This is a genomic window from Bacillus timonensis (assembly GCF_000285535.1).
Taxonomy (GTDB): domain Bacteria; phylum Bacillota; class Bacilli; order Bacillales; family Bacillaceae_L; genus Ferdinandcohnia; species Ferdinandcohnia timonensis.
Window position 1 is genome coordinate 1 of the sequence record NZ_HE610990.1, and the last position, 115343, is coordinate 115343.

Sequence of the window (115343 nt, forward strand, 5' to 3'; positions counted from 1 at the left end):
CAAAGAACTAATTTGGAGCGGGTGATGGGAATCGAACCCACGACATCAGCTTGGAAGGCTGAGGTTTTACCATTAAACTACACCCGCATATATCAAATTCCGTCTGGTCGGGAAGACAGGATTCGAACCTGCGACCCCTTGGTCCCAAACCAAGTGCTCTACCAAGCTGAGCTACTTCCCGATATAATATGGCGCGCCCGAAAGGAGTCGAACCCATAGCCTTCTGATCCGTAGTCAGACGCTCTATCCAATTGAGCTACGGGCGCATATTGATAAGTCGTTTTAAATTAGCGACTTTTCTATAATAACATCTTTCAAACTTGATTGCAAGTACTTTTTCAAAAAACTTTTTTTGGTGCGGTCGAGAAGACTCGAACTTCCACGGGATCAACTCCCACTAGGCCCTCAACCTAGCGCGTCTGCCATTCCGCCACGACCGCGAATACATTAATTATGGTGCGGGTGAAGGGACTCGAACCCCCACGTCAAAGACACTAGATCCTAAGTCTAGCGCGTCTGCCAATTCCGCCACACCCGCATATATTAATGTAAATGGTGAGCCATGAAGGACTCGAACCTTCGACCCTCTGATTAAAAGTCAGATGCTCTACCAACTGAGCTAATGGCTCTAAAATGGCTGGGCTAGCAGGATTCGAACCTACGAATGACGGAGTCAAAGTCCGTTGCCTTACCGCTTGGCTATAGCCCAATGATTTCGTTTCTTGAAAATACTACTTTAAGTAAGCTGCAAGAACTTCTCCGCAAGAGGATAATCTGAAAAATTCCAGTAAGAATTTTTGCGAAATACCGTCGACATTACTAAGCAACAAACGAAAGTTAAGTCATGGTGGAGGATGACGGGATCGAACCGCCGACCCCCTGCTTGTAAGGCAGGTGCTCTCCCAGCTGAGCTAATCCTCCATTTTTCGAGATAGAAATGGGAGGTAGAATTTTTTAATTCTACATCCCATGATCGTATGACCCGTACGGGATTCGAACCCGTGTTACCGCCGTGAAAGGGCGGTGTCTTAACCGCTTGACCAACGGGCCATATTAAACTGGCGGAGAAGGAGGGATTTGAACCCTCGCGCCGCTTACGCGACCTACACCCTTAGCAGGGGCGCCTCTTCAGCCACTTGAGTACTTCTCCATTGGCTCCGCAGGTAGGATTCGAACCTACGACCGATCGGTTAACAGCCGATAGCTCTACCACTGAGCTACTGCGGAATAATGTAGCGACATTACTTATTATAAAAACAGACTTTCTTGTTGTCAAGAGCATCTATCTTTTTATTGTTTTTGCCTGTCCGTTTTCGCGGCGACTTTTATAATTTATCATAGTATTAAACAGGTGTCAATATTTTTTTACCTCAGCTAATTTCCCTGAACATTTTCCGCATACATACCGGTTTGTATTGATTCTTCTTTTCCTTACATATCCTAACCCGCAACTTTTACAGGTATACAAATATTGTGTTGAGGCTTTTCTTTTATTAACTGATTCTAATGGTTTACAAAATCGGGGAGCATCTACAGCTTTTAGGAGATTTCGAAAGTCTCGATCACGATGCTGGTATCCCTTTCCGTCAATATGTAAGTGGTAATGACAAAGTTCGTGTTTTATGATTCCCACCAACTCTTCAATTCCACGCTCCTGATAATACTTCGGATTAAGTTCGATATTGTGAGATTTCAGCAGATACCTTCCGCCAGTTGTTTGTAATCGATTATTGAAGGTTGCCTGATGAAGAAACGGTTTGCCAAAGTACTCGAGAGATACTTCCTCTACGATTTTTTGCAACTCATACTGTTCCACGTTTTTTCTTCCTTTCTATCCTTTTCGAACAGGACGTACTATGTGTGCATACACTATATATACTCAAACCTATAGTTTGGTAACAGTAACACTATCGTATCATTCTTTTGGTTTTTCAGGTATGAAAAGTATAAATACGAGGAGGTTTTCGTTTATGCCTACTTGGCTTCAAAACCAAATGAAACGCGCCTATTATGAAAAAAATCGATACCAAATTAAATTATTGAATCAATGCTGGTATTTTTATAGAAAAAAACACTGCTCGTAAGCAGTGTTTTTCAATTCTTAGTTTTGTGGTGGCAGCATTGTTAATGCCACTCTTCCTTTTTTGACATCGACATCATCAATCCAAACGGTAACTACGTCGCCAACTGACACGACATCTAGTGGATGTTTAACAAAATTTTTACTTAGTTTCGAGATATGAACTAAGCCATCTTGTTTTACCCCAATATCAACAAAAGCTCCAAAATCTACTACATTCCGGACAGTTCCTTCGAGTTCCATCCCTTTGGCAAGGTCTTCAAGCTTGAGGATGTCCTTTTTTAGTAACGGTTTTGCTAATTCATCACGTGGATCACGTTCTGGGCTTACTAATGCCTCTGTAATATCATGTATAGTGATTTCTCCTATACCCATTTCAGCAGCTATTTCTTCTGCCACAATTGACGAGATTGCTTCTTTTAAATTTTCCGTTCCAAGGTCATTACTTGTTAGGCCGAATTTAGAGAGAAGTTTTTTAACCTCTTTATAATTCTCAGGGTGTATGCTTGTACGGTCTAATGGTTCGTCTCCATCTACAATACGCAGAAAACCAATACATTGTTCATAGGTTTTCGCACCAAGGCGTGGAATGTTCTTCAATTCGCTTCTATCTTTGAACTTTCCTTGTTCTTCACGTTTTTTAACAATATTGTTAGCCACAGCCTTTGAAAGACCCGCTACATATTGCAACAAGGACGGTGAAGCGGTATTCACGTTTACACCAACTTTATTAACTACTGTTTCAACCACGAATGTTAACTGATCATTTAGCTTTTTCTGAGAGACGTCATGTTGGTATTGACCTACACCAACTGATTTCGGATCAATTTTTACAAGCTCTGCTAATGGGTCCTGGAGTCTTCTCGCTATGGATACGGCACTTCTTTCTTCAACGTGTAAATCAGGAAATTCTTCACGTGCAATATCAGATGCAGAGTATACACTTGCTCCCGCTTCATTGACAATGATATAGAAGATTTCCTGATTGACTTCTTTTAAAACATCAGCCACAAATTGCTCAGTTTCTCTTGAAGCTGTTCCATTCCCGATCGCTACCATTTCAACCTTATATTCTTGTAAAATGGATTTTATTTTCTTAACCGCTTCATTCTTTTTATTCACTGGTGGGTGTGGGTAAATAACATCTATAGCTAGAACTTTCCCGGTTTCGTCGACCACCGCCAACTTACAGCCTGTACGATAGGCCGGGTCCACCCCTAAAACAATTTTACCTTTAAGTGGTGGCTGTAAGAGCAGATTACGAAGGTTTTCTGAGAAAATATGAATTGCCCGATCTTCCGCTTTTTCAGTCAATTCTTTACGGATTTCCCTTTCAATCGAAGGCTGAATGAGGCGTTTATAACTATCCTCGATTGTTTCTAAAATATAAGACACTACCGGTGAATTTTCCTTTTTTACAATTTTTCGTTGTAAAAAGGTTAAAATTCGATCTAGTGGCGCTTCAATTGTTACACGTAAAATCTCCTCTTTTTCACCACGATTCATCGCTAATACACGGTGAGGAACAACCTTATGAATTGGCTCCTTGTATTCATAGTACATTTCGTAGACATTTTTTTCGTCTTTTTCTTGGTCTTTTACTGTTGTTTCAATTGTTCCTAGCTTGAAAGTTTCATTTCGAATCCATTGACGGAATGTAGCATCGTCAGATATCCATTCAGCAATAATATCCTTAGCACCCTGAATGGCATCTTCAACAGTAAGAACCTCTTTTTCAGCTGAAATAAACCCTGTTGCATATTCTTCAACATCCACATTCATCGGGAAAGTATATAACCACTCTGCTAACGGCTCCAGCCCTTTTTCTTTAGCAACTGTCGCTTTTGTTCGACGTTTTTGCTTGTATGGTCTATATAGATCCTCAACTTGTTGGAGTTTTGTTGACTTCATGATGTCTGCTTGAAGCTCATCTGTTAACTTTCCTTGTTCAATAATAAGGCGAATGACCTCTTCTTTTCGATTTTCAAGGTTTTGCAAATAGGTCCACTTTTCTTGAACATCTTTAATTTGCACCTCGTCTAAAGAACCCGTTAGTTCTTTTCGGTAACGTGCGATAAAAGGTACGGTATTTCCTTCATCTAAAAGGTTAATTACACTATGCACTTGCTTGGTTGTAATTCCGATTTCTTTTGCGATCGTTTTTACCATCAGTTCGTTTGCTTGCAATGTCTGTGTCAAAACTGTTTTCCTCCTACTTTCACTTCTAGGGGAATTTCAAAAGTTCCATGATACGGTCCTTTTTCAAAACCCTACTATAACCTTTTTCTATTTTACCAAAATTGGCTTATCCAAGTACTGCTTGACGCAGCTTTTTTATCGCGCTGCGTTGAATGCGGGAAACATGCATTTGTGAAACCCCGACGATTTTTCCGGTTTCTCTTTGACTCTTTTCTTTTATATATGTGTAGTAGAGGATTCTTTTTTCTCGCATTGTCAATACGCGGAGAGCTTTCTTAACATCTAGTTTTTTCAGTACCTTTTCATAGCCTTTTTCTTTTTTACCAACTGTGTCAAGTACGGTATTCCCCTCTTGATTAGCATCAAAAGGTGCATCAATTGATTGGGTAGAATAGGCCTGTCCTAATTCCCTTACCTCTATGACTTCCTTTTCATCAACATTGAGGTAGTTCGCAATGTCATGAACCCCTGGCTCTCTTTGCAGTGCAATTGTAAGTTCTTCCTCTGCCTTTTTTATTTTAATTCCAAGCTCCTTTGCTCTTCTTGGAACATGTACACTCCACGTTTTATCACGCAAATAATGTTTGATTTCGCCGATAATGGTTGGAATCGCAAATGTATGAAAGCTTTTTCCAATCGTTTGGTCGAATCTTCTAATTGCACCTAACAATCCAATTTTTCCTACTTGGACAATATCTTCGTGAAAAACCCTGCCTTTAGAGTATTTCCATGCAATTGAGTTAATCACATTTTCATACCTCTCGATGATCTCCCTTTCCTTTTCTTTTGAGCCAGTTTTATGGAAGTCCTGCACCAGCCTGTCTACTTCGCCACTTTTCGGATTTGTAGATTGCTTCTTCATTCTGTTCCACCGCTCTCTTAATATTTTTTGAAAGGTTGTGGGGATAGCCCCTTATTATGTACTTCGATAGAAAAGTTGTGATTTCCTTCACATTATAAGATTTGTTACAAAAGTAAAATGTTTTTGTAAAATAAGCATGCGACTTAAATATAGTATGGACGAAAAAATAAAAGAAGCTACCAAGTGGTAACTTCTAATAAACGAATCACATATAAATAATGAATTAAAAATCGATGAGTCCTAAACTAATTTGTAAGGCATCATCCACTCTGTCCATCATCTCTTCATCGAGATGTGTGATCTTATCGGTTAGACGCTGCTTATCGATTGTACGAATTTGTTCTAACAGGATAACTGAATCGCGCTCAAATCCATAACGCTCTGCATCGATTTCAACATGTGTTGGGAGCTTCGCTTTTTGAATTTGCGCAGTTATGGCTGCGACAATGACTGTGGGACTAAACCGATTCCCGATATCGTTTTGGATGACAAGAACAGGACGAACGCCTCCTTGCTCTGAGCCAACAACTGGGGAGAGGTCTGCAAAATAAACGTCGCCACGTTTTACAATCAAATGATTACCCCCCGCTAACTAAGCGTTCTACGGTGTGGTCAGCCTCAGATTCAGCTAAAAAAGCCTCCGATGCAATAGTAAGGTTGATTTTCGCCATTTCCATGTAACCGCGTCTCATAGATTCGGTAATTTGACGCTTCTTTCTCTCACGTAGATACATTTTTGTAGCTTGATAAATCAGTTCATTACGGTTACCGTTTTCTTGTTTCACAAGGCCATCCAACTCACTAATTAGATTTTGTGGTAATCGTACTAGAATTTCTGTTGTTGCGCTGGATTCAGACACAAACATACACCTCCACCAACTTGCCACCAATATTCTACTCCAATTTTAATAATACCATCATTATGATTAGATGCAAAGCTTAATCCATTAATTCTTAGTTATTATCGACAATTAGAATTGGTTTTTATGCACATGTTTTACAAAACTTCCATAACTTTCATTCCAATTCGCACATAAAAAATGAATTGTACCCGATGTGTACAACTTTTGTACTAATTACTCTACTAGTAATGTCTTAATAATGGATTTCTCACTTCAATTATTCTCTTATTTCTTAAAAAAATACGTGGCACGCGGAAACTTATTGAACAGGTAACCTCGTAATTGATCGTATCAAGGGCGTTTGCTACATCATCAACACTAATGAATTTGTCCTTTTGCTTCCCAATTAATGTAACTTTTGTGTCAACAGGTAATTTCTTTGGTAGACGGACCATAAATTGGTCCATGCAGATACGGCCAATAATTTGACAAAGTTCACCGTCAATTAAAACATGTGTATTTTGTAGCTTTCGTAGCCATCCATCCGCATAGCCAACAGGGACGGTTCCAACCCACATATCTTCATCTGCTGTAAAGGTTGCCCCATAGCTTATCTTCTCACCTTTTGTTATTCGTTTTACATGTACGAGCTTGCTATGGATGGAAATTGCCTGTTGAAGCTGGTACGGAAGCTGGTCTTTGATTTCAAGCGATGGTGTCATTCCATACATCCCTATACCAAGTCGAACAACATTAAATACTTTTTCCGGAAATCGGTATCCAGTAGCACTATTACCACAATGTATCATTTTCGGCTTGTTTGGCATCCACTCAAGCATTTGCAAGAAGTTCTGATATTGTTGGTCAAAATAGGATGTATTAATTTCGTCTGCTGTTGCAAAATGCGTAAAAACTCCTTCAAGTTGAATCTGAGGATTCTCCTCGATGGTCTTAAGAATTGTTTGTAATTCGCCTTTTTCTTTTATACCCAGACGGCCCATTCCTGTATCAAGTTTTAGATGAAGGGTAAGTGGAGTATTGCCGTGATTGTTTTTTAGTACCTCATCAAGCCATTCCTGACTATAAATAGTGAGTGAAATATTGTGTTCTGCTGCAATTGCGACATCAGTTGGGCGTGATGCTCCAAGGACAAGAATTGGGGCATTAATTCCTCCATGTCGTAGGGAGATTGCTTCGTCTATAAAAGCAACTGCGAGACCAGTTGCCCCCGCTTCAAGTGCAGTTTTTGCGACCTCAACGTCCCCATGGCCATATGCATTTGCCTTCACGACCGCCATAATGTCCACTTGTTCTGGTAAAAACCTTTTCATATTTTTTACATTTTCAAAAATGCAATCTAAATCAATTTCAACCCACGTATCACGATAAAAATGGGTAGAATCCATGATTAAACACCTTCTTAGTTTATTGACTATTTCGTATGCGCCTTGGCGTATTTAAGCCCGATTTATTCGTGCACGCTCGAAAAGTTCCTTTCATAAAGTCGAGGCACCCGCCGGAGGCTAATAGTAATCAGTGTAAAATCCCTAGTGATTACTACTATATGAGTTCGATTATTAAACTTAGTTGTGTCCATGTCAATGGTTGTTTTTTCATACCCATCTTAACATATGATGGAAAAAATTAAATATGTAAGGAAAATTTCAAATACGCCTAAGCATATTTGCTGCCCGATTCTTTAGCCCATAAGGATGTGGCGTTTTTATTCTTGATCTTTCTACTCGAAAAAATCACACTGAAAAAACGTGACATCAGTCGGGGTTTGGCCCCCAATAAATTTACCGCATGGCAAAGACCCCTTTGGGTGGTCAAAGAGGTCTTGCCAATCATTTATTTAAAAATCAACACCTTACCTACTGTGCCATCGTCGCTTTGGCCAACGACCCGGAATTTCAGACCGTATTCAGGAATATTTCGTCCTGCGTCAACTAAACCTGGGTTACTGTAATCTGCACTGTCATCAAATAAAGGTGTACGTTGTGTAAAGTTATCTTTCATTGTGACACCTAATAAATCTGTATAATCTAATAGCATTTTCTCTGATTTTTCAAGGCTAAATGCAGCATCGTGTAGCTGATAACGAGAAGAACCTACTGCTTTGTCACTCCAGTAATTCGTGTGTTGATCAGCATCTACAACACCGAGGAAGCCGTCTCCTGGGTGTATACCAGTCCAGTTGTTGTCATAGCTTTCGTCGACATACCAAACCACTAAACCTGGATCAAATGACATTAGGCTCGCTCCACGGCGGATATTCTTTAAGCCTTCATCGACGCCATTATGAGATCTCCATTCTAGTAAATAATAATGTTTCGTTGTATATTTACCATCATGTTTTTCAAAGCCCTCTAGTGTAAATTTTGGTTCTCCTTCCGCTCCGTCAATAAATACTTCTTTTCCGTCTGCAGTCACCTTCACATTATCTGCAAAGAAACCATCAAGGTTCGTTGCCCAATCTGTCATTGAGCGGAATTGCAATTGAATTTTTTGATTAGCATACTTGCTTATATCAATTGTTTCATGCACCCACCCATTACTAGATCCAGTATAACCAGGTAGGTTTTCACTGATTGCTGGGTAACCATCCGGATCAAGAGTTGTTGATGTTCTGTCACTTGATAGTGATGTCCAAGTGTTTCCTCCATCGGTTGAAACTTGGACCATTGCATAATCCCAATCCTTTTCGATGTTATACCAAGCATCGAAATCAAGAGTCGCTTTTTCTGCTCCTGTCAAATCAACTGTCGCAAACATTTTATGGTCGGCTTCATCACCTTTACCACCATAATATTCAAATGATCCTTCAGCTGGAGTATTTAAGACATTTAGCTTATCTGGCAAATCAATACGTACAGCATCATTATTTGTACCTTTTGTTACCCCCTCATCAAGAAGGACAGTTGTGCCTTCACTTGTGATTTTATCTGCATCAAGTGTTGTACCACTTAACCAGTTACCACCATGAAGGTTTTGAAGCATCTGCTTCGCGAATGGGCTCATTCCTGGTGGTTCTGTACCAGGTATCTTTCCTGCCCAGCTGCCTGCTGACATTAATGACCAAAATTCTATCGCTTCTCCTGCTCCACTATAAATAGTGTCATATTCATCCGGAAGACCTAAATCATGGCCAAATTCATGTGCAAATACACCTGCAGCCCCATCTTCAGGTTCAATCGTATAATCGTAGGCACCTAACAGTCCGCCAAAACGGTCACTATTTGACGTTCCTCCAGGTACTGCAACTAAATTACCAAGGTTCCAACGGTGAGACCAGATTGCATCGCCACCAAGAGAGCCACCGCCTGCTTCTTCACCTACACCTGCGTGGATTACCATAAGATGGTCAATGATACCGTCTGGTTCATTGTATACACCGTCTCCATCGTAATCGTCACGATCCCAGACATCGTATTCACTTAAGTCTACATTTGGATCTTGTCCCGCTTTTGTTAATGCCTCGTACACTAACATACGTGGGCGACTGTCACTGCCTTCCGGATCAGGATAATTCCCACCATAATATGCAGCTGGATGGTCTGCTGTATACCAACCTGCTACAGTTCCATCCACTGTATAACTTCCACCTGATTGTTGTTCATAGTATTGCTTCATTGACACTAACTTTTCTCCGTTCGGGCCGTCATATCCATTTTCACCGAAAATCATATTTTGGAAATGGTCATGGGTATAGTCCTCATACCACATGTCTGTTTCGTCTTTTGTGATTGAGCTCTTTTCATAATCAGGGAAATCAATCGCAAGGACTAGAACCTTGTCATGTCGCAACTCACCATCAAATTTTTCTTCTTTTACCGGATCGACTTTATTTTTCTTAGCCTGTCCAAGCTTATTTCCATTTCCACTTTTTAACCCATTATCATTTGCTTTCGTAGCTGATTTAAGATTTGCATCAAGCCCTTTTGGTAGCTTGTCCTTTGTTTTACCAGCGTTATCAGCTTTAGCTTGTAAGTAATTTTTTAATTCCTTCTCTGCTTCTGCAGGAGAAGCGTTTTTTGCTATTTTTCCGTTCTTCTTGAGCATTTCAATGAGTTTTTCGTCGTTCGCAATTCCTAGGTCGATTGGTGAACCTTGTGAAGCTAGTTTTGAGGATACATCTGATGCGTTAGCGTTTGGTGATATTGCTGGACCTGCTAATAGTCCAACGCTTAATGATAAAGCAAGTGCTGTGGAAAAAATCTTTTGTTTCTTCAACTTCATACCCCTCCAATGAATTGATTGTTTCATGCATTTTAAGCTTATATTCGTACCACTCCCAACCTCCCTCAAGAATATTGGACATGTCTCGCTTAAATAATGTAACAGAGTCTTCCAAAGAAATTTGTAGAAATTCATTATCTAGAACATTTTTCGTTCGTGAAATTCTATGTTCTATCACCCTCATCCGACAACTTCCTTCGGTTTTTGAAATAATTGCTAAAAGAATCCTGTCGATATGTAGAAAACGAAAAAAAACAGGCTCATTTATCGAGCCTGTTTTCGGGTTTACTTTACTGATTTTCCTTGTACAGTACGAGCTACAGAGATTAATTCTTCTTGAGTCAGATCATCAGAAGCAATCATAAATTCTGCACCATTGTATGTCCAGGAAACAGATTTATCTGTAAGGGTACCAACTGTGAATCCAAGGTCAACCGGTTCACCGCTTAGCGAAATTGTTGTAGCAACCTCAGCAACTCTCGCTCTTTCTTGGATCAAAGTAAAGGTTTTTTCCCCACCGAATGTCATGATTACACGTGTACCATTTTCAGTTTCAATTTTCTTCTCTTCTTTTAGTTCCACACCAGCAATTGCATCCTCAGAAGGATAAAGAACTTCAAGTGGTTGCTTATCAACTTCACCCATAACTGGAATTTCGTCTAAAGTAGCAGAAGACATATTCTTGTCTACGTCAAATGCTGATTTATCAAAACTGGCATCAAATTCTACCTTTTTGAATTCAACTAGTAATAATACTTTCCGATCTGGATCCATTACCTTTACAGATACCGGAGCTAGATCCTTTTTACTAAAAGTAATTTCTTGCTTAGGAAGCATATTATTATTTTTGTAATTTGTTTTTGTTTCAAAAATGTATTGGTTCTTTGTTGCTGTAAATTTCGCTTCTGGGTCTTCTTTCACATCATGTACTAATGATTCAAATAAGTATGCTTGGCTACTATTTTCTGGCCAATCGCTTTGGAAGCGGAAGCTCTTGTTTAGAGCAGGTGTTAGAACAAACACGCCCTCTTCGTTACGTAAAATCATCTGGCTTTGGTCTTTTTCAGCATTTTTTAAATTAACGCGATAGAAGGTTGGCTCCTTATGCCAAATTTCCACCTCATATACCTGTGGATCATTACCTGTTTGAAGTGTCATCTTTGCATCTGCCTTATAGCCAGTCATTTTTTGCACCTTTTCATCTAATGCACTAACCACATCTTCCTGTGATTTCTCCCCACATGCCGCAAGTACAAGGGCAATAAGTAGCCCTAACAACAACAAAAATACTTTTTTCTTCATTTCTTCTTCAACCCCTTTGCCTCATATCGACTATTGTTGAGATAAAGGTTATGATGTGATGAACAGGTAAGGAATCGCATTCGTTCGTATTAGGACTCCCTTCCAATTTCTGAGTGTTCTTTTCTTAGTTTTTTACTATAAACGCGTGTAAACTAAGTAAAAGTCATACGTTCATCATGCTCATACACCTTGTCTCACCTACCGCACTAAAAATATATGAGGCAAAGTTGTGTAATATGCAGACTAGCTTGACAAGCTTTCAAGAATTACTTGCGCAACGGCATATTCTTTACTGTGAGTAATGGATAAATGAGCCCTATGATTCAAGGGTTTTGTAAGGAGTGGCTTACCGTTTTCATCCGATAAAACCTCAATATCTAAGAAGCTTAGATTCTCACCAATTCCTGTTCCAACTGCCTTCGAATATGCTTCTTTAACCGCAAATCGACCGGCAAGAAACTCAACCTGCCGGGACTCGGACAAGCGAAAAAATTTCTCTTTCTCAGCAATTGTTAAAATACGATCCACAAATTTTTTTTGTCTATGTAAAATTTTTTTAATTCTTTCAAGCTCGACAATATCGATACCGGTACCAATGATCATTTCAAAAATCCTTTCTTCTATATAAAAGCTTTCAATCATAATATGTACAGACCCCCAAAGGAGTTCGCTTTCTTTAAAAGAATATAGTACGATAGAAGAATACTAAAAGGAGAATCAAGATGTTTATAAGGACTGAAAGCTTTCGTCAATTTTTACGATTATATCCTATTATATCAATAATAATCGGGATTCATATTTTTCTTTGGTTACTAATCTTTTTATCTCTTCCATTTGGAACAACTCTTTTACAGCAAATGATTGGGTTTAATTTCTTGATATCTGAGGGAGAATATTGGAGACTTGTGACGCCGATTTTTGTACATAGTGGGTTTGGACATATGCTTTTTAATTCCTTCTCACTTGTCTTGTTCGGACCTGCACTAGAGAGTATGTTAGGTAAGGTTAAATTCACTGTTGTTTATCTGTTAACCGGGGTAGCTGCAAACTTAGCAACCTATTATATTGAACCATTGGAATTTGCCCATGTCGGTTCATCTGGAGCAATCTTTGGGCTGTTCGGTATTTATTTATATATGGTTGTATTCCGTAAAGATTTAATTAATCATATGAACGCTCAACTCATTACTACTATCTTAGTCATTGGTTTAGTTATGACATTTATTAATTCTAATGTGAATATCGTCGCCCATCTATTTGGTTTTCTTGCCGGAGCCATAATTGCACCGCTTGTTTTACCGAAAACTTCTGGCCAGCCACAGATAATGTTGGCAGGAGATTCTTCATATCGACCACGAATGAGAATTCCTAGACAATTTACACCAAAGCATATTGTATGGCTCATTATTATTATCTTAGTCATCCTTGGAATTTTTCTGTAAAATAAGTTAGGAGCTAAAGCGATGTCTTTAGCTCCTTTTTTATTCTTCAATTGGAAAATCTTCATTCCTTTTCTTGTTTCGTTTTGTATACCATTCCCAAATGGCCCAGCAATCAGAATCGTGCAAATCCTTTACTTCAAACCCTTTACCGGCTATTGTTGATTTAATAAAGGTCTTAATTGAACCGAGCTCTTTTTTCCGTTGAAGTTGGGATTGCTTCATGTCCATGGATTGAATTCTTTTTTATAATGAAGTACAGTTATTTTGCTAATAAAGCGGTACTGAAGTGTTAATTGGTCATCTTCAATCTTCCAACCTGCATCCTTATAGCGACTAAACCCTAGAATAACTCCAATTGGTAACATAAGAAGACCTAGATACCCCCACGAACTAAAGACATACGATAGCATCACAATGGCCGGGACGAATATGACAAATGGCAGCATCCCTCTAAACATATATCTCCACTTTGCTTTTGATGGTACATAGTTCTCAATGCCATGCATCTGATAATTCGGAACAAAGTGCTGCAATAACTCATTGATGGCTGATTTTTTCACTAACGGAAACAGCACCGTTGAAAAATCTTCCCCTTTATCCATCGAGCCACCTGCACTTTCGATATACACCGTTGCATACCCCAATGGCTGCCTGATTAAGTTTTCTCCAATACGAATTGCCTGAATCCTTGTTAATGGAATCGTTGATTGTCTTTTTTCAATTAAGCCTCTAGTAATAAAAAGCTCATTACCTCGTTTTACGACTGTAAAATTAGCATAGCGTAATGTCATAATTAAAATACCAACAACCCATGCAATTAATAAGAACAAGGCAATCAAAACAATAATATAGAACAAAATGGATAAACTCACATATTTTTCAATTGAATTATATAATTTTTCAAATGGTAAATATTCTGCAAATTGGCTCAAAAATGCTAATACACCGGAGATAACAATTCCAATCCCCCCTGAAGTGGATGCGAGAACAAGCAATTCCTTTGGTGTGATTTGATAGGTAAACCTCGTTTGTTTTGTTTGCATTTCTGCTTCCTGATGATTCTTTGTACGAGTTAATAATTCACGTAATTGATTGGCTTCATCTTCTTTAATAGCAGTTAATATCGCTTCGGCCTGCATACCCCCACCTGCAGTTTCTACCTGCAGCTTAACCAATCCAAAAATCCGTTGAATAATGCCTGCAGAAACGTCGATTGTTTGGATTCGCTCTATAGGGATAAAGCGTTTTTTCCGGATAAACACACCATATTCAATTCGCAATTCCCCATCTTCAATTCGGTATGTATAGCGATACCAATGTAAAACTCCGTATACTAACATGAAAAAAATAACCGTACAAGCACCTAACAAATAATACGTTTCAAAGTCATCCCCCGGTCCTACAAAAAAGAGAAAAATAAACGGAAGAATCATTTCCTTTAACTGCTTTAAGAAGCTTAAAAAGCCCGCAACCGGATGCATTCGACGTGGTTCAAACATCATCATCATCCACCCTCGCTAATCTTGAGATAGAGTCACGCAAATGATCTGCTTCCTCCAAATCAAGCGCTGGTATTTCATGGACTGTTGCTGCTGTTGAAATGGTAACAGTTGCTAAGTGATGTTTGCGAAGTAATGGACCTTGTTGTGTATCAACGTGTTGGACACGGTTCATCGGAATAATCGTTCTTTTTACAATGAAAACTCCACGTTGAAGATCAATTTCATGCTCATGTACTTCATATCTCCAGCGCTTCCATTTAAGCCTTGGCAAAATAAATACAGTTACTATTGATTCAATAACTGACAGGACAATCAAGACTGCAAAAATCCAATATGTCCAATCAAAAATAATTGTAAGGACCAGAACGGCAATCGTAATAATCAGCCCAATCATAGATGTAATGATTGCTGATGTTTTCCATACGGTTAAGGCACGCTCACTTATCCGATTTTTTGGAATATCTCTCATCATCCTACCACCCTTTCCCCCGTTGGAATATTTTTCATATCAACCTTTACAGTATAAATGATTTTGTCGAATTGTTACATATAAAAAAACAGTGCACATTTTTTTGTGCACTGTTTAAGTATTATTGTTCGTTTTTACGGAAGTTTCCGCGACGATTACCGCCACTTGAAGAATAACGATTTCCGCCCGATCCTTGACGTCCACCATTTCCGCGTCCACGATCACGGTTTCCACCTTTATATCGTCCGCGGTCGCGTCCACCACGGTTGTTATCTCTATTGTCTCTCTTCACACGAACGGGTGCTTCTTCGGTTAGTTTAACTGGTGTTGAGTCTGGCTCTTTTGTCATTAACTTAATCGCAGCTGCAACAACAGAAACTGAATCATGTTCTTCTAAAAGCTCTTCAGCGATACGAGTATAGTACGATAAATTATTGGACTCAATCATTGACACGATTTTTTCCATCGTGATTTTTTGCTGACCTTCTAAAGCCTCATCCAATGTTGGTGGCTTCATTTTGTCCATTTTACGTTTTGTTGTATTTTCAACATTTTTAAGTTGACCAATTTCACGAGGTGTAACGAAAGTCATCGCCATTCCTGTTTTACCTGCACGGCCTGTACGGCCAATTCGGTGAACATAGCTTTCTGGGTCTTGCGGAATGTCAAAATTGTAGACATGAGTTACACCGGAAATATCTAGACCACGCGCTGCTACGTCTGTTGCAACTAATACTTCGATAGATCCTTCTTTAAACTTACGTAAGACAGAGATACGTTTCGCCTGGCTAAGGTCACCGTGGATTCCTTCTGCCGCATAACCTCTAAGAGTCAATGCTTCAGAAAGCTCATCAACACGACGTTTTGTACGTCCAAAGATAATCGCTAATTCTGGTGATTGGATATCTAGTAAACGAGTTAACACATCAAATTTTTTCTTTTCTTGTACTTCTAAGTAGTACTGTTGAATATTCGGTACAGTCATTTCTTTTGTTTTTACTTTTACAACTTTCGGGTTTTTCATGAAACGCTCAGCAATGCGTTGAATTGGTCCTGGCATTGTTGCAGAGAAAAGTAAAGTTTGGCGTTCGTCAGGTACTCCCTTTAAGATTGCCTCAATATCCTCGATAAAGCCCATGTTTAACATTTCATCTGCTTCATCAAGTACGACCGTTTTTACATTTTGAAGCTTGAGTGTTTTTCGGTTAATGTGGTCGATGACACGACCTGGCGTACCAACAATGATATGAGGGTGTTTTTTTAGTGAACGGATTTGACGAGAGATGTCCTGTCCACCGTAGATTGGTAAAATACGGACACGGTTAAAATGACCGATTTTATGAAGTTCTTCCGATACTTGAATCGCAAGTTCACGAGTTGGTGCAATGACAATTCCTTGGATGTTTTCGTCTTTTACATCTACATTTTCAATAAGTGGAATTCCAAATGCGGCTGTTTTTCCTGTTCCTGTTTGGGCTTGACCTATTACATCATGCCCTTCTAGTGCTAACGGAATCGTTTGAGATTGAATGGGAGTTGCTTCTTCAAACCCCATTTTACTAATCGATTTCATTAAATCTTGACTAATCCCTAGTTCGTTAAATGCTGCCAATTTTTTCATACTCCTTTTGCTAATCTATTTGTACAATGACAAAATTGACTATTTAGACGGGAAATCTGTATAGACACTGGGCTTTTCGCCTCTGAAAAATACGATTTTTAATTAATTCATCATGATCGCAAAACCTATCACATCATTTATGTGACGTAGGTAGGCATCTGCCTAGTATTTATAGTAGACCAGAAACGAATTCTGCTTAAAAAAAGGACATTTTCCGTGAAGTAACGGAAGTAATGCCCTTGGGTTCACGTCCAAAAAGTTAATAAAAGGGCGTCACTAATGGGTAAGATGAGCTATGCCCTTTTTAACACTGTATTTGTAATCTTACCATTACACCATTAGAAATGCAATAAAGCTGAACTTCCAATGATTAGTATATACATTCTTTTGATGTTTCATGTAAGAATGAATCTACCTCTTTAAATAGTCTTTCCTGGTCCTCTCCGTAACAAACATGATGCTTCGCACATGGCAAGAAAAGGAGCTTTTTTTCAGATGAAGCAATGACCTGATATAAATAATGCGCACTTTTTACCGGAACAATACCATCGCATTCTCCTTGCACAATTAATGTTGGGACATTGATTTGGTAAAGCTCGGGGCGAATCCTTCGTACCAACTTTTGAAACTCCATTGTGGCAGATAATGGTGTGTCTGTGATTTTCTTTTTATAACGAAGATAAAGTTCATTTTCATGAAGTGTTTTTCTTAGCCCATCACGAAGCATTAATTTGATATCTGCTAATAGTTGCTTTGGATTGATATAGTATGCAGCAGCACTTAATAAAACCAGCTTTTCTATTGGATAACGAGTTGCTAAATAGCCGGCAATAATTCCCCCCATGGAAAAACCAATGACAAAAACCTTTTCACATGTATGGAGGAGCTCAATTAGCTCTCTTTCTGCATGAACAATCCATTCTGAGTAATGTGTTCCTTTTAAGTCTAAGGTCTCGCCATGACCGGGTAAAGTTGGCGTTCGAACCACCCAATCAGTTGTATGACGGATATGCTCTGCAAGTGGCTCAACTTCATAGGGAGCCCCTGTAAATCCATGTATGAATAAACAGCCAATCATGAAATAAGACCCCTTTCGAAAAAAATATGAAATAATTGTAATCTTTTTGTAACATTTCTTGTTTTCAAACGTACTAATAAGTAAGAAGCATTTAAGGAGGATTTAAAATGGACAAGCTATTTATTGAAAAATCAAACTTTATGAAAGAATTACTATCATACTCCTTAGGAATTTTACTAACTATGTTAATTATACTGCCATTTATAAACTAGAAAAAGCTCGGCAAACTTGTGCCGAGCTTTCTCTTATTTTTTGAAGGCAAAGACAACTTCTTCAAGTTTCATTCCTCTAGATCCTTTTACCAAAAGGATATCTCCTTCAGATAATAGGTTTCTAAGTTGTTCAATTAATTGTTGTTTATCTTGGAAAGAGAAAACTCGGTCTTGTGGGAAATGCTCCTTTGCACCGCTCGCGATATGCTCACCTAATGTTCCAAACGTGAAGACATATTCAATCTTGTCAGGCTCAATAAAGCGACCCACTTCTTCATGATACTCATTTTCCTGGTCACCAAGCTCAAGCATATCTCCTAACACGACAATCTTTTTCCCTGAAGTTTGTAAATCGTGAACCAAACTAATCGCAGCCTTCATGGATAACGGGCTAGCATTATAAGCATCATTAATTAATTTAGTTCCGTTGATACCTTCAATTAATTCTAATCTCATATTCGTGATCTTAATTTGGTGTAGACCTTTTTCAATTTGGTCCCAGGATAAGCCAAGTCGGCGAGCAACAGCAATCGCAGCCATTGCATTATTCACATTGTGCTTACCAAGTACAGGCAAATAAAACCGTTTATTTTCCTGTTCATTAATTGTAAAATAAGTACCCTCATTTTCCTGTTTGATACTTAATGGATAGAAGTCATTTCGCTTAGACTCCCCAAAGGTTGTTGTTTGAATATCCATTCCTTTAACTTGTTCTGTTAATAGTGGTTCGTCCCCATGATAAATGAGCAAGCCTTCCTTTGATAATCCATCTACAATCTCAAGCTTTGCTTTTGCAATTCCTTCACGTGATCCGAGGTCCATCATATGAGATTCACCAATATTCGTAATCACCGCTACATCTGGACGAGCTAGAAGAGTGAGAAATTCAATTTCACCAAATGCACTCATTCCCATTTCCAGCACAGCAACCTGAGTATCCTCTTTTAGTCGTAAAATGGTTAGAGGTAAGCCAATATGGTTATTGAAATTACCCTCTGTCTTTTGGACATGCATGGAAGTTGATAGTACAGAAGCGACCATGTCTTTTGTGGTCGTTTTCCCATTACTTCCTGTAATACCAATGACTTTTATAGAAAGACTATCACGGTAGCTTTTTGCTAGAGTTTGAAGAGCTTCCAGTGTGTCCTTTACGAAAAGAACAGGTACATCTTGTGGCGGACCTGGTTGATCAATGCCCCAGAGCACTGCCACTGCGCCATTTTCTATAGCAGCTTGTGCAAATTGGTGACCATTAAAGGTTTCACCGATGATTGGTATGTACAAATTTCCTGGTGAGATAGTTCTTGTATCAATAGATACCCCTTCAATCACGACATTTTCGTGTTGTGAGTCCAGTTTTTCACCATTCGCCATCTCTTTAATTTGGGCTAAAGTCTTTTTTATCACGAGGTACTCCCCTTTCATGAAGAAACACTATTCAAATATAGAGAATAGTGTTTCCTGTTTTTAAATGGTATATCTGATCGTTTGTTTTTCGGTGTGTCGTTCGATTGCAAGCTCAACTAATTTTTCAATTAACTCTGGATAACTAACACCAGCTTCCTGCCAGAGTAACGGGAACATACTGAATGGTGTAAATCCAGGCATTGTGTTTACTTCGTTGATAACGACTTTTCCTTCTTTCGTTAAGAAGAAGTCCGCTCTAACTAACCCAGAGCAGTCAAGAGCCTTAAATGCTTTAATTGCTTCTGTTTTAACAGATTCATATTGCTCATCTGTAATATCAGCAGGGATAATCAATGCTGTGTCCCCATCTTCGTACTTTGCTTTATAATCATAAAAATCCTTCTTCGGTACGATTTCCCCAACAACCGAACAACTTGGATTATCGTTTCCAAGGACACCGATTTCGATTTCACGCCCAATGATGGCCTCTTCGATAATAATTTTACGGTCAAACATAAATGCCTCTTCAAATGCTTTTTCAAGGCTTTCACGGTCCGTAGCCTTACTGATACCAACGCTTGAACCAAGGTTTGCTGGTTTTACAAAGCATGGGAAGCCTAGTTTTTCCTCAACTTTTAAGTAAGCTTCTTCCGGATTTTGCTTCCATTCATTCCGAACATACGAAACGTATTTGGCTTGAAGCAATCCCGCTTGGCCAAAGATGTTTTTCATAATCACTTTATCCATACCTGCGGATGACGCAAGTACACCATTTCCGACATACGGGATGTTTACAAGCTCAAGCAATCCTTGAACTGTTCCGTCTTCTCCATTTGGTCCATGTAATAACGGGAAAACGACGTCAATGGCTTCATTTTGATGTGACTGTTGTGCTGGAAAAAGCTCCGAATTTAAAGAAACAGGAGAAATTGGAGTTCCCGCATCTTTTAATACTAGTTTCTTTACATCCTCAACTGGACCCGTTAATTGGTTTCCGCGAATCCATTCGCCTTCTTCCGATATATAAATGGGATGAATATCATATTTTGAGTGATCTAATGCTTTGATTACAGCTAATGCTGTCTGCAAGGAAACCTTATGCTCAGCTGATTTCCCTCCGTATAGCAAGCCTAGTTTGACTTTCATTAAGCTTCCTCCTAAAAAATCAATATACCCTTTATTTTAACATTATCACCTTTATATTATATAACAATTACATAACATTTCTATAATTTATTACATGCGTCTAGAAATGTGTCTGTCTAGGCTTGAACCTATATTTTTCAAAAAAGGAATTGCGTCTTCACCGAGGTTTTTTGCGTCTGCCACGGTTTTTTTTGCGGTTCCACCGAGGGGCTTTGCGTCTGCACCAAGATTTTTGCGTCTCCACCGAGATTTTTGCGTCTTCTCCGAATTTTTTGCGTCTCCCACGGTTTTTTTGCGTCTCCACTGGATTTTTTGCGTCTTCTCCTAGGTTTTTGCGTCTCCACTGAGATTTTTGCGTCTTCTCCGAATTTTTTGCGTCTCCATTGAATTTTTTGCGTATTCACCGAGGTTTTTGCGTCTCCACCGAGGTTTTTGCGTCTCCACCGAGGTTTTTGCGTCTTCTCCTAGGTTTTTGCGTCTTCTCCTAGGTTTTTGCGTCTCTACCTGGTTTTTGCGTCTTCATCTAGTTTTTTGCATCTTCACAGTTTTTTTGCTTCTCCCACGGTTTTTTTGCGTCTCCACTGATTTTTTTTGCGTTTCCCACCGAGGTTTTTGCGTTTCCCACAAATTTTTTGCGTCCCCACCGAGGTTTTTGCGTTTCCCACAAATTTTTTGCTTCTTCACCGAGGTTTTTGCGTTTCCCACAAATTTTTTGCGTCTCCCACAAGATTTTTGCGTCTCCATTGAATTTTTTGCGTCTTCACCGAGGTTTTTGCGTCTCCACCAAGTTTTTTGCGTCTCCACTGATTTTTTTGCGTTTCCCACAAGATTTTTGCGTCTCCCACGAGATTTTTGCGTCTCCCACGAGATTTTTGCGTCTCCCACAAGATTTTTGCGTCTCCATTGAATTTTTTGCGTCTTCACCGAGTTTTTTGCGTCTCCACCGAGGGTTTTTGCGTCTCCACCGAGATTTTTGCATCTTCATCTAGGTTTTTTGCACCCTCACCGAATTTTTTGCGTCCCCACCGAGGTTTTTGCGTTTCCCACAAATTTTTTGCGTCTGCACCAAGATTTTTGCTTTTCCACCGAGGTTTTTGCTTCTCCACCGAGGTTTTTTGCGTCTCCACCGAGATTTTTGCATCTTCATCTAGGTTTTTTGCACCCTCACTGAATTTTTTGCGTCTCCCACGGTTTTTTTGCGTCTCCACTGAATTTTTTGCGTCTCCCACAAAATTTTTGCGTCTCCTCCGAGGTTTTTGCGTCTCCCACAAGATTTTTGCGTCTTCACCGAATTTTTTGCGTCTTCACCTAATTTTTTTGCGTCTCCCCGATTTTTCCCAGCAAAAAAAGCCTCAACGGAAGGAACCGTCAAGGCTTTCGGAATATTATTCTAATGCGCTGGCACTTTGGCCGATGGTGTAAATGTGTTCTTGTTGGATGATTTTCTTAATTTCAAGTGATTTGATATGGTGACCGTCCATCTCAATAATTCTAAATTCATAATCCTCATATGGAATTTTATCACCAGGGTGGATATCAATTTGCTCCGTTAAAATCCAACCACTAATCGTATCTACATCTGTATCATCAATTTGTAATCCAAACAAATCGTTGACTTCTCCGATTAACACCTTACCATCTATAATGGTAGTCGTATCGTTAATTTTTTGGATGGCTGGTTTTTCATCTGTATCGAATTCATCACGGATTTCCCCAACGATTTCTTCGATAATATCCTCAACTGTAACCAATCCAGAAGTTCCACCATATTCATCTATTAAAATCGCCATGTGAACGCGTTCTCTTTGCATTTTTGCTAATAATTCTTGAATTGGGATTGACTCAATGACATGGATAATTGGTCTAGTATAATCCTCAATTGTTTTTTCGTTTGCACCCGTTCCTGTCACGACATCAGTGAGTAGTTCCTTTAGGTTAATCAATCCGATAATATGGTCCTTATCCCCATCAACTACGGGGTAACGTGTATACTTCTCACTTGTCATAATCTCCAATATTTCTTGGACTGAGTTATCTTTATCAAGGGCAATGATTTCGGTACGAGGTACCATAACTTCTTTTGCCACACGATCATCAAATTCAAAGATTTTATTTACATATTTATATTCAGACTGGTTAATTTCACCATTTTTATAGCTTTCAGATAAAATGAGGCGTAATTCCTCTTCTGTATGGGCAATGTCGTGTTCTGATATACGTTTATATCCGAATAATCCCGTTAACAAACGCGCAGAACCATTTAACACCCAAATAAATGGATACATTAATCGATAGAAAAAGATTAATGGTCTAGCAAAAAACAAGGTAATTCTTTCTGCCTTTTGAATTGCGATTGTCTTCGGTGCAAGCTCCCCAACAACAACATGTAAAAAAGTGATAACCAAAAAGGCTAACGTGATTGATAACGCTGTTGAAAATGAAGCCGGCATATTTAGCACACCGAATAATGGATGAAGTAAAGCCTCAACTGTTGATTCTCCTAGAAAACCGAGTCCTAAAGCTGTTACTGTGATACCTAACTGACACGCAGACAGGTATTCATCCAGGTTTGAGATGACAGTCTTAGCAGCAATTGCGTTTCTATTCCCTTCTTGTACGAGTTGGTCGATACGAGTACTTCGAATTTTTACAATCGCAAACTCCGACGCCACGAAAAAGGCAGTTAACGCAATCAAAATTGCAACCATGACTAAATTAAATATCTCCAAATAGTTTCCTTACACGCGATAGGCGAGTAAGGATTACACCTCCTAAATAGGTAAGTTTTTAGATGTTGTTCAAAAAGTCGGCTTAAAATGACTCGTCGAATTTCTACGTTGGCTTGCTTCTGCGTTCCTCACGTATTAACTGCATACGTTTTGGTACTGGAAGCTATGCCGCCTTGAAACTTCGACGCACAGGATTTGCTAGTGTCGATATTGCCACATTACGTGGCGTTCTAGTCAACGCGGTCCTTTTTATCCTCCATTTTGAACTGCATTTTTACTTTTACATTTCTTGCAAATGTATTACAAAGAAATGTTGTTTATACAAAGTATTGATGACAATGATTTTTTATTCTATAAGAATGAATTTTTATTCTGTAAGTTTCATAACTATATGATTCTTTGATTCAAGTAAACAGAACCATGAGCAATTTTGCGAGAGCCATGCTCTGTGTGGACATTTTGTTCATTACATTTTTTTGTTCCTCTTTTGATAGAGAATCTAAGATTGGCTTCATTTCTTTGAGTTCTGTTTCCAAATACTCCATTCTCTTTGATAAATCCTGCGTGTATTTCAAGACTTTCTCTTGCTCTACACGAGTTGTTTTTAATAGCTCCACCTTTTCCTTGATTTCAAGTAAGGGGATGTTTAACTCCTTGTACTGGGAAACAAGATGAAGGGTTTCCACAGCTTCAGCACCATAGAACCGATAGTTAGAGTCAGATCGTTCAGGAGTTAAAATACCAAGTTGTGTGTAATAATCAATCGTACGTTTCGATACATTTGCTTCTCTTGCTAGTTCCCCAATACGGTATAACTTCCCAACGACATCACCCCTTCTAAAGGATGTTCAAAAAGTCAGTGAAAATGACACATCGAATTTCTTTGTTGGCTTGCTTTTCCATTCCTCACGTATTAACCGCATACGCTCCGGTACTCAAAGCTGCGTGGCCTCGAAATTATTGGTCCTTTTCATTCTCCTTTTTGAACCCACCCCTTCTATTAGACTTCTATTCTTCTATTATATGTATAATAAACCGTACAGTCAAACGTGACGGTTTTTGGGTACGGTTTGCAATTGTTACTTTTTCTTTTGTGCCAGAGTGGTTTGTGATTTCAAACTATATAGGCCACCCTTCAAGTGGGATAGTGGTAAGTTCTTATGCCTTCTTCTTAAGACTTTAGCCGCCTGCTTACTTCGTATCCCTGTCTGGCAATAGAGGATAATATCCTTATCGGTTGGAAATTCCACTTTATTTCGTTTTATTTTAGATAGGGGTAGATTGATGCTACCCTTAATATGATTTGTTTCATATTCATAAGGATTACGTACATCAATGAGCGCAATATTTTGTGGCATTTTCATTTTTTCTTTAAACTCGATTTCTGATAATTGTTTAAGATTTCTAACTGGTCTCATTGCATCATAAATAAAAACAACAAAAAGAACCCCTACCCCTATTTGCAGCCAAGTAATTGTATCCATTTCCAACCTTCCTTTTCATATGCGTATTATCATTATTATAATCAAAAAAGCAAAGGAATGAAAAATCACATGTGACATCGCTATCTTTTTGCGGTATGGTAGACTAGGAAAAATTTTTAAAGATCGGGGTTTATCGTAAAGTGGGGCAAGCTACAAAACGCTTTTTAGCTGGTGTGGTGTTTATCACCTATTCACTATTTCTTTTATATTGGATGTTTTTTGCATTTTCCCGGACAAAAGGAGAAGAATTCAGGTATAATCTCACACCTTTTTCTACAATCAAAAATTATTTTACGTATTATGATCATTTTCCTTTTTATATTTGGATCATCAATATTGCAGGAAATATAGGTGTTTTTATACCGTTTGGGATCGTGTTACCGGTTCTTTTCCCTAGGCTTTCAAATTTCTTTTTCTTTCTTTGTGCATTTGTCATTGGTATTTCGTCCCTTGAAGTCCTTCAGCTTTTCAGCATGCTAGGAAGTTTTGATGTGGATGATATTATTCTAAACACCATTGGTGCTGTAATTGGGTTTATTTTATTGCAGGTTATGAGGTTTCGTAAACGACGTAAAAAAAGGAGATGAGGTCAAATACGTAAATGTATTTGAACCATCATCTCCTTTTTTAAAGATGTTCAATGGGTCGGTCAAATTGAGACATCGAATTTCTGCGTTGGTTTGCTTCTCCGTTCCTCACGTATTAACTGCATACGCACCTGTACTCAAAGCTGCACTGCCTCGAAATTCGACGCACAGGATGTTCTAGTGTCGACAAGACATAAGGCCGTGGCGGCGACTCGGTCCGTTTCAACCTCCTTTTTGAACCCACATTTTACCGATTAACAGAAGCTGCCATTCTTACATATGTATGACGCTTTCCGCGAATAGCGATTGAATAGGTCATGATGTTTTCAGGAATTGCAATTCCATGGTACCCCGCATCACCAATATGGTAGATATCTGCTCCTGCCATCTTACTAGTTAATGCAATTTGACGGATTGTTGCTTCATCTGCCCCTTCTTGGCTTGTACCAATAGTGAGCATGACCAACGCTCCCTTTGAATGAACAAAGCGGACATTTCTCTCCGTTATTTCTAGAGTAATCCCTGGAATAGTCCCAGGTGCTGGCATTAAAATGACATCTGCTCCTGCTTCAACAAAGCTTTCTAACGCCGCCTCTGAAACAATGCCACTTCCGGTTTCGTTGACTACACCTGCACCATGCATTTTCCCTGCTATAACGAGGCCTTCACTTCCAAACACTTCACGAGCCTTCTTAATTGCTACGACAATTTCATTATTTGTGACACCTGTTTTTGGATTACCAGTGAGGCAAACAAAATCAAAGCCAAGCTGTTTCGCTTCACGTAAGGATTCTTCCGTTGCCAAACGGCCTTTTGGAAGTTGACTTAATGCTTCAAGCTGCTGAGCATTTGGATCAACAGGTTCTAAATTTAATCCAATTGGTCTGCCTGTCAGCCCCTTTAGCTTCTCAACAATTGATTCACCTTCTTTAGCCTGGAATCCCTCTACGAAAGGTGAAAAGACATCAAAATAATTAAAGATTAATAAATCGGCCCCAAATGCAGATGCCATTTCTGCATTCGTGACTGCTGGGTATATCGGTTGAAAAGAGCCAATAACCTCTGATAAAATGACCCTTCCTTCCGAGGCTTTTATCGATTGCTTTAGATCTTGTCCGTTCATTCTCTTAAAATCCGAGGCTGTACAATCTAAAAGTCGTTTCATGATGTTACCCTCCTAATTTATGTTCGGACCATTTCCACCTTATATTTATACCGGTCAGCTCTGTAATACGATTTTACAAATTCAAGTGGTTGCTGATGTTCTATGTAGGTGATTTGTTGGATATAAAGCACAGGATCTCCAACTTTGATACCTAAGTTAGACGCCTCCCGCTTGTGAGCAGTGGTTGCTTCCAGTTCCTGGACTCCCGATGTAATATGAAGCCCAATCTCTCCCTCCACAAACCGATAAATGGAATTCTCAGCTACTTCTCTAGTCAATCCAGGTACAAGATCCTCTGACATATAAAAAACCTCGAACGCAATTGGCTGCTGGTCAGCAAGTCGCAAACATTCAATTTCATAGACCTTTGAACCTTCTTCCAGTTGAAGTTTTGTGGCGATCAAAGTGTCAGCTTCAATTACCGTGAAATCTAAAACGCGCGTGCCTGGCTCAAACCCTCTAGAGCGCATATCCTCAGAGAAACTCGTTAAGCCTTTTACATTTTTTTCGAATTTTTTCAGCGCCACAAAAGTCCCTTTTCCACGTTCTCTTTGTAAATAGCCTTCATTTACAAGATTATTAATGGCTTGTCGTACAGTCATCCTGCTGATTTGGTATTTCTGAGCGAATTCTCTTTCGGACGGAATCATTTCACCAGGTTTTAGCTCTTTCGTTTCGATTTTTTCACGAATACGCTGTTCAATTTGAAAGTAAATAGGTACTGGTGAATTCTTTTTTATCACGATCAAAGCCCCTCTTTTTTTCATCATCCACTAATGAAAGCGCCTCTTCGTCTGCAATAATCGTAACATCAGGATGATTCTTTAAAACAGTAGCCGGAATCCTTTCAGTGATATCCTTGTTTATTACTTTTTCGAGAATATCAGCCTTTGTTTTCCCTGAAACCAGCAAGAGGATTTTTTTACTTTTCATTATTGTGGAGATTCCCATTGTAATTGCATGTGTTGGAACTTCTTCGATGCTGTTGAAAAAGCGCATATTTGCTTGTCTTGTTGATTCTTCAAGCTCAACAACATGTGTTACCGATTGAAATGGTGTACCAGGTTCATTAAAACCGATATGCCCATTTACTCCAATTCCAAGCAACTGAAGGTCAACTCCACCTAAATCAGAAATTACCTTCTCATACTTTTTGCTTTCCTCTTCGTAGTCCGTTGCTAACCCGTCTGGAATATGGATATTGTCTTTTGTAATATTAATATGTGAAAAAAGGTTATCCATCATGAAATGGTGATAACTATTTGGATGGTCCTTTTCAATACCTAGATATTCATCAAGATTCACGGTATGAATGTTTTCATAAGATGTCTTATTTTGCCCGTGATCCTTAATTAATTCTTTATACGTTCCAACAACTGTCCCACCAGTTGCAAGTCCTAATACCGAGTTAGGTTTTTCTTTTACTTGATATGAAATCATAGCTGCTGCAAATTGGCTCATTTCTTCAAAATTCTTCACTGCCACAACTTTCATCTATTTTCCCTCCCTATTGGAATATGCAAGTTTTCCACGACAAAATGTCATGATTACCTCTAATTGATCATTTACTATCACTAAATCTGCATCCTTACCAGCCTTAATGCTTCCTTTTCGGTCAAACACATTGATTTGTTTTGCCGGGTTAACGGCCGTCATTTCCGTTATATCCTTAAGAGAACAATCCGCAAATTTCATCATGTTTCGAACGGCGTCATTTAATTTTAAAATACTTCCTGCCAATGTTCCATCTTTTAAAACAGCTCTTTCCTCATTTACGATAACCTCTTGGCCACCGAGGTCGTACATTCCTGCGACCAGGCATTTTGCACGCATTGAGTCCGTTACAAGAATGGTACCTTCACTTCCTTTATTCTTATATGCAAATTTCACCATTTTTGGTGCTACGTGAATACCATCGACGATCATCTCACACTTTACTTCATCATGTAAAAGAACAGCACCTGCTACACCTGGCTCCCTGTGATGAATCCCGCGCATTCCATTGAATAAATGTGTAGCGTGAGTAACTCCCGCTTCTATAGCAGCTTCAACTTCTTCGTAAACCGCGTCAGAGTGTCCAATGGAAGCAACTACACCTGTATTCTTCAAATGAGCCGTTAACTCTAAGCCTCCTGGTTCCTCTGGTGCTAGTGTAACAAGTCGAATATTGTCACCTGATAAAGCCTGCCACTTTTTAAACAATTCCACGTTTGGATTTATAATATTACCCGGATGTTGTGCTCCTGCTCTTTTGGGAGATAAAAATGGTCCTTCAAGATGTGCACCTAAAATTTCTGCATGACCCGGATTTTGTGTAGGCATAAAATTAGCAATTGTACCAATTGCATTTTCTATATCCTCTTGTGATTTTGTCATGGTAGTCGCAAGAAAGCTCGTAGTGCCTTCTTTCGGTAACGTGGTTACCATTGTTTTTAATGCATCAGGTCTTGCGTCCATTACGTCAGCTCCGCTTGCCCCGTGAATATGTAGATCAATCATACCTGGTATCAATGAGTAAGAATCGTCAAATTCGATAACTTCCTCTTTATCACTTGCTTGAAAGTCAGCAACATGGCCAACTCTCCTTATCTTATCTCCATCAATTTCAATAAATCCTTTTTCGATAATGCCATCCTCTGAAAATATAGTAAGATTTGTTATAATCATAGTAAGGACTCCTTTTATATTTCTTATCTTCATTATATCTTTCACGAGAGCTAGTTGTCTATACCACTAAAGTATTTCTTATTCTCCCCTTACTTTTCCCTACTTATAATGAAATTATTGTGTTTTCCTTTTATACAAAAAGAAGGCCACCCTATTGGATAGCCCCTTTACTCATCTACTACTCTTTTCGAATTTTATGAACCTCGTCGGCAACGAATTGTACATTTGTTCCTACTATAACTTGAATGCTGTTTTTACCAACAATATTGATTCCAGGAACGCCGGTTGCCTTAATTTTTTGCTGATCAACTTTTTCCATATCTTTTACTTCTAAACGTAAACGTGTTACGCAGTTGTCAACTGATGTTACATTCTCGTCTCCACCTAAACCTTCATAAATTTGAGCTGCCATTGCTGCGAATCTTGATTTACCATCAGCCTGGGTAGTTGTTTCAACAGCTTCCTCGTCTTCACGGCCCGGTGTTTTCAAATTAAATTTAAGAATTAAGAAACGGAACAGAACATAATAAATAAGACCGATTACAAGTCCTTGAACTAACAACATCCAAGGTTGATTTGCGATTGGATTTCGTAAACTTAAGAAAAAGTCAACAAAACCTGCACTAAATGCAAATCCTGCAGTCCAATGGAATGATGCTGCAATAAATAGTGAAATACCTGTTAATAAAGCATGTACAACATATAGTCCTGGTGCTAAGAACATGAAAGCAAATTCAAGTGGTTCTGTTACACCTGTAAAAAATGCCGCAAATCCAGCTGCCATTAATAAGGATGCAGCTTGTTTCTTTCTGGCTGTTTTTGCTGTGTGATACATTGCAAGTGCTGCTGCTGGCAAACCAAACATCATAACTGGGAAGAAACCAGCTTGATATCTACCTGTAACACCTTTTTCACCTTTACCACCCAAGAAATTAGTAATATCATTGATTCCAGCTACATCAAACCAAAATACAGAGTTTAGTGCATGGTGAAGTCCTGTTGGTATTAACAATCTATTGAAGAATCCATAAAGACCAGCACCAACTGCGCCTAAACCAACAATTGCTTCACCAAATGCAACTAATCCTGAATAGATGACTGGCCATACAAATATTAGCACTAAAGATGCAATTAACATTGCAACAGATGTCAAAATTGGAACAAGTCTTTTCCCACTAAAGAAAGCCAATGCATCCGGTAATTGTACCTCACTGAAGCGATTGTATATGATGGAAGCGATAATACCGGAGATTATTCCGATAAACTGGTTATTTATTTTTCCAAATGCAGCATTTACTGCCGTTGCGTCAACTCCTTGTAGCTGTGCTACAGAGTTTGTGCCAAGTAGTGTTGTAATTGTTAAAAAGGCCACCAATCCACTAAGTGCTGCTGAGCCATCCTTGTCTTTTGACATACCCAAAGCAACACCTACTGCAAAGAGAAGTGACATATTGTCAATGATGGCTCCCCCTGCTTTCGTTAAGAAAGTAGCTATAGGGCTACCATTACCTGTTACAAAAACATCAGGGTCAATCCAATAACCGATACCCATCAAGATAGCTGCTGCTGGTAATACAGCAACTGGTAGCATCAGAGAACGACCAAGCTTTTGAAGATACTTCATCATGTTGTATATTTCCTCCTTTAAATTTGTTGTCTTCCTTCCATTCTTTGGTCTTTAAACTACTTCAAAATAATCAAGCATAATTTCAAAAATCAGGTAACGCTTACACAATAGTGTAACCAAAGCATAGTTAGATTTATTACCGGAATTCATTTTAACACCAAGGGGTTTAGTTGTCTATACCAATTTTTTTGAATTCCCCACAAAAAATGTAGAGAGAATTTTTTGTGAAATCAGCATTTTTATCTACAACAATATAACTAAAGGTGTATAGAAGAAGGGATGTTTATATATTACACTAAGGATAAGCCATTGATTAGGAGGTATTCCATGAAACAAGGTGATAAAGTCGTCTATAATAACGATTTGTATGAAGTTCTTTATGTTTATGAAAATGGAATGTATGAGATTAAACAAATGGAAATCCTATTCAAAGTAGAACTTGTGAATGAAAACGATATCATTCCTGTTCTCTGCTAATTGTCTTCCCTCCCTTTCAAGGGGTTCAAAAAAATCCATTGGTATGACAATGGATTCTTCTTCATTCTCCCATTATTTCATCAAGACTGCTCGCACAGGGCTTCCATCTGCACCTTCAATTGGGAGTGGGAGTGCAATTAATTCATAATCACCAAGTTCCACACCCTCTAAGACAATCCCTTCAAGAATATATATGCCATGTTGATATAAATGATGATGAGCTTGTAAATCTTTACTATCCAACTGATCAACAGATGGAGTGTCTATCCCAATTAAGCGAATTCCTTTTTCAGCTAAAAATAAAGCAATTTCTGGTTTTAAGCTTGTAATAGAGGTTGGAAACTTCTTTCGATTTTTCCAAGAGTTTGTTCGTATTAATAACCGTTTCACACCAGATAAATCAAATTGTTTTAAATCCTCGACTCCAATTTCCTTTTTACCTGATACCTCAATTACCTTCGCTTTTCCTATGTATCGATCAAGGTCAAGTTCATGCACCTTTTTTCCTTCATTATCAAAATGGAAGGGTGCATCAATATGAGTACCAATATGTGTACTTGTTGTGATTTTTCCTACATTAACAGTTGAAGCTTCCTTTATTGACCATGTTAGAGCATATTCAAATGGAGTGTCGTTTGGCCATTCTTGTGTCGCGCTGCTTAAAGGCTGTGAAATATCAATGATTTTCATTTATTAATCACCTCTAACGTTTTCTTACCTCTAGTATAATTTAGTTGTAACAATTCTGTCATTTTATTCTTATCATAAAACATTTTTCTCCGGAGATTCTAGAAATGTCTTCTCAAAAAGAAGGTGATGTAGTGAGAAAACAATCATTGAGGAGGAAAATGATGGGAATTTTAAGCGGTAATCCAAAAGAAGAACCGATGCATTATGGTGAAGTTTTCGGTGTATGGACACACTTATTAACAGCAAAAGGAATGGTTTCTGCGTACCAAACCTTACTTAATCATACTGGTGATGATGATTTAAAAAAAATCGTAGAAGACATCATTGAAAATGGCCTCAAACTGGAGATTGAAGAGGTAGAAACCTTATTAAAAGAAAATGGGGTTGGGTTACCTCCCGCACCTCCAGAGCGACCTAATGCGTGCCTTGAAAATATACCTCCTGGTGCACGTTTTCAAGATCCTGAAATTGCAGCTAAAGTTTCCGCTGATATCGCAGCAGGCTTAGTTGCTTGTAGTACCCTAATTGGACAATCAATTCGGGAAGATGTTGCTACAATGTATGGGCAATTCCATTTGAAAAAAGCACAATTTGGCGCGAGAATGCTACGTCTTAACAAAGAAAAAGGGTGGCTTGTTCCTCCTCCACTTCATATTAATAAAACTGAGGGATGTTAAATACCTTGCAGGCAGATTCTTACTGAATCTGCCTTTTTTTGTAGTGGTTTAACTTTGCTTACTACCACTGTCATTTTAGCTGTCCTCTCTTTTATTACCACCAATACTTTATGTAAGGAAGAAGCAAAATATAAAAGTAAATCAAATCATGCAAAGGAGGAATTAACTTGCAAAGATTTACAAAAACAAGTGTAGCAATTCTTGGTTCTGCGATGCTTTTATTGTCTGCCTGTAATACAAATAACGATGCGGCAGATGATAAAAACCGTTCAGCAAACGTAGAAAACGTAAATAATGGCTATATCATAAAACAAGATCAGCCTTATCGCACGACAACATCGAGTGATCGATATCCACATACAACCAGTGTTCAAAATGCTCAAGGTGAACAAAAGTATTTTCGTTTCATCAATAAAAAAATTGTAGTCCGTACTCCAAACGGTACAAACGTAGTTCCAAATGGGAACTATCATTTTACAGGGGGACCAAATAATGTTGCCCCAGCGCCAAATAATGTAACTCCAGCACCGAACAATGTTACTCCGGCACCGAATTACCCAACAGGAGATACAACAACTGGTGAACAGAATCGTCAACCTGCAACACAGCAGCCTGCTCCTACTCCGGCACCGACAGCTGGTGTAAGTAATTTTGAAAAACAGGTAATAGATCTTACAAATGCACAACGTAAGAAAAATGGCTTACCTGCCCTTAAAACTGATGCAGGATTAAGCAAAGTGGCCAAGACGAAAGCTAATGACATGCAACAAAAAAACTACTTTTCACATACAAGTCCAACGTATGGATCTCCATTTGATATGATGAGGGATTTCGGAGTATCGTACAAAACAGCTGGTGAAAATATCGCAAAAGGACAAACGTCTCCTGAAGCAGTAGTTAACGCTTGGATGAACAGTGAAGGACACCGTAAAAATATCCTTAATCCAAACTTCACTCATATTGGAGTTGGTCATCAACAAAGTGGAAACTACTGGTCACAAATGTTTATAGGAAAATAAAAACACTTCATACAAAAACGGGCCGACATATTTATATGTCAGCCCTCACTTTTTAATTACATGTTAAGTTTAACAAATTTTCGTTTTCCAACTTGAACAATCATACCCTCTTTCACTTCAATCTCAAGATGGATGTCCTCAACCTTCTCGCCGTTCAGCTTCACACCACCGTTTTGAATCATTTTTCGAGCTTCCCCTTTGGACTTTTGTAATTCCAATTGAACAAGTAAGTCAATAATTGAAATTTTAGCGTCTCCGGACCAAGTTAGCTCGGGGATATCCTCTGGCATTACTCCTTTTTGGAAGACTGTTTTAAAATGATTTTCAGCCTGCTGGGCTGCTTCTTCACCATGGTACATTCTCACGATGGTTCTTCCAAGAAGCATTTTTGCATCACGTGGGTGTAAAGTTCCACTTTCAAGATTTGCTTTGATTTCATTCTTTTCTTCCAACGATAGGTCAGTAACTAAATCAAAGTATTTCGCCATCATTTCATCCTGGATGGACATTGTTTTCCCATACATATCATTTGGTGCTTCATCAACACCAATATAGTTTCCTTTGGACTTGGACATTTTTTCAACGCCATCTAGTCCCTCTAAAAGTGGAAGAAGAATGACAACCTGTTTTTCTTTTCCAAAATGTTCTTGTAAATGACGTCCCATTAAGACATTGAAATGCTGATCATTTCCTCCTAGTTCAATGTCGCTTTCCAACACTACAGAGTCATAACCCTGCATAAGTGGATAGAAAAATTCATGAAGAGAAATCGGCTTTCCTGTCGCCAAACGCTCAGAGAAATCATTTCTTTCAAGTAACCGAGCGACAGTTATGCTTGCAGCAAGGTTAATAATGTCTTCAAAGTTTAAAGCAGATAACCATTTCGAGTTATAGTGAAGTTCTACCTTCTCAGTATCCAATACTTTTCCAAATTGCTCAAAATATGTTTTCGCATTGTGTTTCACTTCTTCATCTGTTAACTGTTTACGCGCAACTGATTTACCAGTTGGGTCCCCAATTTTTCCTGTAAAATCTCCAATTAAAAGCTGGACCACATGACCGTTTTCTTGGAATTGTTTTAATTTATTTAAAACAACTGTGTGTCCCAAGTGCACATCCGGCGCAGATGGGTCAAGGCCTAGCTTTACTTTTAATGGTTTCTTGGTAACAAGAGACTTTGCGATTTTTTGTTTTAATTCGTGTGCAGGAACAACCTCTTGAATACCGTTTGTATAGATAGCAAATTGTCTTTCTAGTTCCACTTTTTGTTGATCTGTTAGTTGTTCGATAAAGTTTTCCATTCGGCTTTCCTCCTGATTTGTGATTTTAAAATGTCTTTCTTATATTGATTTACGATTTAGGAAATTTAGGTCAGGGACATTTTTTCTAGCATTGATGGGCTTTTGTCTTTGAGACAACTGCTCAAAGACACTTAGCCCGCGTTCAACATGCTTTTGTCCGTGTGACCGCGGCTTGAAAACATTTCTACATGTACCCTCCAGCTTTTAAACCCTTGTCCTTGAGGGACACTTCCTAACCCTAAAAACAACACAAAAAACCACGCCCCTAAAAAGGGACGTGGTTGCACGCGGTACCACCCTTGTTTGAAGATAAATATCTTCCGCTCATTCGAATAACGGCTCGTCCGTTCTTTGCTAATTACCGACCTGGGTTCACAAAGAAAGCTCAAGGAGGTAATTCACATTTATCTATGTTCCGGTTTTCACCAACCACCGGCTCTCTATAACAGGGAGATAAACTGCTACTGATTCCTATCATCACTTTTCTATTTGAATATAATGGCTATTTTATCGGATAGTGTCGCAAATAACAAGTAAAAATTCCTCTTCCTTTTTTATGCACAAATGCTGGAAGCGCTTTATCTTTTGTTCTACACTATTGTTGTAAAAGCAAATTACCTGCAAATGTAATATTTTGAATCGTAATTGGGAGACCGCCCGCTGGTGTTTGCAGTAACACTTTATCTCCTATTTTTCGTAATAACAATTGTCTGCCGACTGGTGATAAAAATGAGATGCAACCTGCATCTGGGTCTGAATGTTTTGGTAAACATACAAAATAATCCTCTGTCTCGTCTTCCCCATCAAACACGACAGTTACCTTTGTTCCGATAAAAACCATTGGTATTGGTTCAGCCACTTCATCTTTTAAGAAACTTTCAAGTTCGTTTATATATGAGCTAAGAAAGTGTGGATTTCTCTCCTTAAGGGGTGTGGAGGATAAATAGAGATTCTTTAATTCTTGAAAATTTGTATCAATTGTCCGTAGCTGCTCGACAAAATATTCCTTATGGCTCATAGTAGATATCCTCCTTGCTAGCATCAAACACCTTGCAAAATTTCATTTCTACCTTCATTTTTTATTTCCCCTTCCTCTATTTGAATATAAAAATGTAGACCCTCCTTAAGCACAGAAAGGTCTACTATACACTTCCAATTATACCACAATGATTCCAGTGACACTAGTTATCTAGCAGACTGTTAATTCGACAAAATCCTTCAGTACCTATCAAGAAAAAAGTAGCTATACGAAATAGCTACTTCACCTTATAACACCTATGCAACAACAAGTCTTATTTTATTGGCAGATGGGTCCTTTGTTATCACGACTCCATCTTCAACTTGGACATATGCGCCTAGTTTCTTTAGGTTTTCAACGGTTGTTTGTAATGCATTTTCATTTGGTAGTACAAGTGTAAATTGTTTAATCCCTGCACTATTTTCAGAAGGTGCAGGTGCTCCTACACCATTCCATGTGTTGAGACCGATATGATGATGATACCCGCCTGTTGAAATAAATAATGCCATCCTACCGTAACGGCAAACAACATCAAATCCAAGTCCTTTTGTATAATATTCTTCTGTCTTTGCTATGTCTGAAACATGCATATGAATATGACCCATAACTGTTCCCTCTGGAAGCCCAGTCCATTTTTCACCATTCGCAGCTGCAAGTACACCTTGTCCATCAAGAGGATCTGTCACCATTTTGACCTCACCATTATTCCATTCCCACTCTGTGTCGGGACGGTCTCTATAAATTTCAATTCCATTACCATCTGGATCATCTAAATAGAGTGCCTCACTCACAGAATGATCTGATGCGCCAATTGGAACATTGTTTTGGACTAAGTGGAAAAGTACTTTTCCTAAATCAGCCTGGGATGGTAATAGCAACGCAAAATGATAAAGCCCAGTTCGACGCGGCTCCTTAGGCGCAATGTTCGCAGGCTGTTCAATTGATAATAATGGTGTCTTACCATCCGCAGTTAATAGTGCCTTATTTCCAGATTGCTCTAATACTTTAAAACCAATAATGTTTTGATAGAACGTTAAAGAACGTTGTAAATCGGTCACCTTTAATTCTACAAGTTCAACAAATGTATATGGTGGGCGTTGAAATTTCATTTTCGTGTGCCTCCTAAATTTTATTAGTAACTTACTTTATGTAAGTAATTATATTTTTGTAATTGAATTATGTCAAGTAAGTTTATTATTTCTTACAATGCGCTATAATATATTCATAGGGGTGAAGGAACGATGGATACAAATATAATTTGTCCTAAATTTGAAAAAGCTATGAGTTTACTCGGTCAACGCTGGACGGGCCTCGTTATTTATCAACTTCTTTCAGGTCCGCAGCGTTTTTGTACAATAGAGTCTTCGATTGGTATAAGTGGAAGAGTTCTTTCAGAAAGACTCAAGGATTTGGAAAATCAAGGTATTGTAAAAAGGCAGGTCTACCCAGAAACCCCAGTACGTATCGAATATTCCTTAACAGAAAAAGGGGCCGCCCTAAAACCGCTAATGGATAAAATCCAAGAATGGTCACAGGAATGGGTTACAATAGATTCCTAAAACATCAACAAAGCTAAAGCAGATTGTATAGTATTGCAATCTGCTTTTTTCTTTCATACGCCTTAGGTCTTATCTAGAAATATATCGGTGGTGCGTTACACCGTTCTTATTCTTCATTTACGATAAGGATAGAATAAATGATAAAGGCAGGTTGGAAAATTGAAAAAAATAGTAGTGATATTTTTTATTCTTATTGGAGTTTACCTTTTGATGACAAACCTCTACCGGATTCCGGGGCTTTCTTTTGGTAATTCTGGAGATTCAGCCAAGGTGACGGAAAAAATTGATAAGATTGAAATCGATCTTACATCAATTAGTACGACTGTAATCCCTGAAAATCGTGATGATGTAAAAGCCGAATTGAAAGGGAAAGGAAAAGTTCATGTATCAAAAAGCGGTGACTCGATTGAGGTTACCTATGAACGTGGATTCTTTAACTGGCGCTGGTTCCCTTTCTTTGATAATACCAAGCTAACCGTGTTTATTCCGGAAGATTATGACCGAGATTTATCGCTTATCGTGGGCTCTGGCCATTTGGAATTTGACGGTAAACCAATGAAGCTTAACGAGCTTTCCGCAGATGTTCATTCTGGAAATATGAGATTGCAAGACCTCTCTGTAAAAACATTTACACATAATGTTGCTTCCGGGAATTCTAAAATTGAGAAGCTCACAACAGAAAGTGGAGAAATTGAGGTTCATTCCGGGAATGTAACGATTGATGAGTATACAGGGAAACTAGAAGCTGATGTATCCTCTGGACGTTTAAAAGCAACCCTTTCAGACCTTAAAGATTCCATTGATGCAAGTGTAAAATCTGGCCTACTTGATATTGATTTACCGAATGATGCCGACTTTACACTAAACGGGAAAGTAAATAGCGGCTATATCTCCAATGATTTATCTCTGGATGAATCCAAAAGGGATAAAGGAAATATCCAAGGCAAGCATGGTGCTGGCACCTATGATGTGAACATTGAAGTAAATAGTGGGAAAGTAACGATAAGATAAGGTTACAGAGCTCGAGAATAACAAGAATCGTAGGTTTCATTTTCAATGAAGCCTACGATTCTTGTTTTATTGATTTGGAGATATTCCAAGCATTGTTTCTAAATCTACAATTTCAAATCCCTTTTTCTTTAGCTCTTCAATGACCCTTGGCAATATTTCATATGTGTCGTACTCATCAGAATCTGTGTGCATGAGAATGATATCACCGTTTCGGATATTAGAGATTACATTGGAATAAATGACATCCGGGCTTTTTTGTGCCCAATCAAGTGAGTCAATTGACCAAAGGATAATGGAGTACTTTTTTTCTTTGGCCACGTCCGCAACTAGTTCGTTTGTTGACCCATAAGGTGTTCTTAGAAAGGCAGGCTTTTTGCCGATGATTGATTCAAGCACATCTCCGGCCTGCTCTATTTCATTTTGAATTTCAGTTTCTCCCAACTTATCAAGTTGAACATGGTGATAGCTATGACTTAAAACGAGATGGCCTTTTTCATAAGCCTCTTTCACAACCTCTGGATGTTTCTCTGCTTCACTTCCTACAAAGAAGAAATTTCCCTTTACCCCGTATTGGTCCAAAACTCCAATCACAGCTGAAGTCACCGTACTATCTGGCCCATCGTCAAAGGTTAAAGCCACCTGTTTATTATTTGGGCCATTAATAAATACTTTTTCTTGCGTTTTCGAAAATTCAATGATTTCATCACGCCATTTTTGCATGGATATTACAGACTCTTTTGCTAGAAATGGGGATTCCCCTTTAATTTCAAGTAGGTATTCACTTTTCCAGGTAGTATCTGCAGGAAATCTTGCATCTGGAATGGAATTCTCCTTTGGCTCTATTTTGTGATCCCCGTAAGGCACTCCCCCAGCAACCTTCGTTTCTTTTGATACACAAGAAGATAACATACATACCGAACATACGAAAACAAATAGTACTATCTTTCGAACCATGACAGAGCCCCCTTTGTCTTCATTCTAAACACATGGTACAAATATAGAAAGACAATTTAACAATTTTGACCAAATTTGGTACTGACAAAATTTTCAATCTATTTTATTATTAAACTAATATACTAAAACCAAGGGGGCCGAATCATGAGTATTGCGCTCATTTCCGATATTCACGGAAATATAACAGCACTCGAAGCTGTTCTAGAACATATAAAAAGTCGTGGAATCAAGACGATTATTTGTCTTGGGGACCTTGTAGGAAAAGGGCCGAACTCAGCTACGGCAGTTGACCGGATTCAAGAAGTGTGTGAGGTTGTGCTTTTAGGAAATTGGGATGACTTTATTCAAAATGAACATCCCGATGAAGGGATTACTTGGCACCGTAATCAGCTAGGTGAGGAACGCCTTTCATACTTAGGAACCCTTCCCTTCCACTATGACTTCTATATGAGTGGGAAATATATTCGGTTATACCACGCCTCTGCAAAAAGTGTCCACCACCGTGTTGTACCAATGATACATTCTAGTGATGAAAAACGAGCAATGTTTGATCTGTCTGAATGGATTGTACCATTAGAGGATAGAACACCAGACATTATTGGATTTGGAGACATCCATGCTGCCTTAATAGAACCAATGGATACAGAGCAAACCCTTTTAAATGTCGGAAGCGTCGGTAACCCGTTGGATACAACAAAAGCCACCTTTGCAATTTTACACGGTGAATATCAATCGAAAGAGGTCGCACCTTTTTCAATCGAAATCGTTCGTCTTCCATATGACATCGAAAAGGAATTACATATTGCAGCCGAAATGGGTCTTCCCTACTTTGATAAGTATGCAACAGAGCTTCGCGAAGCTGTTTACCGAGGAACACCGAAAAATGAAAAATAAACAATCGCGGAACTTGCACAAGACAAAATAATCAAGGTAAAATAAGTAAAAGCGATATTTTACATGTATAGTTTTCATAAATATGGGTTACAATGTTTTTTATTTTACCTCTATATAAATATCTATCTTGAGAGGAGAATTGCCTTGACTACAAATAACGAATCTAAAAAAGAGATCACGGTTAATTCAACTGTCCAGCTTAAAGGGATAGTAAAAGCAATATTTAATGATTCCATTCATGTGCAAATCGGCGGAAAAATCATTACACTTCCCGCTTCAAACCTATTGAAACAGAATAATCCTTTAACCTAATATGCAAAAAACACCGTTCGAAACATGAGCGGTGTTTTCTTACTTTTTCATCCTTTTAATAATTTCTCACTTACGAAAAACTTTTTATAGTTCCCTTAAGGCCTGAATAATATCAGCCTGCAAGTCCTCAATATGCTCTAAACCAACAGAATAGCGGACAAAATTGGCAGGGATGCCTGCGGTTTTCATTTGTTCTTCAGTCAATGCCCCCTCCCACATTGCTGCGGTATGGACAACTAATGAATCAACTCCACCTAAACTAACAGCATTTGTAGAAAGTTTTAATGCGGATACAAATCGATTAGTAGCGTTATAGTCTCCCTTAATCGCAAACGCAATCACAGCACCAAAGCCTTTCATTTGTTTTTTGGCAAGTTCGTGCTGAGGATGACTCGGCAGTCCTGGATAATATACTTTTTCTATTTCAGGTTGTTCCTCTAAAAATTCTGCTAAGGCTAATGCGTTCGAATTAATACGTTCCATCCGCAACGGGAGCGTCCTTAGACCCCTTAACAATAACCATGCATCCATTGGTGATAGGACTGAACCAATCGATGTATGTGTATCCCAAATCTTTTCCGCAAGCTTCGTGCTTGTACAAATAACACCAGCCGTTATATCATGATGCCCCCCTAGGTACTTTGTTGCACTGTGTACAACTACATCGACACCAACATCGTGTGGTCGTTGATTAAGCGGTGATGCAAATGTATTATCTGCTACAACAATAATATTCTGCTTCTTTGCTACCTTTACAACAGCCTCCAGATCTGTAATAACCAAAGTGGGATTAGCAGGAGTTTCAAGCATAATCAGCTTTGTATTTGGACGAATTGCCTCTTCAAACGCTGAAATTTCGGACTGTTCAACTACTGTTACCTCAACACCGAATCTTGGTAACATTTCATCCATAATTTTGGCCGTACTCATATAATGCCTTGTTTGTGCGATAACATGGTCGCCTGCAGAAACTAACGCTAAGATGGTAGACGCAATAGCCCCCATTCCAGAACCAGTAACTAGTGCTGTTTCAGTACCTTCTAAATCCGCCATGATTTTATTGACTCGCTCATGAACCGGATTACCATAACGTGTATAGTATCTCGGATGAAGTGGTGTTCCTGCCATTTCGGCAAACTCTGCTGAATCCTCGGCACTAAACGTTGCTGAATAATAAATAGCTGGTGAAACACCCTTCTCCTTTTTAGCCCATTCTTGGTCTGCATGTAACACCAATGTTTCATTATTATAAGTTTGAGATTTGTTAGTGTTCATCTTTTTTTCAGACTCCTCCATTTTTATATAATTCTATATTTTTCGCATTTTTATTTCAATGAATATATCTTATAGAAAAAGGCACCTACCCCATAGTGTAAATCCTTAGGGCAGGTACCTCTTGAATAATAACATTTGATTTTAAATCATTGACTTTCTTAAGTTTCGTAAATAACGATAGTTCTGCAGGAAATTCAAGATGCATTTGTTTAGTAAATACTTTTGTAGAAGCAAGTGTCCCTACCGCACAAAATGCAACTGTTGAAACAATGGTAATCATGAAGAACATTCTTGCGTTATCCTTGATTCGATAGGCATGATTTGAGATTGTTACCAGGTTGGTTTTTTTCCAAAAGATGAAACGATTCCTTTTTAACAAACTTGCGATTCGGTTTATTAATAATTTTTTTCTTTTGCTGTTGGGATTTCGACTTGCTTTTTGCGATTTGAAAATTTCATTTTTTGTACAAGGATATACAATAAAAAGGCCGAAAGCATGGCAAGTAATGCACCTACTAAAATATCACCAGGATAGTGTACGCCCACCCAGATTCGGGAAATTCCTACTATACAAGCAAGTGCCATCCACATGTATCTGCCTGGTTTCTTATACAGAAAAAAGGAGTAACAAACGGCAAAAAAAATGATTGTATGGTCACTCGGAAATGAATTATCGACTGTTTTTTCAATCAGTTGATTTACATTCGGCAGTTCCGCAAACGGCTGATTATTGGAGTGAAACATTCCAGCCACTCTTCCAAATAACACTCCTACCGCAACGGAAGCCAATGCACTCAACACCATGACACGGTTTTGTGAGCCTCTATTAAACGAATAAAAAATAACCGCAAGGATAAGAAAATACAAAGTGTAATTTGCAATAAACATCATCGGCATATCCAAAAACGGTAATTCCTTGCCTAACCCATTAATTTGATAAAAAATATCCGTATTTAACTCCATTACATTCAAGATTACTCCCCCTTCTAGTATCCAACTAGAATATACGTTACTTTCAAACATAAAAAAATCGATGCAGCTTACTGAACATTACAATTTTGTAAGCTACACCGAGTGTTTGTCAACTATAAAATTGGTGATAACAGTCTTGAAATGGACTCTTTGAACTTTATGTTACTGCCTCTTTTTCCATATTCCTCATAAGTAAGTAGTTTTGAAAGTTTTATGTCCTCTTTAAAATTGGTTGTTAGTTCCTTAGCAATATTTTCATCATATAAGAAGGCATTTACTTCAAAATTCAATCTAAAACTTCTTACATCGATATTCGCTGTACCGACCGATGAAATCTCCTCATCAACAACAAGTGTTTTTGAATGGATAAAGCCATTGCTATAAATATAGACATTTGCCCCTAATGGGAGTAACTCTCCAATATGTGAAAGGGTTGCCCAATAAACAAAAGGATGGTCTGGTTTATCAGGAATCATAATATTCACCTCAACCCCTGAAAGGCACGCTACTCTTAGTGCATCCAGTAAGCTTTTATCTGGTATAAAATAGGGAGTCTGCATATATATCGACTTTTTTGCCGAGTAGATCATTTTTATATATGCATTTTTAATCTGCTCAAAATCGGTATCAGGACCACTTGTAACAATTTGAATCCCGACATTGCCCAGCCTGACATTTTCAATTGGAAAAAGTTCTGGATCATACATAATATCAAAATCACGAGATGCTTGGTTCCAGTCTAAAATAAAGCGGACCTGCATTGTGTCAACAGCTGTTCCTCTGATACGCAAATGTGTATCACGCCAATACCCAAACCTTGAATTTAAGCCCAGGTACTCATCACCTACATTAAAACCACCGACATATCCAACTTTCCCATCAATTATGACCAATTTCCGATGGTTTCGGAAATTCATCCGTAAATTGACAAAGCGAAGTTTTGAAGGGAAGAAGACCTCGACTAGGCCACCAGCTTCGCGAAATTCTTTAAAAAATCTCTTAGTCAAAGTCCTAGAACCAAGCTCGTCATAAAGCACTCGAACTGTTACGCCTTCTTTAACCTTCCTTGTTAAATGTGCGATTAATTTTCGGCCCAGATTGTCATTTTTTATAATATAGTATTGCAAATGAATAGATTCCTGTGCTGCCTCAATATCTTGGAAAAGGCGTCTATATTTTTCTTGCCCATCTGTAAAAACTTCAACTGCATTATTTTTCGTAAACAATGCATTCGCATTAACAAGGTTCATGTAAATGAGGTCTTGATTATCTTGTGTTACCCGATTATTAAAGAGGAATTTTTGCGTGCGGAGAAGTTCCTTTTGCTTCTCTAACACCTCTTCAATCCCGCTCTTTTTTAAATCATCCCATTGAAAAAGATGGTCGCGTGTTAAATTTCGTCCTAATATTAAATATAAAACAAACCCCGCCACTGGTATAAAGAAAAGTACTAATAACCAAGCCCAAGTCGAACTGGCATCTCTTCTTTCGCGAAAGATAACAACTACGGCAAAAACAATGTTTAAAACCATAACCAACCCTAATAATAATGAAGAGATATTCACTAAATTCCCCTCTCTCACCAATACATTCTACATTACAATATACTATATTCACGTTTTTTTATGAAACAATTAGCTATAAGCTGGACTATGCGGAACCAGCTTACAGTCCCTATCGTTTTTTCTCTATAGTTTAGTTTTCCATTCTATGGCTCGTAGAGATTTGTCTAGTGCAAGAAACCTGGCTATTTAAGACAGCCAGGTTTCTTATTAATGAATATTTTTATCTACATACCGACCATAGTCTGGAATTGCAATCTGGTCAAAATCCCTAACCAATTTTGCCAAGGATTGTTCCAACAGCTCCCCTGCCATCGGTAAGCCATGTCCTGTAACCGCAACACTTGGCTTTAACTGTTCCAAAGTTTCAACAGACGTTTTTGCAGCTTGCCAATCAGTTGTTAAATAGCGGGGTGGACCACTGATTTCCTGTTCTTGCGTAAGCACTTTATACAGAGACTCTTGCTTTACAGTCACGAATGCGTCCCCCACAATAAGAGCTCGGTCTTTTTCACGAAAAAAAGAGACATGACCAGGCGCATGGCCAGGAGAATGAATCCAACGAAAGTCCGGCAAATGAGGAACTGTACCATCGGCTGGCAGCTTTTCTACATGACTTCCTAACTGGATTGGCTCGTTCGGAAATAGCGGTGACATTTTCGCAACCATTCCGCCTTCTACCGTCGGGTCTGGTTCAGGATAGCTTTTTTGCCCTGTTAAAAATGGCATTTCTAATTCATGAGCGAAGACAGGTACATCCCAGTGCTCTACTAACTCAACGATTGCACCAACATGATCGAAATGTCCATGTGTTAAGAGAATTGCCTTCGGACGGCTATCCGTTCCAAAGCGTTCCTCACAAACGGCAATCATTTCCTCAGAAGAACCTGGCATTCCCGCGTCCACAATCACATAATCGGATGAACCAGGCTCTCCAACTAGAATAAAGTTTACGATTTGAATGGTATGGGAATAAATATCTGGTAACACTTGGATTCCCACCCCACTAGCGATTGAGGTTGCTGGGATAAATTTATAATCACTACCGTATTGCATGTCCTTCTCCATCTGTATCCTCCTTACACGATGCATAGCATTAGTGTTTCACAGGATTAGTATTTTATTTATGCTAAAAGGACCTCCACATTATTCACCTAGGTTAGACAACCACTGTTTTAATTTACACTTTGGATAGTAGACATTCCCATTTAATACAATATGCGGGATATCCGGATGCTCTTTAATTAATTCTTTTGCATCCTCTTTTGATACCCCAATATGATAATAGATATCCTTTTCCTTTATTAGTTCATATAAATCCTCTTCCTCAAGTTTATCCATGACACCTCTCGCTTGGGGATTTTTAAAATTTTTCAAACCATCCCCAATAAAATAACCGGCAATCGCAATCCCGATTCCTATAAACACTTCCACCTTTTCACCCACTTTATGTAGTCAATTAAGTACGAATCATTTAATGTATCTACGATTATTTTTGTAAAAAGTTTCATTTCAATCAAAAAGGAACCGGTACAACGGTTCCTTCACTAACTATTTTTTAATTCGTTTTGGATAATGAAAAATCATCCGCAAAATTGTGTAAAATAATAAAATAAATACAATTGTATTCACAATCCAATGGGTGCCAATTAGTAAGTTAGCAACCGCAAAAAAGATTATCGGTTTGGTTAACGCAAACGCGCACATCTTCCATAGAAATTGAAATTTCAACTGCCGATGTGTAAGCTTGCTGACTCCAACACCAATCCCTGCTAAAACTGAAATTCCTGCGATTCCTAAAAATAGCATGAGAAACGGGTAAAAAGAAGGACCTGAATAACATAAATATTTTGAGGGATGTCACTTTCCATATAGGAATCATCCAAAAGTAAATTGATTTCAACTGGAAGTGCGACGATAAACAATAATAAAATCAGGAACAGGATCGTATTCCTCATTTCAAGTTTATTCAGCCGTTTCATCGCTACCTTATTTGGTAATTGCAAACTATCTATAAAAGTAGACATGAGTTTCACATAAAGCCACTCGCTTTGTATAAAAATGTACTAATTTAAAGATACCTCTCCGCTAGTAAAAAGGAAAGGTATCCACAGATCTTATTTATAAAATTCGTCAGGAATTTTACCGAATTTACGGTCGTGATAAAGAAGTGGTGGCTTACTGTAATTCTCAATCTCAACCACTTCACCGATAAGGATTGTATGGTCGCCCGCTTCAACAGTCTTAAAGGTTTTGCAGTGTAAGACACCCGTAGTTCCCTTAAGAATTGGAAGATTATTATCAGACATCTCCCATTCACAGTTACCAAAGCGATCTGTTCCCTTGCTCGCAAAAAGGGCACAAATATCCCCTTGATCACCAGCTAATACATGTACCGCAAATTTATCAGCTTTTGTAAAAATATCGTAAGTGGAAACTCTCTTATCAATTGACCATAAAATCAACAATGGATCTAATGAAACAGAGGCAAATGAGTTTACCGTAAGCCCAAGCGGCACTCCATTTTCATCGGTTGTTGTTACAACCGTTACACCTGTCGGATAATTCCCCATGACGTCCTTAAAAGTTTGTACTTTTGTCTGATTATCCAATGTTTCACACACCTTTCTACACAATGACTTTCTTATTTATTTTCGCTATTTCAAAAATTCTTGATATTAGCTTACATAAAACGGTTATTTTTACTATATCATGATTATCATGACAATTCTATTTGAATGCATTACGTTAGCGCTTATAGATATTCTCCTGGCGAATCCATTTTGTTGCGACCCACTTTTCACCTTCAGATACTGGAATACTTGAATGAAGGGACATGCGATCTACCTCTCCCTTACTATTACCGTACTGAAAATACACAGCTGACCCTTTCTTAGGTACAATCGATACGCCAGCTTTAGGAAAGACCGTTTCTCCTCCTGCAGGTACGTCATTTAAATAGATAAGGAACGTTCCCACCCGCTGGCCACCTTTTTCGGGGACAACCTTACTCTGCGGGAAATAATCAAAATGGCTTTTATATTCCTCGCCAATTCCATAATTTAAAACTTGAAGACCTTCCCCATTTTCAACAGGAAATTCTATTAATTCCGCAATTCGTTTTTCTACTTTTTTAATAAACTCATTTTCTTGTAGATAAAAAGACATACCTTTACTAGTTCGACCGGTTGCCGCTTTTTCTTCACCAGTCTTCGGATCAATGACGGTTGAAGGCTTGAGACGTTCTCTGGACATTTCAATTAACTGGTCACATTCCTCTTCGCTTAAAAAATAATCTAAATGTAAAATAAATGGCTTTTCTACCTTTGAGAGAACTTTGATTTCACGGTCGCTTGTACGTAAAATACTTCCCTTCTTCGCAATTTGGGGCTGTTCATATTCATATGGAGCATGTACACCTGGTGTATTTATTGGTTTATTTCCTACAATTCGAAACAGAGTTGTATAAGAGAGTCTAGGATCATATCCTTTTCGAATCATGGCGTCAACAATTGCTTCTGGGTTAACACCACTGTTTAACGTTTTAATAATCCAATCCATGAGTGCACCTGGAATTTGATTCACTTTCTCCATTTCTACCTCTCCTTTATAGCCCTTAATTGATTGGTTTTGGGACAAGAATCCTGACCCACCATTTCTGTGTAATCCCTTACATACTATTGTAATATATACGAGTTAAAATGTGGTAGTAATTACTTTTTTTCCAAAATTTTTGAGGTAGGTATGTTTTTTGATTATAAAAGTCACCAGAGTGTAGTTCCTTTCAACAGATTGATGTTTGCTGAAGACCCGAACGTGGATCAGGCATACCTGAAATATCCTTCATTTTGCTTATGAAGTCCCGAACAAGACGAAAACGCTCCGAAAAGTACATCATCCACCTCATGAGGTCACGAACATGACCCATACACAAAAGAAAAGTCCTTCATCCAAAAATCCGCATCGCCTTAAACCAAATAACTTCTCCTAAAATAGTAAAAGGCAAGACCTAAACGATCTCGCCCCTAATCTCCTTATTCGCTTTTTTTCCCCGTATACACATGGATGGCGTCTCGTAAGAATTTCGCAGTTCCTGGCTGTTCTTTGTCATAATAGGCTGTGAATCTCTCGTCATCGACATACATTTGTGCAACACCCGCATGTGCTTCTTTACTGTAACTTGGCCAGTAGTACATCAGCCACTGTTTGTGCATATCAGCTGCTTTTTGCGCTAGTTCGCCTGCAGGGTCACCTGCCTTCATTGCGTCACGTAAGGTTTCCATTAATTCTTCACCTAACCGAGTCGCTGCATCATGAGCTTCTTTTGACATATTCATGAATTTCTCATTTGATTGATTAACGGTTTCTTCACCATATTTTTCGCGGATTTCTTTTCCGTATTTTCTCTCGTTCTCTTCAATGGCTTTCTTTTTAAAGCCTTCAAATTTCTCTTGGTCAGACATGCTCATTCTCCCTTCTTTTTGCGCAATGGTTTTTTCGACATTCGCAATCAGTAAATCGATTTGCTTTCGTTTATCAAGGAGCTGCTCTCGATGTTCCTGTAGAGCCCTGAATTCATCGAAAGCAGGATTCGTTATGATTTGTTTGATATCAGTTAGATTGACTCCGAGTTCACGGTAAAAAAGAATTTGTTGAAGACGATTGACTTCATCTTGGCCATAAATTCGGTAACCAGATGAATTGACTCTTGCCGGCTTAAGAATCCCAATTTCATCATAATAACGTAGTGTTCTTGCACTTACTCCTGCTAATTTTGCAAGCCTTTGAACCGTGTATTCCATCTCCTCACCCCCTGATATCTTCACTTTACACCTTTACGCAACGTCAAGGTCAACACTTCTTCTGAAATACTTTTTGTTACCAACATAAGAAATGTCGCTTGGCTAAAGCCGAACCCAAAAGAAAAGCCCTACAAGATAAATATTACCTTGCAGGGCATAAACAATTAGTTTTCTTGAATATTTTTACGGTCTTTCTTAAACATTTTAGACAAGATTTCATATACAATTGGAACCACCAAAAGTGTTAATAAAGTCGAACTAGCAAGCCCACCGATAACAGTAATACCAAGCCCTTTCGAAATTAAACCACCGCCGCCTTCACCAAATAATAACGGAATTAACGCACCGATTGTGGCAATTGCCGTCATAAGGATTGGACGTAAACGAGTAGAACCGGCTTCAAGAACAGCCTCACGCATTGTCATTCCATCACGTTCCATATGAATGATACGGTCTACGAGAACAATCGCGTTTGTTACAACGATACCAATCAACATCAACAGACCCATCATTACCGAAACGGAAATGGTCTCATCGGCAATCAGTAATCCAACAAACGAACCGATTACTGCAAATGGGAGTGAGAACAGAATGGCAAATGGTGCAACTCCTTCACCAAATGTCACAACTAAAATGAAGTAGACAATTGCAATCGCTGCAAGCATTGCAAGACCTAACTGAGTAAATGTTTCAACCATGTCTGCTTGAACACCTGCAACTCCTAATGTTACACCTTTTGGAAGGTCTAGCTCATCAATTTCTTTTCCAACCTTGGATGTGACCTTCGAAATATCGTCGCCGATTATGTTTCCTGAAACGGACGCATAGTACTCACCCTTGCTTCGAGCAAGTGTATTTAAGGTTGTTCCTTCCTTAACCGTTACTAGGTCAGAAAGTGGCATTGTCGTGCCTGTTGCAGTTGGTACTTGTGTTGCTAGAAGATCATCGATTGATTTAGGCTGAGCAACTTCTTCTTGCTGAACAATTACCTCTAATGTATTACCATCTTTTTCAACAGTTGTTAAAACGTCTTGTGAACGATCAGGGTTTAGCATCATTACAATTTGACCAGTTGTTAGTCCATATTGCAATAATTCATCCTGCTCAACATTGAATGTGTACTCTACATACGCATCCTCCGCACTTGAAGAAACATCCTCCAAGCCGTCTTCATCCTTCATGACACCTTCAACCATATCAACTGCGTCGTAAAGCTTATCTAAATCTTCACTGTATAATGTATAACTTACTTCATTTGTACTCATCGACATAGAAGAGAAGTTCTGGCTCTTCCACTCCCCTGATTGGCCAATGTTGAATACATACTCTTCAATCTCTTCACGGACTTCTGGGAAGTCCTCCATTTCAGGGTCGAAAATGAGATACATGAGTGCGCCGTCACCGCCGCCTCCCATCATGGCTGCCATTGGGTCTCCACTTTCTGTAACAGAAACTTGAAGAATATCAATATCTTCACGTTTTAATAGCTCTTCTTCAACTTCAGCTACATTTTCCAATGTTTCATCCTTTAATTCACCAGTTCCTGGTGTATAGGTTAAATACATAACCTTTTCTTCTTCACTACCCATAAAACTAAAGCCGATTAAAGGTGTTAACGCTAAGCTACCCGCTAATAACAAAATCGAAAGTACTGACACAATAATTTTATGGTTCAGTGACCAATTTAAAATGCCTTTATACCAGTTCGCAAGTTTACCTGCTTCTTTATGTTTTGCCTCTGCCTTTTCAATATAAAGCTGCTTCTTAAATAATGTATGTGATAGTGCAGGTACAATTGTGATTGCAACTAGTAATGAAGCTCCTAGAGCGAAAGTCATTGTTAATGCGAATGGCATAAACAATTCTCCAACCATTCCACCTACAAATACAAGTGGTGCAAAAACCGCAACCGTAACTAAGGTAGATGAAAGAATTGGCTTGAACATTTCAATGGTTGCTTCACGAATTAATGCACGACCGTTTAATTTTTCTTCTTTTAAATGCATTCGTCGATAAATATTTTCTACTACTACGATGGAGTCATCAATGACACGTCCAATCGCAACCGTAACGGCTCCTAATGTCATTAAGTTTAACGTGATATCCATCCACTTAAGCAGTAATAATGCCATAAAAATAGAGACCGGTATCGATACAATTGAAATAATTGTAGATCTAAAGTTTCGTAAGAAAAGTAGAATAATTAATACCGCGATTAAGCCACCAAATAGTGCCTTTTCCACCATTGTTGCAACAGACTCTTCAATTGGTTCACCCTGGTCAAGGGATACATCAATAGTAAGACCTTCAATTCGGTTCTGCTCGTCTTTAATGAGATCTTTTACTTCATTTACAACATCCACTGTGTTTGCTTGTTGCTCTTTCACAATTTGAATCGCAATGGCGTCTTTTCCGTTCGTACGTGAAACAGATTGAACACGCCCAACCTCTTCGATTGTTGCGATATCACCTAATTTCACGAATGGTACGGGATTGTTTTCAGAAGGTGTAACGGGAATTACCATTTCTTTCAATTCATTTGCTGTCATGAATTTACCGTCAATCGAAACCGCTTGTTCACCTTCTTTAAATTCAAAAAGACCTAATGATACAGCCATATCACTAGCTTGAATCATTTCCTTAACTGTGTCTTCTGTTAAGTCAAGCTTTGCCATTTTTTCTTTATTATAAGTTAGTTGTACTTCCTCAATATGTTGACCAGTGATGGTTGCGGAACCGACCCCATCAAGCTTTTCAATTTTAGGAAGTAAAACATCTTCAACTGTTGATGTTAATTCCACAATATCTTCAGTTGAACTACTTACACTTAATGCCACGACTGGCATCATATTCATGCTAATTGCCGTAATAACAGGCTCTTGTGCATTTTCTGGTAAAGTAACTGCGTCTAATGCAGACTGCAGGGCACGTTTAGCCTCGTCCATATCCTCACCATAGTCATATTCAACTTGAATATTCGACATGTTGGAATAGGAATTTGAATAGACAGATTTAACCCCTTCAAGCCCCTCAACCGCCTTTTCAATTGGCATCGAGACATCTTCCATCACCTGTTCAGGAGTGGCACCTGGATATACATCCATCACCATTAGAAATGGAATCGATATATCTGGAATCGTTTCTGTCTTCATTTGTGTACCTGAATATATTCCTGATACCGTTATAATGATTGTTAATAACCAAACCGCAAGTTTGTTTTTTAATACAAAATTGGCTATACCTCTCAACACTTACACCTACCCTAGATTGACTTATTAAACCCATTTATTTATAATAATGACCAATTAGTCATTTGTCAATGAAAGACAACGGGAGAGAAACAAGAAATGGTGAAAAAACAACTTATCATGGAAAAAGCATTAGAGCTTTTCGCAAAGCAAGGATTCGAAGCAACCTCTGTTCAACAAATAACAGATCAATGCGGAATTTCAAAGGGAGCTTTTTATCTTTCTTTTAAATCAAAAGATGAATTAATCATCGCCCTAATTGATCAGTTCATGGAACAAATTTTCACCGACATTGACCACGTAGTCAGAACGAAAAAAGATAAGAATAATCTTCTATTTGAGTATTACTATGTAAGTTTTCAATCGTTTAAACAACATACAGACTTTGCCAATATTCTAATGAAGGAGTATAACCAGTCTCTTAATGAAAAGCTGATCCTTAAGTTGCACTACTTTGACAAACTTATTAATACAACAATTCTTTCGATGATCGAGCGTATCTACGGGAAAAAAGTTGAGCATACAAAATATGATTTACTTTATTGTATTAAAGGGTTTACAAGGATGTATTCAGAGCTTTTTTTGTACCAAAAGCTTCCATTGGATATTGACCTTCTTTGCCAGTCCCTAGTTGAAAAAACGAATTTATTGGCAAAAGGGATGTCTCTACCTTTCCTGAAAGCAGAGCATATGGAATTATCATTATTTCAATTACAAGGTGAAGTAACGAAGGAACAAATTGTATTGTTAATTGAGGAAAAGGCAAAAGAAATCGAGGATTCCATTGAGAAAGAGTCATTGCTACTTTTAAAGGAACAGGTTATTGACCAAACGTATAGCCGAGCTATTATTAAGGGTCTTCTAGAAAATATCCGTAACTACCCGCATTGTAAATGGGTTGCTTATTTATTGGAAAGATATTTTAAGTTATAAAAAAACGGCAGAGCGCTTTGCGTTCTGCCGTTTTCATTGTTATCTAATTTGACCATTTCCTGTCATTAAAAATTTTACGGTGGTTAAGGCCGGTAACCCCATTGGACCACGAGCATGTAGTTTCTGAGTTGAAATACCTATCTCCGCCCCAAATCCGAGTGCCCCACCATCTGTAAATCTAGTAGAAGCATTATGATAGATTGCAGAGGCATCAACGAGTTTCATAAATACAGCTGCAGTGTCTTGATTTTCGGTGATAATCGCTTCTGAGTGCTTTGTCCCATATTGTTCAATATGCCCAATTGCTTCATGAACATCGTCCACAATCTTCATTGCGATGTGTAAGCTTAAATATTCATTCGCCCAATCCTCTTCACCAGCTGGAATGGCATTTGGGATAATCGAAGTTGTCTGCTTATCCCCATGAACGGTAATTGAATGTTCCTGTAATGTCTCTATAAGAGCATCCTTATGTTCAAGCACCCAATCCTTATGTACAAGGACCGTTTCTGCAGCATTACAAACAGCTGGACGATTGGTTTTTGCATTTACTAAAATAGGCAATGCTTTATGAACATCAGCTTTAGAATCTATATACACATGGCAGTTTCCAACGCCTGTTTCAAGTACAGGAACTGTCGCATTTTTAACTACCGTTTGAATTAAGGACGCTCCCCCTCGCGGAATAAGCACATCAATATATTCTTTCATTGTAAAAAGTTGCTTGGTTGCCTCTCTATCCGTACTTGCGATAAATTGAACAGCTTCCTTTGGTATTTTCGTATGTTCAAGTGCATATTGAATGGCTTCAACAATTGCCCAATTAGTATGAATGGCAGATGAACCACCTTTTAAAACAATCGCATTGCCTGATTTTAACGCAAGTCCGGTTGCATCAACTGTTACGTTCGGGCGAGCTTCATAGATCATCCCGATAACACCCAATGGGACCGTTACCTTTTTCACTTGTAAACCATTCTCTAATGTCCAATCCGAGATGACTTTGTCAGTTGGATCCTCTAGAGATGCAACCTGCCGAAGTCCCTCAGCAAAATCAAAGACACGTTCTTTTGTTAACGTTAAGCGGTCCAAAAATGCAGGAGTGTATCCTGCTTCTTGCCCTTTTTGTAAATCCAGCTTATTCGCTTCTAAAATGGACCCATAACCCGCTTCCAAATGTTCTGCTAAAATATATAAGGCCCTGTTTTTATCCTCTGTTGATAAAACACTTACTTGTTTTGCTGCCTTTTTTGCTTCACGCGCTTGCGCTCTAATATCTATATTGTCTTTTACTAAAGTCACCAAATTCCTCCTTTACACTCCAATTGATATTGGAGCATCAATATGACAGACAAAGTCTCCCATTTCAATAATGACTGTGGAATCCATTACTTGATCGGTTTTATCCTGTAGCATTTGATTCAACCCTGAAGAAGAAACCTTCACCACACCACGGGCAATTTCTTCCCCTTCCATGTCCATTACACGGACTACTGCGCCTTTTTCAAATTTGCCTTTTACTAGATGAATTTCCTTTAAGCGTAGGCTTTTTCTTTTTTTCACCATTCGGTCCGCCGCATGTGGATTTATGATAATTTCACCTTTAGAACCTGAGTGAAAGGCAATCCATTTTTTCTTTTGATTAAGGGTGGTCACTGTTTTTTCACAAGTAAAATACGTGCCAGTTGCCTTTTTTTCAACGGCATCCACAATAATATCCTCTTTATTCGCATTTCCTAAAAAGGTTGAGATGCCTGAAGCCATCGCAATCTTCACGGCTTCAATTTTTGATTTCATGCCGCCTGTTCCAACTGCACTACCAGAACCACCTGCAGCATTTTCGATTTCATTGGTAATTTCAGAAACATGATTAATTAAAGTAGCATCCTCATGTATAGTCGGGTTTTTATCATATAAACCATCTATATCAGATAAAATGACTAGTTGGTCGGCATCTACTAATCCAGCAACTTTTGCCGCCAATGTGTCATTATCACCAAAATTCAAACGCTCAGTTGAGAGCGTATCGTTCTCATTCACGATGGGAATAATCCCTCTTTCTAATAAGACGTTCAAGGTGTTGTGAACGTTTTGATATCTTGATTCATCCAAAAAGTCACTTCTTAAAATCAAGATTTGCGAAGCCACATATCCGTGAGATAAAAAAAGGTGAGAATAGGATTCGATTAATAATCCTTGGCCAATGGAAGCCGCTGCCTGTTTTTCTGGTAAGGAAACAGGGCGTTTCAAACATCCTAGCTTTCTATATCCAGCAGCAACTGCACCTGATGAAACAAGTACAACCTCATGCCCCGCATCCTTTAGCTTAGCAATCTCGTTCGCTAGCTTTTCTAGCTTAATCTTACTAATTTCCCCGTGACGGCTCGTTAATGAGCTACTTCCAATCTTTATGACAACTCTCTTTTCTATAGGCATCCGATCAATCCTTATCTGTTTTTGTTTTGATTGCCGGACGATAACGAACTTTTAGATGGTATTCAAAAAAAGGCGCATCCCTCTCTTCGAACACGCACTTTTACAAGCGCTTATCGCCGGTAAAAGGTATTTTTTATGTTAAACAGCTTGAACCTTTTCCTTAGTGCCTTCAAGCTGCGAGCTTATCTCATGTGAACGCTTCGCCGCATGTTTAATAGCTTGTGAGATAGCCTTTCCGCCACCATTCTTTTCTAATGCTGTTAAACCGGCAGCTGTCGTTCCGTTTGGTGAGGTCACATTTTCTCGTAATGTTGTGGGAGTCTCACCCTGTTGTTGAATCATTTTCGCCGCTCCCACAATTGTTTGAGCAATAATATCTCTTGTTACTTTTTCCGGTAAACCGGCCTTTCTGACAGTTGCCTCCATATGCTCCATTAGGTAATAAATATAAGCTGGACCACTACCCGCAACCCCTGTAAAAATATCCATTTGTTCTTCTGGAATCTCATATACTTTGCCAATTGATTCAAGTAGTTCTTTTGCTAGTAACATACTTTCATTATTTGTATAAGAACCGGCTGAAATAGCCGTTGCAGACTCTCCAATCATGCTAGATGTATTCGGCATCACCCTAATTACCTGTTGCCCCGCTGGTAAATGCTGCTCCATAAAAGTTGTGGTGATACCCGCTAACACGGATAAAACGAGTTGGTTCGGTTGAAGTGAATCTTTGATGGACTGTAATGCAATTTCTGCATCTTTAGGTTTCATTGCGAGGACTATTATATCGATATTCTGTAGGTTTAGATGTTGGCTTTTTAAACCCTTTATCTTATAATCTGCTTCAAGCTGTTGTAATCTTTCTGTATTTGTACTGTTGGTAACAATAATTTGATTAGGCGGAACTTTTCCGGCTGCAACAATTCCTGAGATCATTGCTTCTGCCATTGATCCTGCCCCTATAAAAGCTACTGTTTTTTCATATAACATCCAATGTCTCCCTTGTAAAGATGTCAAAAAGTGTATCCTCCTTTTTGAACATTCACTCATATTTTTTAACAACGTCCCTATCGTAACATCTTACAAATCATTATCAAGGGGTTCTCGGAAAGTCATGTGCATATGATTCAATTAGTTAGTGTAAACGCTACCAAAGAAAGCTAATTACCTCAGACCATCTATTATCCGCTTAAACAAGAGCTAAGGATAGAATATGAGATTTGGACAAGTTTCTAGGAATGTCGAGCTTTGGCGCATTTTGTGGAGGCCTAGGGGTAGTTCATTCTTATCCCCAAAATAGAAATCAATGAAAAAGGAAAAATCACCAATTGCTATCATTTTTTACTATCTGCCAGTTTCAAACAGATTCCCTCTTCCAAATCGTGGTAAACTACAATGGGAGGGATGTGGAATGATTAATCAACCTTACATAAAGCAATTATTTATTGGTAAACCCAAAACAATGGGCAATCAAAATGCAACAAAACGAATGGATAAAGAATGGACAAGTGGGATATGTAAAGAGCCGGTCCATAATCCGATTATGCTCGGAAAAGAAAATTTAGAAGGAGACGGCCAAGCCGATTTAAAAAATCATGGCGGTCCTGAGAAAGCAGTCCTTGCCTATACAGCAACTCATTATGAAAAATGGCAAAGTGAATTGAAAAACGATCAGATTCAAGCAGGAGCCATGGGAGAAAACTTTTCAGTTGTTGGCCTTGATGAATCCACTGTTTGTATTGGAGATATATATGAAGTTGGTGAGGCTTTGGTTCAAGTATCTCAACCACGTCAACCATGTTGGAAACCAGCACGACGTTATAAAATACTAGACTTTGCATTACAGATTCAAAAAAGCGGACGGACTGGATGGTATTTCCGTGTCGTCAAAGAAGGGATTGTCAAACAGCACGATAGCATGAAGCTAATCGAGCGTCCTTATCCTGAATGGACAATTGCCCGTTGTAATGAAGTTATGCATGAAAAGAAAGATGATTTGGAAGCCGTAGCGAAATTAGTTGATTGTAAATACCTCGCTACAAATTGGAAAGAAACATTAACAAAACGACTGCAAGGTGAATCAAAGTCAATCAATAATCGCGTGTATGGGCCAAATATTTAGGTGCCGAAAAAAGCCTCAAAAATAAACTCAATGTCCGAGTACTAGTAAAAGCCTTCCGGTTCGTCCGGAAGGCCGACTACCTAAAATGTTCTTCTTTCTAGTCCACCCTATTATGACTTTACTATACGAATTGAAGAAAGATCCTTTACACTAGAAGCACCAGCTAAAGCAATGGATACCTTTGTATCTTGAATAAAGTTGCCAATTACTTTCTCTACTCCCTTTTGCCCTGCTGCTGCAAGTCCATATACAAACGGCCTACCAATAAAGACTGCATCCGCTCCTAATGATAGTGCCTTCACAATATCGGAGCCACGCCGTATTCCACTATCGAATAAAACAGGAATTTCACCCTTTATCTCCTCTACAATATGTGGCAAGGCGTCAATAGCCGCAATCACGCCATCAAGCTGTCTGCCTCCATGGTTCGAAACAATAATTCCATCTACACCATTGTCAATAGCAAGTCTTGCATCCTCCGGACTAAGAATGCCTTTGACTAAAATTGGCAAGGTAGTTCGTTCTTTTAATTCAGTGACGTGAGTCCAGTTAAGTGAAGGATGATGAATATTATCCAAGATTCCTTGAATAATAGACTCTGGATCTTGACTATCTAAGGAAGATAAGAATACAGGGTCCTGTTCATAGTTCGCTTTCCCTACACCCAGCTTTAATGGTGAAAAACGATTTTTCATATCTTCTTCTCTCCAGCCCAACATAACGGTATCAACAGTCAAAACAATTGCTTCGTAACCTGCTTCCTCAGCTCGTTTTACCATATTAAAAGAAACCTCTTTGTTGTTCGACCAATAAAGTTGAAACCATTTCGAGCTATTACCTGATGCCACTTTGACGTCCTCAATTGAATAGCTGGATACCGTACTTTGGATAAATGGAACCTGATAAGCTGCGGCAGCTTTAGATACGGCTAATTCTGCCTCTTCATGTGCAAGCTTTAACATTCCAACTGGGGCAAGCAAAAACGGATAAGGATATGTTTTACCAAACAATGTGATACTTGTATCAATATTTGATACATCTCGTAAAATTCTCGGTATTATGGAGTACTTGGAAAATGATTCTTGGTTTTTACGTAAGGTTATTTCTCGACCTGCTCCGGAACGTACATACCCAAAGCCCCCAATGGACATTTTCTTTTCCGCCTCCTGCTCTAGTTCTTCAAAGGAGACTGGAAAATATTCATCCTTTACAATATTCTCTATGTACGCATCCTTCACTTTTGATGTACTCATTGTATAAAGCCTTCTTTCCTTAATTTGTTAAAAAACGAAAAAACTCTCTTTCAAAAGAAAGAGAGGTATATGAGTTACAAAAACTTTCGTCCCCCCTTATCTTTCAAAACATACATGTTCTGCTGGAATTAGCACCTTTTCACGTAAAACGTGAACGGTTGCCGAGCTTCAACGGGCCAGTCCCTCCGCTACTCTTGATAAAGGAAATAAATATGTAGTTCTTCTAATTATTAACGAATTTACAGGATATTTTGATTAATGTCAATTTTTATTTCCAAAATTTTAAATCAATTCATAGATATATTAAAATATTATTAGACTAATACTGGACTACTGGAATCATGATTACTAAAACGTATTTTTTATACGTAAAGAGTATAATGGAAGCAGCAATTTATGATCGTATTTACCATTTTATAAATTAGAATTAAGGGAGCAATTTGCATCATGAACTATATTCGACGTGGGACTTCAGCATTCAAAAAGGCAAACCTCGCCTTGTTTGCAGGGGGATTTAGTACCTTTGCAATCCTTTGGGGAACACAACCATTATTACCACAAATCTCTAAGGAGTTTCAGATTTCCCCTACCTTATCAAGCCTTAGCCTCTCTACAACCACAATCGCCTTGGCTATCAGTATGTTAATCGCAGGTTCCTTATCGGAAGTATTCGGACGTAAGTCCATTATGACTATATCTTTACTATCATCATCGATTCTAGCAATCGTTACCGCTATTTCTCCAAACTACACCTATTATTACTCGGCCGAATCTTGCAAGGCATAACTCTTGCCGGACTACCGGCTGTAGCCATGGCCTATCTAAGTGAAGAAATCGAGCCAAAAAGTCTTGGTATGGCTATGGGGCTGTACATTAGCGGAAATTCCATTGGTGGTATGGCCGGTCGGATTATAAGCGGAATCCTAACCGATCACTTCGGCTGGCATATGGCCTTAATTGGAGTCGGAGTCATCAGTTTTCTTTCTAGTCTAGTATTCTTGTTCATTTTACCACCATCATCAAACTTTAAGCCTCAAAAGCTTGCAATTAAAGGATTGGTACACTCAATGTTTAGCCAATTCAAAGAGCCTGGTCTTATTTATTTGTTTATGATTGCCTTTTTATTAATGGGAGGTTTTGTATCGCTATATAACTATATTGGGTTTCAACTAATTACCCCTCCTTACTCTTTGAGCCAAACACTAGTCAGTTTTATATTTGTCGTCTATCTCGTTGGAACATTTAGTTCGACTTGGATGGGAATGCTCGCTGATAAATATGGAAAAAGAAAAATATTACAGTTATCTCTCATCATCTTTTTAATCGGAGCTTGCTTAACTTTACATCCAAATCTCTGGGTGAAAATTTTAGGAATTGCTATTTTTACTTATGGATTTTTTGCAGGCCATTCAATAGCCAGCGGATGGGTAGGAATTATCGCAACACATGATAAAGCACAAGCAGCATCCTTATACCTTTTTTCCTATTATGCGGGATCAAGTATCGGTGGAACCGCAAGTGGTACATTCTACAGTAACTTCGGGTGGAGTGGCGTCGTAACCATGATTACCGTTCTTGGCATTACTTCCGTTGTGGTTTCCATCCGATTAGGAATTATCACAAAAGCAAATACAAAATGGGCCAGTGGGACAGGTCTATCGTCCAAAAATTTAAGTTAATTAAACCTTGAAATATATCAGAAAACTTGGTATCATACTAACAAATCAAAAAAGGCTATATGTGACTGGCGCACGCGGAGAACCGCGAGGGAGCATATAGTGTCGGAGTCGTTCGCCTGGGCAGAGGTAAGGGAAAGTCCCTTGCCTCTTTCTGTTTAACTACAGCAGATCCAGATTTACGTAAATTCGTATTATATGGTTTTCCAACTTTGAATCTATGATTAAGGGAGAGGTAAACGAGATGAGCACACTTGTTGAAAAAAAGTAAACACAATTAAAACATTAAATAATATTGCTGAAAGCGGGCTAAAAGTGTTCAACAGTGAACAATTTAATATCGATAATCAAAGTGAGAACCCTGACGCTATTGTGGTTCGTAGCTTTGATATGCATGATTTAGAGCTTGGCGATAACTTAAAGGCAATTGCACGTGCTGGTGTTGGGGTCAATAATATTCCAATTCAAAAGTGCACTGAAAAAGGGATTGTTGTTTTTAATACGCCAGGTGCAAATGCTAATGCAGTAAAAGAAATGGTTTTAACTTCTTTAATGGCTACATCCCGTAATCTTTTTGCAGGTATTTCATGGACAAAAACACTGGAAGACAAAGGTGATGAAATACCAGCACTTGTTGAAAAAGGCAAAAAGCAATTTGTCGGAAAAGAAATTAAAGGCAAAACTTTAGGTGTTATTGGTTTAGGTGCAATTGGAGCTCTAGTTGCAAACGATGCACTTGATCTAGATATGGATGTAATCGGATTTGACCCATTCATCTCAGTTGATACAGCATGGAATCTTTCACGTAATGTTCAGCGTGCAATGTCACTTGAACAGCTATTCGCTGAGTCTGACTATATAACTGTACATGTGCCATTAACTAAAGATACAAAAGGGATGTTCAACAAAGAAACATTCAGCATTATGAAGCCAGGTGTTCACATTATCAACTTCTCTCGTGGAGAACTTGTGAACGAAATCGATATGGCCGTTGCACTTGAAGATGGAATCGTTGGAAAATACATGACCGACTTCCCAAACGAAAATGTGTTAAAGATGAAAAATACAATTTGTACACCTCACCTTGGTGCTTCAACAAATGAATCTGAAGAAAACTGTGCGATAATGGCAGCTCGTCAAACAAGAGAATATTTGCAAACTGGAAATATTAAAAACTCAGTTAATTTTCCAAATGCAGCACTTCCTTATACAGGAAAAACACGTGTGACAGCTTTCCATAAGAACGTACCAAACATGGTTGGTCAAATTACATCTGCTATCTCTAACTATGAGTTAAATATCGCTGACATGGTGAACAGAAGCCGTGGCGAATATGCATATACAATGATTGACATTGATAATGAAGTTAATGGCGAGATTGTTCCTGGCTTACTAAAAAACATCAAGCAAATTAGCGGAATCATTTCTGCACGTGTGATTTAAGAAAAAAGCTAACTATAGAAACATGGTACTTCCGTTACCTTTACCCTCTAGATTTGACAATTTTGATAAAAAAATATTGACTTACTTTTAAATCAAGTTTAATATCAAAATATTAAATTTAATAAATATTCTCTTATTGAGAGTGGCTGAGGGACTGGCCCTGTGAAGCCCGGCAACCATTCATGTTTAACCTAAGCATGAACAGGTGCTAAATCCTGCAAAATACATTGTATTTTGAAAAATAAGAGAGGTGCTACTTTTAAAGTATTTGCATGCCTCTCTTTATGAGAGGCATTTTTATTTTATGGTCATTTACCTACACGAATGGAGGGAAAGAATAGATGTCTATAACATTAGTTAAAGGAGCACCAGGTCATTATAGAATTGGTGAAGGCGTCCTTAAGGAATTGGAAATCCTTTTATCTGAACTCAAGGTTCAAAAAGTTCATATAGTTTGCGGTAATAAGTCCTGGAATGCAGTTCACCCCTATTTGCCGGAGACAATAGCAAAAACCTCCAGTTCAAATATTACATTCATAAAGGGCCACTGCACTTTACAGAAGGTTGAAACGATATCTGATCAGTTAGTAGCGAATTCAATTGATGCGGTGATTGGCATTGGAGGCGGAACAGCATTGGACATTGCTAAGGCTTCCGCTATAAAAGCAGGTATTAAATCAATTTTGATTCCAAGTATTGCATCAACTTGTGCAGCATGGACTCCTCTTAGTGTGTTTTATGACCACAATGGGGTTTTCACACACTATACGGAATTCCCTCTTGCCAATACTTTAGTACTTATTGAACCCGCTGTAATTGCCAAAGCTCCAATAAAATACTTACGCGCTGGAATTGGTGATACACTTGCGAAGTTTTATGAAGCAGATGCTTTGATTTCTTCATTCTTCAAAAACCAAGAACTACCGGTGTGGCTTAAGGTTTCACAGCTTTCAGCATCCATTTGTAGAGATGTTCTGCTAAAGGATGCCACAACCGCCATTCAATCTGCATCTGAAGGGATCGTCTCTGATGCGTTAATTAGAGTAATTGAGGCCATTATTATGACGGGTGGTATGGTAGGTGGCTTCGGTGGTAAGGCAGGAAGAGTTGCAGGTGCACATTCCGTTCATAATGGCCTCACTGAAGCAAATGAAGCTAGAAACTTTTTACACGGTGAGCTAGTTGCATATGGAATACTGGTCCAATTAGCACTAGAAAACAAAAAGCAAGAGCTTTTAAGACTATCAAGCTATTATCATGAGTGGGGGCTTCCAGTAAGTCTAGCAGACTTAACGATTAATCCGGAGAACCACACTCTTTTAGAAAAAATCATAAGAAAAGCAACACTCCCACAGGAGTCTATCCATTTTATGGATATCAATATTTCAGAAGATGCACTCTTATCAGCTATACGTAACGTGGAAGATCTTACTTTCACAAAAATTGATTAAACCTACATATTACAGATATCTGAAAAAATCTAAATCTGATAAAATATGAATATACAACGAAAAGAGGAAAAAACATGAAAAAGTGGTTGTTAGCTAGTATACTTGTTTTAATTATTTCGACTCTTGCAGCTTGTGGTGGAAGCAATGAGTCAAGTGGTTCAAAGGACGAAAAAGCAGAAGGTTTATATAGTGATGAAAAGCTAGTTATTGGGGTAACAGCAGGTCCTCACGAACAAATCCTTGAAAAAGTAAAAGAGCTTGCCGAAAAAGAAGACCTAAATATCGAAATCAAAGTCTTTACAGACTATGTAATGCCGAATGTTGCTTTAGACGAAGGAGAGCTTGATTTAAATATCTTCCAAACGGAGCCATACTTCAACGCATTTAAAGAAGACCGAAAATTAGACCTTGTCAAATCATTTGACACTGTTTCATTCCCAATGGGAGTTTATTCATTAAAGGTAAAGGATATTGCGGAGCTAAAAGATGGCGCTAAAATTGGTTTACCTAGTGACCCTACAAACAGCGGACGTGCACTATTACTATTTGAAAAAGCTGGTCTGATTAAATTAAACCCAGATACTGGCCTTAACTCAACTGTTAAGGATATTGAGGAAAACAAAAATAATTATGAGTTCATTGAACTTGACTCTGCACAAATTGCGCGTCAACTAGAAGAACTTGATGCTGCAGCGATTAATACGAACTTTGCGATTGAAGCAGGATTTACACCATCCAAGGATGCTATTTTTATCGAACCTAAGGATTCTCCATTTGTAAACCACGCTGCCGTAAGAACTGAAAATAAAGATGATGAAATTATTACGAAATTAGCGGATATTTATCGCAGTGAAGAAATAGCAAAATTCGTTGAGGAAGAATTTGACGGATCTGTTGTTCCATCTTGGTAAGAAATTTTGAGAGGAGGACGCGGTAACCTTTTTACTGCGTCCTCCTTACTAGCAATACTAGTTTTTAACGTAGGATGATTACTACAAACCTTTTTATCTTTAAAAAGGATGCTATACCAGCAAAGAAGGGAGTTTTACAAATGATTGAACTAGTGGGAATCTCAAAGACGTTTACAGCTAAACAAGGTTCGATTCACGCTTTAAAAGATGTTTCTATTTCAGTAAAAAAAGGCGAGATATATGGTGTGATTGGTTATAGTGGTGCGGGAAAAAGTACCCTTATCAGATGTGTGAACCTTCTAGAAAAGCCTGATTCAGGGTCTGTAATCGTGAATAATGTAGATTTAACAAAGCTCTCAACTGGAAAACTCCGTGAAGCTCGAGGACAAATCGGAATGATTTTCCAAGGCTTTAATCTATTGAAAACAGCAACAGTCTACGAAAATATTGCACTTCCATTAAAGCTAACTGGCTTAAGCAAAAATGAAGTCGAAACACGGGTTACGAAATATTTACGTATTGTAGGACTCGAAGAAAAGCATAATGCCTATCCTTCTGAGCTTTCAGGTGGACAAAAGCAAAGAGTAGCGATTGCACGTGCATTAGCCCATGAACCTGAGATACTGTTAAGTGATGAAGCAACAAGTGCCCTTGATCCAGATACAACAGAAGCAATATTAGACTTATTATTAAAAATTAATAAAGAACTTGGGATTACCATTTTACTTATTACTCATGAAATGAATGTAATTCAACGGATATGTGACCGGGTTGCTGTTATGGAAAATGGAGAGGTTATTGAAGAAGGAACAACGCGAGAGATTTTCACATCCCCTCAACATCATACAACAAAAAGATTTGTTAATAGCCTATTTTCACATAAGATTCCAGATGATATGCTGAACACTTTAAACGAATCAGGCCAAGTAGTCACCCTTTCCTTCTTTGGAGAATTTTCAGGTGAACCAGCTTTAGCTTTAATCAGTAAGAAATTTGATGTTTATCCAAATATTTTATCGGGAAGCATTACCCGCTTAAAGGAAGAGAACTTCGGACAGCTATTGATTCACTTAAAAGGTGACTTAGCGGAAATTGAAAAAGCCCTAACTTTCTTAGAACAACATCAAGTACATGTGGAAGGAGTGAAAGAAAGTGAAAGCAAGAATAGAAGAATTTCTTGAACTTTGGGGTAGTGACCTTTGGGAAGCTACTATCCAAACCTTCCAAATGGTTGGAATTTCATTAGGGATTTCCATACTAATTGGTCTACCACTAGGAATATTGCTTGTTTTAACAAGACCAGATAAGGCATTAGCTAATAAGTATGTTTATCAAATAGTAAACATCCTTATAAATATTATTCGTTCCGTCCCATTCATCATTTTATTGTTTTTCATCCTTCCTTTTACAAAGCTTATTGTTGGGACATCAATTGGTGTAAAAGGCGTTATTGTTCCATTAGTTGTGTATACAGCTCCATATATTGCAAGATTAATGGAAACGGCTCTATTAGAAGTAGACCGGGGAGTATTAGAAGCCTATGAGGCAATGGGAATAAAGACTCGGCATATTATATGGCATGTTCTAGTAAGAGAGTCCCGTTCATCAATTATTCTTGGCTTAACCATTGCAACTATTGGTCTTATTGGTGCATCCGCCATGGCAGGGTTAGTTGGTGGTGGCGGACTTGGAGACCTTGCTTACCGCTACGGGCATCTCCGTTATGAAGTGGACATCATGTATATTACCGTTATATTGCTAATTATTTTAGTCCAAGGACTCCAATCAGCTGGTAACCGTTTGGCATCGCGATTGAAGAAGGATTAACTTTCACAAAGGTATTTACTATGATAACGTCAAGAAGCAAGGGTTTTTGTCCCTTGCTTCTTTTGTATAAATTTATATTTTCATAGTTAATTAGAAAACCCCTACCTCAGACATTTCTTCGGTTTCCCTATTCATAAATAATCCGTGAACTCTTACATCAGATGGAATTAGTGGATGATTGCGGATGGTATTTACACTTTTTTGCACAAAGTCCATGGCTGTTTTATGTCCTTCTAACCATTCTCTTGTACTCGCACCAGACAGTTCTGGTATATTATTTTTAAAAAGGTAATCTAATGTTTGAAGTTTCTCTTGAAAATCATGGTTGTCAGCTAACTTGCTAAGGATATCCTCTAAAGGGTGCTGCTCATTTTTAGCGGCGATAACAAATATTTCTTCAATATTTTTATGATAGACCGCGATGATTATATCTCTCATGACATCGCCGAAAGGTTGTAAAACTCCCCCCTCATAACTACGCAGGATGATTATATCCTCTGGGTTTATATGGTTTACATGTTTCGTTAAGAATTCCGGTTTGCATTCCATTGCTGCTACAAACAACACATTCTTTCTTTTGTCTGAGTACATTGCATTCACCCCGTTTAGATTAATATTTCTATGATAATTGACTCTCCAAATCTGTTGAAAGTTTGAAAACAATGACACGTTCCCCTGTTTTTGTACTTATATCAGTGTAAAAACTTATCACTTCTTGGCCAGTGGCAGTAAAAACAATATTCTTTAACTCTTCAACGCCAGATTCTACCAAGCTATTTCGGTTTTGTTTAACAGCTAGTAGCCCCCGTTCATCTTTACATAGTGAATATTCTGCAGGGGTTAAAATACCTCGCAAGACAACAATAATCATGTCCCTTAAAATATCTGACTTAACAGACACTGATCCACGCCCAAGATAACTTTTTTCCCAATGGGTTAATTCTTTACTAATTTCCGCTTCAATTGCTCCTTTTGACTTTTCCAACACGATTCTTTCCTTCTTTCATATGTAAAATTGGAGGTGCTGGAAAAGCGATTAAGACCAGCTTTCCCAGTGACCTTCTGGATCAATAGATGCAAGTCGAATCCATCCGTTTTGGACTTTTCGGCGAAAGATTGTATCATTTCCAAGCAGCCGTTCCACATATTCTCTTGGAGCTTGGATGACAAGTAATAACCTTAATGGTTTATGGTAAATTTCTTTATCTGATTTCATAACTGATTGCCAAGGAAGCCCAGCTAATAAGTCACTAGCATTCCCCTGCATGACTCCAAGACCTGATGTGACAGTTTGGGTCGCCTTATTTCCACTACCATAATAATGTGGAGCAACAGTAGACGCATAGTACTGCAGGTTAATCCATTGACAAACCGTTCCAGGACCTGCAATTATATTTGCTAGCAAATCACCATTTTTATCCTTTTTCCAAGAATAATTATGAAGAAAAACTTCTCCACTGAGATTACAGTCTTTCGTAAGAGCACGTTCTCCGATTATAAAGGCTGCATTACGTGCAAGCCCCCATTCAGGACGCACCTCACTCCAATCATCTGCTAAACGTTTTGCTATTAAACTTGGTTCTTTACCCCTCAAGTCGATATTGGGTAATTGCTTGATTCTCTCTTTGTTTGCCTCATGTTTCACTTTTGGAAGTACTTGTTTAACTTGTTCAAAAGCCCTTTTCGCCGCATCTGAGAGTTCGGGAACATAAAGCCAGTGAAGTTCATCAAGTGATGTGATATGCTCACTAGCTGCAAATACAGTATCATTTGGAATAAAAATACCCTTGTCAGCAAGACTTTTTCTTACTGTCGGAAGATTACATAAAGCCGCGAGTACCCTTGCATTAAATTCACCTGATGCTCCCCCACATGCTCCACAGTCTAAAGCTGCAGCATACGGGTTATTATTGCTTCGACTTCCATGTCCACAAATAACAACGAAAGGAGCAAAGTTTTCGGTAAGCCCCATCATCTTTAAAGCCTGCTCTACATAATGCACTTTCTCTTCTTCGGAAAATCCAACTGGTATCTCTGATTCAACCTGATGCATATGGTCCAGCGAGAGTTTAGTTTGGGAGGTACGTAGCCATTTATTACGAACTTTGCGAAAGGCTGAATCTGTACTCCGCGGAAGAAAGCTCCGAACCAAAGTGTGCAATCCTAGCCATGGGCCACTTATTTCTGGCAATACAAGGCTTGAAAGCAAATTATGTTTCATCGTCTTAAATGTGCCTCCTGGTGAATGGGCCGCATGAATGCGTTGTTTATGCAGTTTCAACTCTGATTCAGGTAAAGATTCGATTACTTTTAGTTTCGGGTTTTGCATAACTGGCAAGGATTTGTGACCATGGTTACTACACAGCTTTTTCGTTTCAATCGGCAATCCAAAAAAACCAGCTGTCCCGAACGTTTCAAAAGGACCTTGTTCTTCCAGTTTACGACGAAAAGGCTCAGAGCGAACATCAATACAAAAGACAAATTGTGCCAAGATTGGACTTGTGTTTTTAGCCGTTTCAATCGGCTTCTTTACCATTTTCTCCATCAATTGTTGCTCATACGTTTTTTCCCATGCTTCCATCCAAAGTCGCCGACGAATTATCTTATCAAAACGATATCCAAGCAGTAAACGGGCTTTAAGTTCCGATAAGGGCAGTTGATTCCACTCCTGCATTGGCAGACTACTGTAAGTAACACAAGTAGTAATCAATGGTTCTAAATCAATTTTAGCTATATTTTTCTGTTCCTTAAATGGTAAATATGGTTGGAGTAACGCCCACTCCATAGAAACTCGAACCGCGACATAATCTAAAAGCAGATCTTTATCCTCTAGCGATTGCTGTGAGCGCCAAAGCATCATACCTGCCCATCCCGGCAAGGAAAGTAAGTGGGCTTCAAGATATTCCTGTAAATCCAAATGAGGAATCTCTAGTTTAGTAAGTACTTCCTTTAATGCTAAATCAGCATCATAAGGCAATTCATTTAGCTGCCTTCTCACTGTAGCGTGAAGTGCAGGATCTAATGTAGCGAGTGTTCGCCATGCACGATAAAAACCTTCCTCACGATTTGGCATGGACCACGCATCCTGTGACTCGTCTAAAAACAATTTACACCACTTAATGAGATGATAGTCTAGCTCTTTGGCTACCCTTCCGTCACCTAACTTCTCCAATTGCTGACTATATGTGCAGACCGGATGTTTTTCTCTAAGCTGATAGTTCAATTGGCTTACTTTCTTGATAAGTCTTTTTATTTCGGAGGGGGCCAATCGTTTCGGGGACGCCTCATTAAATAGAATCGCTTTGCAATATTGTTCAGCTTCTTCACGCGATACTTCAAAAGACTGTGTATCAAGCCATTTGGTAAGCCCTATTTCTAAAAATTCAAGGTTTATCTCGCCATGGTTCCATGCGTCTTCTAACATAGAGTCACTAGGATATATATTTACATCACAAACAGTAGAAAGCCGACGTGCGACTTGTTCAAATGATTGTTGTTCTAAGCCTGTCCAAGGACTTCGTGCCGCAAACGTATGAATGGGTCCGAGCGGAGCTATCACTTTACTTGCCGATGCCACTAATTCATTCGTATCAAGGTGAACAAGTTCTATATTTTTTTCCAAATAAAGATTTTTAGCTAATGTGGTACTCATCATGCATTCCCCCCTTAAAAGTAAATCGTGTTAGATAGGTTGGATGGCTATCCACCGAGTCATATCGAGGTTCACTCAATTTTACAAGCCAAAGATACATAACCACATATACTTTTGATGACCGATGCCGAACTGACCAAGCTGCGAATATACTACCAGCTATCAAGATAACAAGAAGGATAATCGCCGCAAGTATAGGTGGCTGTTCTACGGTTTGAATCGTTTCATGCAATAGACTTACAAACGCAGCGTGTAGGGCGATAAATATCACTCCTAATACTAGGAATAGCGAGAACCCAACAATCCGACCGATATACCCATACCCTGAAGCAATAAGTTGTTTCCATGCATAAAAAACGGACCAGCCAATAATGAAGGCACTTATGAACTGATAAGTCTCTCCATGAGATGTTAACAAATAACAAACTCCCACGAATAATCCTACTACTGCTCCAGTTATCGTCCATAACAATGACGGTGGTTGAGGTGATCTGGACTGTTGCGTTTTTTGATGAATCGCACTTCCTGCTTGCAAGAAGAGAGTCGCCTTAAATAATCCATGTAATACAGCATGAATAATTGCTGCTACATAAGCACCTAGTGCACATTGAATGAGCATGAAACCCATCTGTGCAATTGTAGAGCCCACTAATTGCCGTTTGTAATCAACTTGAACTAGCATCATACCTGTTCCAATCAATACCGATATACTAGAAATTACAAGTAGAACTATTTGTGCGACATCACCACTAAAAATGGGTGCAAAACGAAATAATACAATCGCTCCTGCATTAACAATACCTGCATGCATGACAGCAGAAATTGGCGTAGGGGCAACAACTGAGTCTAATAACCAACGTTGAAAAGGCCACTGTGCTGCGGGAATAATGACGGACAAGATAATAAGTAAGTTAATACCTGTTTTCTCCCATGACCCAAGCAGTGTTATGTTGTCTTCTGTAAGTGCAAGGGACAGTTGCCAGTGCCCTGTGGTTTGAGTAACCCAGAGTATCGCACATAACAAGATAAGCCAACTTATCAAAAATTGCTGTCCAGAAATTTTCGCAGCATTTCTAGCCACCTGCCATTCCTTTCTCAGTCCGATAAGCAAGGTTAAACCAAGGAGGGTAATCCCCCAGAAAAGAACTAACAAACGAAGATCATCACTAAACCATGCAAGGGAATCTACCACTGTTGTGAGCGTCAGTAACACAAAATATTTACGATAAGATTGATCCCCCAGCAGGTAACGAACTGAAAAGCGCTGTACAACTAACCCGATTGTAAGAACAAAAGTCGCTAAAAGCCAAGATAAGGAATCAAACTGCCACGGCCCAACAACCTTACTGCCGTTGTTAACAATAAGGGATAATACCGAAAATAGTGGAGGCAATGAGATGATGCCAATGTGAATTCGAACATAATTCAACGAAACCTTTGGGTGTAAGAAAATGAATGCACTACAAACTGAAAGTGCAAGCAGTATAAAAAATAGTGAATGTAACGTTTCAAAGTTTAATGAATATAACATGTGCCTCTCCCCTCTACTCAACTATGCCTTGGCGTATCCAATACCTGTTTTCTTAAAAACAAAAATAAAAAAACCGACAATCTCAATGTTTAATGGACATACGTCATTAAACGCTGAAAATTGTCGGTTTACTTTTAAACTAACCCTTTTTAGGTTTTTTTATAGTCTACCGTTTCTATAAGCATTTTTCATCATTTTCATTTCGCTCTAAATTTCTATTTTTATAGATTACCTTTTTCATATAGCCAATAAAAAATGATTAACTCCTATGCTAAAGAAATCTTATATTTATAGAAATAAAACAAGCATTAAATTGTGTAATATATTTTACTATTCCGTAAATAGTTATGTCAAGTAAAAAATAAATACAGTCTTATAATAGCATATCTAAAAGTTCGCTTCCACCTAGATATACAAAGAGTAAAATAATTAATACTAGAAATAGATTATTAGCTTTTCTATTCCGATAAACAGAGTCAATTTGTTTTGAGTTTAATAAGTACAGTAAGCCCAACGAAAGCGCCGGCATAAATATTGCTCCGAGAATGCCATAAATAAAAACAACTGCAACAGGCTCGTTAAATAAAAGAAGTAACATTGGGGGAAAAGTCATCCATGTCAAATATGTACGATAAGCTGGATCTTTTTCAGAGATTGGTTGATTTAACTCGTTATTTTCCTTTCCTTTATTCCGTACGATTCGTACAAAGTCTGCAAACAGATAAGAGATACCATGCCACGGCCCTAAAACAGACGTAAAGACCGCTCCATAGAATCCTACTAGTAGGACCCAACGTGCAATATTACCGAATCTCTTTCCATAAGCATCCGCTAGTCCAAGTAGACCCTGGTTTCCATTTATGGTCGTACCAGTACCGAATAATAACTCAGCTGCAATAATCATGATTGCTACAGCAAAGATTCCTGTTACTGTATAGGCTACGCCGTTATCTACCTTCATCGTTGCTATCCAACTCTTGCCCTTCCATCCCTTTGCCTGTAGCCAATATCCATAACAAGCTAATGTAATCGAACCTCCTACACCGCCAATTAGTCCGAGTATTGTCGTAAATGACCCTTTTGGTACAGATGGGATTACTTGATATGTTACGTCATTTGCACTAGCCAAAATAATAATAGCGGAACCAACAACAGTAATAAACATCAATCCAACAAACCCCATCATAATCCGTTCTAATAAATTATAACGACCAAACCAAACTAATATAAAACCAGCTACGGAGGATATAATCGCTCCTAACCAGACAGGGGTACCAGGGAACAATGCGGCTAAAACCATACCACAAACTGTGGGAGCGGCAGCGCCATAAATGATTCCAAATAAAATGGCATACCCCCAAAAATATGAAGTAGCCACCCAGCCTAAGGAATGCCAACTTTGTAAGAATGTCTTACCCGTTGCAAGATACATACGTCCTATCCCTTCACTGAGAATAAACTTTATGATTGCCCCAACAAAAACTGCCCACAATAGCATTAGACCGTAATTTACACCTGCTATCGATGCCATAATTAAATCCCCTGCACCTACACCAGTTGCAGCCACAACGATTCCCGGGCCAATATACGATAACTTCCCTTTTAAAGTTGATGGTGGATTAACTACTGTTTCATAGGTTCTTTCCACTTTCGTTTCCAAATCATCCAACACGCCATTTTCTATTCGTTTTTGTTGTAAAACTTACTACTAATAGAAGTTCACCATTATTATTTCAGTATCGTCTCCTTTCTTGTATAAATTTTATTAATATTCTAAATATATACAATCTTAACACGATATTACTGTCAGTCCATTGGAAATAGTGTAAAAAAATATTCATTAGTTGTTTTACAAATTGTAAAATCTAAAACTTCTCTTAAAAGAGAATAGGAGATAAGTTGCATAAGTAAAACCCAAGGATAAGTCTAAACTCCTTGGGTTTTTATCGTCTTGCTAGTCTTTCATAGACATCATTCAAAGTGTAGCAACCTACATTACTAAGTTCCTTAATATAAAGTTGCCACAACTGAGCAATCATTATTGCATCACCTAAAGCATGATGTCGGTTTCGAATTTCTAACCCCGAAAATGTGCAATAATCATCAAGACTCACAATATTATTATCTGGAACAACTATGTTGAACACGAATGATGTATCAACGATTCGATGTTTATAAGGTTTTTTGAACGACTTCCAATTGGCGTGTTGCAGAAACTTTTTTTCGTGACTAGCATGATGTGCAATAAGGGTATCACTTTGAACAAACTGATAAAAGCGGATTAGTACTTCAGACAAGTCTGGAGCATCCTGTAAATCTGATTCATCTAGTCCTGTTAACCGTTTAATATCAGGAGAAAGATTATTATTATTGTGAACAAGTGAATAAAACGTATCGCTACCACTCTTTTCGCCCTTTTTTACTTTCACTGCACCAATTGATAGAATTTGATCGCCTTGTTCTGGGAAAAAGCCCGTCGTTTCAAAATCAAATGCGACAACATTTAGTTCATGTAACGGGACATACAAACTTTTTTCGATTTCCAGTTCTTTTTCCAAGTTCCTTAAAAAAGCAAGATGTTTTGGATCCGTTTTTCCCATCAAAGACGTATAAATATTTGAGGAAATTTTACCATGAAACTGTTTCATAAATTGAACCAAAGGGTTATCTTTCATTGTTTTATTGCCCCTTGTACCATCATATCCGTAAACCTTTGGAGTTTTTCTATATCTTTTATAATCTGCTTTATTTCAAGCTTCTCTAATTTAGTTAACCCTTTTATATTAAGATAACGCATATCCTCATAACTTTTCGCATGACCATGTAGGAACCGATAATGCATCAGCTTTTTAAAATTAGAATAATGAGTAATCAGCATCTTCTTGTACATTTCTCGTAAACGAAGGGCTTCAATTCGAGCAATCGTTGATGTTGCTTCTATTTTTTCTAGTATTGAAAGTATACGAATAGCGTTAACGTAAGGAAAAACAGCAGTCGTTTTTAAATCAATATATCCTGTATAAGGACCAGATGAGACAGTCAAAAACTGATTAAACAAACCAACCCCTTTTACAGTGTACTTCGTATTTTCTACTAATCTTTCTAAAATGGTTGGTTGCTCCTGAATGATTTGATAAACAATCTCTTTTAAAAATCGTATCTCTTTTTCATCACCAACCACTACTCTCGCATCCATGAAAATTAATACATTTCGATACGATATCCACGTATTATCTCTCATCCACTTTTTTAGTTGTATTTCCCAATTTCGATACGATTGACACCATAATGGATTGGAACTCATTACGTTTCCTTCGCATAAAGGGTAACCAACATCCCGTAAAGCTGAACTAAGCATCTGCCCAAATACCAAAAAATACGAAGCTGTTGCCTCATTATCCTTTTCAAATATGATGCCATGATCCTGATCACTAATGACAGCCTGTTCACATCTACCCGCACTTCCCATAACAAACCAGGTATAGGTACAAGGCGGTGGGCCGTAGTCTTTACTCATTTCATTCAATGTAACCTCAAACACATTTTTTATAACAAAGTCATGATAAAGTTGTAACTTTTCAGAACCCATTTGATGTGTTAACACATTGGCATTACGCCATTCTTTTATCGATTGATAGGATTCAAGGTACCCTTGCATGTTATCGCTTGTCATTCCTTATTCTTTTAATGGCTCAGAGGATAGAACGTTGGTTAATATGACAGTTTGCGAGTCTTTCGAAAATGCTTCTGGATAGCCATAACTACCATGCTCACTCATATCAAGTCCAATCAACTCTTGTTCTTCTGTTACTCTAAGCCCATTTACTATTTTTTTAATTAAGAGTATTAGACAAAAGGATACACCAAATGCATAAGCTGCGGATACAGTAATCCCCATTACTTGAACTCCAAGCTGCCCGAATCCTCCACCATAAAATAGTCCCGCTTGACCTACTGTTGCTAGTTCTGGGGTAGCGAAAAAGCCCGTTGATAAGGTTCCCCATACACCTGCAATTCCATGAACAGAAAGAGCGAAAATTGGATCATCTATATTTCGTTTCTCAAAGAATCTAACACTATAGAAAACCATGATTCCTGCGATAAACCCGATGACTACTGACGCCCATGTTTCTACGAATGCACATGATGCTGTAATAGCGACAAGACCAGCTAATGTTCCATTCAACATTGTCGGGATATCAGATTTACCCAATACAACCCATGAAATAAGTAAGGCACTAATCGCTCCAGCTGCTGCGGCTAAAGCTGTATTTAGAGCAACAAAGGCAAAGAATCCATCTTCTACTCCTAACGTACTGCCTGCATTGAACCCAAACCAACCAATAAATAAAATTAATACACCTAAAGCCGTATAAACCTGATTATGTCCACTTAAATTATTGGCAGTTCCATCAGTGTTATACTTGCCTATTCTAGGTTTTAATAGAATAGTAGCTGCTAAAGCTGCCATTGCACCGGTTAAATGTACAACTGTCGATCCTGCAAAATCTTGTTTCCCGTGCTCTGCTAACCAACCACCACCCCAAATCCAATGAGCGATTACTGGGTATACTAATGCTGAAAATAGCACCGCAAACATAAGATACACTGATAGTTTCGCCCTTTCTGCGAAGCCGCCAAATGCAATTGCTAACGAGATTCCTGCAAATGCGAGCTGGAATACAAAAAAAGCAGTTGTTGAATATGGACTACCTTCCACCTCTGTACCTGGATAGAAAAAGTCTGACATGCCCACGAAAAAGTTTCCATTTTCACCAAAGATAAATCCGTAGCCTACTGCCCAAAAAACGATTGAGGCAATGCCAAAAGAAAATATCGTCTTTCCTGCAATATGGCCCGCATTTTTCATCCGTGTCGACCCTGTTTCTAACAAGATGAATCCACCTTGCATGAAAATGACCAAAATAGCTCCTATCATAATCCAAACACTATTTAAGTAAAACAAATTATCCATTTTTTGTTCCTCCCTTTTTATTTTTTTATATGTACAGGGGGCAAGCCCCTGAAACACTATTAGTTATCTACAATGTTAATGTTGTATTGTTCAAGCCATGTGTTAATTTGAGAAAGGTGTGCGATAAGTTGTGGACCAGTCATAAGCTGGCCAAACCAAGGGACTTTGAAAGAAGAGCCGTCTGAATCGATGATATCTTTGACTTTTTGCTTTGAAATGATTTCTAATATGGGTGAAGAATGATTGGTTAGAATGGTATTTAACTTCGTCTTTACTCGTTTCATGTAAGTTGGATGATGGGTTTTCGGATATGGGCTTTTTTTGCGATAGAGAACATCATGAGGGAGGACACCTTCTAACGCCTTTCGTAAAATTCCCTTCTCACGGCCATTTAGCATTTTCATTTCCCAAGGGATGTTCCATACATATTCAACAAGGCGATGGTCAGCAAATGGAACGCGCACTTCTAAGCTTGCCCCCATACTCATCCGATCCTTTCGTTCCAGTAATGTAGGCATAAACCATATCATATTCAAATAGAACATTTCCCGTCGGCGAGCTTCAACCGGTGCTTCTCCTTCTAACGGAGGGACTTCAGCAATCGTTTCGTTATACCGCTCCATTACATATTCTTTTACATTTAGTTTCTTTTGCCAGTGTGGAAGCAATAGTTGCTGCCTTTCCTCCTGTGACCTCATCCATGGAAATCCATTAGCATGTAAAATATCATCCCGATAAAACCATGGATAGCCTCCGAAAATTTCATCCGCACATTCTCCTGATAAAGCAACAGTGTAATCCTGTTTAATTTGTTCGCAAAACCATAATAGTGACGAATCTACGTCAGCCATTCCAGGCAAGTCTCGCATCAATACGGCCTTATCCAAGTAATCTACTAAGTTTTCATGATCAATAACACATGGATGATGTTTTGTTTTTAAAAATTGTTCCATTTTCCTAATCCATGGTGCGTCTTCATCTGGCTGAAAAGAATTTGCTTTAAAATATTGGTTGTTTTGTTCATAATCGATGGAATATGTGTGTAGTTGTCCCCGTCCTTCCTTCATAAAATAGTCGGCAGCAATCGCACTAATCGCACTTGAATCAATTCCTCCCGATAAAAAGGTACAAACCGGAACATCGGCAACTAACTGACGTTCGATTGCATCTTTTACTAGAAATGAAACTCGCTCGACTGTTTCATCAAGGGAGTGTTGATGTTTTTGACTCTCCACATTCCAATATCGCCATTGTTTAAAACCGTTTTTCGTGAAGATACATGCATGTGCTGGGCGGAGTTCATGAATCCCTCGAAATACACCATGACCGGGAGTTCGAGAAGGACCTAAGCCGAATATTTCTTTTAGTCCCTCCTGATCGACCTCAGCCTTTATCTTTGGGTGCGCCAGTATGGCCTTGATTTCTGACCCAAATAATAGAGATCCATTTTGTTGATGGTAAAACAGAGGTTTCACTCCTAGACGATCTCTTGCAATATAGACCTGTTCTTTGCCTTGATCCCAAACAGCAAAGGCAAATATTCCATTTAAATGTTCTACACACTTTTCTTCCCACTCGATATATGCTGTGAGTAGCACTTCCGTATCGGAATAAGATTGAAAAGAGTGCCCCCTTTTCAATAACTCCTTCCGAATATCTTCCGTATTATAAAGCTCTCCATTATAGACCATCTTATAAACACGCCCGTTTTTTTCCTTTTGCATTGGCTGAGCACCGCCAACTGGATCGACAACGGTAAGTCGTGAATGCCCAAGTGAAATGTGCTGTGAACTCCAAACATTTAAATCATCTGGACCTCGTTTAGACAAGGTATCTGCCATTTTTTTTATGACAGATATCTGTTGTGTTAAATCTTGATGCCAATCTACCCATCCTACTATTCCACACACAAGACATCACTCACCCTTTTTTGATTTTTCTAAGATGCGATTTCCCTTAATATTGAGTCATGTATTGCTCACGTTCCCAAGGGTGGACTTGAGTACGGAACATATCCCATTCGATTTCTTTTGCCTCTACGAAATGTCCAAATAAATGATTACCTAAAGCATTCGTGACAACTTCATCTGACTTTAATAGTTCAAGGGCTTGTGCCAATGTAGCTGGCAGGTCAATAATGCCATATTCCTCACGTTGCTCTTTAGACATCACATAAATATTTCGATCTACTGGCTCTGGAGCGATTAGGTTATTTTTAACTCCATCTAAACCTGAAGCGAGTAAGACAGCCATTGCTAGATAAGGATTTGCGGCAGGGTCTACACTACGAACTTCTACACGAGTACTTAAGCCACGCGAAGCTGGAATACGAATAAGTGGACTTCTATTTCGTGCTGACCATGCTACATAACACGGTGCCTCATATCCTGGAACTAACCTTTTATAAGAATTAACCGTTGGATTTGTTACAGCAGTGAAACTTGGAGCATGTTTTAATATCCCTGCTAAAAAATTCCTAGCTGTATCACTCATTTCCAGAGACCCATTTGGATCATAAAAAGCATTCTCTCCACCCTTAAATAAACTTAAATTACAGTGCATCCCCGATCCATTAATACCGAATAATGGTTTTGGCATAAACGTGGCTAACAGACCATGTTTACGAGCGATTGTTTTTACAACTAATTTAAATGTTTGAATGTCATCACAAGCTTTTAAGGCGGATTGATATTTAAAATCAATTTCGTGTTGACCCGGTGCAACTTCATGGTGGGATGCCTCAATTTCAAAGCCCATTTCTTCTAGTTCCAATACAATATCACGTCTGCAGTTTTCTCCTAAATCGGTTGGTGCTAGGTCAAAATAGCCTCCGTTATCATTTAATTCTAGTGTTGGTTCCCCTTTCTCATTTAGTTTGAATAAGAAAAATTCAGGTTCAGGTCCAACATTGAAGTCGGTAAACCCCAGTTCCTCCATCTCCTTTAAAATCCTTTTTAGATTACTACGTGGATCTCCATCAAATGGAGTTCCATCTGGATGATAGATATCACAGATGAATCGGGCTACCTTTCCTTTTTCTGCTGTCCAAGGAAAAATAACAAATGTGTCTAGGTCAGGGTATAAATACATATCTGATTCTTCAATTCGCACGAAACCCTCAATCGATGAACCATCAAACATCATTTTATTGTCTAATGCTTTCTCTAATTGACTTACTGGAATTTCGACATTTTTAATCGTTCCAAATAAATCGGTGAATTGTAAGCGAATGAAACGAACATTATTCTCTTTTACCAATTCCATTACTTTTTCTCTATTCATATCTCAACTCTCCCTATTTTTTATTTAAAAACAGAATGTTCCATTTCTAATTCTCCATGACATATATAAGCAGCTTCTCCTCTTTTCCAAACATGGCCTTGTTCATCCCACCTGATGGTTAAATCCCCTCCAGGAAGATGTACCGTTATTGGCTCATATTTAGCAAGGAATTGATTCATTGTTGCGGCAACTACTGCAGCACAAGCACCTGTACCACAAGCCATTGTGATTCCTGAACCTCTTTCCCATACTCGGTAATCTATCTCCTGAGAACCTTTAATCTGAACAATTCCTACGTTTACGCGATCTGGGAATAGATTGGCATGCTCTATGACAGGTCCTATTTCTTCTAATGGAACTGCCTTTACATCGTCAACAATGATGATTGCATGTGGATTGCCCATCGAGACGCAGGTCAAATGATACTCTTCGTCACCAAAGACATGGGGTTCGTTGATGGCTGTATTGAATGGATCGCCTTCCATTGGAATCATTCCTTTTAAAAGCTTCGGCTCACCCATATCCACACTAACGTATTGAACAGATTGTTTATGATCCAGTTCGACCTCCACACTGACAACACCACCCAATGTTTCAATGGTAAAGCGTGGTCGCGTTGCATACATGTGATCAAAGAGGAACTTGGCAACACATCGTAGCCCATTTCCACAATTCTTGGCCTCAGAACCATCTTCATTAAAGATTCTCATTTTAAAATCAGCCATCTGAGAAGGGCAAATAAGAATGATACCATCGGAACCTATCCCAAAGTTTACGTCGGAAACCTTTCTTGATAGCTCAGAGTATTTCTCTTCGTCTAGAACATTATTTGGATCGTCCAACTGATTAAAAATGACATAATTATTGCCCAATCCGTGCATCTTTGTAAAATTCATCTGTTATTCCCCCCCTTAAAAGATGAATTTGGAACTAGATAGCCTTACTCTTATTTCATCAAAGATTTTTTGTTCCTCCTCCCAATCATTTGCTTGAAAAGTAACTGAAAATCGTACATATGGGCCTGCGTCGTCCCATGGAACAGTGGAAATTAAGTGCTGATTGATTAAATATTGACTAAATTCTTCTGCAGAATGAAATTCTGGACCGTTTTCTACCGCTCTAGGAATTCTTGTATATAAGAAAAAGGAGCCTTTTGGTTTATTTGCGTTAAATCCACATTCTCGCAAGATAGTAGATAAACGATTATGGCGCTGCGAATATTTCTCAGCCGTTTGTTTCGTTATTTCAGGGTGTGACAAAGCATAGGCTGCAGCTTTTTGAATTGGGATAAATTGACCCGAATCATTATTATCCTTGACCGTTGCAAATGCAGAAACAAGTTTGGCATTACCCGCTATAAAGCCGATGCGCCATCCCGTCATATTGAATGACTTTGATAAAGAATGTAATTCGATCCCTACTTCTTTCGCCCCAGGAATAGATAAGAAACTAAGTGGCTTTTCACCATCAAACACAAGTGCAGCATATGCAGCATCATGAACGACAATTAGCTCATGGTTTTTAGCGAATTCCACAACCTCTTCAAAAAATTCTCGGGTTGCTACTGCACCTGTTGGATTATTTGGATAGTTTAAATAGAGTAACTTAGACTTTTTCAATACACTATCAGACAATGAATCTAGTCTTGGAAGAAATGAGTTTTCTTCGGAAATTGGTAAATAAACAACTTCACCACCAAGGTATTTAGTATGCGTTCCTAAAACTGGATAATTAGGTGACGGCATGATTGTCATATCGCCAGGATTGATAAACGCTGTTGGCAACATGGCCAATGCTGACTTTGAGCCAATCACATGATTGACCTCGGACTCAGGATCAAGATTATCGACCCCAAACACTTCTTTCATATAAGCCACTGCAGCTTGCTTAAATTCAAGTATTCCATTATCCGCATAAAAACGATTTTCTTGTTTTTTTGCTTCTTCTGCTAAAATCCCTACTACCCTATCATCCGCCATTGCATCAGGTTCACCGACACCGAGATCGATTAAGGTTTTCCCGGGATTTCTTTGCATCGCTTCCCGCTTTGCTCTTTTTATTTTTTCAAATTTGTAGATTTCATCTTTTAAGCCAAATTGAGATCCACCTATTCGGTCTGCAAATAGACTTTGTATATAATCAACTTCCAACATATTGTTTCCCCCAAACTCTTACGCCATCTTTCTCATGATGAAATTATGGCATTCCATAGCTGCTTCTTTTCCTTCCTGTATCGCCCAAACGATCAAACTTGCACCTGTTCGAGCATCACCCGCAGTAAAGACACCTTCTTCATGTGTGTGATATGTGCCCTTATTTACTGCAATATTAGAACGGTTATCCACCGTAATATTGGTATCACTGAACATTTTAGTTTCGGGACCCTCAAAGCCAATGGCTAGTAAAACCAATTGGGCTGGCCACTTTTTTTCCGTTCCGGGTATCACTTCTCTTATTTTTTGACCATTTTCCTTTACTGTTTTAATCTCCGCACTTTTGACCCCTGCTACATTTCCATTTTCATCACTAACAAACTCAAGTGATGTTGTAGCAAACTCTCTCGGATCGTGCCCGAATACACTAGCTGCCTCTTCCTGTCCGGTATCCACTTTATGAATAATTGGATACTGCGGCCAAGGGTTGTGGCCAGCCCGGGAAGTAGGTCGTACTGGATAAATATCAAACTGAACGAGACTGTTACAATTTTGACGTATCGCAGTAGATACACAGTCTGTCGCGGTATCTCCACCCCCAATGACAATGACGTCTTTACCTTCTGCTGAGATAAAATTTTCATCAGCAAAATGAGAATCAAGGAGACTTTTCGTATTTCCATGCAAGTAATCCATTGCAAAGTGGATGCCTTCAAACTCCCTGCCCGGAATCTTCATGTCTCGCGGTCGAGTAGAGCCAATACAAAGGACAACCGCATCATTTTCTAAGCGCAATTGTTCCATTGAGATTTGTTTACCTACTTCCGTATTAGGAATAAATTGAATTCCTTCTTCCTGCATTAACTTAATTCTGCGATCAACAACTTGTTGCTCAATTTTCATTTTAGGAATTCCATATGTTAACAAGCCGCCAATCCGATCAGCTCGTTCGTAAACCGTCACTGTGTGTCCTTGTTGATTTAAAGTGGTTGCGCATGAGAGTCCAGCAGGTCCTGAGCCAATAATGGCTACCTTTTTCCCTGTTCGTTGGAAAGGAATTTGAGGTTGAACCCATCCTTCTCCAAATGCTTTATCAATAATGGCTCGTTCAATGTTTTTAATGGTGACCGAATCATTGGCAAGCGAGGCAACACAACCACCTTCACAAGGAGCTGGGCAAGCGCGTCCAGTAAATTCAGGAAAAGGATTCGTCCGGCTTAACCGTTCGTAGGCCTCCTTCCATCTCCCTTTATAAACGAGATCATTCCATTCTGGAATTAAGTTATAAATTGGACATCCCGTCGTCATACCTGCTAGCACACTGCCGTTTTGACAAAAGGGTACAGCGCAATCCATACAGCGAGAAGCCTGTTTTTGCAAAATATCTTCAGATGGCAGCTGAGCAATTTCATTCCAATCTTTAACCCTTTCTATTGGGTTACGATAGCGCACTGAACTCCTTTGATGGTCGATAAACCCTGTTATGTTTCCCATCTATCTAACCCCCAATCTACATTTCAACTGTATGGTAATGTTCATTTTGTTTGGATTCAGCAAGAATTCTTTTATATTCTTTTGGAATAACTCTCACGAATCGAGATACGAAGGAGTCCCAGCTATTCAGGATGTCCTCAGCTATCTTACTTTTTGTATACTGATAATGTTGGTTGATTTGCTTTTTAACAAAATCTATTTCTTCTTTGTTTTCCAAGGATTCCATGTTGACAAGTTCTTGATTGTAGTACTTATTGAATATTCCAACTTCTTTGACTAGAACATATGCAATTCCACCTGACATCCCCGCAGCAAAGTTTTGCCCAACCTCGCCAAGAATAATTGCACTTCCACCTGTCATATACTCACAACCATGATCTCCAATTCCTTCGACAACGACATGTGCCCCACTATTTCTCACACAAAATCTTTCCCCTGCTTTACCCCGGATGTATGCCTCTCCACTGGTTGCTCCATAAAATGCTGTATTTCCAATTATAATGTTCTGTTCAGCTAAAAAGGTTGATTTTGGTGATGGAAAGATCGTTATCTTACCGCCAGATAACCCTTTGCCGACATAATCATTGGCATCTCCTTCTAATGTCAACGTCACCCCGTTTGGGATAAATGCCCCAAAGCTTTGGCCTGCTGAACCTTTAAAGTGAAGCTTTAATGCATCTTCTTTTACCCCTTTTTCTCCATATCTACTAGAAATTGCACTCCCTAGTAGAGTTCCAACAGAACGATTCATATTGCAAATTGGGAGCACTGTACGAACTGGCTGCCCATTTTTCAAACCTTTATGAAATAGAGGCAGTAGTTCTTTGCTATCCAAGGTTTGAGCCAATTCATGATCTTGCTCGGTTTTAGGACGAGTATCACCAGGCTGCTCATATAAAATTGGTGACAAATCAAGTTTTTGAGCTTTCCAATTATTTGATTTAGCCGGTTTCAAGATATCTGTCCGTCCAATCATTTCATCCAATGTTCTAAACCCTAAAGCCGCCATATATTCGCGTATTTCTTGAGCGAAAAATTGCATCAAATGAACCACATCGTCTGCTGTGCCAACCATATTTTTACGAAGGAGCGGGTTTTGTGTCGCGATTCCAACAGGACATGTATCTAAATGACAAACTCTCATCATGATGCAGCCAAGAGAAACAAGTGGCAATGTGGAAAATCCATATTCTTCTGCTCCAAGAAGAGCAGCTATGACCACATCTCGGCCACTCATCATTTTTCCATCCGTCTCCAATGTGACTTTATGTCTTAATCCATTTAGCTTTAATGTTTGGTGAGCCTCAGCAAGCCCTAATTCCCAAGGCATACCCGCATGTTTAATACTCGAACGAGAAGCTGCTCCAGTCCCGCCATCATAACCACTAATTAAAATTACATCTGCTTTTGCCTTTGCTACTCCTGCTGCAATCGTTCCAACACCCGATTCTGATACAAGTTTTACATTGATTCTCGCTTTTGGATTTGCATTTTTTACGTCATAAATAAGTTGTGCCAAGTCCTCAATCGAGTAAATATCATGATGAGGCGGTGGTGATATCAATTCAATTCCTGGAGTTGACCCTCTTGTTTTCGCTACATCAGGGGTTACTTTATGGCCAGCCAATTGCCCGCCTTCCCCAGGTTTGGCTCCTTGGGCCATTTTAATTTGGATTTCCTCACTATTAACGAGATAGTGACTTGTTACCCCAAACCTTCCAGAAGCAACTTGCTTAATTTTGCTACATTTTGAATCACCGTTATCCATTGGAGTGAATCGTTCGGAATCCTCTCCACCTTCACCACTATTACTCTTTCCGCCAATTCGATTCATCGCAATTGCGATTGCTTCATGGGCCTCTTTACTAATCGATCCGTATGACATTGCTCCCGTTTTAAACCTTTTAAAGATTGATTCAATTGGTTCAACTTCCTCAATTGGTATGGGTTTCCTTTTATAATTGAATTCGAGTAATCCACGCAATGTCGTCTGCTGACTGATTTCTTCGTTTAAAAGACTGCTGTATTCCTTGTAAATCTCATATTTCCCTGTACGAACGGCATGCTGTAATAAATGAATGGTTTTCGGCTGAAATAAGTGTGTCTCCTCTCCATAACGCCATTGGAAATCCGACCCCGTTTTTAAGACTACTTCTTGCGACTGAAATGCAGCTTCATGGCGTAAACGGACTTCCTTTGCAATATCTTCTAAAGTTAATCCACTTAGTTTCGAAGATGTATTTGGAAAGTAACGATCAATCACCGCATGACTAATTCCCAATACCTCGAAGATTTGAGCACCTATATAACTTTGGACTGTTGATATGCCCATTTTGGACATAATCTTCAAGATTCCTTTTGTGACAGATTTCACATAATTTCTGGATGCATCTTCAACTGTTAGACCTTCAACTAACAAAGGAAGAGATTCATAAACTAGATAAGGGTATATAGCATTAGCACCGTATCCAAGCATAGTTGCAAAATGGTGTACTTCTCTCGGTTCCCCTGATTCTACGATTAAACTAACCTTGCTTCTGTTGCCTGTTTCAATTAAGTGATGATGAACGGCTGATACAGCAAGCAGTGAAGGAATCGCACCATTATGCTTATTTACCTTTCTATCACTAAGGATGAGAATATTGCTCCCCATCTCAACCTTTTTCTCCACTTTCTGAATCAAATCATCTATAGCAGCCCCCAAACTTCCAGAAATCGGGAATAAAGTTGAAATAATTGCAGTTGTCCAGTCTTTCGTTTGTAAACTGTTTATTTTTATCATTTCTGATTCTATTAGTATGGGAGTTTTCAACCTTATCTTTTTGTATTCCGTTTGTGTAGGCTGGAGTAGATTACCGCTTGATCCTAGCATCACTTCTAATGAAGTAACAAATTCTTCCCGAATTGCATCTATTGGCGGATTCGTTACTTGAGCAAATTTCTGCTTGAAATAATTAAATAACAGTTGAGATGTATTTGATAATACGGCCAAAGGAGCATCATAGCCCATTGAACCAATTGGTTCAGTACCATCCATGGCCATCGGTTTTAAAACTTTCTCCCATTCTTCATTTGTATAGCCGAAGATTGACTGTCTGCGAAGAGTTTCTTCATCTAATAATTCCATTTGTCGGTTTGCGCTACTAGTAATCATTTCCAATGGTACGATATTCTCTTCTACAAGCTTTTCGTAAGGTCTTTCAGAAATAATCAGTTGTTTGATTTCTTCATCAAAAGCTAGCCTTCCATTTTCCAGGTCTATTAAAATCATTTGTCCAGGTTTCAATCGGTCTTTACAAATGATTTTTTCTTCTGGGATATCAACAACCCCTACTTCAGATGAAACACATATAAAATCATCTTCTGTTACAATAACCCGTGCAGGTCTTAACCCATTTCTATCAAGACAGGCTCCAACTACTTTTCCATCCGTAAAAGCCATTGCTGCCGGGCCGTCCCAAGGCTCCATTAAGCTACTATGAAACTGATAAAATGCCCTTTTTTGTTCATCCATTACCTTATTTTTTTCCCATGGTTCTGGAATCATCATCATCATCGCATGTGGCAATGACCATCCTGATAAAACGAGAAATTCTAATGCATTATCAAACATTGCTGAGTCACTGCCATCCGGGTCAATAACAGGTAGCAAGCTTTCAATATCTTCTAGTAAGTCTGTTTTGAAAGCAGCTTCTCTAGCCCTCATCCAATTCACATTTCCGTTTATTGTATTGATTTCACCATTATGCATAACATATCGATTTGGTTGTGCCCTTTGCCAACTTGGAAATGTGTTGGTGCTAAATCGATTGTGAACCATTGCCATAGCTGACTTATATAATTCACTTTTTAAATCAACATAGTAATCTTTCAGCTGCTCAGGTAATAATAAACCTTTATAGATAATCGTTCTCGCCGAAAAACTGACAACATAATTTGGCTCATCTCTTACGAACTCCGCTCTTTTTAATGCCTTTTCAATTTTTCTACGAACTTGATATAATTTTCTTTCAAACTTGATATCCCCTGCCATTTCATAAGGGGATTTCACGAATATTTGGCGTATCACTGGTTGGGTTTCTTTTGCCTGTTGATGTAGATTTTTATCAAATGTTGGGACATTCCTCCAATCGAAGAATTCTAGTCCCTCTTCTGTGATGATATTTTCAATGATATCTTTACAACGTTGCCTAGAGCTTTTTTGTTGTGGAAGGAAGAACATTCCTACACCATATTTTCCCGCATCAATTAGGAGTTTTCCCGCTTCTTCCCATTCAGTACGAAATAACTGATGTGGGATTTGTGTTAATATCCCAGCTCCATCACCTAACAGATTATCAGCACCGCGCCCTCCTCGATGATCAAGCCGTTCAAGTGCAACTAATGCTTGAGAGACAATGGAGTGTGTTTGCCTCCCATTTATATTAGCCAGCAGCGCTATTCCACAGGCATCATGTTCGAATTGAGGATTATACATCCCTTGTTTATCTTGAGTCTGTGTTCGATGCATATCATATCCCCCTTTTGTTTATTTTTCTTAGATTAATGGTAATACTTTGAGAAGAAAAAGTATTTAGAGTTAATGACTGAAGATTTGCACTTTTTAGATAATAAAAAAACATAAATTAATACATGCTGCGGTAAACAATGTTCGTCTTTACCGTTCTTTCCTTGAATTTTATACTATCATTATTTGGTTTTTTAATATTTAGATGTTTTGTTGAATTATTTGGAGTTATTGTCAGGAGGGCTAGAAAGTGGACCATAGGACTACATAATCAGTACAAATAAATAAGGTTACTACAAGATTCATGAAATCCTGTCGCAACCTTTTAAGTGTTAACATGAAATTTATCATCGTATTTCAGAAGGGTTTTTTCCAGTATATTGTTTAAATTGTCTACTAAAAAAGTGTAAATCATTATAACCAAGTGCATTTGCTGTTTCCGTTACTGACATTCCCGTAAAATGTAGTAAATGTTCTGCACGTTTTATTCGGGTATAGACGATATAAGATTTAACCGTATGTCCAATGATTTCTTTAAACTTTTGGGAGAAGTAACGTTGTGAAAGATTGGCACGTTCTGATAATGTTTCAATCGTATGCGGTTCTCCAGGATGTTGCTGAATATAGTTAGCAATTTCCCTTATTGTTTCTAATAAGCTATTACTTGTACTACCCAGCACTTCCTTTTTTTCTTGTTCTTCTCTTAATAAATGAATCATTAATTGCTTCAAAATTAACTTTCCCTCAATTTCCGCACCATATGTTTTCACCAAAAACAAACGGACATACTGGGTTAACAGTGATTCAAAGCTAATCGTATTTTCAAGAATACGGTGTGACGAAGGAATCAAACTAGGTGTCTCCGCTATATCAAAATGAATATACGTTAATACGAGAGGATTTTGGGGATTATGTGTCGCTTCAGTCTCATCGCCTGGTTTAAACAAAAAGCAATGACCTTTTCCCACATGATAAGATTTTTTGTTGAGTTTTACAGTCCCTTCACCACTCCAAACATAAAACAAGTCAAAATTTGGCATGGGTTCATCTCGTTTCTTCCACATCCAGTTTGGTTCACAATGAATCGTGGCTAGTGCTGGTTTCAACAAAAATTCTTCTGGATTCAAATATAGCATCCAGCTCCCTCCTTCCAAAGATAAGAAACTTACTATCTATTTTAATCGTATGAAGTCCAATCTAGCAAACTGTAACTTTAGAAATCTATTGAAACTACTTTATAAACTTATCTCAACACCAGTCAGTAAAGAAGTGAATCAAAAAAGGAAGCTCTACATAAATAGTCTTCCTTTCACATATTAATTTTGACGCCAAGGGCTTCGGACAACATTTGTTTGCTTTCTGTCTGGACCAACCGAGAAAATTGACAATGGTATACCCGTTAACTGAGAAACTCTTTCTATATAATGTCTTGCATTCTCCGGCAGTTCGTCTAATGTTTTACAGGAAGTAATATCTTCTGTCCAGCCTGGAAGCTCTTCGTATACTGGCTCACATTGGGACAATATTTTTAAGCTTGCAGGGAACTCCTCCATCACTTTCCCTTTAAAACGATATGCCACACAAATTTTAAGGGTTTCAATTCCTGTTAACACATCGATTGAGTTCAGTGATAAATCCGTCAAGCCACTTACTCGACGGGCATGGCGGACGACAACACTATCAAACCATCCAACACGCCGTGGTCTTCCTGTCGTTGTTCCATACTCACGGCCGACTTCTCGTATTTGCTGGCCGATTTCATTATCAAGTTCCGTAGGGAATGGTCCGTCGCCAACCCTTGTTGTATAGGCTTTACATACCCCAACAATATGAGTAATTTTACTTGGACCCACACCAGAACCAATTGTTACCCCACCTGCAACTGGATTAGAAGAAGTAACAAATGGATAGGTACCTTGATCAATATCGAGCATGACTCCTTGTGCTCCTTCAAAAAGGACACGGCGGCCACCGTCCAAAGCTTCATTTAAGACGACAGATGTATCACACACATATTTTGCAATTGTCTGGCCATACTCATAATATTCATTTAGAATATCCCCAAGTTTAAAGCCTTCGGTCTCATAAAGCCGTTCAAATAACCGATTCTTTTCTTCTAAATTTTGTGCTAATTTTTCTTCAAATACTTCACGATCTAGCAAGTCTGCAATCCGAATTCCAATCCGTGCCGCTTTGTCCATATAAGCTGGCCCGATTCCTTTTTTCGTGGTTCCGATTTTATTTGCACCTTTTCTCGCTTCTTCAACTTCATCTAATTTTATATGATAAGGCAATATAACATGGGCGCGATTTGAGATTCTAAGGTTATCCAAAGTAACCCCTTTGTCCTTTAAGTAATCCATCTCCTGAACGAGAGCCTTCGGATCAATGACCATCCCATTGCCAATGACACAGATTTTATCCTTGTAAAAGATTCCTGATGGAATTAAATGCAATTTATACGTTTCACCATTAAATTTAATTGTATGGCCAGCATTGTTCCCACCTTGATATCTTGCAACCACTTCGGCATTTTCCGATAAATAATCAGTGATTTTTCCTTTTCCTTCGTCTCCCCACTGTGAACCAACTACGACAACTGATGACATCTCTCAAACGCACCTCCGTTAGGTATTAGCAAACATTTTTTTCCTTTTAGCAGACTAATTTTATCAGTAAATAGGACAAAAAGTCAATAAAAACCGAACGTTGATATGTAAATTATTAATTACGTTCGTATTCAAAGTATTAGCTTGCCCTCTTAACAGTCTTTTCATTCGTAGTTTATTAAAAGTAAAATAAAAAGCGTCTAGAACACAATTTGTCCCAGACGCTTTTTACATATCTATTTACAGGTCCACTGTTTAAACGAATCGAACAGTTTTGCACCCGACTAAAAACTTATATGAGAGTTTTACTCATTATATAGTCCGTTTGTTCTTCATCACCCATATAAAAGAAATGAGAACCCGTTTGAACAAACCCCATTTTCTCGTAAAAGGCAATTGCCTTTTCATTTTTTTCCCAAACGCCTAGCCAGATTATCTTTTTATGATGTTCCTTGGCCATTTCCACCGCCTTATTAAACAGTACTTTTCCAAGCCCATTTTTTTGAAACTTGCCCTTTATATAAATTCGCTCAATTTCAAGTGAATCAGTTCCCATTTCTTCAGACTGAGCATCATTGATATTCACCTTTAAATACCCTGCCGCTTCATGATTAAAATACACAAAAAAGAATTGTGAAGAAGTCGTGGTTAATTCTTTTTCTACTTGTTCTACGTTAAATGCCCTATCCAAATAGGCACTCATATTTTCGGGTGAATTCTGATCCTTAAATGTCTCATTAAATGTTTCGTAACTAATTTCTTGAAGCGTGTTTAAATCATCGAGCGTGCACTCTTTAATTTCTATCGTCATTTTGATGTATCACTCCTTATTTAATCAATAATTTCGCTTGTTTCCCTTTTTTACAAATTCCCAATCAATTTCTATATTTTTTCTTACTCTTTGGAGAAGATGAGAAATGGTTTCTGTTTCTTTTTCTGAAAACCCCGCTAATGCGACACTATTTGAATATTCATTTTCTCTTTTTATAAATGGATAAATAGTAGTCCCTTTCTCTGTTGGAAAGAGCCTTTTAATTTTTTTATTATGTTTATCTTCCTTTTTTTCAATAAAACCGTTCATTTCAAGCTTTTTTATTGCACGAGCTGCTGTTGTTCGATCTACTTTTATCATCTCAGCAACCTTTTCTTGAATGATACCCGGGTTTTCACATATTCGTACCAGGTACAAATACTGCCCTTTTGTAAGTTCATATTCTTTAAATTCAAGATTACTAATAGAATCGAGTGCCCTAGCTATCATCCCAATTTCACGAAGAATGTCCTTCATTATAAACTCCTTGTCGCATGTATTGTTGTAAATGAAATAAAAGTGGTATATATTAAATGTAATCATTTTTTGTTGCATTTGCAACAAAGTTTCCGTATGTACTATATAGTGAAACATTATTTATATGGCTTGAAAGGGAGAGTTTAAGTGGAAGTAAGAAATGTAACGACTAATAATGATTTACAAAAAGTATTTAAGATTAGAAAAGAGGTATTTGTGGATGAGCAAGGTGTGTCTTTAGAAGACGAATTTGATGACTTTGATACACTTAGTGACCAATGTGAACACATATTAGTCTATTACAATCAGGAACCCGTAGGAACTGGAAGATTAAGAATCGTTGATGGTTTTGGAAAACTAGAAAGAATTTGTATTTTAAAGCCTTACCGAAAATTCGGGCTGGGAAAAGAAATCATTACATCATTGGAAAAAATCACAAAAGAAAAGGGATTAAATCGGGTAAAATTACACGGACAAACGCAAGCAGAGGGATTTTATCATAAACTAGGCTATCAGACTTCATCTCCTGTATTTATGGAAGATGGAATTCCACATGTTTTAATGCAAAAAGAATTAATGTAAAACTATGAAACGTTCCTAAAGAGTAGGGATTGAACTATACAAAAATAAGAAAAACTGGACCTGCATAGATCCAGTCTTTATTTTCATTAATGTGATGCATAATCGCTTCAGTCGCGTACATTTAATATCTAATTAGTTAACATAAATCATATATGCTAATAATTTAACTTGCTTTTTTTATTTCAGCCTTTAAAATATCCTCTGATTTCAGTTCCAGTGTTTTTTCCAATAATTCGATGGTGTGTATTGTTTCTCGAATGTCATTTTCTGTTACTATCTTTTTCGCTTTTACTTCTTTCATTATACTTTTTATGGAGGACTTAAACGCATTAGTATTGATTAACCATTCTCCAATTAATTTCTTCGTTGCTACTCTTTCATTTACATCTTTTATACTAAAGATACTTTGCACTTCTGGTTCTAATAGAGAAATTGTATTCATTTTTGTATGGATTCTTATCCAAAAATAGTTAGTTTGACTATCATAATAGTTTTCATCAATCATTCGGTAATATTTAATACCTATTTTTATATCAAAAAAAGGACTATCTCCTGTCGGGATGCGTAAATCCGCTACATGAACATTTTTTTGGATATCTAAATACGTTTCTAATCCATACTTTGTATCAATCATCTTTGCATCTACTATTTTTGTCATTTTATATCGCTCCTTTTCATTCAAATCTATTAAGTAGTGATTATTAAAGGTTACTTTATGTAACCAATATTACACCAAAGGTTACTTTAATTCAACAAGTAACTATTAATAACAAATACTTTAGAAGGTTAGCAAGTTTTAATTGTTGTTATTCTAATCTACTGTATAGTCGACTTTGTCTCCTTAAATTGTCGAAATTCCTCCATATAATCCCCTTTTTGAAAAGGCTTACTTACGATATAATTTTATTATACATTATAATACCTTGTTACTTTTTGTATATATAGATGAATACTATTACTAGGAGGTGTTTAGTTATGGTTGAAAAAGAAAGTAAGGAAAGGGTATGTTCAAAAGTTGAAGAATCGTATCATATTATCGGTAAAAAGTGGATGGGGTTAATCATTCATACGTTAATGGAGGGGCCAAAACGATTTAGTGAAATACATGCCTTTATTCCTGATTTAAGTAAAAGAATGCTTAACGAACGGATAAAAGAACTTGAAGATTGTGGATTAGTTCTTCGAAACGTCATTACGGATCGTCCGGTACGAACAGAATATTCACTTACTAAAAAAGGACATGAGTTGGGAAAGGCATTAAAAACGGTTGAGGATTGGGCTAATAAATGGCTATAACTATAGTAAAAGTTCTACTGCTTGGCTCATACTTTCTGTCATGACCAAGCAGTATTTTGTTTGAAAGAAAAAGAGGATACTTTGTATTAGTATCCTCTTCCTTTAGCATTTATTTTACTTAGAAATACGTTCTAACAATTTAGTTCTTTCCTCTTCATAGCCAGGTTTACCTAGTAACGCAAACATATTCTTTTTATATGCTTCGACTCCAGGCTGATCAAATGGATTTACTCCCATCAATAAGCCACTAACCCCACAGGCTTTTTCAAAAAAGTATACCATCTCACCAAACGTATATTCATCTAGTCTATCAAGCTTAACAGATAGGTTTGGAACTCCGCCATCTACATGGGCCAACACTGTGCCTTGTGCTGCATTTTTATTCACAAAGTCCATTGTTTTTCCAGCAAGGTAATTTAAGCCATCTAAATTTGATGCTTCCTCTTCAAGCGTAATATCAAGCTTAGGCTCTTTTACAGTTACAACTGTTTCAATAAGGTCCCGGCGCCCTTCCTGTACATATTGTCCCATCGAATGCAGGTCAGTTGAGAAATCAACAGAAGCTGGATAAAGTCCCTTTTGGTCTTTTCCTTCACTCTCACCAAATAATTGTTTCCACCATTCAGATACATAATGGAGAGACGGTTCAAAGTTAACCAAAAGCTCAATTGATTTTCCTTTTCGATAAAGCGCATTTCGAACTGCTGCGTACTGATAGCTTTGGTTTTCAGCCAAATTAGGGCTGCTATATTTATCAGCTGCCGCTGCTGCACCAGCCATCATTTTATCAATATCTAGACCTGCTGTAGCAATCGGTAATAGCCCTACTGCTGTTAATACAGAATATCGTCCACCGACATCGTCAGGAATAACAAAAGTTTCGTATCCTTCTTCATCTGCAAGTGTTTTTAATGCACCTTTTGCGCGATCTGTTGTAGCATAGATACGTTTTTTTGCCTCGTCTTTCCCATACTTTTTCTCCATATAATCTCGGAAAATACGAAAAGCAATTGCGGGCTCTGTTGTTGTTCCTGATTTTGAAATAACGTTTACAGAAATATCTTTGTCTTTAAGTACATCAAATAAGTGAGACACATATGTAGCACTTATATTTTGTCCAACATAATAAATCTCCGTTGTGTCTTCCATTTGGTTATGAAATGTATGTGATAGTGCTTCGATTGCAGCTCTTGCACCAAGATAAGAACCACCAATCCCAATTACAACTAAAGCATCTGAATTGCTACGAATCCTTTCAGCAGCTGCCTTGATTCTAGCAAATTCTTCTTTATCGTAGTTATAAGGTAAATCAACCCATCCAAGAAAATCAGAACCTGGTCCTTTTTTTTCGTGGAGCATCTCATGTGCAACTTTTACAAATTCACCTAAATATTCAACCTCATGCTTCTGCATGAATGGTAGAGCGTTAGAATAATCAAACGTAATTGACATATTTATCTCTCCTTTAAAATTATGTATAGAAGGACTACCATCAGTGGAAGTCCTTCTATTCTAGGTGTGTATCTTATTCGTTATTTTTTAACGACAGCATGTCCACCAAATTCATTTCGTAATGCTGCTACAACTTTTCCTGTAAAAGTATCATTCTCTAATGAGCGGTAGCGCATCAATAGTGACATCGCAATAACTGGTGTAGCTGTTTGTAAATCTAAAGCCGTTTCAACTGTCCATTTACCCTCACCAGAAGAATGCATGATACCTTGAATTTCATCCAATTTCGCATCCTTTGAAAATGCATTCTCTGTTAATTCCATGAGCCAAGAACGAATAACAGAACCATTATTCCAAACTTTAGCTACTTTTTCATAATCATAATCAAATTCACTTTTCTCGAGTATTTCGAAACCTTCTCCAATTGCAGCCATCATTGCATACTCGATACCATTATGAACCATCTTTAAGAAATGCCCGCTACCCGCTTTACCTGCATACAAGAAGCCATTTTCTACAGCTGTATCTTTGAAAAGAGGTGCAACTTGTTCCCAAGCTTCGGGATCTCCACCAATCATGTAGCAAGCGCCATTTCGTGCCCCTTCCATTCCACCTGAAGTACCAGCATCCATAAATCGCACTCCAATATTCTTTAGATCATTATAGCGCACGAGTGATTGCTTATAGTGTGAATTCCCAGCATCAATTACAATATCGTCTTTGTCTAAAAATGGTGCAACTTCATCAATCACGGAATCCACAACAGATTGGGGAACCATAATCCAAATAATTCTTGGCTTCTCTAAAGATTCAACTAGTTCTTTATAGCTTGATACCCCAGCAGCTCCATATTTCTTCATTTCTTCAACAGCACTTGGGTTTACATCATATGCGACTACCTCGTGTTTGTTATCTATTAGATTTTGTCCTAAGTTTAAACCCATTTTCCCTAATCCTACTAAACCGACTTTCATGTTGTATTCCTCCAATAGTTTTGTAGTTTTTGTAAAACATATCTGTTCTAGATTTTTGTGGTATAGCTTGAATAACCTTATTTAATTTCTACTAATTTTTTTGTTTCTTGATTAGTGGTTCTTTCATCTAACCACCATTTAAATCCATTCTCTTCTAACAATGAATCGGATGCGTTTGGACCATTTGAACCTGACTGATAGTCATGTAAAGGAACAAGGTCTTTTTCAAATGCATCAAGAATAGGTTGGACCCACTCCCATGACAACTCCACTTCCTTCCAATGCGCAAAGAAAGTTGAATCGCCAACGAATGCATCATGTATGATTCTTTCGTATGCTTCTGGTACCCCAATTTCTGTCGTTTCAGAAGAAAGACTCATTTTAACAGGCTCAATATTCCCATCGTTTGTCGGGTTTTTACTATTTAATTGCAGAGTTACATTTTCACTTGGACTTATTTCAACTATTAATAAATTGGGCTGTATTTCTTGATTCGTATTTTCATAATGTGCATTCACTGTATTCTTAAATTCAACGACGATACGAGTAGACTTTTCTTTCATTCTTTTCCCTGTTCTTATGTAAAAAGGGACGTCTTTCCAAAGTGAATTATCAATCCATATACGTGCCGCGATAAATGTATCTGTTTTCGAAGAAGGGTCTACTCCTGGTTCGTCTTTGTACGCTATAAGTTGACTACCATTACTCTCTCCTGCGCCATATTGTCCCCGAATGATATTCGATTGGACATTTTCAATATTCAATGGACGGATTGCTTCCATTACCTTACGCTTTTCATTCCTGATTTCAGTCGCATTTATCTTCTTAGGTAAAGACATGGCTGTCATCATCAACAGTTGTAGCATATGATTTTGCACCATATCCCGTATTGCTCCAGCGTGATCATAATACCCCGCTCTTGTTTCTACACCAACTGTTTCACTCGCCGTAATTTGAATATTGGCTATGTTATCCTTGTTCCAAACTGATTGTAAGATTGGATTTGCAAATTCGAGAGCTTCAAGGTTCTGAACCATTGATTTCCCTAGGTAATGATCAATTCGATAGATTTCTTCTTCTTCAAATGCACTGCTTAGTTTTTTATTTAATTCACGAGCTGACTCGAGATCGTGCCCAAATGGTTTTTCAATCATCAGGCGTTTCCAACCAGTAGTAGTCCCAAGCCCGCTTTCTTTTATGTTTAAAGCAATCACATCGAAAAACTCAGGAGCGACTGAAAGATAAAATAATCGATTTTCTTTTACTTTCAGTTCTGTTTCTCGTTGCTTAACCAACTCGAGTAATGTTTTATACCCCTCTTTATTCGCAACATCAAGGGCCATATAACGAAATGATTCTAGAAAATCACCCATTTCATCAGGGTCATGCTCAAGGCGGCGTGAGAATGAAAAGATTGATTCTTTCACTCTTTCTTGAAAGTCTCTCTGAGAGAGTTCAGATCTTCCAAGTCCAATTATTGATATAGGTTGTGGTAGTTTTTTATCAATAAACAAATTGTACAAAGCAGGGAAGATCTTTCTTTTTGCTAAATCACCTGTTGAGCCAAATAAAACAAAAGTCATTGATTCCAATTTAAGTCCTCCTCGTACATGTAAAAAGTTAGATAGATTCATTCTATCTCTGCAAAACATTACCCATTATTTCTCTGTCTAATTACAATAGAGTTATTATTATCTCGATCTAAGGTAATGTATTTATCTGCTGTTCCGAGAAATAACCCATTCTCTATAACACCAGGAATGAGGTTCAGTTCTCTTTCTAATTCTTTAAGATTCGTCCTATCAGGGAAATGACAGTCAAGAATATAATGACCATTATCCGTTTGAAATGGAGTACCCTGCATTTGTCTTAATTGAGTTGTAAGACCGAGTTCTTGAATTTTTTTCTGAGTCATTTTTAATCCAAAGGGTAGCACTTCAACCGGTAATGGGAAGGATCCTAACTTTTCAACGTTTTTCTCGGGGTCAGCAACGACAATAAAAGTTTCAGCAGCAGTTGCAATGATTTTTTCCCGTAGAAGAGCGCCACCGCCACCCTTTATAAGATTTAAATCAGGATCAACCTCATCCGCACCATCAATGGCCACATCAATTTGTTCAACCCTGTTTAAAGAGATAAGAGGAATTCCAACTTTCGTAGCCAATTTTTCAGTTTGTTTTGAGGTAGGTACTCCCTGAATAGAAAGTCCACTTTTAACGCATTCTCCAAGTTTTGAAATCGTATAAAACACTGTCGATCCAGTTCCTAGACCCACTACCATTCCATCCTCGATATATTCGATTGCTTTTTCTCCAACCGCTTTTTTCTCATTCAAAGGATTCGGTCTCCCTTCATTTAAAATGGAGATATCTGTTACCAGAAGTCACTATTAGTGCCGGAGTTACTTTGCGTAACCAATAATACGCCTTAACTTATACACAGTCAAGATAATTGTCTCGAATTCAAGATAATTATCTAAAAACAATGAATTTTCTTTTCCTTCAAAAAAAGAATCGGAATTAATCCAATTCTTTTCAGCTTCAAATGAAATTATTCCATTAGATACAAAACTTTATTCCTTTTTGGTACGGTCTGTTTCCTTTGAACTTTCCTAATTCCGTTTAGGATAATAAAAAAGACCCTTTAGGCCTTTATCTACTTTTTACAAGTAATTCAACTGCTTCTTTTACAAGTTCCTCTGTATTTTCCCCTTTTTCATCAGCATTACGTACACATGAAACTAGGTTAGAGCTTACTACCACTCCAATTGTTCGATCAATAGCTGTACGTGCTGCGGAAAGTTGAGTAATAACGTTCTTACAATCCTTATTTTCTTCCATCATCCGTAAAATACCGCGTAATTGTCCTTCTATACGCTTCACACGATTCTTTATTTTATCATCGTATTCCAAGTGCATTGCCCCCTTTCACGGTAGGGTTGATGGTTTCTCCTATTTTACTGCTAACTTTTCAAGTAATTTACGAGAATGATTCACAGTATATCCTGTCACTTGAAATCCTTTACGCCTTAAAATTCGAATAGCAACATTTTTCTCAAGCCTTGTCGAAGCTACGACATGAACCTTTTTATCAGGTATCTCGTAACAATACCTTTCCAAATAGGCAACAGGAATATTAATAGACTTATCGATTACATCTTTGTATGATATATTGTAGTCTCTTACATCTATAATCTCAATATCCATAAGGTTTATGTTTAACTCATCATCGCAGTGTATACCAACTACAGGGAAATACCTCTTATATAATTCCCATACTATAAATAGTATCAAAAGTAAAAACAAAAGCAATAGCATTGCAACCCCCTTAAAGTATCAAATTGAGGTAACACTGTAGATATATTTTATACCCATACGGGTATATTGTCAAACAACTAACTTACCTTGTTTCTAAAACCTTTATATATAAAAAAGGAGGTTATGCCACCTCCATTTATCGTTAAAATATTTTTTGTAGCAATATAATGACTCCTACCAGGAGCCAGACAAGTACCTCAGGTCATATTGGCGGAATGCCCTTAACCTTTGAGTCTTTGTTAGTCTGAACTCCTCAAGAACCATTACCACAATTCTTAGTGGGTTTCGCCATTGTTACACCCCTTTTTATTTAGGTTTAAATTGTACAATTTCAGACGTTAATTTCAATATACAATCTTATATTATAGAATATCCAACCAAATCTTCACTGCGGTTGCAGCGATTAAGAATGCAAGGATTATCTGTAAAACCTTTGTGTTCATCTTTTTCCCTGCGTTTGCACCTAATGGTGAAGCGATTAAGCTTGCTATAATCATAATTATCGCTGGAACATATTCGATTTGTCCTGTTGTGATTTTACCAACAGTAGAACCAATTGATGAAATAAATGTGATTGCAAGTGAAGATGCAATTGTCATTCTAGTAGGTATTTTTAAGACAACGAGCATAATTGGTACAAGTAAAAATGCGCCGGCTGCCCCAACGATTCCAGCACCAAGTCCTACGATTAAAGCAAGTAAGGCAGCTAGCCACTTATTAAACGTAACTTGGTCAAATGGAATATCATCTACATTTTTTTTGGAATAAACATCATGATAGCAGCAATTAACGCTAATACACCATAGACAACGTTAATACCACCCTCTGACATAAATTTGGACCCAAATCCACCAACAAAACTACCTACTAAAATACTAATCCCCATATAAAGAATAAGTTTTTATTTAAATAACCACCTTTACGATAGGCCCATACACCACCTATTGTTGCAAATAACACTTGAACAGCACTGATCCCTGATACCTCATGTGCACTAAAAGCTGCTAATCCTAATAATGGTGGAATATATAATAGCATTGGATATTTGATAATAGAACCACCAATCCCTAACATTCCTGAGATATATGAACCAATAAAACCAATTAAAAAGATTGTAATGATAAATGCAAAATCCATTTTATGTTAGCCTCCTCTTGAGAAAAGGGAACCATACACGGTTCCCTTTATTGTTGTTTACGCCTTTTTAATCCAGAACTTTAATACATCATTTTCTGCTTCATGCTTTAGTAGTTCATGACAACCTAACTTTGCCCATGCTGTTAGGTCATTTTTTGCTCCTTTATCAGTTGCATGAACTTCAAGTACTTGGCCTGATTCGATTTCATTTATTGCTTTTTTTGTTTTTACAATTGGCATTGGACATGCGAGTCCTTTTGCATCTAATACCTTTGCTACATCCATGAGATCAACTCCTCCAATCCATTAAATATAATTAGCGAACTGCACAACGGTTTGGTCCGATTTCCATTTCACGTTGTTTTTCTTCATCAGGAGAGATTTTCCCCATATTTGTTTCACGAATCTCTTGATATGCATTTGGTTGTGGTGGTAGATTTTCTGTTACGATTTTTCTAAACTCTGCTTCGTCCTTAATATTTAGACCGTGGTTTTTCACAAATAGTGTTCCAAGTTTATCAGATACGCTTCCATCCTCATTTAGTTCGTCGATAATCATGAAGTGAGCTGGTAAAACCACTAGATCATTAGACAATTCTCGATAACGGTTATATAGAGTTTCTCTTAAATCTCCTACCCAATCCTGCGCTAAACCAGCAAGGTCAGGTCTACCGATTGAATCGATGAATAGAATGTCACCAGAAAGTAGGAACTCCTTATCCACAATAAAAGACGTAGAACCAATTGTGTGACCTGGAGAATACAATGCATGAATAGTAATGGTTGTATTTCCAATTGTCACATCTTGCCCACCTTCTAGAGCTGCGTATTCAAACGTAACTTCAGTTGCATCTTTTGGTGGTAACCAGTAAGTTGCATCTGTGCGTTGAGCAATTTTCCTTCCACCTGAGATATGGTCAGCGTGTAAGTGTGTATCAAATACATGTGTGATTTTTGCGTCCTTGCTGTCAGCAAAATCAAGGAAGATATCGGTCATACGTGTTGCATCGATAATGGCAGCTTCACCGTTTGATACAACCATATAAGAGAGGCAGCCTTTTCCGATACGAACGAATTGATAAATTTCTCCACCATCTTTTAAGTCGCCCACTTTAACTGGCTCTAGATGCTCACTCCAAGCCTTCATACCACCTCTTAGGTATGAAACAGTTAGCCCAGCTTCTGAAAGCATATCAGCTACCATGACAGATGATCCTTCTTTTGCACAAACTACTAAGATATCCTTTTCCTTTGGTAATTTTTCAAGAATTTCCTCAACTCCGTCTAGTAATTCAAAGTAAGGAATGTTTAAATAGTCAAAGTTTTTACCTTCAATTTTCCAATCGTTAAAATCATTTTGGTTACGAACGTCTAAGATAAATAATGGTTCTTTATTGAACACTTTTTTCGTAACATCTTTTGCAGTCATTACATTAACAGTCATTTTACGATTACCCCCTATGGTATATTTTCATTTAAAAAAATTATATTTCTTATTTTGTAATACTTGTTGTTTTACCTGTCCAATTGCTCATTCCCGGGACAACATTCATTACGTTTTTGAAACCTTTATCTGTAAGTTTTTGTGAAGCTAAATCACTACGGTTTCCTGTGCGACAAACTACATAAATTTCTTTATCTGCATTTAGTTCATTCATTCTTTCGTCTAGTTCTCCTAGCGGAATAGAGATTGCTTTAGGAATATGGCTAAATGCATATTCTGCTGCTTCACGAACATCAAGAACAACTATATCCTTTCCAGATGAAATAGCAGCTTCTAAATCTTCATTTGATATTACATTAGGATGTTTTTGCTCTTTAGCTTCTTCACCGCTAGCTTTACGAATATAATGTTTCAGTACATCGCCTTCTTCTATCGTGCCAAGGTATTGATGTCCTGTGCTTTCAGCCCAAGCTTTAAGATCTGCTTTTGAACCTTTATCGGTTGCTTGAACCTCTAATACGTGTCCGCTATCTAAGTTATTGATTGCCTTTTTAGTTTTCACAATCGGCATTGGGCAAGCTAAGCCTTTTGCATCTAATACAAGGTTTGTTTTTATTGATTCCATTTTATTACCTCCGCAATTACATAATTTTACATGTCGTCATGAACCAAAATCATTACTTAGACATCTATACATAATTTCCTTAATTATCTCTGATTTACAATCATGCTAACATTTTATTGAAATACCCATATTGGTATTCAAAAACTAAAAAAATTATTCTACGTTGCCTTCCCAAGCGAGCATACCACCTATCATGTTAATTACTTTTAAGCCTTGGCTTTCTAGAAATTGTGAAGCTCTTCCGCTTCTACCGCCAGAACGGCAAACCATCACATATTCTTTAGCTTTTTCTAGTTCATGCATGCGGAATTCGATTAATCCTAGAGGGATATTCACAGCCCCAGGAATTTTCCCTGCCGCAACTTCATCAACTTCACGAACATCGATTATATTTAATGTTTTACCTTCATTTAGTAAAGTTTCAACTTCTTTTGCTGTTAGTTGTTTCAATTTGGTTTCCTCCTATCTATTTTTAACATTTGGTTGTGTTGGTTATATGCTTCTATCTCCAGGAGCTTACCCCTCCTGGTATAAAAGGAATTAACCTCAATTTATTAGATGAACAGGTTCACATTTCCACTTTCAGCATCTGCCAAGTATGCAGCAACACCTGCTAATTCCACATTATCTAATAGTTCCTCTTGTTTAAGTCCAAGCAAATCCATTGTCATTGTGCATGCAACAAGCTTAATATCTTGCTCTTGTGCCATTTCAATAAGCTGTGGTAATGTCAACGCATTGTGTTTTTTAATAACATCTTTAATCATTTTTGGCCCCATACCTGCCATATTCATTTTTGAAAGTCCTAATTTATTTGCACCTCTAGGCATCATTTTGCCAAACATTTTTTCAATGAAGCTTTTTTCCGCCCTAATCTCTTCATCTTTACGTAAGGCATTTAATCCCCAAAAGGTATGGAAAATTGTCACTTCATGATCATATGCCGCTGCACCATTTGCAATAATATAAGCAGCCATTACCTTGTCATAATCACCGCTAAATAATACAATCGTTGTTTTTTTCTTTCAGTCATTCTTTTTCCTCCCCGCTTTCTCCAGAGTATTAGCCTTTTTTAATATAAAAGAAAAGAACACCATTTTCCTCTTTTGATTCAACAAGTTCATGTCCAGTAGATGCTGCCCAAGCTGTTAAATCATTTTTTGCACCTTTGTCAGTTGCAAGTACCTCTAAGATCTGGCCTGATTCAAGACTATCAATAGCTTTTTTAGTTTTCACAATCGGCATTGGGCAAGCTAACCCTTTTGCATCTAAAACTTTATCTATATTCATGTAGATAACCTCCGTTTTTTATTTTTACATTTACCCCCATGGGTATAAAATTAACTAAAATAAAAATAGGTGTCAACCCTATTTAACTTGATTATTATTCAACCTTTGAAAGATACTGTGATTAAACTCACAAGTCATATGTTATACCCACATGGGTATAATGTCAACAATTAAAAATAAAAAAGTGGATGCATTTCTAAAACACACCCAACTTTTTATATTATACAGTTTTGTCAATACATCTTATTAGTCTTTCTTCAATATCCTTAGCAAGAGTCTGTATCTTTTCATCATTCATCATCGTAATGAGCGAGGTCGGTCTCGGCATTCCAATACATGCCTTTTCATTATCAGTATAGACCAATATCTTACATGGTAGGAAATAACCTGCCATTAAGTTTTCACTAATTACTCTATACGCTTCATGGGGATTGCATACTTCAAGCACTTTAAAATCTCTTTGAAAATCAAGACCTTTTGATTGCAGTTTTTCCTTCAAATCGAAATTCCATAACACACCGAATTGTTCCTCTTTTAAATTGTCCTCTAGGTTTTTTATAACCTCTTCCATATTCTTATTCGTTGCAACAGTATAATCAAACATCAAATGAACCCCCCTTTCAATCTTATTATTTCTAATGAAGTAAATTGAATACTATGTAAGTTCCCGTCCTGCCGCAATTTAATCAAAATAGTACGAATTAAACTGGCACAGCTACCTAAGCATGAAACATAAAATAAATAGATTGTTAATAAAAGGAGGACAAACATGTATTTAAATCAATTTAATCCATATAATTATGATTATTATCGCATGCCAAATGACATTCAACTTGTAAATGATATTCAAAAAGCGATTAATGGAGAGTACAGTGCTATTGCGTGTTATAAGGAATTAGCTAAGCTGGCGCCTACAAACGTTGAAAAGGACAGAATTTTGGAGATACGAAAGGATGAAATACGTCACCTCGAAGAATTTAGTAAAATCTATACAAATTTAGCAGGAAAAAATCCATCTTATCAAAGCAATGAGAATTGTCCTAATAACTATAACGCAGGAATAGAGTTTGCCTTCAAAGATGAACAAGAAACTGTTGATTTTTATTTAGAGATATCAGATAAAGCGAATGATCCAATTATAAAAGAAAGGTTTCGGCGTGCAGCTGCAGACGAACAAAATCACGCTGTATGGTTTTTGTCTTTTTTTATTAATCCTAAGAGCGCACACATCAATCGGCAAATTAACAATTACGGAGCTAAAGGGGCATTAAGTGCATCCGTTTTAACTCTACCCCAAATGTTGACATATGCCCTTCAAGATGAATACCTCGCTCAAGCAAGATACGATGATATACTAAAAAGTTTTGGTTATATAAGGACCTTTGCACAAATAAAAGAAGTTGAAAAGAGACATATAGATGCTTTATTGCCACTTTTTCAACGTTATCAAGTACCATTACCTGAAGATATATCGCAGAATTTCGTTACAACTCCAGAAAGTATAAAAGCAGCATATGCTGCTGGTGTTCAGGGCGAAATAGACAATATTTCTATGTATAATAAGTTTCTTTCCCTTACTATTCCAAATGATGTTCGAACCGTCTTTTCTCAACTTCGTAATGCCTCTTTGAATCATCTTGCAGCATTTGAAAGAGGTCTTGCACGATAAAAATAATAAAGAAGGGAATTCTCCCCTTCTTTATCTCCAAAACCTCCCTTGAGCTGGCCCGCTGGAACTATTTGCTTACCTGGTTCCTGTCGGCCACCTTCAGCTCGACCTCATCAATTGCTGTCCACGAATGCCTGCTCTTTTCTTAATCCTCAATGATAATTTAATATTTTTCGATAATAGATTCTCATTACAGTTAGAACCAGTCCCACAATGAAGATAATCGCTAGTAAGATCATCGCAGCTGGGAAAATACCGAATGCGTCTTTTATTGTAGAACTATTATCCTGTAGTGTCGGGACAATAAAAAATAACCATCCTATAAATATTACTGGCACCAATTGTGGAAATAACCGTAGGTAAAATCGCCAAGGTCGATGTTGCTTACGTTTATCCGCCCATTTTCTACTTCGCGTCATTCCTCTAATTCCAAAAACAAGGTAGAGTATTGTGATAGCACCTAATGATAAATCAATTATTTTAGGAACTGGAGCTTTTTCTTCAGGTTCTTTTCCCTCCGTTAATTGGATAATTCCTGAACTTATCTCATATGCGTGTTCAAGCGTAGGGGTAAAACTATTGAGTAGAACGGCAACTGCGTATCCACTACTAGGTACAATGTCTTGTTGAGTTTGATACGTAGATACTGATCCGCTATGCGAAATACGTGCTGGTTTGATGTTAGGTGAACTTAACGACCAACCAAGCCCATATTTTTCGCTTCCAGGTTGTGGTGAATAGGATTCTTCCAATAATTCTTTTGATACTAACTGTTGTCCTAATTCGTTCTTCCCTTCGTTCGTATGCATAGCTAGCCATTTCCCCATATCTGATGCGGTTATAATGATACTTCCCGCACCCATATTCATTGCTTCAAGCTCTGTCCAAGGAATTGCAGTTCCATATGCTGTTACATACCCATTCGGTAGCCCTCGTACATAATCTCCTGAGTTTACTGTCGTAAGTGTGTCATTCATTCCAAGTGGAGTAAATACCTTTTGCTGTAGATAGTCTGTAAAATTCATCTCACTCACTTTCTCTACCAAATATGCTGAAAGCCAATAGTTAGCATTACTATAAGCATATTTCTCCCCTGGTTGAGATTGTAGCTTCCAGTCATGAAGTCGTTCTACACCTTTTTTTAACGTATCGGCTGGAGCTACAATAATTGGATCAGGTATCCCAGATGTATGACTTAATAGGTGTCGTACTGTAACCTGTTTCCATCTAGGGTCATCCATAGTTCGTTTTGGCAGATAATTAACGACAGGGTCATCTAGTTTTACTTTTCCTTCATCAACTAGTTGTAAAACCGAAAATGCTGTAATTGGTTTTGTACCGGAAGCAAGTCTCATTTTAGACTTTGCTGTCAGTGGGTCTCCGTTAGAATCGTGACCATAGCCTTTCTCATAAACTAATTTACCATCTTTTACGACTACAATAGCTGCACCTGGGAGCCCGTTGCGTTTCATATAGTCCGTAACAAATTCATCAATCTCTTCCGTTTCAATTACATCAGCAGCTTGAGCTGATAAAGGAAGGTGCAATGGGGTAGAGAACAAAAGTGTCACAAAAAAGAAAATAGCCATTTTCTTTCGCATTGTTATCCATCCCTTCAAATTTATAATGTTATCTCCTACTACTTTCAATTTAAAAGAAGGGAAAAATTGTAAATCGCGCAAATTTTCCTTAATAGTTCCATTCACTTCTTCATAAGACTTACCATTCCAACAGAGAGGTTTGTTTGGATACCTTCTTCTTTAACTCCTTCGTTATTATATTCCTTTAAATTTCCTTCATTCAAAACTAAAAATTATTCATATCAAAAATCATAATTAAAATCTTAATAAAAAAAGATTGAAGTGATTTTGTGATAATAGAAAAAGGGCTGAACCCGTATTGGATTCAGCTGTTCAATGACATTATTGTTGGTAACTATAAATAAACATTAAAAAAACAGACTGCATATAGTGTAGCGGGGTCCGTTAACTATCGCAAAACTCGAATTTGCACAACAAAATGTAGTGCTTCCTGTATATAAAAGTGGTCCAGTTTTATGAACTGGACCACTATTTTTTAACATTTCTAACAAATCTTTATATTTTTCCTATCCTATACCATTTTCAGCTTTTTATTGTATTTGTGAAGAAGGCAGCGTTTATTTGTTTTAAAATCAACGCAACTATATTAATAAAATATAAATACACATATCATAATGGGCCGAACAAATAACATCCAATTTATTTTATTTGCAACTTCCCTACATCTTTTTCCGTTTCCCACGGTTAGCAGAAAAGCCTGGAAATTTAAATAGATAAAAAAGTTATTATTCTAATTAACTGGATATACTGTTTTATGGTCTGCAATGATAGTAATTGTAGACTTTTCCTTATTAAACTCAACATTTGCTGCTGATGTATAATACCAAGTCTTTTGGTTTTTCTCTACATCAAATAAATTTAATTCCTCTTTAAATTTGATGATTTCTTTAGCTTTTTCTTCGGAAATTTTGATAGACATAACCCACTTATCTTGTTCTGGAAGAATATCATATTCATCTGTTTGATAAAATAGTCTGCTTCCAATCGCATGACGAATCAACAACATAACAGACACCACCCAAATCTATCAATAAAAAGAAGGTTTCTTTTGTTGCTTTTAAAGTGAGTTCGTTATTTTCAATTATACGTGCACTATCTCTTTTTCCAACGATAACATCATTGTCCAGAACAAGTTCCCCATCAATCACAAAAACATACATCTTTCTTCCTTGTTTTTGTTGATAGTAGATCCCTTCTCCTGCATCTAATTTGGATAAGTATAATGTAACATCACTATGAATCTTCGCAGCTCCATTGGTTGGAGTTGAAGAAACGATTGGTAACAACTTATTCCTCATTGAATCAACATTATAGAAAATATCCTCATAGGAAGGGGGTAATTGCTTTTTGGAAGGTTTAAACCATAGCTGTAAAAAGCTTGCTTCCTCTTCTAAAGAAGGATTCATTTCGGAATGGAGTAAACCAGTTCCAGCAGTCATACGCTGAACATTCCCAAATTGTAATACCCCACTATTTCCTAGACTATCTTCGTGCTTTAGTTGACCATGCAATACAATCGATACAATTTCCGCTTCCCTATGTGGATGTATGCCAAATCCTTTTCCTGCTTGTACTGTGTCATCATTAAAAACACGAAGTGGACCAAATTGGATATTTTCCTCATCATAGTACTCACCAAATGAAAAACTAAGATTGCTCTCCAACCAATCATTTTTTACAGAGTAACGAGATGCTGCCGAAAATCTCTGAATCATTTATCTCACTCCTAAGTATCTTGAATCCGAGATAAATATATATGAAAAAGCCCATCCTGTCAATTTTCACCTACTACCTATAAGGAAGAAAATTAACTTAACAATAAAAACTACAACGTTTTTTCTTAGCTAGAGATGTATCCCTATCTCCTTTTCTGATGATTTAGCAAATATTTTTGATAAAAAACCCATTTAGTACACCTCCTATTATTCCACTCTCTAAAATTTGCATTCTTTGTTAGGCGTCTCTTTTTAGATCATTTGAATTTTGATTAAACAGTACGCGATTTAGTGAAAATAACTTACTTCCATTAATCGCAAGATAAACAGATATCGCTAAAAATGCTAAATCTAATTCATATCCTGCCATTTGACCATTTCCTAATAAACCAACAGGAAGTTTAGCAGTAATAATCGCTCCAACCATTAATAAAACGGCTAAAACAGAAACTAGTCTAGTCGCAAATCCTATAATTAGTGCTATACCTCCAATTATTTCAAATAAAGCAACTCCATATGCCATAAATCCGGGTATATTAATACTCTCAAACCATCCTAAAGTATTCTCAATTCCTCCTTGGAACTTAACTATCCCATGTATAAAAAATAGTATCCCCAGTGTAACTCGTAAAATAAGTGCTCCAATTTCGTTTTTTTGTGTCATTTTCTCTTCTCCTATAAAATATTTTTTAAATTATAATTTTTTATACCATTGTGCAGCAGCTTCTACTTCTGTTACTGTCAACTGATGACCTCTATTTTCCCAATGAATTTCTACATCCGCATTTGCCTTTTCTAATAAAGACTGCAACTCAGCAGATTCCATCGGAGAGCAGATTGGATCATTAGTACCAGCAGCAATAAATACGGACTTCCCTGTTAAATCAGGAAGATCAATTCCTTTGCGAGGAACCATTGGATGATGAAGAATTGCCCCTTTTAATGCATCTTGATAGTGAAATAAAAGACTAGCTGCTATATTTGCTCCATTTGAATATCCAATTGCAAGGATGTTATTGCGATTAAATTCATATTTGTCAGCTGCTTCATCAAGAAACTCATTTAATTCTTTTGTTCTGTATATAAGGTCTTCTATATCAAAAATTCCTTCAGACAATCTTCTGAAGAAACGTGGCATGCCATTTTCTAAAACATTTCCTCGAACACTTAAAACAGAGGCCTCATCATCAATCCTTCCTGCAAGAGGTAACAAATCTAATTCATTTCCTCCTGTACCGTGAAGCATTAATAATGTAGGTTTTTCTGGATTTGTTCCCTTATTAAATATGTGCTTCATTTTTTATCTCCTTCCACTACGCGAACCTCAACAGAAGGTAAGCTTTCTTCTAATTCTTCTCGTTTTGACTCTAACCATGTAGGAAGCATGAGCTTTTTACCTAGCTCATTAGTTGGCTCATCTACCGAAAAACCTGGTGGGTCGGTCGCTATTTCGAAAAGGATTCCTCCCTCTTCATGAAAATACACAGCTTTAAAGTAGTTTCGATCGCGGACTTCTGTTGGGTAATACCCTTTTTCTTGAAGAAGATTTCTCCATCTAAGCAGATCTTCTTCATCCTTTGCCCTCCATGCAATATGGTGAACAGTTCCTGCTCCCATAAGCCCCCTAACAGATGGAGTTAACTTAATGTCTATGATATTTCCAAGTGAAGCATCGGACTTGAATCGAAGAAAACCTTCTTCGTCACCAATGCATGTGAGACCTAATACATTCTCAAGTAAATCTGCAGTCTTATTGGGTTGTGCAGAAATTAAAGTAGCACCAGAAAAGCCTTTTATTGCATTCTCCGATTTTATCCCGCCAAAACTCCAATTATTAATGGATCCTTCGTTTCGTTCGATTAGTTCAAGCTCCAGTCCATCTGGATCATTAAATGCAATGTTTCTTTCACCAAACCGGATGGAAGATCTGAAATCAACACCAAACTTACTCAAACGTTCTTCCCAAAATTCTAACGAACCGGACGGTATGGAATAGCTCGTTACCCCCACTTGTCCCAATCCGATTCGACCTTTTAGCTGTTTTAGCCATGGAAAAAAGGTAATGACTGTTCCTGGTTCACCAGCTTCATTCCCAAAATAGAGGTGATAAACTTCTGGGCGGTCAAAATTAATAGTTTTTTTTACAAGCCTAAGCCCAAGTACACCTGCATAAAAATCAATATTTCTTTGTGCATCGTTAACCATTGCTGTTATATGATGAATGCCCGCTGTTCTTTGCATCTCATTCCCTCCCTGTGACAGAGGGATAGGTTCCTCGTCCCCCAAATTTTTCTTAATTGGTGGGACAACGTACCTGTCCCCTTAACTCTACTTAGGTCGTTCTATCTCAAATAGATCTCCGATTTTCGCATAGTTGGCACCAGCCAATCGGCTCACGGCAGCTAACCCTCGAGGATCAATTCTCCCTTTTGCGTAGATATCACCTTCAATATGATATTGAACAACTCTTCCTATGATAAAATCACAACCTGGAGAATTAACTCCGCCCAATTCTAAAGATTGTTCCAATACGCACTCCAATCGAACCTTTGCTTCTTTCACTCCAGGAACAGAGACCTTTACACTTTCAATTGAAGTTAATCCCGCTAATTTAATCTCACTTTGATTTGGTGGTAAACTTGCAGCGGTTTTATTGATTTTTTCAACATTTTGTTCATCCACAATATGGACTACAAATTCCTTTAAAGTTGTAATATTTCTAGCAGAATCCTTCTGTCTGCCCTCTGTACGTTGTATTGACAATGAAATCATCGGAGGATTTGAGGAGACAATATTAAAATAACTAAAAGGTGCTCCATTTAAGACTCCCTCTTCAGAGAGAGTTGTAACGAAAGCAATAGGCCTCGGAATAATACTTCCTATTAGAAATTTATAATTCTCTCTTTCTGATATGGAAGTAGGGTCTATTGAAAGCATCGGATTCATTCCTTTACAAATTAATCTAGTTTTCTCACTTTAATCGGAATCAAACTACGTTCTAGCTGCTCTCTATATTGTTCATACTGTACAGGTAACATTAATTGCTCTCCCATTGTTTCGTGTGATTCGTCATGAGCGAATCCAGGAGGATCTGTTGCGATTTCGAATAGGATTTCTCCATGTTCTCTAAAATAAATGGCATTGAAATAATTTCTGTCTTGTACTGGAGTTACTCCGTAGCCATTTTGGGCAACATATTTTTGCCAATCTAATTGGTCTTTCTCATCACTAGCTCTCCATGCGATATGGTGAACTGTTCCAACACCCATTTGGCCTCTGCCAGTTGGAACTACTTTTAGGTCTATGATATTTCCAATATCTGCAGAAGAACGATAACGAACAAAATCTCCTTCTTCATCTACTTTTTCAAGACCCATTACTTTTTCGAGTGTTTCTGCTGTTTTATCTGGCTTTGCTGAAAATAATGTAGCGCCGCCAAAACCTTTTATTGCAACTTCAGGTGTTACATCTCCGAATGTCCAAGTATTGATTTCGCCTTCTTCTCTCTCAACAATTTCTAGGTGAAGTCCATGTGGATCATCAAATTCCAAATATGTTTCTCCAAATCGTGTGATTTTAGTGTAAGGAATATCAAACTTTTCTAATCTTGATTCCCAAAAATCCAATGCTCCTTTAGGAACAACATAAGAAGTTACACCTACTTGACCATCCCCAATTTTTCCTTGATAAGCGTCTGCCCAAGGGAAAAACGTAATGATTGTCCCTGGTTTTCCACCTTCATTTCCAAAATAAAGATGATACGTACCTGGATCATCGAAATTTACTGTTTGTTTTACTAAACGTAACCCTAAAACTCCAGCATAGAAATCTACATTTTCTTGTGGATGACCTACTATTGCTGTAATGTGGTGAATCCCCATTGTCTTTTTAGTCATTTGTACCACTCCTATTTCTAGTTTTTTGATTAATTACTATCAGGTTTTACTAATAAAATAAAACCATTCTACTTTTATACATAATCTTTAATTAAAGTATCTTTACCTCAAGATATATTACAAAAAAAATATCATTACTATTTTGAACTAATTTTCCACCTTTTCTTTTACTCTTTTTAAAAAGTCTACCAGAGTATCCACCTCACTAGAGGTTAGTGAATCAAAAACCCGATCTACAAAATCCTCATGTTCAGGCATTATTGTAATCATTATTTCAATTCCAGCATCAGTCAACGTTACATGTATAGCACGTCGATCATCTGGACAAGCACTTCGCTTTAAAAATCCTTTTTGTTCTAACCTATCTATTACATACGTCATTGAACCACTTGTTATTAGGACACTCTTACCAATCTGTTGAATTGTTTGCTTACCTTTGTGAAAAAGTACTTCTAGTACTGAAAACTCAGTTATGCTTAAGTTGTTTTTCATCATATCGTCTCTAATTCTTTCTTGGAGCGCTCTTGATGTTTGCATTAAAATCAAAAATGCTTGGTTTGTGCATTTACTTGCCATACTCACACCTCCTGAAAGATATCTTGAATTAAATTATCTTGATTTCAAGATAATAATATAACATAAAAAAGCAAGTGTCAAATGTTTTTTTGAAATTTAGCCATTACTCTTCTATATTGCAATTTGGTTTTGTATAAGTTTTTAATCTGATTTTCTTGTAACTTCCTTATTTTTTCTCCGTGGCTCGTTTTCATCATGTCTTATAATACCACCATAAAATAAAGTTTGTTCTATAGAATCTATAGTAAGTGTCTAGGTATAGAGTCTATATTGAGACTCTATAGAAAAATACTAAAAAGACCCTGCGGTAGCAGGGTCTTTTTAGTATTTTCACTATCTTCACCGATTTTTCTTAAGGCTCTTTTATTTAAATTGCAATAGATGCATAGCACTATTCATAATTTAGCCTTAAATGCTAAAACCAATTCTTAGTTTCCATCATTAATATCTAGTTGCCAACTATAAAGGTTAGTTACTATCATTATTGTTTGATTACTAACAATAATGACAGTGAACACAGCCCGAGTTTGTATTTATTCCTTATTCTACCGTTACACTCTTCGCCAAGTTACGTGGCTTATCAACGTCACAGTCACGGTGTAGTGCTGCATAATAAGAGATAAGCTGTAACGGAATGACAGAGATAAGTGGTGTTAACATTTCGTTAACAGCTGGAAGCACATAACGGTCTTCGTCTGTGTCTAATCCCTTCATTGAGATAATACATGGATGTGCACCACGTGCAACAACCTCTTTCACATTTCCACGAATGCTTAAGTTAACATGCTCTTGCGTAGCAAGGGCAATAACCGGTGTCCCTTCTTCGATTAAGGCAATTGTTCCGTGCTTTAATTCTCCCCCAGCAAAACCTTCTGCTTGGATATAGGAGATTTCTTTTAGCTTTAAGGCACCCTCTAATCCAACAAAGAAGTCCATCGCACGACCGATGAAGAAGCAGTTACGAGTGGTTGTAAAGTACTCCCACGCAATAGCTTCCATTACTTCTTTATCATCACAAAGAGCCTCCATGCTGTTCGCAATGATACCAAGTTCTTTGACAAGGTCCATGCCAACCTTTAATCCCTTTGATTCAGCAGTTACATATGCAAGGATTGCAAGAACCGCCAACTGTGCTGTATAAGCCTTTGTAGACGCAACTGCAATTTCAGGGCCTGCGTGTAACAACAACGTGAAATCTGCTTCGCGAGAAAGTGTTGAGCCAGGAACATTTGTAATGGTAATAGCCTTGTGGCCCATTTCTTTTACATGTACTAACACGGCACGACTGTCTGCTGTTTCTCCACTTTGTGAAATAAAGATGAATAGTGGTTTCTCAGATAATAACGGCATATTGTATGAGAATTCACTAGAAATATGAACCTCTACAGGAATGTGCGCCATTTTTTCAATGAATTGCTTCCCAACAAGACCAGCATGATAACTAGTACCAGCAGCAATGATATAAATACGGTCTGATTCCTTCATTGCTTCGACAATAGAAGGATCGATTGATAACGAACCATTATCGTTTTGATATTCTTGAACAATCTTTCTCATTACTAATGGCTGTTCATCAATTTCCTTTAGCATATAGTGTGGGTACGTTCCCTTTTCAATATCACTTGCATCTAGCTCTGCTGTATATGGGTCACGGTTAATTGTTTCACCCGCTAAATTTTTGATTGTGACAGACTCTTTTTTAACAATAACAATCTCTTTATCCATTAACTCGATATATTGGTCAGTTACCTGTAGCATTGCCATTGCATCACTTGCAACAACATTAAAGTTTTCC

Annotated in this window: 106 protein-coding genes, 11 tRNA genes, 3 pseudogenes, 3 riboswitches and 1 other annotated feature (1 of these 124 running past the window's edge); of the genes and pseudogenes, 21 read left to right on the top strand and 99 right to left on the bottom strand. The window is 38.0% G+C overall.

Going from position 1 to position 115343, the window contains the following annotated elements; genetic code table 11:
• Positions 1-13 precede the first annotated feature (13 nt).
• From BTHG_RS22020 to BTHG_RS22075, 12 genes are all read right to left on the bottom strand, one after another.
• Positions 14-87, bottom strand: a tRNA-Gly gene (locus BTHG_RS22020).
• Between the two features lie 17 nt (positions 88-104).
• Positions 105-181: transfer RNA gene (locus BTHG_RS22025), tRNA-Pro, on the bottom strand.
• An 8-nt stretch (positions 182-189) separates the two neighbouring features.
• Positions 190-266 (bottom strand) — tRNA-Arg (locus tag BTHG_RS22030).
• Positions 267-353: 87 nt separating this feature from the next.
• Positions 354-440 (bottom strand) — tRNA-Leu (locus BTHG_RS22035).
• Between the two features lie 14 nt (positions 441-454).
• Positions 455-538 (bottom strand) — tRNA-Leu (locus tag BTHG_RS22040).
• Between the two features lie 15 nt (positions 539-553).
• Positions 554-629: transfer RNA gene (locus tag BTHG_RS22045), tRNA-Lys, on the bottom strand.
• A gap of 5 nt (positions 630-634) precedes the next feature.
• Positions 635-709: transfer RNA gene (locus tag BTHG_RS22050), tRNA-Gln, on the bottom strand.
• 136 nt (positions 710-845) lie between these two features.
• A tRNA-Val gene (locus tag BTHG_RS22055) sits at positions 846-921 on the bottom strand.
• A gap of 57 nt (positions 922-978) precedes the next feature.
• A tRNA-Glu gene (locus BTHG_RS22060) sits at positions 979-1050 on the bottom strand.
• A gap of 9 nt (positions 1051-1059) precedes the next feature.
• Positions 1060-1150, bottom strand: a tRNA-Ser gene (locus BTHG_RS22065).
• A gap of 2 nt (positions 1151-1152) precedes the next feature.
• Positions 1153-1227, bottom strand: a tRNA-Asn gene (locus BTHG_RS22070).
• A gap of 127 nt (positions 1228-1354) precedes the next feature.
• Complete coding sequence (locus BTHG_RS22075) at positions 1355-1816, bottom strand: SprT family protein (RefSeq protein ID WP_010284630.1); 462 nt, start codon at positions 1814-1816, stop codon at positions 1355-1357.
• A gap of 154 nt (positions 1817-1970) precedes the next feature.
• Between BTHG_RS22075 and cmpA the strand changes: the two genes are divergently transcribed.
• Positions 1971-2084: a cortex morphogenetic protein CmpA gene (gene cmpA / locus BTHG_RS26515; RefSeq protein WP_087947091.1), complete on the top strand. Its 114-nt coding sequence runs from the start codon at positions 1971-1973 to the stop codon at positions 2082-2084.
• Between the two features lie 17 nt (positions 2085-2101).
• Here cmpA and BTHG_RS22080 read toward each other — a convergent pair whose 3' ends face one another.
• The 8 genes from BTHG_RS22080 to acpS form a co-directional block, all read right to left on the bottom strand.
• Positions 2102-4249, bottom strand: a complete 2148-nt coding sequence (locus tag BTHG_RS22080; protein ID WP_042342471.1) for a Tex family protein — start codon at positions 4247-4249, stop codon at positions 2102-2104.
• 136 nt (positions 4250-4385) lie between these two features.
• On the bottom strand, positions 4386-5141 hold the full coding sequence (locus BTHG_RS22085) for a SigB/SigF/SigG family RNA polymerase sigma factor (protein WP_010284633.1): 756 nt from the start codon (positions 5139-5141) through the stop codon (positions 4386-4388).
• Positions 5142-5364: 223 nt separating this feature from the next.
• On the bottom strand, positions 5365-5715 hold the full coding sequence (ndoA, locus tag BTHG_RS22090; RefSeq protein ID WP_010284636.1) for a type II toxin-antitoxin system endoribonuclease NdoA: 351 nt from the start codon (positions 5713-5715) through the stop codon (positions 5365-5367).
• Positions 5716-5719: 4 nt separating this feature from the next.
• Complete coding sequence (locus BTHG_RS22095; protein ID WP_010284645.1) at positions 5720-6001, bottom strand: CopG family ribbon-helix-helix protein; 282 nt, start codon at positions 5999-6001, stop codon at positions 5720-5722.
• Positions 6002-6225: 224 nt separating this feature from the next.
• A complete protein-coding gene (gene alr / locus BTHG_RS22100; RefSeq protein WP_010284646.1) occupies positions 6226-7389 on the bottom strand; it encodes an alanine racemase in 1164 nt (387 codons plus the stop codon).
• Positions 7390-7834: 445 nt separating this feature from the next.
• Positions 7835-10216 carry an immune inhibitor A domain-containing protein gene (locus BTHG_RS22105; protein ID WP_010284647.1) on the bottom strand — a complete coding sequence of 794 codons (2382 nt, stop codon included), beginning with the start codon at positions 10214-10216 and terminating at the stop codon, positions 7835-7837.
• A 291-nt stretch (positions 10217-10507) separates the two neighbouring features.
• Positions 10508-11524 carry a LolA family protein gene (locus tag BTHG_RS22110; RefSeq protein ID WP_010284650.1) on the bottom strand — a complete coding sequence of 339 codons (1017 nt, stop codon included), beginning with the start codon at positions 11522-11524 and terminating at the stop codon, positions 10508-10510.
• Positions 11525-11767: 243 nt separating this feature from the next.
• Positions 11768-12127 (bottom strand): holo-ACP synthase, encoded by a 360-nt coding sequence (gene acpS, locus BTHG_RS22115; RefSeq protein WP_010284652.1) that lies wholly within the window; start codon positions 12125-12127, stop codon positions 11768-11770.
• 119 nt (positions 12128-12246) lie between these two features.
• On the opposite strand from acpS, the gene BTHG_RS22120 reads away from it, so the two are divergent.
• Positions 12247-12966, top strand: a complete 720-nt coding sequence (locus BTHG_RS22120; RefSeq protein WP_010284653.1) for a rhomboid family intramembrane serine protease — start codon at positions 12247-12249, stop codon at positions 12964-12966.
• Positions 12967-13005: 39 nt separating this feature from the next.
• Here the strand turns inward: BTHG_RS22120 and BTHG_RS26015 are convergent, their stop codons facing one another.
• From BTHG_RS26015 to BTHG_RS22185, 11 genes are all read right to left on the bottom strand, one after another.
• Positions 13006-13194, bottom strand: a complete 189-nt coding sequence (locus BTHG_RS26015) for a hypothetical protein (RefSeq protein ID WP_010284654.1) — start codon at positions 13192-13194, stop codon at positions 13006-13008.
• Complete coding sequence (locus tag BTHG_RS25615) at positions 13185-14465, bottom strand: PH domain-containing protein (protein ID WP_010284656.1); 1281 nt, start codon at positions 14463-14465, stop codon at positions 13185-13187. The genes BTHG_RS26015 and BTHG_RS25615 overlap by 10 nt, the downstream gene beginning before the upstream one ends.
• Positions 14458-14937, bottom strand: a complete 480-nt coding sequence (locus tag BTHG_RS22130) for a PH domain-containing protein (RefSeq protein ID WP_010284658.1) — start codon at positions 14935-14937, stop codon at positions 14458-14460. Before BTHG_RS22130 ends, BTHG_RS25615 begins: the two co-directional genes overlap by 8 nt.
• Positions 14938-15058: 121 nt before the next feature.
• The gene (locus BTHG_RS22135; protein ID WP_010284659.1) at positions 15059-16549 is read right to left on the bottom strand and encodes a DEAD/DEAH box helicase; all 1491 of its coding nucleotides are present in this window, start codon (positions 16547-16549) and stop codon (positions 15059-15061) included.
• A 379-nt stretch (positions 16550-16928) separates the two neighbouring features.
• Complete coding sequence (locus BTHG_RS22140; RefSeq protein ID WP_010284661.1) at positions 16929-17636, bottom strand: alpha/beta hydrolase; 708 nt, start codon at positions 17634-17636, stop codon at positions 16929-16931.
• A gap of 245 nt (positions 17637-17881) precedes the next feature.
• Positions 17882-19255, bottom strand: coding sequence for a UDP-N-acetylmuramoyl-tripeptide--D-alanyl-D-alanine ligase (locus BTHG_RS22150; protein ID WP_010284663.1), 1374 nt, complete (start codon positions 19253-19255; stop codon positions 17882-17884).
• Positions 19256-19315: 60 nt separating this feature from the next.
• The gene (locus tag BTHG_RS22155) at positions 19316-20401 is read right to left on the bottom strand and encodes a D-alanine--D-alanine ligase (protein WP_010284666.1); all 1086 of its coding nucleotides are present in this window, start codon (positions 20399-20401) and stop codon (positions 19316-19318) included.
• A 920-nt stretch (positions 20402-21321) separates the two neighbouring features.
• The gene (locus BTHG_RS22170) at positions 21322-21630 is read right to left on the bottom strand and encodes a hypothetical protein (protein WP_010284672.1); all 309 of its coding nucleotides are present in this window, start codon (positions 21628-21630) and stop codon (positions 21322-21324) included.
• Positions 21631-21786: 156 nt separating this feature from the next.
• Positions 21787-23109, bottom strand: coding sequence for a hemolysin family protein (locus BTHG_RS22175; RefSeq protein WP_010284676.1), 1323 nt, complete (start codon positions 23107-23109; stop codon positions 21787-21789).
• 425 nt (positions 23110-23534) lie between these two features.
• The gene (locus tag BTHG_RS22180) at positions 23535-23936 is read right to left on the bottom strand and encodes a MerR family transcriptional regulator (RefSeq protein WP_026021935.1); all 402 of its coding nucleotides are present in this window, start codon (positions 23934-23936) and stop codon (positions 23535-23537) included.
• A gap of 273 nt (positions 23937-24209) precedes the next feature.
• Positions 24210-24614 (bottom strand): rhodanese-like domain-containing protein, encoded by a 405-nt coding sequence (locus BTHG_RS22185; RefSeq protein ID WP_010284678.1) that lies wholly within the window; start codon positions 24612-24614, stop codon positions 24210-24212.
• A 140-nt stretch (positions 24615-24754) separates the two neighbouring features.
• On the opposite strand from BTHG_RS22185, the gene BTHG_RS22190 reads away from it, so the two are divergent.
• Positions 24755-25201 carry a VanZ family protein gene (locus BTHG_RS22190; protein WP_010284679.1) on the top strand — a complete coding sequence of 149 codons (447 nt, stop codon included), beginning with the start codon at positions 24755-24757 and terminating at the stop codon, positions 25199-25201.
• Positions 25202-25448: 247 nt separating this feature from the next.
• Here the strand turns inward: BTHG_RS22190 and BTHG_RS22195 are convergent, their stop codons facing one another.
• The 5 genes from BTHG_RS22195 to nagE all read right to left on the bottom strand — a co-directional run bounded on the left by BTHG_RS22195 (position 25449) and on the right by nagE (position 30660).
• Positions 25449-26366, bottom strand: coding sequence for a DUF7916 family protein (locus BTHG_RS22195; protein ID WP_010284680.1), 918 nt, complete (start codon positions 26364-26366; stop codon positions 25449-25451).
• Positions 26367-26383: 17 nt separating this feature from the next.
• On the bottom strand, positions 26384-27109 hold the full coding sequence (locus tag BTHG_RS22200; RefSeq protein ID WP_010284686.1) for a GntR family transcriptional regulator: 726 nt from the start codon (positions 27107-27109) through the stop codon (positions 26384-26386).
• Entirely contained in the window at positions 27066-27860 is a 795-nt protein-coding gene (gene nagB, locus BTHG_RS22205; RefSeq protein WP_010284688.1) for a glucosamine-6-phosphate deaminase, read from the bottom strand. The genes BTHG_RS22200 and nagB overlap by 44 nt, the downstream gene beginning before the upstream one ends.
• Entirely contained in the window at positions 27861-29033 is a 1173-nt protein-coding gene (nagA, locus tag BTHG_RS22210; protein WP_010284689.1) for an N-acetylglucosamine-6-phosphate deacetylase, read from the bottom strand. It lies immediately after the preceding gene.
• Between the two features lie 178 nt (positions 29034-29211).
• Positions 29212-30660, bottom strand: coding sequence for an N-acetylglucosamine-specific PTS transporter subunit IIBC (nagE, locus tag BTHG_RS22215; protein WP_010284690.1), 1449 nt, complete (start codon positions 30658-30660; stop codon positions 29212-29214).
• 327 nt (positions 30661-30987) lie between these two features.
• Between nagE and BTHG_RS26935 the strand changes: the two genes are divergently transcribed.
• Complete coding sequence (locus BTHG_RS26935; protein WP_157256247.1) at positions 30988-31137, top strand: hypothetical protein; 150 nt, start codon at positions 30988-30990, stop codon at positions 31135-31137.
• Between the two features lie 72 nt (positions 31138-31209).
• Here the strand turns inward: BTHG_RS26935 and kynB are convergent, their stop codons facing one another.
• Positions 31210-31827, bottom strand: coding sequence for an arylformamidase (gene kynB / locus BTHG_RS22225; protein WP_010284691.1), 618 nt, complete (start codon positions 31825-31827; stop codon positions 31210-31212).
• A gap of 161 nt (positions 31828-31988) precedes the next feature.
• Between kynB and BTHG_RS22230 the strand changes: the two genes are divergently transcribed.
• Complete coding sequence (locus BTHG_RS22230; RefSeq protein WP_010284692.1) at positions 31989-32504, top strand: DUF3231 family protein; 516 nt, start codon at positions 31989-31991, stop codon at positions 32502-32504.
• Between the two features lie 167 nt (positions 32505-32671).
• Positions 32672-33523, top strand: coding sequence for a CAP domain-containing protein (locus BTHG_RS22235; RefSeq protein ID WP_010284694.1), 852 nt, complete (start codon positions 32672-32674; stop codon positions 33521-33523).
• A gap of 56 nt (positions 33524-33579) precedes the next feature.
• Here BTHG_RS22235 and tyrS read toward each other — a convergent pair whose 3' ends face one another.
• The 3 genes from tyrS to BTHG_RS22250 form a co-directional block, all read right to left on the bottom strand.
• The gene (tyrS, locus tag BTHG_RS22240) at positions 33580-34824 is read right to left on the bottom strand and encodes a tyrosine--tRNA ligase (protein WP_010284705.1); all 1245 of its coding nucleotides are present in this window, start codon (positions 34822-34824) and stop codon (positions 33580-33582) included.
• 268 nt (positions 34825-35092) lie between these two features.
• Positions 35093-35311, bottom strand: a binding site (T-box leader).
• Between the two features lie 108 nt (positions 35312-35419).
• The gene (locus BTHG_RS22245) at positions 35420-35842 is read right to left on the bottom strand and encodes a GreA/GreB family elongation factor (RefSeq protein WP_010284707.1); all 423 of its coding nucleotides are present in this window, start codon (positions 35840-35842) and stop codon (positions 35420-35422) included.
• Between the two features lie 257 nt (positions 35843-36099).
• Positions 36100-36951 carry a VOC family protein gene (locus tag BTHG_RS22250; RefSeq protein ID WP_010284708.1) on the bottom strand — a complete coding sequence of 284 codons (852 nt, stop codon included), beginning with the start codon at positions 36949-36951 and terminating at the stop codon, positions 36100-36102.
• Between the two features lie 132 nt (positions 36952-37083).
• Here BTHG_RS22250 and BTHG_RS22255 point away from each other — a divergent pair, with 132 nt between their 5' ends.
• Positions 37084-37401: a winged helix-turn-helix transcriptional regulator gene (locus BTHG_RS22255; protein WP_010284710.1), complete on the top strand. Its 318-nt coding sequence runs from the start codon at positions 37084-37086 to the stop codon at positions 37399-37401.
• A 174-nt stretch (positions 37402-37575) separates the two neighbouring features.
• Positions 37576-38412 carry a LiaG family protein gene (gene liaG / locus BTHG_RS22260; RefSeq protein WP_425321169.1) on the top strand — a complete coding sequence of 279 codons (837 nt, stop codon included), beginning with the start codon at positions 37576-37578 and terminating at the stop codon, positions 38410-38412.
• Positions 38413-38478: 66 nt separating this feature from the next.
• On the opposite strand, the gene BTHG_RS25620 is transcribed toward liaG, so the two are convergent.
• Positions 38479-39366: a polysaccharide deacetylase family protein gene (locus tag BTHG_RS25620; RefSeq protein ID WP_010284733.1), complete on the bottom strand. Its 888-nt coding sequence runs from the start codon at positions 39364-39366 to the stop codon at positions 38479-38481.
• Positions 39367-39507: 141 nt separating this feature from the next.
• On the opposite strand from BTHG_RS25620, the gene BTHG_RS22270 reads away from it, so the two are divergent.
• Entirely contained in the window at positions 39508-40260 is a 753-nt protein-coding gene (locus BTHG_RS22270) for a metallophosphoesterase family protein (RefSeq protein WP_148361285.1), read from the top strand.
• Positions 40261-40404: 144 nt separating this feature from the next.
• On the top strand, positions 40405-40572 hold the full coding sequence (locus BTHG_RS27160; protein ID WP_187370824.1) for a hypothetical protein: 168 nt from the start codon (positions 40405-40407) through the stop codon (positions 40570-40572).
• 84 nt (positions 40573-40656) lie between these two features.
• On the opposite strand, the gene BTHG_RS22280 is transcribed toward BTHG_RS27160, so the two are convergent.
• The 11 genes from BTHG_RS22280 to BTHG_RS22335 form a co-directional block, all read right to left on the bottom strand.
• On the bottom strand, positions 40657-41847 hold the full coding sequence (locus tag BTHG_RS22280; protein WP_010284735.1) for a trans-sulfuration enzyme family protein: 1191 nt from the start codon (positions 41845-41847) through the stop codon (positions 40657-40659).
• Between the two features lie 85 nt (positions 41848-41932).
• Positions 41933-42136, bottom strand: coding sequence for a hypothetical protein (locus BTHG_RS22285; protein WP_010284736.1), 204 nt, complete (start codon positions 42134-42136; stop codon positions 41933-41935).
• A gap of 107 nt (positions 42137-42243) precedes the next feature.
• Positions 42244-42810 carry an undecaprenyl-diphosphatase gene (locus tag BTHG_RS22290; RefSeq protein ID WP_232284516.1) on the bottom strand — a complete coding sequence of 189 codons (567 nt, stop codon included), beginning with the start codon at positions 42808-42810 and terminating at the stop codon, positions 42244-42246.
• A 122-nt stretch (positions 42811-42932) separates the two neighbouring features.
• Entirely contained in the window at positions 42933-44384 is a 1452-nt protein-coding gene (gene cls / locus BTHG_RS22295) for a cardiolipin synthase (protein ID WP_010284740.1), read from the bottom strand.
• Between the two features lie 207 nt (positions 44385-44591).
• Positions 44592-45449, bottom strand: a complete 858-nt coding sequence (locus tag BTHG_RS22300; protein WP_010284741.1) for an MBL fold metallo-hydrolase — start codon at positions 45447-45449, stop codon at positions 44592-44594.
• Positions 45450-45527: 78 nt separating this feature from the next.
• The gene (locus tag BTHG_RS22305) at positions 45528-45815 is read right to left on the bottom strand and encodes a hypothetical protein (RefSeq protein ID WP_010284742.1); all 288 of its coding nucleotides are present in this window, start codon (positions 45813-45815) and stop codon (positions 45528-45530) included.
• A gap of 117 nt (positions 45816-45932) precedes the next feature.
• Positions 45933-46190 (bottom strand): DUF1189 family protein, encoded by a 258-nt coding sequence (locus BTHG_RS28000; RefSeq protein WP_010284743.1) that lies wholly within the window; start codon positions 46188-46190, stop codon positions 45933-45935.
• A 308-nt stretch (positions 46191-46498) separates the two neighbouring features.
• A complete protein-coding gene (locus BTHG_RS22320; RefSeq protein ID WP_042342475.1) occupies positions 46499-46954 on the bottom strand; it encodes a flavin reductase family protein in 456 nt (151 codons plus the stop codon).
• Between the two features lie 175 nt (positions 46955-47129).
• The gene (locus BTHG_RS22325) at positions 47130-47975 is read right to left on the bottom strand and encodes a 2OG-Fe(II) oxygenase (protein ID WP_042342478.1); all 846 of its coding nucleotides are present in this window, start codon (positions 47973-47975) and stop codon (positions 47130-47132) included.
• Positions 47976-48415: 440 nt separating this feature from the next.
• Positions 48416-49183: a MerR family transcriptional regulator gene (locus BTHG_RS22330; RefSeq protein ID WP_010284748.1), complete on the bottom strand. Its 768-nt coding sequence runs from the start codon at positions 49181-49183 to the stop codon at positions 48416-48418.
• Positions 49184-49347: 164 nt separating this feature from the next.
• Positions 49348-52431, bottom strand: a complete 3084-nt coding sequence (locus BTHG_RS22335) for an efflux RND transporter permease subunit (protein ID WP_010284750.1) — start codon at positions 52429-52431, stop codon at positions 49348-49350.
• Between the two features lie 99 nt (positions 52432-52530).
• Here BTHG_RS22335 and BTHG_RS22340 point away from each other — a divergent pair, with 99 nt between their 5' ends.
• Positions 52531-53364 carry a TetR/AcrR family transcriptional regulator gene (locus BTHG_RS22340; protein WP_010284752.1) on the top strand — a complete coding sequence of 278 codons (834 nt, stop codon included), beginning with the start codon at positions 52531-52533 and terminating at the stop codon, positions 53362-53364.
• Positions 53365-53403: 39 nt separating this feature from the next.
• Here BTHG_RS22340 and BTHG_RS22345 read toward each other — a convergent pair whose 3' ends face one another.
• The 3 genes from BTHG_RS22345 to proC form a co-directional block, all read right to left on the bottom strand.
• Positions 53404-54666, bottom strand: a complete 1263-nt coding sequence (locus tag BTHG_RS22345; RefSeq protein WP_010284754.1) for a glutamate-5-semialdehyde dehydrogenase — start codon at positions 54664-54666, stop codon at positions 53404-53406.
• Between the two features lie 12 nt (positions 54667-54678).
• Positions 54679-55800, bottom strand: a complete 1122-nt coding sequence (gene proB / locus BTHG_RS22350; protein WP_010284755.1) for a glutamate 5-kinase — start codon at positions 55798-55800, stop codon at positions 54679-54681.
• A 138-nt stretch (positions 55801-55938) separates the two neighbouring features.
• Positions 55939-56790, bottom strand: a complete 852-nt coding sequence (gene proC, locus BTHG_RS22355) for a pyrroline-5-carboxylate reductase (protein WP_083849233.1) — start codon at positions 56788-56790, stop codon at positions 55939-55941.
• Positions 56791-57211: 421 nt separating this feature from the next.
• Between proC and BTHG_RS22360 the strand changes: the two genes are divergently transcribed.
• On the top strand, positions 57212-57922 hold the full coding sequence (locus BTHG_RS22360) for an MOSC domain-containing protein (RefSeq protein WP_010284757.1): 711 nt from the start codon (positions 57212-57214) through the stop codon (positions 57920-57922).
• 110 nt (positions 57923-58032) lie between these two features.
• Here BTHG_RS22360 and BTHG_RS22365 read toward each other — a convergent pair whose 3' ends face one another.
• On the bottom strand, positions 58033-59175 hold the full coding sequence (locus BTHG_RS22365; protein WP_010284758.1) for an alpha-hydroxy-acid oxidizing protein: 1143 nt from the start codon (positions 59173-59175) through the stop codon (positions 58033-58035).
• Between the two features lie 93 nt (positions 59176-59268).
• Positions 59269-59379, bottom strand: a riboswitch (SAM riboswitch).
• A gap of 243 nt (positions 59380-59622) precedes the next feature.
• Here BTHG_RS22365 and BTHG_RS25625 point away from each other — a divergent pair.
• From BTHG_RS25625 to BTHG_RS22395, 6 genes and pseudogenes are all read left to right on the top strand, one after another.
• Positions 59623-60854 (top strand): annotated as a pseudogene (locus BTHG_RS25625) (MFS transporter).
• 51 nt (positions 60855-60905) lie between these two features.
• Positions 60906-60983, top strand: a riboswitch (ZMP/ZTP riboswitch).
• Between the two features lie 183 nt (positions 60984-61166).
• Complete coding sequence (locus tag BTHG_RS22375) at positions 61167-62294, top strand: phosphoglycerate dehydrogenase (RefSeq protein ID WP_010284759.1); 1128 nt, start codon at positions 61167-61169, stop codon at positions 62292-62294.
• 130 nt (positions 62295-62424) lie between these two features.
• A riboswitch (SAM riboswitch) is annotated at positions 62425-62542 on the top strand.
• Positions 62543-62635: 93 nt separating this feature from the next.
• Entirely contained in the window at positions 62636-63745 is a 1110-nt protein-coding gene (locus BTHG_RS22380; protein WP_010284760.1) for an iron-containing alcohol dehydrogenase family protein, read from the top strand.
• Positions 63746-63819: 74 nt separating this feature from the next.
• A complete protein-coding gene (locus BTHG_RS22385) occupies positions 63820-64656 on the top strand; it encodes a MetQ/NlpA family ABC transporter substrate-binding protein (RefSeq protein ID WP_010284761.1) in 837 nt (278 codons plus the stop codon).
• Between the two features lie 140 nt (positions 64657-64796).
• Positions 64797-65837: a methionine ABC transporter ATP-binding protein gene (locus BTHG_RS22390; protein ID WP_010284765.1), complete on the top strand. Its 1041-nt coding sequence runs from the start codon at positions 64797-64799 to the stop codon at positions 65835-65837.
• Positions 65821-66483, top strand: coding sequence for a methionine ABC transporter permease (locus BTHG_RS22395; protein WP_026021940.1), 663 nt, complete (start codon positions 65821-65823; stop codon positions 66481-66483). The genes BTHG_RS22390 and BTHG_RS22395 overlap by 17 nt, the downstream gene beginning before the upstream one ends.
• A gap of 90 nt (positions 66484-66573) precedes the next feature.
• On the opposite strand, the gene BTHG_RS22400 is transcribed toward BTHG_RS22395, so the two are convergent.
• From BTHG_RS22400 to BTHG_RS22485, 18 genes are all read right to left on the bottom strand, one after another.
• Positions 66574-67074 (bottom strand): carbonic anhydrase, encoded by a 501-nt coding sequence (locus BTHG_RS22400; protein ID WP_026021941.1) that lies wholly within the window; start codon positions 67072-67074, stop codon positions 66574-66576.
• A 28-nt stretch (positions 67075-67102) separates the two neighbouring features.
• A complete protein-coding gene (locus BTHG_RS22405) occupies positions 67103-67468 on the bottom strand; it encodes a DUF2294 domain-containing protein (protein ID WP_010284768.1) in 366 nt (121 codons plus the stop codon).
• 51 nt (positions 67469-67519) lie between these two features.
• Positions 67520-70135, bottom strand: a complete 2616-nt coding sequence (locus BTHG_RS22410) for a DUF2309 domain-containing protein (protein ID WP_010284769.1) — start codon at positions 70133-70135, stop codon at positions 67520-67522.
• Positions 70116-71666, bottom strand: a complete 1551-nt coding sequence (locus BTHG_RS22415) for an NADH dehydrogenase subunit 5 (protein WP_010284770.1) — start codon at positions 71664-71666, stop codon at positions 70116-70118. Before BTHG_RS22415 ends, BTHG_RS22410 begins: the two co-directional genes overlap by 20 nt.
• A gap of 373 nt (positions 71667-72039) precedes the next feature.
• Entirely contained in the window at positions 72040-73335 is a 1296-nt protein-coding gene (locus BTHG_RS22420; RefSeq protein ID WP_232284513.1) for an Nramp family divalent metal transporter, read from the bottom strand.
• Positions 73336-73609: 274 nt separating this feature from the next.
• The gene (locus BTHG_RS22425) at positions 73610-74341 is read right to left on the bottom strand and encodes an exonuclease domain-containing protein (protein ID WP_010284782.1); all 732 of its coding nucleotides are present in this window, start codon (positions 74339-74341) and stop codon (positions 73610-73612) included.
• Complete coding sequence (locus BTHG_RS22430) at positions 74338-75339, bottom strand: DUF294 nucleotidyltransferase-like domain-containing protein (RefSeq protein WP_232284514.1); 1002 nt, start codon at positions 75337-75339, stop codon at positions 74338-74340. Before BTHG_RS22430 ends, BTHG_RS22425 begins: the two co-directional genes overlap by 4 nt.
• A 3-nt stretch (positions 75340-75342) precedes the next feature.
• The gene (locus BTHG_RS22435; protein WP_010284785.1) at positions 75343-76641 is read right to left on the bottom strand and encodes an ammonium transporter; all 1299 of its coding nucleotides are present in this window, start codon (positions 76639-76641) and stop codon (positions 75343-75345) included.
• A gap of 59 nt (positions 76642-76700) precedes the next feature.
• Positions 76701-78551, bottom strand: coding sequence for an asparagine synthase (glutamine-hydrolyzing) (gene asnB / locus BTHG_RS22440; RefSeq protein ID WP_010284787.1), 1851 nt, complete (start codon positions 78549-78551; stop codon positions 76701-76703).
• A 46-nt stretch (positions 78552-78597) separates the two neighbouring features.
• Entirely contained in the window at positions 78598-79923 is a 1326-nt protein-coding gene (gene glnA / locus BTHG_RS22445) for a type I glutamate--ammonia ligase (protein ID WP_010284788.1), read from the bottom strand.
• A 20-nt stretch (positions 79924-79943) separates the two neighbouring features.
• Positions 79944-80819, bottom strand: a complete 876-nt coding sequence (gene dapF, locus BTHG_RS22450; protein WP_010284790.1) for a diaminopimelate epimerase — start codon at positions 80817-80819, stop codon at positions 79944-79946.
• 15 nt (positions 80820-80834) lie between these two features.
• A complete protein-coding gene (locus BTHG_RS22455; protein WP_010284792.1) occupies positions 80835-82076 on the bottom strand; it encodes an LL-diaminopimelate aminotransferase in 1242 nt (413 codons plus the stop codon).
• A gap of 18 nt (positions 82077-82094) precedes the next feature.
• Positions 82095-83570 carry a glutamate synthase subunit beta gene (locus tag BTHG_RS22460; protein WP_010284793.1) on the bottom strand — a complete coding sequence of 492 codons (1476 nt, stop codon included), beginning with the start codon at positions 83568-83570 and terminating at the stop codon, positions 82095-82097.
• A gap of 16 nt (positions 83571-83586) precedes the next feature.
• Positions 83587-88080 (bottom strand): glutamate synthase large subunit, encoded by a 4494-nt coding sequence (gltB, locus tag BTHG_RS22465; protein WP_010284796.1) that lies wholly within the window; start codon positions 88078-88080, stop codon positions 83587-83589.
• A 344-nt stretch (positions 88081-88424) separates the two neighbouring features.
• Positions 88425-89213 carry a helix-turn-helix domain-containing protein gene (locus BTHG_RS22470; RefSeq protein WP_010284799.1) on the bottom strand — a complete coding sequence of 263 codons (789 nt, stop codon included), beginning with the start codon at positions 89211-89213 and terminating at the stop codon, positions 88425-88427.
• Positions 89214-89393: 180 nt separating this feature from the next.
• On the bottom strand, positions 89394-90686 hold the full coding sequence (locus BTHG_RS22475; protein ID WP_010284801.1) for an adenylosuccinate synthase: 1293 nt from the start codon (positions 90684-90686) through the stop codon (positions 89394-89396).
• A gap of 292 nt (positions 90687-90978) precedes the next feature.
• Entirely contained in the window at positions 90979-91497 is a 519-nt protein-coding gene (locus tag BTHG_RS22480) for a GNAT family N-acetyltransferase (protein WP_010284802.1), read from the bottom strand.
• A 24-nt stretch (positions 91498-91521) separates the two neighbouring features.
• Positions 91522-91974: a MarR family winged helix-turn-helix transcriptional regulator gene (locus tag BTHG_RS22485; protein WP_010284804.1), complete on the bottom strand. Its 453-nt coding sequence runs from the start codon at positions 91972-91974 to the stop codon at positions 91522-91524.
• A 147-nt stretch (positions 91975-92121) separates the two neighbouring features.
• Between BTHG_RS22485 and BTHG_RS22490 the strand changes: the two genes are divergently transcribed.
• Positions 92122-92556 (top strand): GNAT family N-acetyltransferase, encoded by a 435-nt coding sequence (locus BTHG_RS22490; RefSeq protein WP_010284806.1) that lies wholly within the window; start codon positions 92122-92124, stop codon positions 92554-92556.
• A gap of 163 nt (positions 92557-92719) precedes the next feature.
• Here BTHG_RS22490 and BTHG_RS22495 read toward each other — a convergent pair whose 3' ends face one another.
• Complete coding sequence (locus BTHG_RS22495) at positions 92720-93214, bottom strand: hypothetical protein (RefSeq protein WP_010284809.1); 495 nt, start codon at positions 93212-93214, stop codon at positions 92720-92722.
• A gap of 317 nt (positions 93215-93531) precedes the next feature.
• On the opposite strand from BTHG_RS22495, the gene BTHG_RS22500 reads away from it, so the two are divergent.
• Positions 93532-93852 (top strand): winged helix-turn-helix transcriptional regulator, encoded by a 321-nt coding sequence (locus tag BTHG_RS22500; RefSeq protein ID WP_010284819.1) that lies wholly within the window; start codon positions 93532-93534, stop codon positions 93850-93852.
• Positions 93853-93966: 114 nt separating this feature from the next.
• On the opposite strand, the gene BTHG_RS22505 is transcribed toward BTHG_RS22500, so the two are convergent.
• The 14 genes and pseudogenes from BTHG_RS22505 to BTHG_RS22580 form a co-directional block, all read right to left on the bottom strand.
• Entirely contained in the window at positions 93967-95304 is a 1338-nt protein-coding gene (locus tag BTHG_RS22505) for a glucose-6-phosphate isomerase (RefSeq protein ID WP_010284824.1), read from the bottom strand.
• A gap of 80 nt (positions 95305-95384) precedes the next feature.
• A complete protein-coding gene (gene gnd / locus BTHG_RS22510) occupies positions 95385-96278 on the bottom strand; it encodes a phosphogluconate dehydrogenase (NAD(+)-dependent, decarboxylating) (RefSeq protein ID WP_010284827.1) in 894 nt (297 codons plus the stop codon).
• Between the two features lie 77 nt (positions 96279-96355).
• Positions 96356-97870 (bottom strand): glucose-6-phosphate dehydrogenase, encoded by a 1515-nt coding sequence (gene zwf, locus BTHG_RS22515; protein WP_010284831.1) that lies wholly within the window; start codon positions 97868-97870, stop codon positions 96356-96358.
• 59 nt (positions 97871-97929) lie between these two features.
• Complete coding sequence (gene rpiA, locus BTHG_RS22520; RefSeq protein WP_010284835.1) at positions 97930-98613, bottom strand: ribose-5-phosphate isomerase RpiA; 684 nt, start codon at positions 98611-98613, stop codon at positions 97930-97932.
• A 316-nt stretch (positions 98614-98929) separates the two neighbouring features.
• Positions 98930-99190, bottom strand: coding sequence for a metal-sensitive transcriptional regulator (locus BTHG_RS22525; RefSeq protein ID WP_010284837.1), 261 nt, complete (start codon positions 99188-99190; stop codon positions 98930-98932).
• Positions 99191-99229: 39 nt separating this feature from the next.
• Positions 99230-99595 (bottom strand): rhodanese-like domain-containing protein, encoded by a 366-nt coding sequence (locus tag BTHG_RS22530; protein WP_010284838.1) that lies wholly within the window; start codon positions 99593-99595, stop codon positions 99230-99232.
• Between the two features lie 362 nt (positions 99596-99957).
• Positions 99958-100732, bottom strand: a pseudogene (locus BTHG_RS25630) (sulfite exporter TauE/SafE family protein).
• 57 nt (positions 100733-100789) lie between these two features.
• Positions 100790-101017: a sulfurtransferase TusA family protein gene (locus BTHG_RS22550; protein ID WP_010284851.1), complete on the bottom strand. Its 228-nt coding sequence runs from the start codon at positions 101015-101017 to the stop codon at positions 100790-100792.
• Positions 101018-101048: 31 nt separating this feature from the next.
• Positions 101049-102176 carry an MBL fold metallo-hydrolase gene (locus BTHG_RS22555; protein ID WP_010284862.1) on the bottom strand — a complete coding sequence of 376 codons (1128 nt, stop codon included), beginning with the start codon at positions 102174-102176 and terminating at the stop codon, positions 101049-101051.
• A gap of 49 nt (positions 102177-102225) precedes the next feature.
• Positions 102226-102801 carry a sulfurtransferase TusA family protein gene (locus BTHG_RS22560; protein ID WP_010284866.1) on the bottom strand — a complete coding sequence of 192 codons (576 nt, stop codon included), beginning with the start codon at positions 102799-102801 and terminating at the stop codon, positions 102226-102228.
• A 153-nt stretch (positions 102802-102954) separates the two neighbouring features.
• Positions 102955-103251 carry a rhodanese-like domain-containing protein gene (locus BTHG_RS22565; protein WP_010284869.1) on the bottom strand — a complete coding sequence of 99 codons (297 nt, stop codon included), beginning with the start codon at positions 103249-103251 and terminating at the stop codon, positions 102955-102957.
• A gap of 104 nt (positions 103252-103355) precedes the next feature.
• Positions 103356-103823: pseudogene (locus tag BTHG_RS22570) on the bottom strand (DsrE/DsrF/DrsH-like family protein); the annotation flags it as partial.
• 40 nt (positions 103824-103863) lie between these two features.
• Positions 103864-104091 carry a sulfurtransferase TusA family protein gene (locus BTHG_RS22575; protein WP_010284874.1) on the bottom strand — a complete coding sequence of 76 codons (228 nt, stop codon included), beginning with the start codon at positions 104089-104091 and terminating at the stop codon, positions 103864-103866.
• A 220-nt stretch (positions 104092-104311) separates the two neighbouring features.
• Positions 104312-104695 (bottom strand): DUF302 domain-containing protein, encoded by a 384-nt coding sequence (locus BTHG_RS22580; RefSeq protein ID WP_010284877.1) that lies wholly within the window; start codon positions 104693-104695, stop codon positions 104312-104314.
• 165 nt (positions 104696-104860) lie between these two features.
• On the opposite strand from BTHG_RS22580, the gene BTHG_RS22585 reads away from it, so the two are divergent.
• Complete coding sequence (locus tag BTHG_RS22585) at positions 104861-105760, top strand: ferritin family protein (RefSeq protein ID WP_010284880.1); 900 nt, start codon at positions 104861-104863, stop codon at positions 105758-105760.
• 152 nt (positions 105761-105912) lie between these two features.
• Here the strand turns inward: BTHG_RS22585 and BTHG_RS26430 are convergent, their stop codons facing one another.
• From BTHG_RS26430 to glmS, 10 genes are all read right to left on the bottom strand, one after another.
• Positions 105913-107361, bottom strand: a complete 1449-nt coding sequence (locus BTHG_RS26430) for a serine hydrolase domain-containing protein (protein WP_042342467.1) — start codon at positions 107359-107361, stop codon at positions 105913-105915.
• Positions 107362-108091: 730 nt separating this feature from the next.
• Complete coding sequence (locus BTHG_RS22595; protein ID WP_010284885.1) at positions 108092-108367, bottom strand: hypothetical protein; 276 nt, start codon at positions 108365-108367, stop codon at positions 108092-108094.
• Positions 108315-109076 (bottom strand): pirin family protein, encoded by a 762-nt coding sequence (locus BTHG_RS22600; RefSeq protein WP_010284888.1) that lies wholly within the window; start codon positions 109074-109076, stop codon positions 108315-108317. Before BTHG_RS22600 ends, BTHG_RS22595 begins: the two co-directional genes overlap by 53 nt.
• 238 nt (positions 109077-109314) lie before the next feature.
• Positions 109315-109740 carry a DoxX family protein gene (locus tag BTHG_RS22605; RefSeq protein WP_010284891.1) on the bottom strand — a complete coding sequence of 142 codons (426 nt, stop codon included), beginning with the start codon at positions 109738-109740 and terminating at the stop codon, positions 109315-109317.
• Positions 109741-109770: 30 nt separating this feature from the next.
• Positions 109771-110373, bottom strand: coding sequence for an alpha/beta hydrolase (locus tag BTHG_RS22610; RefSeq protein WP_010284894.1), 603 nt, complete (start codon positions 110371-110373; stop codon positions 109771-109773).
• On the bottom strand, positions 110370-111317 hold the full coding sequence (locus BTHG_RS22615) for a ring-cleaving dioxygenase (protein WP_010284898.1): 948 nt from the start codon (positions 111315-111317) through the stop codon (positions 110370-110372). The genes BTHG_RS22610 and BTHG_RS22615 overlap by 4 nt, the downstream gene beginning before the upstream one ends.
• 87 nt (positions 111318-111404) lie before the next feature.
• Positions 111405-112013: a flavin reductase family protein gene (locus tag BTHG_RS22620; protein WP_010284902.1), complete on the bottom strand. Its 609-nt coding sequence runs from the start codon at positions 112011-112013 to the stop codon at positions 111405-111407.
• 20 nt (positions 112014-112033) lie between these two features.
• The gene (locus tag BTHG_RS22625) at positions 112034-112972 is read right to left on the bottom strand and encodes a ring-cleaving dioxygenase (RefSeq protein WP_010284903.1); all 939 of its coding nucleotides are present in this window, start codon (positions 112970-112972) and stop codon (positions 112034-112036) included.
• 147 nt (positions 112973-113119) lie between these two features.
• Positions 113120-113548, bottom strand: a complete 429-nt coding sequence (locus BTHG_RS22630) for a MarR family winged helix-turn-helix transcriptional regulator (RefSeq protein WP_010284905.1) — start codon at positions 113546-113548, stop codon at positions 113120-113122.
• Between the two features lie 540 nt (positions 113549-114088).
• A protein-coding gene (gene glmS / locus BTHG_RS22640) for a glutamine--fructose-6-phosphate transaminase (isomerizing) (protein WP_010284907.1) crosses the window boundary here: on the bottom strand, positions 114089-115343 show its 3' portion. Its footprint extends 548 nt past the window's final position; only the last 1255 of its 1803 coding nucleotides appear in the window; its start codon lies off the right edge, out of view; its stop codon occupies positions 114089-114091.

Bases quoted from the DNA above. Each gene is read 5' to 3' on its own strand.
- cmpA (WP_087947091.1), top strand. From the start codon at position 1,971: ATGCCTACTTGGCTTCAAAACCAAATGAAACGCGCCTATTATGAAAAA.
- BTHG_RS22080 (WP_042342471.1), bottom strand. From the start codon at position 4,249: ATGGTAAAAACGATCGCAAAAGAAATCGGAATTACAACCAAGCAAGTG.
- BTHG_RS22085 (WP_010284633.1), bottom strand. From the start codon at position 5,141: ATGAAGAAGCAATCTACAAATCCGAAAAGTGGCGAAGTAGACAGGCTG.
- alr (WP_010284646.1), bottom strand. From the start codon at position 7,389: ATGGATTCTACCCATTTTTATCGTGATACGTGGGTTGAAATTGATTTA.
- BTHG_RS22110 (WP_010284650.1), bottom strand. From the start codon at position 11,524: ATGAAGAAAAAAGTATTTTTGTTGTTGTTAGGGCTACTTATTGCCCTT.
- acpS (WP_010284652.1), bottom strand. From the start codon at position 12,127: ATGATCATTGGTACCGGTATCGATATTGTCGAGCTTGAAAGAATTAAA.
- BTHG_RS22120 (WP_010284653.1), top strand. From the start codon at position 12,247: ATGTTTATAAGGACTGAAAGCTTTCGTCAATTTTTACGATTATATCCT.
- BTHG_RS26015 (WP_010284654.1), bottom strand. From the start codon at position 13,194: ATGGACATGAAGCAATCCCAACTTCAACGGAAAAAAGAGCTCGGTTCA.
- BTHG_RS25615 (WP_010284656.1), bottom strand. From the start codon at position 14,465: ATGTTTGAACCACGTCGAATGCATCCGGTTGCGGGCTTTTTAAGCTTC.
- BTHG_RS22130 (WP_010284658.1), bottom strand. From the start codon at position 14,937: ATGAGAGATATTCCAAAAAATCGGATAAGTGAGCGTGCCTTAACCGTA.
- BTHG_RS22140 (WP_010284661.1), bottom strand. From the start codon at position 17,636: ATGATTGGCTGTTTATTCATACATGGATTTACAGGGGCTCCCTATGAA.
- BTHG_RS22155 (WP_010284666.1), bottom strand. From the start codon at position 20,401: ATGAAAGTCAAACTAGGCTTGCTATACGGAGGGAAATCAGCTGAGCAT.
- BTHG_RS22175 (WP_010284676.1), bottom strand. From the start codon at position 23,109: ATGGTTGCAATTTTGATTGCGTTAACTGCCTTTTTCGTGGCGTCGGAG.
- BTHG_RS22185 (WP_010284678.1), bottom strand. From the start codon at position 24,614: ATGGATACAATTACTTGGCTGCAAATAGGGGTAGGGGTTCTTTTTGTT.
- BTHG_RS22195 (WP_010284680.1), bottom strand. From the start codon at position 26,366: ATGAAACGACTTTTAGATTGTACAGCCTCGGATTTTAAGAGAATGAAC.
- nagB (WP_010284688.1), bottom strand. From the start codon at position 27,860: ATGAAAGTTGTGGCAGTGAAGAATTTTGAAGAAATGAGCCAATTTGCA.
- nagA (WP_010284689.1), bottom strand. From the start codon at position 29,033: ATGATTATAACAAATCTTACTATATTTTCAGAGGATGGCATTATCGAA.
- nagE (WP_010284690.1), bottom strand. From the start codon at position 30,660: ATGATGAAGTATCTTCAAAAGCTTGGTCGTTCTCTGATGCTACCAGTT.
- BTHG_RS26935 (WP_157256247.1), top strand. From the start codon at position 30,988: ATGAAACAAGGTGATAAAGTCGTCTATAATAACGATTTGTATGAAGTT.
- kynB (WP_010284691.1), bottom strand. From the start codon at position 31,827: ATGAAAATCATTGATATTTCACAGCCTTTAAGCAGCGCGACACAAGAA.
- BTHG_RS22230 (WP_010284692.1), top strand. From the start codon at position 31,989: ATGGGAATTTTAAGCGGTAATCCAAAAGAAGAACCGATGCATTATGGT.
- tyrS (WP_010284705.1), bottom strand. From the start codon at position 34,824: ATGGAAAACTTTATCGAACAACTAACAGATCAACAAAAAGTGGAACTA.
- BTHG_RS22245 (WP_010284707.1), bottom strand. From the start codon at position 35,842: ATGAGCCATAAGGAATATTTTGTCGAGCAGCTACGGACAATTGATACA.
- BTHG_RS22250 (WP_010284708.1), bottom strand. From the start codon at position 36,951: ATGAAATTTCAACGCCCACCATATACATTTGTTGAACTTGTAGAATTA.
- BTHG_RS22255 (WP_010284710.1), top strand. From the start codon at position 37,084: ATGGATACAAATATAATTTGTCCTAAATTTGAAAAAGCTATGAGTTTA.
- BTHG_RS25620 (WP_010284733.1), bottom strand. From the start codon at position 39,366: ATGGTTCGAAAGATAGTACTATTTGTTTTCGTATGTTCGGTATGTATG.
- BTHG_RS22280 (WP_010284735.1), bottom strand. From the start codon at position 41,847: ATGAACACTAACAAATCTCAAACTTATAATAATGAAACATTGGTGTTA.
- BTHG_RS22285 (WP_010284736.1), bottom strand. From the start codon at position 42,136: ATGTTCTTCATGATTACCATTGTTTCAACAGTTGCATTTTGTGCGGTA.
- BTHG_RS22290 (WP_232284516.1), bottom strand. From the start codon at position 42,810: ATGGAGTTAAATACGGATATTTTTTATCAAATTAATGGGTTAGGCAAG.
- BTHG_RS22300 (WP_010284741.1), bottom strand. From the start codon at position 45,449: ATGGAGAAGGACATGCAATACGGTAGTGATTATAAATTTATCCCAGCA.
- BTHG_RS28000 (WP_010284743.1), bottom strand. From the start codon at position 46,190: ATGCTATTTTTAGGAATCGCAGGAATTTCAGTTTTAGCAGGGATTGGT.
- BTHG_RS22320 (WP_042342475.1), bottom strand. From the start codon at position 46,954: ATGGGGAATTATCCGACAGGTGTAACGGTTGTAACAACAACCGATGAA.
- BTHG_RS22325 (WP_042342478.1), bottom strand. From the start codon at position 47,975: ATGGAGAAAGTGAATCAAATTCCAGGTGCACTCATGGATTGGATTATT.
- BTHG_RS22330 (WP_010284748.1), bottom strand. From the start codon at position 49,183: ATGGAATACACGGTTCAAAGGCTTGCAAAATTAGCAGGAGTAAGTGCA.
- BTHG_RS22340 (WP_010284752.1), top strand. From the start codon at position 52,531: ATGGTGAAAAAACAACTTATCATGGAAAAAGCATTAGAGCTTTTCGCA.
- proB (WP_010284755.1), bottom strand. From the start codon at position 55,800: ATGCCTATAGAAAAGAGAGTTGTCATAAAGATTGGAAGTAGCTCATTA.
- proC (WP_083849233.1), bottom strand. From the start codon at position 56,790: ATGTTATATGAAAAAACAGTAGCTTTTATAGGGGCAGGATCAATGGCA.
- BTHG_RS22360 (WP_010284757.1), top strand. From the start codon at position 57,212: ATGATTAATCAACCTTACATAAAGCAATTATTTATTGGTAAACCCAAA.
- BTHG_RS22365 (WP_010284758.1), bottom strand. From the start codon at position 59,175: ATGAGTACATCAAAAGTGAAGGATGCGTACATAGAGAATATTGTAAAG.
- BTHG_RS22380 (WP_010284760.1), top strand. From the start codon at position 62,636: ATGTCTATAACATTAGTTAAAGGAGCACCAGGTCATTATAGAATTGGT.
- BTHG_RS22385 (WP_010284761.1), top strand. From the start codon at position 63,820: ATGAAAAAGTGGTTGTTAGCTAGTATACTTGTTTTAATTATTTCGACT.
- BTHG_RS22390 (WP_010284765.1), top strand. From the start codon at position 64,797: ATGATTGAACTAGTGGGAATCTCAAAGACGTTTACAGCTAAACAAGGT.
- BTHG_RS22400 (WP_026021941.1), bottom strand. From the start codon at position 67,074: ATGTACTCAGACAAAAGAAAGAATGTGTTGTTTGTAGCAGCAATGGAA.
- BTHG_RS22410 (WP_010284769.1), bottom strand. From the start codon at position 70,135: ATGAGTACCACATTAGCTAAAAATCTTTATTTGGAAAAAAATATAGAA.
- BTHG_RS22415 (WP_010284770.1), bottom strand. From the start codon at position 71,666: ATGTTATATTCATTAAACTTTGAAACGTTACATTCACTATTTTTTATA.
- BTHG_RS22425 (WP_010284782.1), bottom strand. From the start codon at position 74,341: ATGAAAGATAACCCTTTGGTTCAATTTATGAAACAGTTTCATGGTAAA.
- BTHG_RS22430 (WP_232284514.1), bottom strand. From the start codon at position 75,339: ATGACAAGCGATAACATGCAAGGGTACCTTGAATCCTATCAATCGATA.
- BTHG_RS22435 (WP_010284785.1), bottom strand. From the start codon at position 76,641: ATGGATAATTTGTTTTACTTAAATAGTGTTTGGATTATGATAGGAGCT.
- glnA (WP_010284788.1), bottom strand. From the start codon at position 79,923: ATGAATAGAGAAAAAGTAATGGAATTGGTAAAAGAGAATAATGTTCGT.
- dapF (WP_010284790.1), bottom strand. From the start codon at position 80,819: ATGAATTTTACAAAGATGCACGGATTGGGCAATAATTATGTCATTTTT.
- BTHG_RS22455 (WP_010284792.1), bottom strand. From the start codon at position 82,076: ATGTTGGAAGTTGATTATATACAAAGTCTATTTGCAGACCGAATAGGT.
- BTHG_RS22460 (WP_010284793.1), bottom strand. From the start codon at position 83,570: ATGGGAAACATAACAGGGTTTATCGACCATCAAAGGAGTTCAGTGCGC.
- gltB (WP_010284796.1), bottom strand. From the start codon at position 88,080: ATGCATCGAACACAGACTCAAGATAAACAAGGGATGTATAATCCTCAA.
- BTHG_RS22470 (WP_010284799.1), bottom strand. From the start codon at position 89,213: ATGCTATATTTGAATCCAGAAGAATTTTTGTTGAAACCAGCACTAGCC.
- BTHG_RS22475 (WP_010284801.1), bottom strand. From the start codon at position 90,686: ATGTCATCAGTTGTCGTAGTTGGTTCACAGTGGGGAGACGAAGGAAAA.
- BTHG_RS22480 (WP_010284802.1), bottom strand. From the start codon at position 91,497: ATGACGATAGAAATTAAAGAGTGCACGCTCGATGATTTAAACACGCTT.
- BTHG_RS22485 (WP_010284804.1), bottom strand. From the start codon at position 91,974: ATGAAGGACATTCTTCGTGAAATTGGGATGATAGCTAGGGCACTCGAT.
- BTHG_RS22495 (WP_010284809.1), bottom strand. From the start codon at position 93,214: ATGACAAAAATAGTAGATGCAAAGATGATTGATACAAAGTATGGATTA.
- BTHG_RS22500 (WP_010284819.1), top strand. From the start codon at position 93,532: ATGGTTGAAAAAGAAAGTAAGGAAAGGGTATGTTCAAAAGTTGAAGAA.
- BTHG_RS22505 (WP_010284824.1), bottom strand. From the start codon at position 95,304: ATGTCAATTACGTTTGATTATTCTAACGCTCTACCATTCATGCAGAAG.
- gnd (WP_010284827.1), bottom strand. From the start codon at position 96,278: ATGAAAGTCGGTTTAGTAGGATTAGGGAAAATGGGTTTAAACTTAGGA.
- BTHG_RS22530 (WP_010284838.1), bottom strand. From the start codon at position 99,595: ATGCTATTGCTTTTGTTTTTACTTTTGATACTATTTATAGTATGGGAA.
- BTHG_RS22550 (WP_010284851.1), bottom strand. From the start codon at position 101,017: ATGGATGTAGCAAAGGTATTAGATGCAAAAGGACTCGCATGTCCAATG.
- BTHG_RS22555 (WP_010284862.1), bottom strand. From the start codon at position 102,176: ATGACTGTTAATGTAATGACTGCAAAAGATGTTACGAAAAAAGTGTTC.
- BTHG_RS22560 (WP_010284866.1), bottom strand. From the start codon at position 102,801: ATGGAATCAATAAAAACAAACCTTGTATTAGATGCAAAAGGCTTAGCT.
- BTHG_RS22575 (WP_010284874.1), bottom strand. From the start codon at position 104,091: ATGAATATAGATAAAGTTTTAGATGCAAAAGGGTTAGCTTGCCCAATG.
- BTHG_RS22580 (WP_010284877.1), bottom strand. From the start codon at position 104,695: ATGTTTGATTATACTGTTGCAACGAATAAGAATATGGAAGAGGTTATA.
- BTHG_RS22585 (WP_010284880.1), top strand. From the start codon at position 104,861: ATGTATTTAAATCAATTTAATCCATATAATTATGATTATTATCGCATG.
- BTHG_RS26430 (WP_042342467.1), bottom strand. From the start codon at position 107,361: ATGCGAAAGAAAATGGCTATTTTCTTTTTTGTGACACTTTTGTTCTCT.
- BTHG_RS22595 (WP_010284885.1), bottom strand. From the start codon at position 108,367: ATGTTGTTGATTCGTCATGCGATTGGAAGCAGACTATTTTATCAAACA.
- BTHG_RS22600 (WP_010284888.1), bottom strand. From the start codon at position 109,076: ATGATTCAGAGATTTTCGGCAGCATCTCGTTACTCTGTAAAAAATGAT.
- BTHG_RS22605 (WP_010284891.1), bottom strand. From the start codon at position 109,740: ATGACACAAAAAAACGAAATTGGAGCACTTATTTTACGAGTTACACTG.
- BTHG_RS22610 (WP_010284894.1), bottom strand. From the start codon at position 110,373: ATGAAGCACATATTTAATAAGGGAACAAATCCAGAAAAACCTACATTA.
- BTHG_RS22615 (WP_010284898.1), bottom strand. From the start codon at position 111,317: ATGCAAAGAACAGCGGGCATTCATCATATAACAGCAATGGTTAACGAT.
- BTHG_RS22620 (WP_010284902.1), bottom strand. From the start codon at position 112,013: ATGCTTTCAATAGACCCTACTTCCATATCAGAAAGAGAGAATTATAAA.
- BTHG_RS22625 (WP_010284903.1), bottom strand. From the start codon at position 112,972: ATGACTAAAAAGACAATGGGGATTCACCACATTACAGCAATAGTAGGT.
- BTHG_RS22630 (WP_010284905.1), bottom strand. From the start codon at position 113,548: ATGGCAAGTAAATGCACAAACCAAGCATTTTTGATTTTAATGCAAACA.